Raw genomic sequence first — 115,343 nt, forward strand, 5'->3', positions numbered from 1 at the left:
TGCAGCCAAAAGCAGTAGACGAGCCGTGGTGACAGGGGCGAGTTTTATCGGGCTCGAGGTCGCCGCCTCTCTCCGCGCACGCGATATCGAGGTTCATGTTGTCGCTCCGGCCAAGTGCCCGATGGAGCGGGTTCTCGGACCGGAATTGGGGGATTTCATCCGGGCTCTCCACGAGGAGCACGGCGTCATTTTTCATCTCGAAGATACGGTGGTTGCAATCGAGGGTTCGAAAGTTCGGCTCAAGAGCGGCGCCGTACTTGAGGCAGACTTTGTCGTTGCCGGTATCGGGGTACGACCACGCCTCGCGTTGGCCGAGCAGGCTGGCCTTGCTATCGACGACGGCGTTGTGGTCAATGCCCATCTCGAGACAAGTGTGCCGGGGATTTACGCGGCGGGCGACATCGCACGCTGGCCTGATCCGCATTCCGGTCGAAGTATCCGTGTCGAGCATTGGGTGGTCGCGCAACGCCAGGGACAGATCGCTGCTCTCAATATGCTTGGACGACAGGAAAAGTTCGAGTCCGTGCCCTTCTTCTGGAGCCAGCATTATGACATCCCGATCAACTACGTTGGTCACGCCGGAAAATGGGATGAGATTGTCATCGACGGCGATATCAAAGCGAAGGACTGCACGCTGCAATACAAAAGCGGCGGACAGGTGCTGGCCACAGTCACCATTTATCGGGATCTCGAAAGTCTAGAGGCCGAAGTCCGGATGGAGCGCGAAATCGCTTAGCATGCAATGAGTCGAAGTTCACGAATCTCACCATCTTGAGCATAGGTTGCGTGAAACGCTTGCCTTTGCGCGATCCTGACACCATGAGTGTTGATATGGCCGATCCCTGAACCATGGGGCAATCGGTGCCTGGTACTCGAGGGACAGGATCATCCGGGGGAAAAGGATTGCGTGACCGTTACACGTCAACACAACACTCCCCGCCCAGACTTTGCCCTGGATAACTTGATACGGTCTAGGAAACGGGTCCGACTGGCGTCATGCGTCCGAAGATATCAATTAGCGCGATCACGCGGCCGGCGTTTGTAACTTCGTTGACGAAAATCGATCGACCAGGAGAGAACTCGCTTTGAGTTTGTTCCTTTTTCGATGTCGCCTCTTTCTTTCAATGAATCCGGGCAGCCCGAGTATCATCGAAGTGCATATCGATTTGCCTTGTCGATCGCCGCTTTCATGTGAACTGTCCCTCGGACCGTAGGGGCGCCGCTTCACCCGCGGTTTATGCAACTAATTTTCCGTCGACTTGATCCGTTGACGGAAAACCAAAGGTCGTGACGCCACCGTTATTGGAAGAGGCTTTGCCCTGGTTTATCCCCTGCCCTCGCCATGATCTCGCGCGTTTGCTTGCGGTACCGAACCTCATAGCAGAGATGTGCCGTTGAGAGACAGAAGGCCTTGTTCGCCACCCAAAAAACGTTGTGCGAAATTGCTAGTTTTCTATTGGTTTTTAAGGCCGTTAAGGGAAACCGCTGCACAACAACATCGGTATAACTGCATGCACAATCAACATGTTAACTGTTTTTACCAAACGGATTTCCATTCCTGCATAGACCCGCCAGCTTTCGTCCGCATTACTACCGGGACGGCTTGACAAACTTTGATACAATTTTCCGGATACCGAAAGATCGCCGCGAGTGATATTTCAAGCATTTAGATCAGAAGTCATGGGACGTTCCCAATGCAATCCGCACCCCATATCGCAGTCGTCGACGATCACCGGGATATTCGCGATCTCGTTGGAAAATATCTTTCTCAGCAAGGATATCGCATCAGCGTGGCTGAGAGCGGAACCGCTCTGCGAAAGTTGCTCGAGCGGAGCGCTCCGGACCTGATTATTCTCGACATCATGATGCCGGGGGAAGATGGCTTGTCCGTCTGCAGGCAGTTGCGCCGTTCAACGGAGTTGCCGATCATTTTCCTCACCGCCATGGCAGACGACACGGATCGGATTATCGGACTGGAGCTTGGAGCCGACGACTATCTCGTCAAACCCTTCAATCCGCGGGAGCTGCTCGCGCGGATCAGGGCAGTCTTAAGACGAGTCAATAGCTTGCCGCCGCAGCGCGAGACGCTCAAGGCCAAGACAATCAGCTTCGATCGATGGAATTTGGATGTCGGGCGCCGGGAAATCCTTGCAAACGACGGTGTTGGTGTCCCGCTCAGCACAGCCGAGTTTCGATTGCTGAAGGCGTTTCTCGAACATCCTGGAATGGTGCTGAGCCGCGATCAGCTAATGGACCTAACCGTTGGCCGCAGCGCCGAATCTTTCGACCGAAGTATCGACAATCAGGTCAGCCGTTTGCGAAAAAAGGTCGAGGTGGACCCAAAGAATCCGGCGATCATAAAGACCCACTGGGGTGGCGGATATAGTATTTGCGCAGAGGTGGTGCAGGTATGAAACGGTGGTGGAAGCGCAGCCTTGCAGCACAATTCATCGGCCTGATGCTGCTCGCGCTCGCGCTCTCCCAGGCACTCAGTTTCGTGACCTCGTGGGATGAGCGGGGTAAGGCCCTGCAGGCGGCCGCCAAGGCAGAGTTTTTCAGCCGAACGGCTTCCCTTGCGACACTGCTCGAATCCATCCCGACGGCGTTTCGCAAGGACGTTCTGGACGCCAGCGGCACCGCTTACAGCCGCTTCTGGCTATCCTCGCAAGACCCCGTGGACGCTAGCATGTGGCGTCAGGAGGCTTGGGCACAATTATCAAAACCCATGCCGAATATGAAAGCTCTGAAGTTTAAAATGGCTGAAACAGCCAATTCCGCCGCCGCTTCAGCACCGTCACAACTCGAAACATCTCCCTTCCATGCCCTGGCTGCTCCGACTGATTCCTGGACCACGCTTAGCCCGCACGTCTGGACTGTACCGCAGCCGGCAAAGTTTCTGTATCTCAGTCATTCAAACGGGATGGGGCTGGCGGTTGGACTGAGCGATGGAACCTGGCTGAACACCGCCTACGCCAAGCCGGTCCCCAATTCCATTTGGAACGTCCAGTCCCTGTCGTCCCTGGGTATCACAGCTGCGATTCTTTCGCTGATCGGTGTCATCGTTTCCAGGCAGATTGCAAGTCCAATGCGACGCCTCGCCGTGGCAGCCGAAGCGTTGGGACGCGGTGAAAGTGTGCAGCCGCTTCCCGAAGCCGGACCTGACGACATCCGCCAGACTGCGGAAGCATTCAATCGCATGCAATGTCGGCTTCATCGCTTTGTCGAAGATCGGACCCGGATGCTGGCGGCCATTGGTCACGACTTGCGAACGCCCCTGACTTCCCTTCGGCTGAGGGCCGAATTTGTAGCGGATCCTGATGTACAACAGAAAATGCTTGCAACCATCGACGAGATACAGACGATGACGGAAGCGGCCCTTGCCTTTGCCAGGGAAGAGGGCACAGTAGAAAACACGCGTGCCATGAACATTTCTGCCCTCGTAGAGAGTATCTGCGACGACATGGACGAGCTTGGCCAGGACGTCAAATTCCTTGAGAGCGAAAAGATCGTCTATCGATGCCGGCCCGATGCACTGCGAAGAGCCTTTCGCAATTTGATCGAAAATGCTGTCCGCTACGGTGAAAGAGCACGGGTCAGCGTTAGAAAGCGGCATGACGGTATCGGTATTATCGTAGAGGATGATGGGCCCGGTATACCTGAAAGCGCTTTCGAGGATGTCTTCGCACCATTCTTCCGGCTGGAGCAATCCCGCAACCGGGAAACTGGTGGCGTCGGGCTCGGTTTGTCGATAGCTCGGGCAATCATTCACCATCACGGAGGGGAGATCGCTCTCTTTAACGGCGATATCGGATTAAAGGTCATCGTTACTCTCCCCGCCGCTCAGCGAATCGCCTGAAACAGCCACAACCACGCATTCGACCGATCTCATTGGAGGCAAGCATCGCCAGCGGCAAGCGCGACAGGAAATGTGTATCGAAATGTCGCAAATGACCCAATTGTTACGGTTCGGCGCAATAACTCGTGCATTCAGACAAACCTTTGCGACACCTCAATCGCAATATGCTGCTTGTGAAGCAAGTGTCGGCCCCAGGGCTCTACTCATTGTGAGGATGTCGAAATGATGCACTTCGAGAACCAACCCAGCCGCAGCGGTTTAATGAATCCTCGCATATATCCGATCAATTCAGAAAAAAGTGACGCCACCCACGCCAGATTGGTTTTCGCGGCCGTGCTGTTTGCCGACATCAAAGGCTTCACACGTTTTTGCCAATCCGTTGACCCGTGCGTAGCATTCCACACACTCTCGACCTTTCATCAACGTATGGCAAAGGTTGTTGCAGAATATTCAACAACCGTTACCACAAATGCCGGCGACGAAGTGATGGCGGCGTGGTGTGGCACACCATCGACTGTATCGTCGACGGCACTCCGGTGCGGCTTTGCAATGCTGGAGTCGATAGACGCCTGGAACCACGAGGATGTCTCCTTCCGGCCAGGATTGAATATTGGGGTTGGGCTCCATGCCGGTCCCGTGATCCTTGGCCGCATCCCCAGTCTGCGTGAAAGTCGAATGAGCGTGTTCGGCGACACGGTGAATACTGCCAGCCGGCTCGAGCATATGACCAGGATCTATCCAACCGGCCTGATCGCATCTGATGAATTGGTGCGGGTGGTATGTAAACACTCCCCGTCGGAAACCGGGATCAATCGTCTTCATTCTGCGATTACCACAACAATTCGCGATCGGACCGGTCTACTTTCAATCCGGATCGCTATCTGAAATCCTCCTACTAGGCAAAGTGACAGTGTGCAGTCTCTATCAGCCACTCCGCCAATTCGATGCGCAGAACAAAAGCCAAGCAGATTTACAAGAGAACCGGCAACCTGCGCGCTGTGCACCTTCTCGTGGGCCATGCCAAGCTCGAAAATACCGTTCGCCATCTCGGCATTGAGGTGGATGACGCGTATCGCTGAGCAAATCGAATTATAAGGTCAGGCTAATTGATGGCTCGGCCAGGGTGTGTCAGATGAGCGATCTTTTTCATATGATTCACAGCCGCACTGCCACCTGTCGTCTTGGTGAAAAGGTCAAGTTTCTCTTCGTCATCAACGCCGACGGGCATCAAAGCCTGATCCATGTACTTCCGTGATGCCGGGTCCCTGGAAATCATAAGTGCCGTCGAGGCCAATCGGACAATCGCGCCGGCGAGGATGGCATGCTTGCCAAGTGTCTCCCAAACGAAGCGAGGCCAGAAGATCAGTGGCCCTTCTCGCGGCATCTCGGGACGTCGCTCCGACGGACGCTTCAAGCGCAAGATGCCGCTCTGCAATGGATGCACGTTTTCGAGGTGAACCATCGTCGCGAAAGCCACAAGCACCTTGACGAGACTACCCATCGGAACCCCCGTTGCGCGTGCGCGACGCAGCAGTGTCGTCATGTGTTTCGGTGTGTAGTAGAGCGACCACGCGTCACGATAGATGTTCTCCCACTCGCGCTTGCTCATCCTGGCATGGGCCGTGCACACATGCTCGACGTCATAGATGTTGAGATCGGGATCCATCTCGACCCCATTTTTCCACAGGATCTGGTGATCCTCCGAGCCGGGCAGCGGCGTCAGGCAAAAAAACTCGATAATATCGAGCGGGAGCTCCTCTTGAATGATTGCGATATCGCGCCGGATTGTTTCAGGTGTGTCCGACGGAAAGCCGAGGATGTAGCCGGCCAGCGTCATGATCCCCTGCGCCTTCCACGCGAGCAGCATCCTGCGATACTCGGTGATCTTGTTCTGGCCCTTCTTGGCGGCGATGAGATTGTCCGGATTGACGTTCTCGAGGCCAATGAAAACCCGTGTGACACCCGCACGCTTCGCCTTCTCCACGAAGTTCTCGATCTTGTGGCACAACGTATCAACCTGGATCATCAGGCCAAGCGGGATTCCATCCTTCTCCTTCAACGCGATAAGGCGGTCAAAGATTGCTTCCCATTCTTTATTGCGCGCGAAATTATCGTCGGTGATGAAGAACTTATGGACGCCATGCGCCCAGTTCAGGCGCACCAGTTTCTCGACGTCATCGGCGGAACGAAACCGCGATTTTCGGCCTTGCACGTTGATGATGGTGCAGAACGAGCATTGATAGGGACAGCCGCGTCCGGCGTCAAAGCTCGCGCTCAGACCAAGCGTATGCGCGACGTAGCGTTTCGGCAGGAATGGTACGGGTGCGCCTTCAATGCCAGGCAAGTCGTTCATGAAGTTGTATAGCGGTTGTAGCTGGTCCGATGCCGCATCGCGCAGCACAGTCTCGAGCCGGCCCTCGGCCTCGCCCGCAAATATCGAAATGCCCATCGCGCGACATGCGTCGAGCCCGACGGCGTGCCCGTCAAGCATGGCCAGGCAGCCCGATACATGAAAGCCCCCCATGGCGACGGGCAGCCCTGCATCACGGAAGGGCCGGGCAATGTCGAGAGCGCGCGGATACTGATTGGACTGGACACCGACCAAAGCGACCATTCCGAAGTTATTGTGCCGCCGGAATTTAGCCAGAAGGGCTGAAACGTTGACGCGCGTGTTGGTCTCGTCAACTACCGTGATATCGATAGCGATATCGGGCCCGAGCACCTGACGATCCGCGCAGTCAGCGGCAATACCGTGGAGCGCGGCAAGCGAATTTGACGGTATCATGGCTCGCCACCAACGGATCACATATCCATCGTCATCATAGTGCGACGGTTTGATGAGAATTAGCTGGAAGCGTCGATCTCGTGCCTCTGAAACATACGACAAAATCAATCTTTCGGTTGGAGGCAATTACCCGAGCATAGCAGAGGTACGCTCGCTCTCAAAATCCGGATCGTGCTCGTACGCTTTCAAGAGGGGCATGTTGCCTATTACTCTGTTTTGCAACGCGGCTGTCGGACTGCGCTGTAATAGCTCGGATCTTGGGGTAATACCGTTTGGCCGAGTCCGCTTTGCGCCGACAATAGCGGTCATCAATTACTGGAGCGATTTGGCTGCCTCATCGGCCCACACCTTGAATTTGGTCAAAACGTTTGGCCCGAAGATGTTTGTCAGAGGCACATCTGCAGCGTCCCTGCCGTGCGCGACCTTGATACGTCCGATGCGAGGGGCGTTGTTGCGCGGATCGAATGCGTGCCACTGACCACCCAGAAACACTTCCATCCAGGCACAAAAATCCATCTCGGCATACGGGGGCGATAGACCGATATCGGTAATATATCCGGTACAGTAGCGTGTCGGAATATTGAGGCATCGGCAAAGTGTGACGGCGAGATGCGTGTAATCCCGGCAAACACCACGGCCTTCGCCAAATGCCCTGTAAGCCGTGCGTGTCGGGTTGGAATATTCATACCCAAACTGAATATGATGATGCACATAGTCACATACAGCCTGGACACGCGGCCAGCCGAGCGGGCTATGTTCGAAGAGCTGCCATGCGTGGTCGCTCAACAAGTCTGTCTCGCAATAGCGGCTGCCCATGAGATAAACAAGCGTGTCGTCCGGTAGGTCCTGCACAGAATGTTGAACGGCATCAAGCTGGATCGGATCGGGGTAACCGCTGTCGTTCACTACGGCGTTCGTGCTGAGGCTGAATGCGCCAGCTGGTGCAAGGATCCGATTGCACCAATTGCCAAACTGATCATGGTAGCCCAAAGCCTGGACGGCGGGGGAGGTATTGAAAGTCTCGACGCCGATCAAGTCGGCAACACGCGAATGGTGAACGTTCAATATGGCAATCAGCGGTGTTTCCTGCGGAAACTCAAAAGTCAGCTCACACCCGACATGTATTCTCATAAGCGGCACTCCGTGGGTTGCAGCCAACAAATGGAAAGTGGGCGCTTCGAGATATTGCAGATTCTGCCGACACTTGAACACAAGTTATTTTGGAAAGGACATCATCTCCAGGGCGGCGACAATGTGCCTCCCGGCCGCATGAGCCCTGGTGCATGCATGTCGCCTAGTTTTTTGGCTAGTTGCCCCGTTCAAAATCGGCTGGTGTCAGAACGTACATGTTCTTGCGACCGTAGGAATAGACTTGCCGTGCCACATCGAGAATTGTACCGCGCGCGGCATCAAATGCGGCGAGGTAATCCTCTTCAACTGAATCCATATTCGATCCGGCATTCGAGAATGCGGCGGCCTCGATGAAAAACGGAACCTCAAACAATCCATCATAGCCGAGAAAGCGCACGCGCTGGTGTGCCGTATCATAGCTTCGGCTTCGGTTGGGGAAAGTTAGCGCCATATCATCATCCTCAAGGCAAACTAACTGGTGGGGTGTCAATCAATTTCCGTTTGATCCTCGCCGCCCGCCGCCGCTCTGCATTGTTTGCATTGAGCGATATCATCATCGCAGTAGCGGTCGTTTCGTTAAGTCCTGTCGTGGAATGCTTGCCCATATCCGCGGGAAGTCCGGTGTATACGTGATAAACCGTCCATGATCGGTTGGGCTCTATTCGACGGCCGTAATGATGATGCATGCTGAAGCGATGAAGCGCTCCGCCTTCGTTTTCCCAAACGCCAATATCGATGGCATTCTCGTCGTTGTCGAATTCATAGATAGTCAAAACAAACACCATGTGGACTGTTGAGCCTCAAGTTTTCGTTAATCGATTGCCAGAGGGTGAACAATCGCGCCTCAGATAGCAGAGGCCGAGACGCGTGGATTAATTCCGCGCGTCCTGTCGATCTGAATTTACCAGCTGGTTCCAAAGAGTATTGAATAGACCAGGAACACAATGGCAATGGAAAATAAAGCTTTGAACACTACGATCCTGTTATCGTAGATATAATGTTCGATTTGCATAAGGTTTTTCATGGCGGCCTCCCTTGTTTAAAATAAACGGCCTAAAAAACACAATAGCACAAAATGGAAAACAGCGGGGAGTTTATTTGAGCGCTGAAGTTATTCCTCTAGTTTTTATTATCGACCTGAGTGCCCTTCAGCCTCAATTAAAGCGCAATTAAAGAACACTATTGTTCGATCGTCTTTTGGCCAAACTTTGGCTCTTCGCGGCGTCAGAAATCCCCGACCCGCCAATCTCATCCCAAACTGCCGATCCTTATGCGTGTCATTGTTTGCCGCGCAAGGGTTGCTCTCATCCAAGCTTTGTTCCGTAGAGGAAATGGCATGACCACGCGCACCAAACGTTCAATCGCTCATTTCGCAACACCCTTTAGTTTGCGCGGATTGGACGGGATTCAGCCTGCAGGCGACTATGATATCGATGAGGACGAGGAAATGATCGAAGGTCTGTCCTGGCTCGCCTACCAGCGCGTTGCGACATTCATCCACATCCCGGCCAGGAATTCCAACCAACGCAAAATGCAGCTTGTTGCGATCGACTACGCCGAACTCGCGACGGCACTTAAGAAAGATGAGGAGACAATCAATGAACATCCACCGGCGTTATAAGCCGCCAGAAACACCACCCCATCGTTTTGCGATCGGCCAGCAGGTCCGAATGAGACGCGGGGGTGGCGCGATGATGAACACGAGCGCGATATTCCAGATTATGGCTACCCTTCCGCCTTTAGGCCGCTCTTTCCAGTACCGCATCCGCGACGTTGAAGAGAAATACGAACGCATCACTACGGAAGATAATCTCGAAGTCATCGACATCTGGGCAGCGGCGATGGCAACAGTTTGAACGCATCGGCAGACGCGTGATCAACCAGGAAATGATGCAGCAAGAAATCAAGGACCCGCAACCACCGATACCGACATAATATTGAAATCGCAGTTTGAGGGTGCGGGGTATTTTCTGGAGCTCACAGGCTCGCAAAGCCTGCTTAAGACGCGTACCCATCCTAATAACAAATAGGCAAATTGCGCTCGTGCCCTTCCCAAATTGCGGTCGATTGCGCAAGTGCGGACTGGAAGCGAGAACTAATGTATTGAAGAATAAGAGAAATGGCGCACCCGAAGTGAAGAAGATGAGAACTTTTATCTGTTCGTAAAAATTATCTAGCTAAGCCTGTGGCCCAATCAAACGCTGAGGTACATATTTCCTGCGGCGGGATAATCCACTTTGAAGGAGTGACAGAAGTGACGATTGTTTCCTCATTGCGTCGACACAGGCTTGGGTGCAACGCATGATGATGGCGGCCCATTTTTATGGCCGCCTCTGCTTAGTTCGCGTATCGACGGGGGCCCGCAGGCCCGTTACTGCATACCCCAACCGTGACTGACGACGATTGATTGGCCCGTTAGTGCGTTTGAACGGAAAGCGGCCACGAAAAGGGTGGTCTGCGCCACGTCCTCGACCGTGGTGAACTCGCCGTCAACCGTCTCCTTCAGCATGACGTTCCTAATAACATCCTTCTCGGAAATCCCGAGTTCCTTGGCCTGCTCCGGTATCTGCTTGTCGACGAGCGGCGTGCGCACAAAGCCCGGACAAATCACGTTGGCGCGAACCCCGTGTGCCGCGCCCTCCTTGGCGACGACCTTGGCCAGTCCCATGATGCCGTGCTTGGCCGTGACATAGGGTCCCTTCAACATCGATGCCTCCTTGGAATGCACCGAGCCCATATAGATGATGCTCCCGCCACGGCAGTGCTTGTACATCTCGCGCAAACAGGCCCGTGTCGTGAGAAAAGCCCCGTCCAGATGTACGGCGAGAAGCTGTTTCCATCGATCGAACTCGAACTCGTGGAGCGGGGCCACGGTCTGGATGCCGGCGTTCGAAACGAGAATGTCGATCTTGCCGAAGGCGGCGACAGTCTTGGCGACGCACGCTTCGACTTCGGCTTCGTTGGTCACATCGACGGCAATCCCAATCGCGTGTTCATGTCCGCCGAGCTCGTTGGCCACTGCGTTCGCGCGCTCCTGGTCTTGGTCAGCGATTGTCACACGAGCGCCTTCGCGCACGAAGAGGGCTGCAATTTCCAAGCCAATGCCGCTCGCCGCTCCGGTGACAATGGCAACTTTGTTATCAAGAAGCATAATTTATTCTCCTGTGTTGCGGGGTTTAGCGCAGATAGTCATGGACGACCTTGCCGAGTCCGAGGGTCAGGTCGGCGATGAAATGCATTGTCGAGACCACCTCAAGCACAGGCAGGTCGGCGACGGGTGCCAACGCATGTGCGTGGAGATCGAGCGCGCCCGGCCCCGTCCATGCACCGCGGAGGTCGATATCCTCGAGGTAGTATTCAACCAGTTCGCAAATGCGCGGTCTGCCGTCGACATGTGGAATGATCTTGAGCAGGAAGTTGGGCTCGGCAAGCGAGGCGAGCACCGCCGCCGCATCAGCGGGTTTGTGCTTGTAACCCATGGTGCCGGTGGCTACGCGCACGGGCCCATAGTCAAGGGTACCCACGAGTGTGTCGGTCTCGGCGCGAAGCGTTGGCTGAGCAAACTTTTTCGGAAAGCCCCAAAGCTCCCGTCCGGCGGCAATCGGCGATTCGTCGTTGAGGAACATGCTATGGGTGTAGCTGCCTTGTTTTCCCCGGAATGAGACGGGGATCACCTGGCCGCTTTCGGTATAGTCGCCAAATCCGCTCGAATCCGGCATACGGATAAATTCATACTTGACGAGCGGACCGATCACTTCGAGGGGTCCTGGTACGAGCTCGCGCAATCTCTCGGGGTCAGTGCGATAGGTGATGACGAGATATTCGCGCTGACAGAACCGATAGGGACCTGTCGGATATGCAGGGCTGGTGAGCGGCATTGAGAACGCGCGCTCACGCACGTGGCCTTCCTTCATGATAGACTCCATGTTTCATGTATCTTGTGAACGGTGGATGGATTTATGCGCGCCCTTGCTCGGCGATATCGAAGGTGAAGACACCGTCGGGACTACGGGGGCGCTCGAGCACCTCGGGATGGCGTAGCGTGCGGATGGTGTCGTGGTATCCCGCCTGCCAGTGATCCTCCATGCTCCGGCGCGAAAACTCGTAGTCTTTCGTGTCGTCCTCGTATTTCTTTGAGTGATAGCCGAGCTGCACAAGATTCCAGACCTTCGGCTCGGAAGCAGGACGCAATTTGTCAACTTCAGGGCTCGCCGCCAGTTCTGCCGGCAATTTCTCGATCAGGCGCGAAAGGGCACCGCGCAGAAATTGTATTTCGCGGAAGCGGTTCAACTCGGCCCGGGTGCGGCTCGAATACTGAATTTCCTTCTGGCGCGCCTGAATTTGTGCCATCTTGCGCGGTAGCTCGCCTTGGGCTGACCAGAGATCGACCTGAAACGCGAGTGTGTCACGGTGCGGCAGGTTATCAACCACCCAGCTGAGCGGTGTGTTGGAAACGAGACCGCCGTCCCAGTAATGCTCCCCATCGATTTCGATCGCGGGAAAACCGGGTGGCAAAGCTCCGCTCGCCATCACATGCTCGGGGCGGATCAGGTGAGTGGTGTTATCGAAGTAGACGAAGTTACCGGTGCGCACATTGACCGCGCCGACGCTGAAGCGCATGGCCCCGCTATTGATGCGGTCGAAGTCAACCAGCCGCTCCAGCGTCGACTTGAGCGATTGCGTGTCATAGTAACTGGTGGCTTCGGTAGAACCATGCGGCCAAAGCCAGGGTGTCAGCAGGCGGGGCATGAAAAAGCCCGGCGCGCCCAGGCACAAAGCCCGCGCTGCGCTCCATTGGTTAGACAAGGCGCGGACGACATCGCCCTTTGACGGGTCAAATTGCGCCAATAACGTCGCGATATTATCGTTGCCTTCGGCTGTCGAGCTGGGCGGAAACTGCCAATATGGATCGGTTGAAGTGACAAGCTCCCAGAACTGCCGGAACTTCGCGACGCGGTCCTCGGGCGGATTGCCAGCTATGAGGGCAGCGTTGATCGCGCCGATGGAAATTCCGGTGGTCCAGTCGGGATGAAGACCAGCCTCGGCCAGGCCTTGATAGACGCCTGCCTGATATGCACCGAGGGCACCGCCCCCCTGCAGCAAGAGCGCAATGCGTTCGAAGGGTGGTCGTCCCCTCCGCTGAGGATGTTCCGATACTGGATTTCGATCCGTGAGAACATGTTCGTTCATGATGATTTCCTCTCGCCGTCTTCAAATGATGCGACGGCAACTTGATGACTCTTGATAAAGACTGTTGTCGGCCGAAGGCGTTCGCGTCAGACCATGGATCGCTGCAAGCTCGCCAGGTCTGCAGCGCAGACAAGACTGAATGCCAGAAGGGGATCGGGATCCAGACTCTTGGTGAGCGCTTCCGTGGCGAGTTGCCGAAGCTCCACTCTCGGCTTCAGGGAAATCTCGAGGATGGCCCTGAGCGCGGCCTCCGCTGCGCCGATGACATCCGATGAAGCAAAGAACCGCATTCGGTTGATAAGCCCGATCAGGTGTTGTTCATCGCCGCTGAGCTCGATGTCGTCTCGCGTGTAAGCGCGCAGAAGCAGGTTCGACGCGTACATCACGAAGTCGACGTAGACCCTCTCCCGCTTTGTGATTTCCTCGGCAACACGCTGCAGCCGATATTGCCCGCGATGCGTGTAAATTGCCGCCATCAACGAAGCGCCGGCACCAAGCAGCGCTCCCAGCAGCGCGAAGACAGGACTGAGAAAGGCTGGATCAATGTTCATATCACCTCCAGGGTTCTGCTGCTTATGATCGGGCATGACTTCAATACGAGACCTGACCGTCGACGAGCTGCCCGCTCGAAGGCGAAAGCTCGCGTTTCAATACGTCACGTGCCTCGCCGCTGATGACCGAGACCGGAGCGGTAACGGCCACGCGCGCCGCCGACCCGGCAAAATTGGCGGCCGCCACCCCCGCGCGATCCGCGAATGACGCCTCTCGTCCCGATAGCGATTGCCCCGCCAGCCGTCTCCCAAGCAGGCGTACGATCTCAGGACTGTCGGCAAAGGCATTGTGGCCGAGCGGATCGTTCGAGGCGATGGCGCTCGTGTCGATGACCGAAACGCCAAGTTCTTCAAGCACAGAGGCATATGGTTTGAGATCTGCGCCACCGACACGGTCGACGCCGCCCGAGAGCCAGCCAGAGACCTCCAGAGCCTTGTCGTGTGTCGACGTCAGGATCGCAAAATGCGGCCGCTTTGGTCCCATTTCGATGAACTGGCGGCGAAAGACATCGATATCGATGTCTGGCGATGCAAGGATGACATTCTTGACCTTGGCCGGAATCGACTTTTCGCGCATGGCAACACCGCGCAGTGCCTCCGCCGCGAGCCAGGTCCCCATCGAATGCGCGAGAATGGTCACGTCGTCGACATCGGGGCTTCTTGTCGCCTGAAGGATCAGATCCTCCAGGGCGCGGCGCGAGTAATTGGCGCTTTCCTTGTCATAGAGGTAGTCGAAAACGCGCGCCCGCGACGGCCAGGCGAAAAGAATCGGTGCCGCATCGGTGCCCGAGTCGTGAACGATCTGGGCGAAGCGAAATACCGCGTCGGCATAGGTGTTGTTGAAGCCATGGACAAAGATGAGCACCTGCCGCTTGGCGTTGCGATTCTTGCGAAACCACTTGAGAGCCTGCCCTTGCGAGGCAACCTTGCCGGCTTCAAGGACTGCAAACTCCTTTTGCGGATTCGGCGTTACGCGTGAGGGCCATTGTACCTTGCCGATCTTGCGGTTTTGATCTGGAGGAATGGAGACGAAGACGTTGTTGAGCGAAATCGCCGTTCCGCGTTCGCCCGAATAGAGTCGACCGGGATCGTCCGATGACTTGCGCGTCGTCGCCACCAGCATGTTCACCCGGCTGGCGTCGCTTGCGTCCACGGCCACCTGAGGAGGCTGAAGGACGTTTTCCACCCGGGTCGCGCAGCCGGTTATGGCGACGGACATGAGCACCGCAACCGAAAGCAGCTGAGGAGCGCCTCTCCGGTCTGTCGCCGGGGCCGGCCGCGAGCGGCCGATCCCTTGCAGGGAAAAAATGCTTCGAAAGAGGTTGGAAGACATTCTGACGTCCATCTCAGTTCTCCCCGGCATCGCGCGGAATCCGGAACCAGGCAACGTAGAGCGCCGGCAGGAAGAGAAGTGTCAGTGCCGTTCCCACGACGATGCCGCCCATCATTGCGTAGGCCATGGGTCCCCAGAAGATCTCGTGCGAGATGGGGATCAGCGCCAACGTCGCCGCAGCGGCGGTCAGCATGATCGGCCGCATGCGATGTTCGGTCGCCTCGACGACCGCCTTCCATGCCGACATTCCCTCCGCCCGCAATTCCTCGATCTGCACGATCAGAATCACCGAGTTGCGGATGAGGATGCCGACGAGCGCGAGCACGCCAAGGAGGGCGACGAAGCCGAGCGGAGCATGGCTCAGATACAGGGCCGCGACGACGCCAATAAGGGCCAACGGAGCAACCGAGAACACCAAAAACAGCCTGTGGAAGCTTTGAAGTTGCACCATCAGCAGTGTTGCCATGACGAGGAGCATGGCCGGGATCACGCTCGCGATCGGACCCTGCGATTTGGCGCTTTCCTCAACCGCACCGGCGACTTCGACGTGATAGCCTGCCGGCAACGTCTTTTCGAACGTCGCAATCTTGTCGCTAAGCCCTTTGACAATGGTTGCCGGCTGCGTCGCATCGCTGATCCCGGCCTTGACGGTGATCGTCGGGAGCCTGTCGCGCCGCCAGACCGTCGGCTGTTCGAGCTCATAACGGAACGTTGCGACCGACGACAACGGCACCGACTGGCCGCTGCTGGCTTGCAGCTGCAGGTCGAGCAGCGTGTCGATCGAGCCGCGCTCCTTTTCCGCGGCGCGGCCGACGACATCGACGAGATAGATGTCGTCGCGGACCTGCGTTACCGAGTCCCCTTGAACGACGGTGTTGAGCGCCATGGCGATGTCCTGGGACGAGACGCCAAGCTGGCGCGCCTTGTCCTGCATCACGTCGATCTTCACAACCCGCGCAGGTTCATTCCAGTCAAGGGCAAGGTTCTTGAGGGACGGATGGGTGCCTACAACAGTTCCCAGTTTTTGTGCCAGATCGCGCACCGTCTGAAGATTCTCGCCGGACACGCGGTACTGAATCGGCTTGCCAACGGGGGGTCCGATTTCGAGGAGCTTCACATAGGCGTCAGTTCCGGGAAAGGTCTTCTGAAGGTAAGCTTCGACGTCCTTCTTCAGCTTGTCGCGGACATCGAGCCCTTTGGTGACGATGACGGTCTGCCCGAAGGCAACGTCGGCCGGCTGGACGTCGAAAGAAAGGATGAAGCGCGGCGCGCCCCGTCCGACATACGTCGACCAATGCTCGACCGCAGGGCTGCCGGCCAGCACCTCACGTTCGAACTGCCCCATCTGACGGCCCGTTTCGGCAATCGAACTGTTCTGCGGCAGGTTCCAGTCAATGATGAGTTCCGGTCGGTCGGAGCTCGGGAAGAACTGCTGTTGCACCATGGACAGGCCGACGACTGATCCGGCGAAGAGGAGAACCGTGGCGATGATCGTCATCCAGCGCCAGCGCAGGCAGAATTGCAGCAAGTGCGAAAATACCTTCGCGGACCAGCCCTTATGTTCTGCATGCTTCTTCATCGTCTTGGGCAGCAGGGTCACGCCGATGAGGGGCGTGAACACTACGGCAACGATCCAGGATACGATGAGTGAAACGGCGATGACGACGAAGAGGGTGAAGGTGAACTCGCCGGCGCTGCTCTTGTTAAACGCGACCGGGATGAAGCCCGCAACGGTCACGAGCGTGCCGGTGAGCATCGGGAAGGCTGTGGACGTGTAGACATAGGTGGCGGCCTTCGTGAGACTGTCACCCAGTTCCAGCCGTGCCACCATCATCTCGACCGCGATCATGGCGTCGTCAACGAGAAGGCCGAGCGCGATGATGAGCGCTCCGAGCGAGATCCGCTGCAGCGAAATGCCAAAATAGAGCATCACCATGAAGGTGATGGCCAAAACGAGCGGAATCGCGATCGCCACGACAAGCCCGGCACGGAACCCGAGACTGATGAAACTGATCGCAAGCACGATGGCGACCGCCTCGAACAGGGCTTTTGTGAAGCCTCCGACTGCCTCGTGAACCACTTCCGGCTGATCGGAGACCTGTTCGACCGAAACGCCGACGGGAAGTTCCTGAATGATCCCGGTGATGGTCTTTTCAAGCGCTTCGCCGAAGGCCAGCAGGTTGCCGCCTGTCTTCATGCCAATCGCAAGCCCGATCGCCGGCTTCCCATTGAAGCGGAAGAGCGAGCTTGGCGGATCGACATAGCCGCGACTGATGGTGGCTACGTCCGTAAGCGGAAAGAAGCGGTCGTTTACCCTCAGATTAATGCCGCGCAAGGTGTCTTCGGAGAGAAAGCGGCCGCCGACGCGCAAGGCGATGCGCTCCGGACCCGCCTCGACGAAACCGGACTGCGTCACGGCGTTTTGCGCCTGCAGTGCCGAGATGATCGCGGCGCGGTCGATGCCGAGGGCAGCGATCTTGCGGGTCGAGAACTCGAGATAAATGACCTCGTCCTGCGCACCGACGATGTCGACCTTGCCCACATCCGGCAGTTTGAGGATCTGGGATCGGGCATCCTCGGCGAAATCGCGCAACTCCCGCTGACTTAGCCCGTCGCCGCTAAAGGCAAAGATATTGCCGTAGACGTCGCCGAACTGATCGTCGAAGAATGGACCGGCCACCCCTTGGGGGAACTCGTGCCTGATATCGTCAATCAGGTTGCGCACCCGCGACCACGTGGGCTTCACGTCCTGCGCGTTTGTCTTCGGCAGCAGATCGACGAAGACGATCGTCTGACCGGCAGTAGTGATACTGCGGGTATGCTCGAGATTGTTGAGTTCCTGCAGCTTCTTTTCGATGCGGTCGGTGACCTGCTGCGTCACTTCCTGAGCAGACGCCCCGGGCCACTGGGCCTGGATCACCATCGTCTTGATCGTAAAGGACGGATCTTCCTCGCGGCCGAGAGCCATGTAGGCATACGCGCCAGCCACTGTGAAGATGATCATGAAATACCAGACGAGCGAGCGATGCTCGAGTGCCCAGTCTGAAAGGTTGAACTTGTTCACGGGCGCTGCTCCTGTTGTGTTCTCACGGCCTGTCCCTCGGCCAGCTGGTTAACGCCGGCGACGACAACCTCTTCTCCGTCCTTGAGCCCGGAGAGGACCCGGACGGAGCGGACGCCGGCCGGGGAGATGTCGAGCCGTACGGATTTCAGTGAAACGGTGTGGGTTGCGGGGTCGACCACCCAGACACGGTCAGTGCCATCCCTCTTGACGAGCGCCGTTGCAGGCAGCACGACGGGCAGCCCCTGCTGTGTCTTTGGCGGCGTGGCGCTGACCACCGATCCAAGACGGAAAACTTCCGGTGCCTTGTCGATAGCGATTTTCAGCCTGTGGGTGCGGGTGCCGGCATCGGCCTGCGGCCCAATTTCGCGCAGGATGCCTGAGGTCCGCAGCGTTTCATCGAGCTGGAGGGCGATGTCGAATCGGTCGCCCACGCGCACGGATCGGAGGTACTCTTCAGGAACGTCGACGATCACGTCACGCTGATCAAGGCGAGCGAGTGTGAGGACTGGCTGACCAGCAGTGGCCGTCTGTCCGAGTTCCACGGACGTGGCCGCGACAACACCATCGAACTCGGCCTTCAGCTTGGCATACCCAAGCTGCTCGCGCGCCTTATCGAGGCTGGCATTTGCCTTTGCCACGTTCGCCTGCGCCGACTTTAACTCCTGCTCGGCAAGATCCAGATCCGCGGCGCTCGCGGCGCTCGTCGCGGCCAGCCTCCGCTTGCGGTCCTGCGTTAACAGGGCGTTCCCACGCTGCGCTTCAGCGCTGTGCAGATCGGCTTCGGCGCTGCGGACGGCGAGTTCAAGAGCGAGCGGATCAATCTCGGACACGATGTCGCCCGCACGCACGAGATCGCCCACGCTCACTTTACGCGATACGACGCGCCCCAACGTGCGGAATGCAAGATCGGTTTGCACCCCCGCCTGGACGACGCCAGGAAAGCGCACTGTCTGCGCCTGCGTGGCACTGGCGGCTACGGACTTGACGGGGCGCGGCCCGACCAGCTCGCCAGAGCCGGCGTCCTGATCGCAGCCGGCAAGAAGTGCGACTGCCGCAAGGACTGAAAGCGAGTAATGAAAGCGGTAACGGGCCATCTTATTTATCCTCCCAGGCCACGGTTTGACCTTCCTTGAGAAACTTTCCTCCCTCGGTGACGATCAGATCCTGCGGGGCGATACCGCCGGACGCGATCAGATCACTGTCGCGATACCTCGCCACCGCAATCTTCCGGAGTGAGACAGAACTGGTGCCCGGGGCGACGCGCCACACGGCGGGCTCGCCTTTGGCGGAGGCGATAGCGCTCGCAGGCAAAACGATCCCCTGGCGCGGCGGGGAGCGAAATTCACCGACAACGGGCGTACCGAGCGGCCATTGCGCATCTTCAGGGAGTGCCACCTTGATACGGATGGTTCCGGTTCTCGTGTCGATGAAGGGAGAGACCTCCCTGACCGTCGCCCGCGTTTCGGGTGTGCGATCCGCCACCGGCGCAACATCGACACCGGGTAACGGTTGACCTTCGAGGAAAAAGGCCTCGAAGACATTGAAAACGGCGTCCCTTGGCCCGTTATGGGCGAGTGTGAAGGCGGGCTGCGCCGCCGAGACCACCCTTCCGACCTCGATGTCCCGCGCGGTTATGATCCCGTCGGCGTCGGCTTTCAGTTTGGTGTAGGAAAGAGCGTCCTTCGCAGTCCCCAGCGCCACTTCGGCAGCCTCCAGGGAGGCTTGCGCCGTGCGCAGATCCTTATCCGCTTCATCAAAGGTGGCCTGCGAAATGGACCGCGAGCGCAGCAGCGCCTCATACCGCTCGTAAGTCAGCGTCTTCTGCGTGGCGACGGCTTGCGCTGACTGCAGCCCCGCCCGGGCGACTTCCACATCTGCACGCTGTTCGCTGTCATCAAGGCGGGCGAGAATGTCGCCGGCGTGCACGGGCGAACTGACGTCGACAAAGCGCTCGATCACCCTGCCGCTTACCCGGAACGACAGGTTAGACTGGATCCGCGCTTTCACCTCGCCGGTGATTTCCGCTCGGGGCTGATATTCGGCGGACGAGGCGCGAATGGCCTGAACATGCTGTTGCGGAGGCAGGACTACCGCTTTTTCGTCGCAGGCGGCGAGTTGGACGCAGGCGAGACCGATTCCAATAAGACGTATAGGCCGCATTTTTTGCTCCATTACGGTTTGCAACCAAAGAGGTGTGAGCCAGGCGTGCAGCTCAGCCTCCGCGAGAGGGTTCGAGTTTTTATGGTGGTGAGGAATCCGCGCTTGCCGTTGGCGGCTCATCATTTTTGTGACTATTAAGTCATTTCGAACTTATAGTCAATATGACATACGCGCATACGTGCTATGCAAGAGAATGGATGCAAGTCTCTCCGGCTTCGGACTGGACTTTGAGGTCAATATGACTTATTTGTGAGTAGAATTTGAGGAATCACGCATGGCAAACGTTAACCTGGTCCGCCGAGCCGAAATTGGACGCGAAAAGCGCGTGAAGACCCGTGCGCAGCTTGTTGAAGCTGCCAATTCGCTGTTTGCCGGACGGGCCGTGGAATCCGTCACGGTCGATGACGTGGTTCAGGAGGCAGGCGTCGCGAAGGGAACGTTCTACACTCATTTTGATAGCCTGGAAGCATTGACCGCGGCGGTCGCGGAGGAATTGGTCCAGTCGTTCGATGAACTGCTGCAGCCGGGCCGGGCCTCCATCGCCGAGCCTGCCCTTCGCATTGCTTTCGGCTGCAGAGCATTCATTGACAAGGCGTTTAACGACGCCCGATGGGCCGCGGTCGCCGCAAGAATGTCAGCAGCCAATCCGCAAAGCGGCGAGAACATCCGCCGCCATCTCCTCGAGGACCTCCAACACTTATCGGGGGAACCGATGTCTGCGGAGCTGAAACTCGAGATTGTCGTCGGGATAATGATTCACATGTTGCGCGTCCTCGGTGAAGGCAGGCTGTCCTCGTTCGACCCAGACGCTGTCGTCAGCGCTATCTTGCGCGCGATCGGCCTCAGTCCCCAGCAGGCCGGATCGGTGCTCAAGCGCCTACCAGCTGCTGGTATGGAGAAGTCCTTGCGAACCACGGCGAGCTAACAAGTATCCAGCGGACAAACTCCGTATGCCGAGGGTCTCAAGAATAGGCCGGCCGGGCATAGTCATCATGTCGATACGGACAGGCCCTCAGGCGGAGCGCTCCCGAGTGCTCGAAGCGCCGCCTCGAGGGCTTTGCAAGTCAAATCAGGCGTTGGGGCTCGCTCGAAAGTGCCTCGTGTCACCTGCAGCCAAATTCCGACGAAGATGTCAGTGGCGAGTTCCGGGTCCAGTACGGCCATCTGCCCTTGTCTTATGGCTTCGGCGATATCGGCCGTAAGTTTTTTGCGAAGTCCGCGGCCGAACTTGTTCGGCTTTTGCGAGGTTTGAACTACCAGCCGCGCCCAGGCAGTATCGGAAACCGCCTTTTCCAGGGATTGCGCAAATGCGAAGGACAGGCGCGCGACCGGATTGCTTGACCCGGCATGAGGAGGTGTCAGCACCTCGTCAAAGCTCCGTTCCAGTTGCACATTCACCGCCGAAATCAACTCCTCGACGTTGCCGAAGTGATAGTAAAACGTGCCCTTGGCGAGGCCCGCCGCCTCTGCCACGGCATCCAAGGTCAGCGCAGCCCCTTCCGCAAGCAGCGTCGCTCCCGCTTTGACGATTTGGGCGCGTGTCCTCTCCCGCCGGTCGCGTCCGATTTTTGCCCGGCGTGCCAGATCAATCTTGGCCATTAGCCATCCTTTTTCGATATTTCATATTGACCTTTTAGTCGAAATGACATAAAAGTGCAATTGACATAAAACGGACAGCTGCCCGTCGTAATGAAATCCTGCTGCTACAAACCCATGTGAGGTCATTGATGCCATCCCTTCTTCATCTCGATTCCAGCATACTCGGGGAAAACTCGGTGAGTCGGGCGCTTTCGGCGGCGGTGGTAGCACGGCTCCAGTCTCTCGATCCGATGATTGAAGTGGTCTATCGCGACCTTGCGGCTCAACCGATCCCGCACCTGTCGGGCAAATACGTGGGCGTGGTCCGGGCGGGCCTGGAAGCCGGCCAGGATGCTGCATTGAAGGCGGACCTTGCGTTTGGGGCAAACATTCTAGATGAGTTTTTGGCCGCAGACACGGTCGTTCTCGGCGTCGCGCAGTACAATTTCAGCGTGCCCAGCCAGCTGAAGGCGTGGATCGATCGCATCGCGGTCCCCGGCAAAACCTTCCGTTACACGGAAAAGGGACCCGAAGGTCTCCTTGGCAGCAAACGCGTCATTATAGCTCTTGCGCGCGGCGGCTTTTACGGACCGGGCTCCCGCGCCGAGAGTTTCGAGCACACGCTGAGTTATTTGAAGAGCGTGTTCGCCTTCGTCGGGATCGTTGATCCGGAAGTCATCACCGCCGACGGCGTCAATATCAGCGCCCAGCAGCGCGAGGTATCGCTAAAGGCGGCGCAGGCAGAGATCAGTACCCTTGCGATAGCATAAGTGTTTGACCTGCATCGCGAGTTCTCGATCATGGCGCAGGAACGAGTTTTCCGATTTGCTTGAAAGGGACATGCATTTTCGGATGCGAGAACGACACGCCGTCCAACGATCTTTTTCAACTTTCGTGGTGAAGTTTCAAGATGGACATGGCAATCGTTCCATGGCGCGGTGCTGACAGAACCCTACCGATCAATTGCACGGCTAAACCAACCCTAGTTTAATCCTGATGTTGTAACGCCAAGTTCCTTCGAGAGGCTGTTTGGTGGTCTCCGGCAAAGCGCGAGCTACTCGTAACATCAACAGCGGTCCTCACGGGTGAACACCGACTTCGATCACGGCCTTGACCAAGCCAGACTTGTCGCCTGTCCAACGCGCCATAGCGTCAGGTATGTGCTCCAGCGACGTCCGATGGGTCACCAGCTTCGACACCGGAACGGCACCGTTCAGTATCGAAGCCGCAACGTGCTCGAAATCTCCGCGTAATGCATTGCGGCTGCCGATCAGCATCATTTCGCGTTTGTGGAACTCCGGATCAGAGAACCGGATGATGTCCTTCACGATGCTGACGAGGACAAGCGTGCCGCCATGCGCAACGTAACCGAAGGCCGCCTCCATCGACCTTGCATTGCCGGTGGCGTCGAACACGACGTCGAAACCGTCATTACCAGTGCACGAGCAAGATCTTTCCGACATGTCGAATGCTTCTAAGTCAAGCTGTCGTTTGGCAAATTCCAGCCTGTCCTGCGCGGTGTCCGCAATCGCAACCCCGTACCCCGCGAGCCTGGAAAACAGGGCTACGCCCAGACCAATTGGCCCAGCGCCGATGACAAGGCTCCGTCTTCCCTTCTCCGCCAGAGACCGGCGTACGGCATGCGCGCCGATGGCCAGGAATTCCACCGCCGCGGCGTCGCTTAGCGAAAGCCCGGCCGTGGAATAGAGATTGCCGGCGGGAACCAGCATCCGCTCGCACATACCACCGTCGCGGTGCACGCCGAGCACCTCGATTTTGACGCAGCAGTTCGGTTTTCCCTGACGGCACGCGACGCATTCGCCGCAGGCAAGATATGGATTGACATAGACCTCCTGTCCGACGGGAATGCCGACGTCGTCGCCAACTGCAATTACCGTACCGGAAACCTCGTGCCCCATGATGCGCGGATAGGCAAGAAACGGATGCTTTCCCTCAAAAATGTGAAAGTCCGTTCCGCAAATGCCGACTCGCTCTACCGCCAGAAGTGCCCATCCCTTGCGCGGAATTTCGGGTTCAGGGCGATCTTCGAGCACGAGATTGCCGGGAGCAACACAGACAGCGGCTTTCATCGTGCCAATCCTTGAGTGCAAATGCGTTTTGCAAGAGCCCGCCGGAAAGCCGTCGGGCTCTTCGGGTTTATTCGAAATCCTCGATGTTTTCCGGCGTGACGAGCCCCGCCCCAGTGTCGACGTTGGCGTCTACCGGGTCACCATGGATAGCCTTTACCACGGTCGCGATACCAAGCTCACCCATCTTCGCCGGAAATTGCGCGACGCTCGCATCTTCCGTTCCGGCCTTGATCGCTTCAAGTTCGCCGCAACAGGCGTCAAAACCCACCAGAATGATTTCGTCGTTGGCAATGTTCGCATTAGCGAGCGATTTGACGGCTCCGGGAATGGGCGGACCACAGGCCGCGTAGATCGCCTTCAGATCCGGATTGGCCGTCAAGATGTCTTCGGTGACGGAGGTGCCGAGTTCGAGCGTGCAGTTGGTCGCACCCTTGGCGACGACGTCGACCTTGACGTCGCCCAAACCCTCCATCATCCCGGTGACGCGTTCGTCCAGCGCCGGCACGCCCGGCACGCCTTCGAGAATTGCGATCTTGTCGCCGTCCTTGAGCTTGGTCTTCAGAAACTCGCCGGCGATCTTGCCGCCGTTGAGGTTGTTGGTGGACACCAGTGCCGTCTGGCCCTTCCAGCCCGGGATGCTGTTGTCGACCAGCACCACCTTGATGCCAGCGGCGACGGCCTTGTCGAGCGCCGGTGCGACGGTGGGGTCGACGGGCGTGATCGCCAATCCCTTGACGCCTTGCGTGACCATCGATTCGATCAGGGCGATCTGGCCTTCGATGTCGGTAGCTGACTGACCTTGGCCGGTGACGAGCTCGATCCCGGGGTGGTCGGCAGCGTATTTTTTGGCGGCCTCCTCCATCGTCGAATAGAACGGCACCGGAAATTTGGTGATCAATCCGATCTTGACGCTCTCGGCGGCAGCCGCCGGATTGGCCATAACGGCGACCAGCGCCGGTCCCATAAAGAACTGCAGTTTCATCGCGCTTCCTCCCTGTTTTGACGGGCCATGACGGTCTCCTCGCGGCCGTCTTTCGAACCCGCAATTTTTTCGGCTCAGGCCCCGACGATCATCGAGACCAGTTCCTGTTTGTTGTCGCGTGTCGGAACGAGCTCGCCGACTCTCCGCCCTTGTCTGAGCACCACGGCTCGACCGGCAAGTTCCGTCACGTGCTCCATGTTGTGGGTGATCAAAATGATCGCATTTCCGCGGTCGCGCAGCGCGCCGATGAGGTCGAGCACCTTGCGAGATTCGCGCAGGCCGAGCGCCGCGGTCGGTTCGTCCAGGATGACCACCTTGCGGGCAAAGACCGCCGAACGGGCGACGGCAATGGCCTGGCGCTGTCCGCCGGACATCAACGCCACGACCGCGTCGAGGTGGGGCAGCGACACATTGAGCGATTGGATCAACGAGCGCGTCTGCTCGTCCATCCTCCGCTTGTTGAGGAAGCGCATGGCGCGCGGTAGCCATTTCGGACCGGCAATCTCGCGTCCGGCGAAGAAGTTCTGGGCCGGGGTAAGGTTGTCGAAGAGCGCGAGGTCTTGATAGACAGTCTCGATGCCGGCCGACCGCGCGTCGGCGGGCGACCGCAGAACGTTGGCCGCGCCGTCTATCACGACGTCGCCTGCGTCCAGCCGGTGGACGCCGCTGATGCACTTGATAAGCGTGGATTTGCCCGCGCCGTTGTCTCCGAGCAGGGCGAGGATCTCGCCGCGATTGACGTCGATGCTGACGTCGTCGAGCGCAACCACCGAGCCGAAACGTTTGCAAGCGCCACGGACGGACAGCACCGGATGTTGCGGATGTGCGGCGAGCTGGTGCTGTGTCATGGTCCGGTCTCCGCCCGCAGCACACGCATGCGGGACTCGAGATGATTGCGCAGGACGTCGGCCTCGACGGCGACGACGATGACAAGGCCGATGACGATCAGCTGGTAAAACACTCCGACGTTCAAGAGATTGAGGGCGTTGCGGATCACGCCGATCATGATCGCTCCGATCAAGGCATGGCCGATGTGCCCGCGACCCCCGAGAAAACTAGCTCCGCCGATGATGACCGCGGCTGTGGTGTCGAGCTCCAGTAGATTGCCGAACAGCGGCGATCCCGCATCAGTGCGGCCGGCGAGAAGTACGGCTCCTATGCCTGCGCAGGTCCCCGAAATGACGTAAGTCGAAACCAAGACCGCGGAAACCGGAATGCCCATGCGGACGGCGGCGTCGGCCCTGCCGCCCACGGCATACATCCAGCGGCCCCAGACCGTCGACTGCGTCAGGACAAACATCAGCCCCGCAACCCCCGCGACCACGAACACCGACCCGGGAAGCCCGGCAAATGCCTCCTGGCCCAAGCTCCGGATGGCTGGTGGCATCCCCGGAATGGCGCGGCCGTCGGCAAGCTGGAGGGCGATGCCTTTGGCGATGCTGAGCGTCGCCAATGTGATGATAAACGGGTGCGGCAGGCGTCCGTAGACATAAAACAGGCCGTTGACGGCACCGACGGCCGCGCCGGCCGCGACCATTACGGCAACGACCATCAACGTCGAAGCGCCGGCGTGAAAGCTCAGCGCCCCGAGCACCGAAGCCAGTGCGAGGTTCGATCCGACCGAAAGGTCGATCCCCTTGGTCAGGATGACCAGATGCTGTCCCATGGCGACGACGCAGATCACCGCGGTCTGGGCCAGGATGTTGCCAATATTGCGCGGTGACAGAAAGTATGGCGACAGGAGGCTCAAGACCAAAACCAGCCCGATCAAAATGAGGACCGCGCCGGCGCCGAGCATCTTGAGGCCAACGGCGACCGCGATGTGCTCGCTGTTCGCAACAGCGGCGGCGCGTGGTTCAGCGACTTCTCGTTCAAGCGGTTCGTCCATCCCCGTCAACACAACCTCCTGATGACAATGCAACCCGGGGTTTGTATTCTTATCGATAAAAAGCCGCAGGACTGGACGAACGTCAAGTTGTTTTTTATAAGTAATATGCAACCCAAAAAGACAGGCGCATCTTGTGAAACCCGATTCAGTTTTCAAGAAAGCTTTCAACCGTACGCTGCAACTGATCGAGGCCGGCGACGTCGACATCGGCGCAACCTCCGAGAACGCTCTGCGGGCAAGGATCGGCGTCAGCCGCACCACCGTGCGCAAGGTGCTTAGCGAGCTCGATGCCCGCGGCATAACGCAGGCGTCCGGCAACGGGCCGAGGGCTGGCAGGCCCATACTGAAATCCGACTATTTTCCCGATCTGGAGACGACATCGAAACGCCAGCATGTCGAAGAACAGTTCATGGAGTGGATGCTGCGCGGGGACACTCAGCCCGGCTCGCTTATAAACGAGCTTCAGCTCGCCAGACAGTTTGGGGTGGCCACCAACGGCGTCCGCGAATTCCTGATCCGCTTCAGCCGGTTCGGACTCATCGAAAAAAAGCAGAATTCTGGCTGGCTGTTCAAGGGATTCACCGAGGAGTTCGCGCTCGAACTTTTCGAGATCCGCGTCATGTTCGAGTTGCGCTCGGCGGTCCTCTTCGCCGAACTACCCGATGACTCGCCCTTGTGGACGGAACTTGCCGAACTGAAGACGGCGCACCAACAGTTGCTGCTGGAAATCGGCCGGCGCTTCCACGATTTTTCGCGGTTGGACAATCGCCTGCACCGCCTCATAAATCGCGCTGCGCCGAACCGTTTCATCGACGACTTCTATGACGTGATCACCCTGATCTTCCACTACCACTACCAGTGGAACAAGAAAGATGAACTGCAGCGCAACGAGGCAGCGATCGGCGAGCACCTCGCCTACATCGACGCACTGTTCAGCGGAGACACGCACGAAATCGAGCGCACGTGTTTGCGCCACATGACCTCGGCGCGGACGACGTTGGTCCGCTCGCTTCAGGGGGCGGCCTGAGCTTCCCCCTGTGCCGTTCAAATGGCGCAGGCAACGCTCGATTCCCTCACCCATGGTGGTGGCCAGGTGAAAGCCGTTGCCGGCTCCTGGGAAATCGCACGATAGGCTGCGTCACCCTCCCCAATGAAATCAGGCGGCTGCCATTTTTCGAATTGACTATCTCGTCATTATGATTTTATAGTCAATGTTGAGGAATGGGATCGGAGGAGAACCGTCAATGAAGCTGCAAGCCTCGCGCGATGTCGCGATCCGGCCGTTTATCTGCGGCCTCCAAATCGAACATTCCGACTCGCGGACCGCTAGGACATGTTAGGTATTAGATCTGGGATGAACCGGCAGGTTCTCAGGACCATCCTCGTTGCCTTGCCCAAGGTGCTCAATCATACAGCCTCCCGCAACCCGGCCTTCCGGGAACGGCTGAAGCAGCGCGACATAGTGGTATGGATCGGCCTGCAGGACGCCAGTCTTGGCCGTATCGTGGAAATCCGAGACGGCAGATTCCGCTCCCGTGCGGGTTCGGCAGCCGAGGCCGAAGTGGTCATGTCCTTCAAGGACGTTGCGACCGCCTTGAAACTCCTGCTACCCAATCGCGATCAGGGCGAGATCATCCACGCTGCCAAGAATTTCAAAGTGGTGACCACCGGGTCGGACGAGTTGGTTGTCTGGTTCATGCAGACTCTCAACATGAGCGAGACCGCCGGCCTGCCCATGGGCACGCCCATGCCCGACGGAAGCCTTCGCTACACCACCTGCACTAATGGCGGCCCGCTGTTCGTTTACGTTAAGGATAGCCGGATTCTGCGGGTTTCTCCTATCGAGTTCGACCACACCGACCCATCCACCTGGGTGATCGAAGCCCGTGGGCGCAAGTTCAGCCCACCCCGCCGCGCCCTGGTCGCGCCGCACGCCCTGACCATGAAATCGCTGGTCTATTCGGACAAGCGCATTCTTCATCCGATGAAGCGGGTGGATTTCGATCCCGCTGGCGAACGCAATCCCCAGAACCGAGGAAAATCCGGCTACGTGCGGATCAGCTGGGATGAGGCGCTGGGCATCGTCGCCACGGAGATTAACAGGCAGAAGCGCGTACACGGACCGGGTTCGATCACCTTTCCGATGTCGTCCCACCACCAGTGGGGAAACGTGGGCTACTACCTGAGCTCGCTGATGCGGTTCGCCAACCTGATCGGCTTCACCCGCGTCGCCGCCAACCCGGATAGCTGGGAGGGCTGGTATTGGGGCGCCATGCACCATTTCGGCAATTCAATGCGGGTCGGCGTGCCTGCGGGCTATGGCGGGGTGGAAGACTGCCTCAAGGAAGCCGAGATGATCGTCTTCTGGTCCTGCGATCCCGAAAGCACCAATGGAGCCTATGCGGGGTTTGAGGGCACGACGCGTCGACTATGGGCCAAGGAACTCGGCATCGAGTTCGTGCACATAGACCCGCACTGCAATCCGACAGCCCAGCTGCTGGGTGGACGCTGGTTTCCCGTCCGTCCCCAGACGGACGCTGCCCTGGCGCAGGCAATTATGCACGTTTGGGTCACGGAAGGCCTCTATGACGAGGAGTACGTCGCCACTCGCACCACCGGCTTCGACGAATGGAAGGCCTACCTATTGGGCGAAACCGATGGCGTCTCCAAGAGCCCTGAATGGCAGGAATCCGAGACCGGCGTCCCCGCCAGGGACGTGCGCGCTCTTGCCCGCAAGTGGGGCGGTAAGAAGGTCTATCTGGCCGTCGGAATGACCGGCACGGGATTCGGTGGCGCAGGCCGCGGCGCGACCGGAGCCCAGTGGGCGCGCTGCATGATCATGATGATGGCCATGCAGGGCTGGGGCAAGCCGGGCGTCAATTTCGGCGGCCTCCAGATCGGCGTGCCTCACGACCTACATTTCTATTTTCCGGGCTACGCCGATGGCGGGATCTCCGGTGAGCTGGCTTGGACCGGGAATGCGGTTAACAACTATCAGCGCATGCCACACATATTGACGATGAATCCTGTCAAGCAGATGGTGCCGCGTCAGCAACTGCCCGACGCGATCATAAATGGCGAGGCTACCGGCTATCTCTGGGACGGCATTGCCCAGGAGGCGCAGTTTGCGCCCTTCAGGTATCCTATGCCGGGCTACTCGCCGATTCACATGATCTACCGCTACGGCGGATCGTCCCTGAGCACCGTCACTCGATCGGGGCGCTGGGTGGAGGCCTATCGACACGAGAGCATCGAGTTCGTGGTGAACCAGTCCATCTGGATGGAGGGCGAGGCCCAGTTCGCCGATATCATCCTGCCGGCCTGCACTTCACTGGAGCGCTGGGACATCGGCGAATGGGCGAATTCCGGAGGTTACGCCCATCACGGCGTCAACGTCGTCAACCATCGCGTCATCACCATGCAGCATAAGTGCATCGAGCCGTTGGGCGAATCTCGATCCGACTATGACATCTTTACCGCTATCCTGACCCGGCTGGGCCTGGGCGCGGTCTTCACCGAGGGCTGCAGCGAGCTCGACTGGGTCAAGCGGGTGTTCGATTCGTCAGATCTGCCCGGCGAAATCTCCTGGAAGAAATTCTGCCGCAAGGGCTACTACGTCGTGCCGCCCGAAAAGCCAGAGCTGCGCCAGCCCGTCGACATGCGCTGGTTTGCCGAGGGAAGGCGCAAAGATCTACCAGAACCGCTCCCGATGCCATCGCAGTATGCCAAAGAGTTCGGCATGGGCCTGCAGACTCCGAGCGGCAAGCTGGAATTCGTGCCCGCGGTCCTCAAGCGGAACACGGCGGGCAATCCGGACCGGCCACCGGTCAATCGCTACATCCCATCCTGGGAAGGGCTGCGCAGCACCGGGCTGGTTGAGCGCTATCCGCTGCAGATGATCGCTACGCATAGCCGCTACAGCTTCCACACCAGCATGGATGGCAAGAACAGCGCGGTCAATCAGGTGGAAGACCACCGCGCCCTGATTGCCGGCCATCGATTTTGGTTGCTGCGTCTCAATCCCGCCGATGCCGCCAAGCGCGGTATCGGCCAGCGTGACCTGGTGAAAATCTTCAACGACCGCGGCGCGGTGATCTGTGCTGCCGACATTTCGCCCTTGGTAACTCCGGGTGTTGTGAAGTCTTCAGAGGCGAGCGCGGAATTCCAGCTTGTCGATTTCGCAGGAGAGACCGTGGAGATCGGCGGCTGCCTGAACATGCTCACCCCGGACCGATCGCAGACCAGCGGAACCAGCAGCATGGCTCCCAATTCCTGCCTTGTGCAAATCGAGAAGTGGCGGAACGCTGACACGTTCAAGATGAATTGCGCAGCATAGGAGGAAGCCCATGAGCAAGTGGAACCTGATCATCAATGTTGGCCGCTGCGAGAATTGCCACAATTGCGTCATCGCGCACCGCGATGAACATGTCGGAAACGATTTCCCCGGCTACGCGGCCCCGGCCGCAGCCGTCGGAGATAGCCCCATCCGCATCCTGCGCCGTACACAGGGCAGCGCACCCATGGTGGAGACCACCTATCTGCCGGTGATGTGCAATCATTGCGACGACGCACCCTGCATTCGCTACGCCGGCGACGCCATCCGCAAACGCGACGATGGTCTCGTCATCATCGATCCGGTCATGTCGTATGGCCGCACGGACATCGTCGGCTCCTGTCCCTATGGCGCAATCGTCTGGAATGACGAGCAACAGGTGCCGCAGACCTGGATCTTTGATGCCCACCTGCTGGATCAGGGTTGGCAGCGGCCCCGATGTCAACAGGTCTGCCCGACGGATGTCTTCGAGGCGGTGAAGCTCGATGACGCCGCCATGGAGCGGATGGCGGTCGCCGAGGGGCTCAAGGTGCACAAGCCCGAGCTCGAGACCAAACCCCGCATCTGGTACCGGGGCCTGGAACGGTGGGAGACATGCTTCGTCGGCGGTAGCGTCAGCGCCGACCTCACCGCGGCGGTCGAATGCATCGAGGGGGCGGACGTCACCCTGTCCCAGGGAGGCAAGGTTCTCGCGAGGACGGTCACCGACGGCTTCGGCGACTTCCGCTTCGACAATTTGGCCGGGGATGGAGGCGCGTATCGCGTCGAAGTTTCCCATGACCATGGCAGTGCCTGGCGCGACTGTGTCCTGTGCGAGAGCGTCTATCTGGGCGAACTACGGTTGAACCTACTCGAGGAAACAAAGGACCAAGATGGCAGTAGAGCCGGGCAACAAGCCTCGCCCGATTCTCAGTGTGACAGAGACATTATGGGCGATCTGGGAACGGAAAGAAGCCGTCGCATCACTAATGTGCAGGTGCCGCAGCTGCCGGAATGAGCCAGCGCGGATCTATAGGGAGGAAGATAACCATGCTCGCAACAAACCCCAGTGACTTCGGGCGCTCCGTTGTCGCTCTGCGCGATGTCGAGACATTCGAGCAAATCCCGCTGCGGGAGCGTAACCTCCCGGCGAGCACCTACGAGATGCTTGCGCGCGGCGCTGCTATCGCGCCGGATCAGCGTGCCCTGTCCTTCTTTCTGCGCGCTGACGACTTCCGTGATCCCTTCGTCTGGACGCATGCCGAACTCCTCGCTGACATCACGAGGACAGCCAATGCCCTCCGGCGGCTGGGGATCGGCCGCGACGACGTGGTCGCCTTCGTGCTGCCCAATCTGCCCGAAACGCATTTCGTGATCTGGGGCGGCGAGGCGGCGGGCATCGCCTTTGCGATCAATCCGCTGCTTGAATCGGGACAGATTTCCGAGCTCCTCATTGCCGGAAAGGTAAAATGGCTGGTGACGCTGGCGCCCGCCCGGGGGACCGACATCTGGGAGAAGACGGTCAAAGCCGCGGCAAATGTGCCGAGCTTGCAGGGAATTCTCTCCGTGAATTCAAGTCGCTATTTTCGCGGCACCGCCGATGAGGCGGCGGAGGTCCGGTCGAAGGTTCCGAGTGTTGACGGTTTTTCCATCCCGATTCTCAGCCTGGAAGAGGAAATGGGCGCCGAACGGGGCGACGCGTTAACCTTCGAAATGCCCAGACCCGGAGATATCTCATCATACTTCTGCACAGGCGGCACAACCGGACTGCCCAAGATCGCCGCGCGCACCCATTTCTCGGAAGTGTTCGACGCCTGGTGTACCCAGGCCCTCATCGGGAGTGCGTTCGCCCCGGGAAAGACGATCTTCTGCGGCCTGCCGCTCTTCCACGTCAATGGGCAGTTGGTGACGGGCCTCATCCCCTGGTCGCAAGGCGGACATGTCGTCATGGGCACGCCGCAGGGCTATCGCGGCGAGGGAGTTATTCCGTCCTTCTGGGAGATCATCGAACACTATCGGATCGTGGCCTTCTCGGGCGTTCCGACTGTATATTCCGCACTCCTGCAGGTGCCTGTCGGCGGCCGCGACATTTCAAGCATCGGCTACGGTTTCTGCGGCGCGGCTCCGATGCCCGTGGAACTGTTCCGCGCTTTCGAAAAGACGACGGGGATTCGCATTCTGGAGGCCTACGGCCTGACGGAAGGCGCCTGTGTTTCCAGTGTCAATCCTCCCGAAGGAGAGCGACGCATCGGCTCGATCGGCCTGCGCCTCCCCTACCAGCAAATGGCAGTGGTCAGACTTGACGATTCCGGCGGCTTCACCGGATTCGCCTGGACGGAAGAGGTCGGAGTCCTCGCGATCCGCGGGCCGAATGTCTTTGCCGGTTACATCAATGCGGAACACAACAAGGGTCTCTGGCTCGAGATTGACGGCGAGCGTTGGCTGAACACAGGCGATCTCGCCCGCCAAGACGCGGACGGCTACTTCTGGCTGACGGGTCGCTTGAAGGAACTCATTATCCGCGGCGGCCACAATATCGATCCCAAGGTGATCGAAAATGCAGTGCAGGATCATCCGGCGGTGCAACTCGCCGCAGCGGTTGGACGACCCGATGAGCGCGCCGGAGAAGTGCCGGTGCTCTACGTTCAGTTGAAGCCGGTGACGATTGCATCGGAAGCGGATCTGCTTGCCCACGCCGTCGGCCGTATTCCCGAACGGGCTGCGCATCCCAAATCGGTTCGGATTCTGGCCGCGCTGCCCGTCACACCCGTCGGCAAGATCTTCAAACCAGCATTGTCGATGCTGGAGATCGAGGATGTCGTCCGTCAGGTGGCGGCGTCGGCCGGCGTGAAGCTCGCATCCCTCTCTGTCATCCAAGACGCCCGGCTCGGACTGCTCGCAAGAATTGCGGCCGAGGGCGATCCAGACTCACTCCGCGAAAAACTGGGTCGCTACGCCTTTAAGGCGCAATTCCTCTGAAAATTCGCGAGAAGAAAAGGACGTCAATCATGGCGATCAATCTTGCCCGTTACCAGATCGGGCCGCTAGCATTCTCTTGGATTAACCAGCAGTCAGGACCTCAGTCATGAATGCTCAACCTCGGATACCCGTCACCAACCTTCAGCACCATGTCTTCTACGTTACCGATCTGGAACGCTCAAAAGCTTTCTATATCAAACTCTTCGACCTGCAGTTCTCCGCTCTCAATCACCCGGACAGCAGCGCCGCAATGCGTTTGTCACAACAGGAAATGCATTTCTTCTCCTTCGGCTTCCACCATCACGACATCTGCCTGGTGAAGCATCACAAGCTGAAGATGGACAACAATTCGATGCTGCACTTCGCGCTGACTGTGAAGGACGCCAAGGCATTCGACGATGTGAGGAGCCGCGCACAAGACATGGGATTATCGATCCGCGAAGGACGCATACTTGCCTCCGCGCGTCCGGCCTCGCGTTCCTTTTTCCTTCAGGACCCGGACAAGCACTGGATTGAGATTATTGAGGAGCCCAGCAGATGAGCAAGAGCACATTCGTTCCCCCGAACGTCCTGCCCCCATTCAAGCTGCGCTTCGCAGGCCTCCTGAAGCGGAAATGGTTCCGCGAAATGGTGCTGTTGTGGCCGACGCTAACGAAGCGGCGGTTCTCCAACAAGACTGAAGACTATGGCGTCTTCAAGCCATCGCTCGTTTCTCATATCAGACAGCTCTCCATCTATGTGCGGGACATCGCGCGAAGCCGGGCCTGGTACGAGAGAGTTGCCGGCATGACCCACAGCCGCACTTGCGAGCCCGAACCACACCCGTTCAAGGAAGGCTGGCGTATCCGCTGCTGCTATATGAGTGCAATTGAGCACGAGGAATGCCTCGTGCTCGTCGAAGAATACGACCCCACCGGCAGGATTACCGTCCCTTCGGGCATGAGCTTCTTCCATTTCGCGCTCGAGGTGAAAGGAAACCAATTGGAGGATGTGCTGGCCTTTGCCAAGCAACAGCAGGCCGACGGATTCCAGTTGAACTACGGTCCAGTCCGCCACAACAGCGAACCGCCTTTGGGCGACGGCGAGACCGGCGGCAACGTCGCCTGCTACCTCTACGATCCCGACTGGCACAATGTCGAATTCTGCGGCGCGATGGATACGATCGAGAATTATCGTGCGCGATACGGAGACCTCAAGGGCAAGGACCGTGCTTGACCCCGCTGCGACCCTCAAAAGGCGCTGTGAGCGGACATTCGAGCCGCTCTTTAAGTGGCCCTTTCAAAGAAAGGAAATGAAATGGTAGTTAGACTGACGCGTTTCACGATCGGCGGCGAACCCTTGTGGGGAATTTTGGACGGAGATGAGATTGCGCCGCTCGAGGGCACCTTCGTCTCGACCGCCGACATCCTGCGCCTTCCTCCGGCTGAGCTTAAGACGCTGGCAGGCGCTATGCGTTTTCCGATCAGCTCTGCAAACATTCTGAGCCCCGTCACGGCCCCGGCGCAGATCGTCTGCCAGGGATTGAACTATGCAGATCACGCGGATGAGTCGGGCCATGCGCCGCGCCAGAAGAACCTGCTCTTCATGAAGGCCGCCTCCTCGTTGTCTGGAGCGTTCGATCCGGTCATCCGGCCAGCCGGATGTCAGATGCTCGACTACGAAGTGGAACTCGGGCTCGTCTTGAAGCGACCGCTAGGTGCCGGCGATCACGTCACCCGAGAGACCCTCGGCGATTTCATCGGCGGACTCGTCTTGTGCAACGACGTGTCAGCCCGCGACCTCATGTTCGGTGAAGCCTTCTTGCAGTGGTTCCGCGGCAAAAGCGCCCGGACCTTCTGCCCCTGCGGTCCTTGGCTGGTCATTCCGGAAGCGGACGAAGTAGCGGATCTGCTCGACAGGATTGAGATCCGTCTCTGGCTGAACGACGAATTGCGTCAGTCGGCCCATACACGGGACTTCGTCTTTCGCCCAGAAACCTGCCTCAACGACATTGCGTCCCTGATGGACCTGTCTGCAGGCGATCTCGTCCTGACCGGGACGCCGGGCGGCGTGATCCTGCAAGCGAGCGCGCCGCTGGCCCAGATTCTGACGACCAAGCTCTTCAAGGATTCAGAACGGAAGGATGCGATCGTCCGGGAAGCGACCGCGCACACACGTTATTTGGCGCCGGGGGACATTATGCGCGCCGAAATGCACACCGATGACAGCGCCGTCGATTTTGGCCGGCAATTGCTTGAAATCGTGGACGCGTGATCTCGGCGGGACCGAGGCCGCACACCATCGCCGACTGCATCACCGCCTTATCGGCGGAGGTGTGAAGGGCTCGAGGCTCGCCTTCTGGTCTAGCCCATAATCTATAGGCAGCCGGCTGGTTGGAGGAAAGGCGCAGGGGTGCGCAGGGGCCGCGGGCAAGGTGAGACATGCCCATTTCCTTGCGCTTTGCGGAAATACGAGACGTCCCGGAGGAGGAGACCCGCATGAAAACTATTAATTTGTTGACCATATTCAACTGTCTTCTAGTCACGCCGGCGGTGGCAGGAGGCTTCGATATTCTGGGGCAGCCGAATGATGCACTCTTCGAGGCAGGGCGGTACGTCGAATTCGGGCTCGGCCTTGCCAGCCCGAACGTGGAAGGGCAGATCACAGCCGCCGGGCCCCCGTTTGCTTCGAGGGACACGGCGCCCACATTGCCATTCTACACTGGCGCCTTTAAGGCCGATTTCAACGAGGAATTCTCAGGAGCGGTCATCGTAGACAATCCTTATGGGCGCAAACTCGAGTATGACGGCGGGCCGCTGTCCGGCCTGTCGGGAAAAGTCGAGTCGATCGCGATCACAGGTTTGCTGCGCTACAAGTTCACGGATCGTTTCAGTGTCTACGGCGGCCCCAGACTGCAGCGCATGGGCGGCAACACGGATATCTCGGTTTTCGTGGGCGGCGTTCCCGCCGGTTTCGGCAACGTCACCTTTGACGACTCCTGGGCCGTGGGCTACGTGGTCGGTGCGGCCTTTGAAATCCCGGAGGCCCATGTCCGGGCCGCAGTCACATACAATTCCGCGATCGACTACGATTTCGACACCTCAGGCGCCTATGAAGGGACTACGCAGGTCGAGACTCCGCAATCGGTTAACATCGAACTCCAGGCCCCGATCAGTCACTCGACGCTGCTCTTCGCGACGGTTCGCTGGGCCGAATGGAGCGAACACACGATCAATCCGCCGGGCTATCCTTTGGGATCGCTCACCCACTTCAACGACACGACGACCTACATGCTCGGCGTGGCACAGATGTTTAGCGAGAAATGGTCGGGATTCACGTCCCTTACATACGAGCCCTCAACTGAGGTATCGGCTGAAGGGCCGCTCGACGCAACGGACGGTTTGTGGGGTCCCACACTTGGGGCAATCTACACGAAGGACCAGACGAAAATGACGGTCGCTGTTAGCTATTTTCAGTTCGGGGATGCTTCGGGTTCTTTCGGAGACTTTACGGACAACGATCTAATCAGTGCGGCCGTGAAAGTGGGGTATTCGTTTTGACCTGGTTGCCGGATACGCCGCAGTATCTCGAGAGGTTATCCACCCGCGCACGTCCATTCAAAGAGCTCAGGGTCGCACTAGGATTCAGTATGCCTCGCGGCGATATTTGGCTGTGTGTGACGCTGCTGAGAAGATTGGGAAGCACTGAGCCAAAGCATTTATCTATTAATACACGCGGTACCCTGACCGCCCGCCGCAGCGGTATCCGCCTTCTTTGTTGCGGCAACGAACGCATGCCTTGCTGATTTGCGCTAATAGGCAACCGTGCGATTATTTCCAACTACGTTCAACGTTGCCTGGCTTTGCGGGCAGCATAGCGTCGATCGCGTTCCGCCTTCCTTTCGGCTTCATCGGTAAGAACGCGTGCGATGCGATTTCTTGCGTCAGCTTCGCGTGCGTCGGCCTCCGCTGAGGCGGCACAAGCTATGGCATCGGCCTCTGCGATCTGAAGCGCGAAGTCTTCCTGCAATGATCGTTCCCGATCTGCTCGTCTTGCTTCACGTGCCGCGGCAATTGCTTCCCGTTCGGCGCGTTTGGCAACCATATCGGGGTCACTCGGTTTTGGTGCGGCCTCGAACTTTTTGAGAAGCTGTTCTTTCGCCTGTGCTGCGGCTGCACGGCGTTCACTCAATTCTTTGAGGTTTTTCAATCGAAGTTCGTCCTATGGGTGTTGCAACGGTTCGCTTTTGAACCGACTGCCGAAAAAAAGGCCAGGCACGAGCCCAGCCTCTGTTTAATGCATTATCGCAATGATGCCATCACTGTGGCCATTGCAAGGCCACCGTCGACTACGCAGCGCTCAATTGATCCGCTGACATCTTACCCGACTTTTTGTCGCGAACCAGCTCATAGTTGATTTTCTGACCTTCAACGATTTCGCGCATACCTGCACGTTCCACGGCAGAGATATGAACGAACGCATCGGTGCCCCCGTCATCAGGCTGGATAAAACCAAAGCCCTTTGTGGAATTGAACCATTTAACTGTACCCGTGGCCATCATGAGCCTCCATGTAACAACAACAATTGAGCATCGTGCGGGTGCACAATGACCACTTCTATCGAGTTTTGAAGGAGAAGCGCTGACGCGTCTACACGCGAAAGACAAAGTTCAACGATCCAAAATTCAATGCCTTAGTGATATAGCTCTATGCCTGACCAATCAACTCGATTAATGCAACAAACCTCAAACAGACCTTTCCTTAATCGGCGAGACATCGGCGATCATGGCTTCTGCTGTGATCAGGAGCCCCGCAATGGAGCCCGCATCCTGGAGGGCCGTTCGAACAACCTTGGCCGGATCAACGATGCCCGCCTCAATCATATCGACGTAGAGCTCGGTCTGCGCATTGAATCCGTGATTGGACTTCTTGCTTTCCAGGAGGATCCCAACCACGATCGAGCCCTCGGCCCCGGAATTCTCGGCGATCTGCCTGACAGGCGCTTCGAGTGCTTTAAGGACGATCGAAATGCCCGCCGTCACGTCAGCATTTGCTCCAGTGAGCGCGGATAACGCTGCCTTGGCGCGCAAAAGTGCCACGCCACCACCCGCCACGATTCCCTCTTCCACCGCCGCACGTGTCGCGTTCAACGCATCATCGATGCGGTCCTTCTTTTCCTTTACTTCGATTTCGGTTGCGCCACCCACACGAATGACCGCGACGCCGCCAGAGAGTTTCGCCAGGCGTTCCTGGAGCTTTTCCTTGTCGTAGTCCGAGGTCGTCTCCTCGATTTGTACACGGATTTGCTGGACACGGGCGGCGATGCCGGCTTTGTCCCCGGAGCCATCGACGATTGTGGTGGATTCCTTATCGATCAGCAGGCGTTTTGCCCGTCCGAGCATATCGATCGTGACACTCTCGAGCTTAATACCGAGATCCTCGGAAATCACCTGGCCGCCGGTAAGGACTGCGATGTCTTCCAACATCGCTTTGCGACGATCGCCGAAGCCCGGAGCCTTGACGGCTGCGACTTTGAGACCACCGCGCAGCTTGTTGACGACAAGGGTTGCCAAGGCTTCGCCTTCAACGTCCTCGGATATAATCAATAACGGCTTTCCACTCTGGACCACGGCTTCGAGGATTGGCAACAGCGCCTGAAGGTTGCCGAGCTTCTTCTCGTGGAGAAGGATGTAGGCATCTTCGAGTTCTACCCGCATCTTGTCGGCATTGGTAACAAAATAGGGCGAGAGATAGCCGCGATCGAACTGCATGCCCTCGACGACTTCGAGTTCCGTCTCCGCGCTTTTTGCTTCCTCGACTGTGATTACACCTTCATTGCCCACCTTTTTCATGGCCTTGGCGATCATCTTGCCTACCGTCGTATCGCCATTGGCGGCAATTGTGCCGACCTGAGCAATCTCATCCGAAGACTCGACTTTCTTCGCACGGGCCTGGATGTCTCTGACGACGGCGACGACGGCGAGGTCGATACCGCGCTTCAAATCCATCGGGTTCATTCCGGCTGCTACGAGTTTTGCCCCCTCGCGCAAAATGGACGCTGCAAGCACCGTTGCTGTGGTGGTGCCGTCGCCCGCAAGGTCGTTGGTCTTTGAGGCTACCTCGCGCACCATCTGCGCGCCCATATTCTCGAACTTGTCGGAAAGCTCGATTTCTTTGGCGACCGTCACGCCATCCTTCGTAATGCGTGGCGCACCAAAGGAGCGGTCAATGATGACATTGCGGCCTTTCGGGCCGAGCGTCACCTTGACGGCGTTGTTCAGAATTTCGACACCGCGCAGAATCCTGTCGCGAGCGTCGATGGAAAACTTGATTTCTTTGGCAGACATGTTGGTTGGTCCAGTTCATTCTTAACATGGGGAAAAGTGCAGATCGCCCACCCTGGGCGCTGTTCCTACAGGTTACTTCGTCTCGACGATGCCCATAATATCGGTCTCCTTCATGATCAGGAGATCCTCGCCGTCAATCTTGACTTCAGCACCGGTCCATTTGCCGAAGAGGACAGTCTCACCGGCTTTGACGTCGAGCGAGATCAGTTTGCCGCTTTCGTCGCGGGAACCCGGGCCGGCAGCAACGACTGTGCCTTCCTGCGGTTTTTCCTTGGCGTTGTCGGGAATGATGATCCCGCCCTTGGACTTTATATCGCCTTCAGCGCGCCGAATGACGACGCGGTCGTGAAGTGGCCGGAATTTCATGAGGGAACTCTTTCTGTGGCCAGCCCAATGTGGTCCACGCGCCTTTTGTACACTCATTGGCACTCGAATGATAGGAGTGCCAGCGAGCGTATCAAAGTGCCCGGATTAGCGGTGAAATCCAAGAACACATGAACCATGCTAATTCAGCGAGATCAATTATTTAGACAGCTGCACCCCAATGTCTGCCTTGCCATTTTCGGACCGAACCATGCACCTGTATTATTACGCTCTATGCTTGGTCGAGCAGAGACCGTGTCATACAAAAGCTTCAACGCATTTTGCACGTCGGGTAGACGATACCGCGTTTAGCGTGACCGGCACCTTTGTAGATATCGGCTTCCCTTGCGGCATCGACAAATGCTGTTCGGGCGAGGTCTCCGGCTACATTCCCTTCAAGTGCTTCCAGGCAGGCTTGTCGAGCGAGTCCGTGAAGTCGTCCACGTTTGCCTGGCCATTCGCTCAGCAGGAATGCAACTGCCCGACGCTGAGATCGTAATCTCACAGCCATTCTGGCCAGCATATTTGACTGCAGAGCGCATCGCCAAGGCACCGAAGCTCAAACTGGCGCTGACGGCGGGAATAGGATCGGATCACGTCGATCTTCAGTCTTGGAGCGGCAAGCCTCCTCGACCCTTCCGCGGTGGAAACGGCGGTCGCGGGACACGTAGCAGTCATGTCAGCACTGGGGGGGGAAGAACACGGTGGAGAGTTCCAAAGACAGCGATCCCTAGCCCACCTTTTTTCTTCTTCGCCTCATGACGTGCCACGACCTCCTTGAGGTGGGTAACAACACGCCGGTTGTGGTCCGCAGTTTTGAGCGAAATGTCTTCCTTTTCGCCAGACCGCGATGTTCGATGGGCCTTGTCGTAGCCACCTTCAAGTACAGCAGCGATGGCTTCGTAATCGACGATGACCTGCTCGAGGCGGTCACATTATGGCCTGTCATCGGTATTTCTTCATCAATTTTCCCAGTTCTGTTTCCACCGATAGCAGCACTTTCGCATTCAAGGCCAGCTGCATATCGTCGGCGACTGCGATCATGGCGGCAATAATCTCATCCTTTTGCCATCCGGCCGCCGAAGCTTCTCCGATCGCACTGACAACAGTGTCTTCGACAGCCCTCTGACATTCAAGGAACCGGTCGGGGTGGTTTCGCGGTCTACGAGGTCTAGCGATTGATGGGCGGTTCATTGAACTGATGTGATCCCCATCTCTTTCAAGAACAACTGCGCAATATGAACAAACAGCTCGTCGTCATTTTCCCGGTAGGCAAATTCGCCGCACCTGGAAATCTCTCTCAACAGCGGAGTCATACGTGCCGTGCTGGCAGTTAAATGTGCTTGTTCCACGGATAAATCATAATCAACGCCGGCATGCCTATGCAGGTACGTTGTCAGCAGTTTTTCGCTGCGTTCGTCACTACCGGTCATCGCAGAAAACACGCCCCACATGAACATTGCCTCGCCTGCCTTCATAAACGGGGCGGTTGCAATGCCGGGGCAAAGGCTCGTCAATTTAAGAAATTGGCGTTCGACGATTCCGCACGCTTGATGATATTCCGTCGAGTCGTCAAATTCGTCTGATTTCTTCATCGCAAATGCATGGGGCATGGCTCGCGCCTCTTCTTGTTGCTTTGCCATTTGTTCCAATTTTGTTCCCATTTGCAGAAGAGTCAAGGTTGTAAGGAATCGGTCGTACTCCGACCCATCGAATGAGATGTGCTTCACTGCGGGCCTTGGCAAAATCAAACCACTCGCGATGGGACTCGTTTGCGGTAGTAGGGCACAAACATCACAATCCGTCCCCTCTGTAAGGAACATCGTTAGAGGCTCGAACACCAATATCCCCGTTGTAAATTATGATGCCACTTTCGAAGCTGGACATCATATAGATCTCGCCATAGTCCACATGCTGCCCGTGAATTGCCTTGTACGGGTATTCATCGTCGGAAACAGAATGTTTAATTATGATGTCGGTAAAGCTGCGTTCGTCGTTCGGATCTAGGGAAAACTCGATGGCATATGATCCTGGCTCTTCTGTTTCCCCGGTCAGTCCCTGCTGAACCCCGTATTCGTCATCAGGGGTGAAGTAGATCAAATTGAAGTTTTTCCCGCGAAACCTAACAGACCATGTCATGGCTTCCTCCCTCTGTCGTTACGGTTGTAGCGGTTCTCCCTCCGCCTTGCTCTTCCGATATGATCAGGGCGTCATCCGGCAATAGTCGCTGTCGCCAATACGCGGCCACAGAGCGTAATCCTACAATGGCGTAATGCGCACAACGCGGGCGTCAGACAGTCCGCCATTGCACCCAGCTTGCCCTGTTATTGGGTGCGGTTGCTCAGTATCCAGCAGGCAACGGCGACCGCACCAACGATGAGAACTGTAGTGGCACCAGCACCGTTGGCGAGTGCGCCTAGCGCTACAAGCCCACAGATGATAGCCAAACTGGAATAGAAGCTCTGCGGGTCCTTCTCATGCGGGTCGAAAGGCTGCATATGATGTTCCCCGCGTTTGCGCGAGTTTATCGGGGGGAATACACCCTATCAACAAAATATTGCGTATTGATCCCCCTCGCACGAGCGCCCGAGTGCATCGATAGGTGATGTCAGGTTAACTCTTCGAGGCAGAGGAAATCCTTTTGGCTGGCAGATTTCAGACTAATGCAGCTGTCACCGCCTTCCACTGTACTTGGGCGTTGAGGCGATGGAGGTGGATTTGAAAGGCGGAACATTTGGAGCGAGACGGGACGAAGGGGTTGCGGATAGTCGAGAAGATCGAAACGAACCGTTGAAGACCCCCTGGGACCGGAAGCCCTGCATCGCCCGCTCCCGTCTTCGAGGTGGCAGATGCGAATTCTCCGCCCGGTTATTAAGTCCCTTGTGAGACCGATGTTTGATGCTGGGCATGATCTGACGCCTGGCCGCGGCATAGGAGCCGAGCTTGTCGGTGATCAGACGCTTCGGTGCGAGGCCCTGCTTCTTGAGCAGCCTTGTCAGTAATCGCCTCGCTGCCTTTGTGTTGCGCCAGGTCTGCATGATTTCATCGAGTACATAGCCTTCCTGATCAACAGCACGCCACAGCCAGTATTTCCTGCCGGAGATGGTGATGACAAGTCGAGTGGCCCGGGGGAATTTCACCCCCAGGCTCTCTCAGATCCGGACGTGAGCGTCTCCACTCATCCGGCTCCTACCGTCCAGCCGTTGCCGATACAGCAATCGCCAATGTGCAAACAGCGCTGGCTCCCGACGCCTTACGTCCTGGACCCAGTACCGCGCACGCCGACGATGGCGTCTCAGGCGGCGATATTTCGACATGGCCCAGCGTGCCAGGCGCAGATCGAGATGCATCAATGCTCGGGAAAGTGCCGATTGTGGTAACGACCATAGTAGTTCATCCAACCACGAAGGATCGGATTGAAGATCTTGGCCAGATCATTGATGCGCTTGTCGATACGGCGGTCAAGCTGCCAGTCCCGCATTGTCTGACGGATGGCTTTCGTGGCTCGGTTGCTGATACCCGGACTGAAATTGACGAAGGTCTTGCCCCATCGGTTCATTGCCAGTCTCGGCCGAAAGGTGTAGCCGAGAAAGTCGAACTTCTGGTTGGGGCAATGCCCCCGCCGCCGAACGTTATCCTTGCAATACACGATCTGTGTCTTGTCTGGATGTAACGTCAGTCCACATTCGGCAAATCGCAGCGTTGGTGCGTGGATCCTTTGTCAACGGTTTGGCGCTAGGCAGACGGGATCGCAATCAGCTTGATCCGTGCCATGCCCTACAAACATAATTCTATTCGCCGTCACCGCATCGGGAAGATGAAATTCAGGGTGACGAATTGGCCCGATTACGAGGCAGGTCTGCGCCGGCGTGGTAGCTTGACATTATGGGTAACGCCGGAGGCACTGGTCGGGTGGCGGGCTCCCCGACGCAAGACCCGAGGCGGCCAAGCCCGGTATTCCGATCTCGCCATCGAAACGGCGCTGACGCTGGGTTGCGTCTTCGGAATGCGGCTGCGCCAGACCGAGGGATTGCTCCACTCGCTGCTGGATCTCATGGGGCTTGATGTGCCCGTCCCCGATCATACGACGCTGAGCCGGTCGCAGACGTGGGAGCTGCCAGCCACACGAAACCGGCCTCTGCCGGACGGCCCGCTGCATGTGCTTGTCGATAGCACGGGATTGAAAGTCTACGGCGCCGGGCAATGGCTGGAGGAGAAACATGGCGCGCCAGATCACGTCGCAACTGGCGCAAGCTCCACCTGGCGCTGGATGCCGAGAATGGCGAAATCATTGCTCATAGTCTGACAGACCAGAACACCGATGATCCTTCACAGATAGAGCCGTTGCTCAGCCAGATCGACGGTAAGATTGATCGCTTCACGGCTGATGGAGCCTACGATGGCAAGCCGACCTATCAGACGATCCTGCGGCATAGCAGCAACGCGATCGTCGTCATTCCACCCCGTTCGACGGCAGTGGAAAGCGGTGATACTGGGCCACCCGGTCAACGGGACGGCCACATCGCGGTGATTGCAGAACAAGGCCGATTGAAATGGCAGGCGGCCACCGGTTATGGCAAGCGCGCTCTGATCGAAACCGCCATCGGGCGATACAAGGCGCTGATCGGATCGCGCTTGCGGGCTCGTTCGTTCGCAGCACAGCAGACCGAGGTGGCCATCGGTTGCATCGTTCTCAATCGTATGCTGGCGTGCGGACACCCGGAGTCTGTCCGGAATCAAGTCAGGCCGGCATGACCGACTACATCATAAGATCGAAATGCGTTCGATTCCATATCCGCGCACCAACGTCCGTTTATGCGACAATACCTAATAGAAAATTAGCCGCACTATAGGGTCGTGATTGGGGGCAATCCGCGCGCCGAATAACACTCCGCTAGGCGCCGCCAAGGACTGACACCCAAACAAGCTCAACCTTTAACCGCACCAGCGGTCAGGCCCGCAACGATCTTGCGCTGAAAGATCAGAACGAGGATTAGCAGCGGCAACGTGACGGTAACCGACGCGGCCATAATCTGCCCAAACGGATACTCATAGCGACTGCTGCCTGTCAACAAGCCTATGGCAACCGGGACCGTGCGGTTTTCATCGGTGAGAATGAATGTCAGCGCAAACAGGAATTCATTCCATGCCAGAATGAAGGCGAGCAGCCCGGTGCTTGCAATGGCCGGACCCATCAGAGGCAAAAGGACATGAGTCAGTATCCTAATTCTGGAACACCCGTCAATGAGTGCCGCCTCTTCAAGTTCGGTTGGCAGGTCGCGGATGAAGCTCGTCAAGACCCACGTCGTGAACGGCAGTATCAGAAGCAGGTATGAGAAGATCAGGGCCGCTGGGCGATTGTAGAAATCAAGCCAGCCGATCACCTCGAACATGCCGGAGAGAACGACCACCTGCGGAAATACCGAAATCATCAGGACGCAAATGAGGATGATGCGGCTGACCGGAAAATGCAGACGGCCTAACGCATAGGCCGCAAGCAGGCTTATGATTAAGGAAATCAGGCTGCTTGAAAATGCGACGATTGCGGAATTGACGATCGCTCCCATGAAAATGGGATTGTTGAACAGGCTGATGTAATTGCTGAAATCGAGCGAAGGCAACAGACTGAAGCTGTAGAGGCTCGCGCGGCTCTTGGTTGAAGAAATGATCGCCCAATAATAGGGAAAAAGCATATAAGCGAGGACGATGGCCACGCCCGCATACAGGCCAAAGCGCTTCACGGCCCTCAATCTGCGGTACGCTTGGTTTGAATAGCGTTTTGGCCCTGTCATCGTGCAGGCTCCTACGTTGTATTCCGGTCGAGCCGCAAAACGCTCACGATCAGGATCGCGACCAAACCCACGATGAGGAACACCCAGGTTGAAGCTGCGGATCCGACGCCAAGGTCCTGAAATCCGATCAGCTGATCCCTGGCATAGATCGACATGGTCATGGCGTTCTCGCTGTTTGCTGCGATGACATAGCTCAGATCGAACATCCGCAGCGCATCGAGTGTGCGGAACAGCACGGCAACGCCGATCGCAGGCGCGGCGAGCGGCAGCGTAATCGACCAGAGACGCTTCCAGGCTGGAACACCCGACACCTCAGCGGCCTCATAGATCTCCTCGGGAATGAGCTGCAATCCAGCCAGAATGAGAAGAACCATGAAAGGGGTGGTAACCCAAACATCGATGAAGATGATCGTTCCAAGGATGAGAGAGGGATCGGCCGTCCAGGCGATACCCTTATCGAGGAACCCCAGCCAGATAAGAGCCTTGTTAATCAGGCCAAACTGGTCGTTGAACATCCATTCCCAAATCTTGGCAGACACGACCATCGGCATGGCCCAGGGTACGAGAATGGCCGCACGCACAAGTCCTCGCCCGGCAAACGCCCGATGGAGCAGCAGCGCGACCGCAAGCCCCAGCAGCGTTTCGAGTGTGACGGACACAAGCGTGAAAATCATTGTGTTTTTCACAGCACCCCAGAAAACAGGGTCTTCGATAACAGTCGCGAAATTTTCCAAGCCGACGAAACTGTAATCAGTGGGATTGTCGAGAAAGGCATTGGTGAAGGAAAAATAGATATTGCGCCCAAGCGGCCACAACGCCACCGCAGCCAACGCAACGAGCAAAGGCAGGAGGAAATACCAGGCTATCCTTGTTTCTCGGTTTTGCATCGAAATGACTGCCCTTAGCTTTGTTCGATAGCGAACGGCTCGGTTGCAGCGAGGACGTCGACGCGCATCCCCGCATCATCGAAGAGATAAAGATCCTTGGTCTGCCATGCCAGCCCTACAGGCTGACCCGCGGCATGGTCCGGAAGCGGATCGGCCGACCGTACCGTCCACACCAGATCTTCGGTTAGCCGGACGTAGGCAATCTGTTCGTAGCCGAGGTCCTCCACCCGCTCAAAAATGCCCTGGATCGATCGAGGGATCTGGGCTTTGACTATTCTCAACGCTTCGGGCCTCAGCCCGAGCGTCGCCGGTTGTGCATCGCCAACAAGTCGACCTTCGAACGCGAAACCCTTTGGTCCGAGCAGCGACATGGAAGAAACGTCAAAGGACACGGGAGCAAAGTTCATTCGCGGACTTCCAAGGAAGCCTGCAACGAAGCGATTTACCGGTCGATCGTAAAGCTCGCGGGGTGATCCGATCTGCTCAATGCGACCATGATTGAGGATGACGATCCTGTCGGCAAGCGTCATGGCCTCGGTCTGATCATGAGTCACATAGATCATCGTCGTGCTGATTTCGGCATGCAGCTTGGCGATCTCGAACCGCATCTCCATTCGCAAGTCCGCATCGAGATTTGAGAGCGGTTCATCGAACAGGAACAGTTGCGGCTGGCTCACCAGGGCACGCCCGATTGCCACACGCTGGCGCTGACCACCAGATAGCTGCTTTGGTTTGCGATCCAGCAGGTGGCGGATCTTCAGCATGTCAGCCACCTTCGTCAAACGCTGGCGAATTTCATTTCTCGCCATACGTGCGGTCTCCAGCGCAAAGCTGATGTTTCGTGCCACATTCATGTGGGGATAAAGAGCGTAGGTCTGAAAAACGAAAGCGACCCCACGCTTCGACGCCGGAACGTCCGTGACCTGTTCTCCGCCAATAAAGACGTCGCCACTCGAAACAGGAACCAGGCCCGCTATGACACGCAGCAGCGTCGATTTTCCGCAACCGGAAGGGCCTACAAAAACAACGAACTCGCCGTCATCGATCGTCAGATCGATTGACCGGAGCACGTCATACGCGCCGAAGCTCTTGCTGACTTCTTTCAGTGTGACGGATGCCATTCCGCTGCCCCTGGTCTTTCTTCGTTCGTTGTCTTTTCTGCGCCGTCAAACTGTCCGCGGAGCAAGGATGGGCAGGCACCTCCGGATTAACATCCCCCGGAGGTGCCTCGACTTCAGTTCGCCTTCAAATCGCGTTTCAGCCGCTTTTCAAGCTGCGCCAACTCGTCATTGACATCTCCCTTTCCCGAAATGACGTCATGAACCGCACGGTAGAACGTACGAGAGACTCGGTTGTAGTCCTTGCCTGTCGTCGCAGACGGGCGGGCGACAGATTCTTCGAAAGCATTTTTCGCCATGGGCAAGAATGGAATTTTGGCAAGCACATCGGCATCGCTGTAGAGTGCTTCGACGGTCGGATTATATCCACCCTTTAACGCACGCATCTTCTGGTCCTCAAGCCCGACCATGTAGCGCAAAAGTTCCGCCGCCTTTTCCTTCTTTGTCGAGTACTTGGAAACAGCGAGATAGGCTGTACCCAGAGCTCCGCTCGATTTCTGGCCCTCGGCTCCGACAGGAAGCGCGGAAACCCCAACCTTACCCAGCAGCTTTCCATCCGGGGTTTGAGAGGTACCCCATACATAGGGCCAGTTTCGATGGAATACTGCATTGCCGCTCTCGAACAATGCCCGCGAGCTTTCCTCGTCATAATTGAGGACACCCTTCGGTGAGATTGTATCGATCCATCCCCTCGCCCGCGTCAAGGCAGCAGCGGTCTGGGGATTGTTGATCGTCACATCGCCCTTGTCTGATAAAATCGTGCCGCCGCCACCCGAGGCAATCCATTCGATAGCATCGCACGTCAGCCCTTCATAGCTGCGACCCTGCCACGCATAGCCCCACATATCAGCGTTGCCGGCTTTACGTTCGCCATCCTGGATTTCCTTCGCCGTTGTCGTGAGTTCATCCCATGTCTTCGGCGGCTGCTTGCCGTACTTCTCCAACAGATCCTTGCGGTAGAACATCAGACCCGTGTCGATGTAAAAGGGCATGGCAAGGAGTTTACCGTCAATACGGGCGGCATCGGTTGCCGAAGCAAAATGAGCCTTGATCTCCCCTTCCGGAACCAAAGAACTGAGATCCTCGAAATGGTCTTTCATCATTCCGAGCCAGATCACGTCGACATACAGCAAGTCGACGTCCGAGGAATTCGAAGCGAACAGCTGCTGATAGATCGGAATGGCGTCGTCGAGGTTCTGGGGGGTGCGATTGATCTTGACCTCGTTGCCGGAAGACTTCGCCCATTGCTGCGCGCCTTCCTCACAGAGTTCGTAATCCGTCGCCGAGCAAAACATCGATATCGTTTCGGCCTTCGCGGGAAATGCTGCCGCCATTGCCAGAACTGTGAGACCTGCGAGTAACTTCAATTTGTGTTTCATAGTCGTTCCCTGCTTTTCTTGTGTGATTGAAGCGAACTAGATCGCGGCACTGTGCCGTCGATATTGGTTGAGATCGGAATGAAAGGGTAAATTGCGGCCACCATAGCCGGTGACCGCGAGGGAGCCGCAGATGACTGCGACATCAAGTGCGGATGCGAAATCGGGTTCGTGCAGCAGTCCATACACGAATCCTGCGTTGAAGCTGTCGCCTGCTCCGGTGGTATCGAAGACTTCGACGGCAAGTGCAGGAGCGTGATAGAGGCGACCTTTGTCCGATGCGAACGCTCCGTCGGCACCGCACTTGATGACAACGGTCGGACAATGCCGCGCGAGCGATTTCAACGCCGCTTCAACGTCCTGTTCCCCTGTCAGGGCCTTGGCTTCCGTTTCATTCGGCAGAAAGACATCGATCTGGCGCAATGTCTCGACCATGCCTGGCGCCGACAAATCCATCTCGATGTGCTGGCAATCGGAACAGACCTTGATGCCGAGCTCGCGTGCGGCTGCAATAAGCGCAGTGCGTTCGGCGTCCAGAGAAAACCCCTGCAACAGCAGGATTCGAGGCCGTATCCGCTCAAGATCGGCGGGTGTAGGACTTGGGTCCTGGTCTTCTTTATAACTGATAAATCCGCGATCATGGGCAAATGAGAAAGCGGAACTGATGCGGCGCCATGGCTTTTGGCGGTGTATGAACAGCCCCTCGTCGATGCCTTCCCGCCGCGCCTCATCGATGATCATACGGCTGAAAACATCATTCCCAAAGGCACACCACCATCCGGCATGTGTGCCCAACCTCGTCAGCGCCAGCGCCGTCGAGAATGCTGCACCTGGAACCCACTCGAATTCCTTCGCCCACAGATCGGCACCGATCTTCGGGATGGCGGGAAGGCCGCGAAAGATCAGATCGAAGTAGTATTCTCCGACCACCATCACGTCATAGGCGGAGCCAGATGCCTGCGCGTTCACATCCACTCTCCTGCATATTGCGCGTGAGCGGACAGATATTCATCCACCAAAGGCACCGCGCGTGAATAGGACAAGACGAGAGGATGCGCCATCAGTGCCTCGACCGCCACATCGCGACTGCGCTCCTTGATAGCCTGAACGGCAAGTCGCTCATATCGCTTCACATTCTGCACGAGCTGAAATTGTGCATCCGGCATCTGGCCAATTTTCAGCGGCTTGACCCCGTCCTTGTCAACAACGCAGCTGACTTCAACCACGTCATCCGCGCGAAGGCCATCGATGGCGCCTTCATTGCGAACGTTCAAACCGCTATAGCAAGGCTTGCCTGTCTGCAGTGCGTCGACGAGGTTGAGCGCAACGCCGGCATAGCCCTCGCCTTCTTCACCATGCTCACCCTCCACAACGGCATCGACCAGCTTGTCAGCCTCTTCCATGCTCGGAGCGTCATCCAACGCGTAGTGCATGTAGGTCGCGCTGCGGCGGCGTTCATAGGCATAATAGCGCTCCAATGCCTCATCGGCATTCGTATCAAGGTTGATCTTGCCAAGCGTTTCCACCAGCGCCTTGTTGAGATCCTTGACTTCTTCGCCGCGCGTGCGCTCATCCGAATTCAGGGCAGCTACGGCCTTTTCCGCATAGTAGTAATAATAGAGATATTCATTGATCCAGTTGCGTTGATGCCGGATCAGCTTGGAATCGAACATGCGTTGCGACGTTGAGCTCAAGAACCGATCATCATCGAGCAACGGTTGCAGAACTTCCTCGCCGTTGATTTTTGCGCTCCGGGTAAAAGAAAGATGGTTGAGCCCGGCAACCTCCGCATGAACGTCGTTTTGCGGAACCTTGAACCATCGCGACAATGCTTCCTGCGCGCCATTGGCGCCATCGCAAATTCCGATCGTCCGGTGATAGCCTTCATTCTGCAAAGCCTGGGCGACCAGGCCTGCTGGATTGGTAAAATTGAAAAGCCATGCATCCGGGCTGACTTTCTTCAGTAGTTCTGCATATTTGAGGATGACGGGGATGCTACGCAACGCCATCGCAAAGCCACCAGGACCAGTGGTCTCCTGTCCAAGAACACCATGGGACAGAGCGACGCGCTCATCCTTGATCCGGCCTTCCTCGTCACCAGGCCGCACCGTCGTTACGATGTAACTTGCCCCTTCAAGAGCCCGTTCGGCGTCACTGGTCATCGAAATCTTGACCGGAGACTGGCTGCGGCGCGCGATTTCCTGACTGATCCGGCCGAACAATTCCAGCTTCGTTTCGTTGATGTCCTGCAGGCAGATTTCCGTCAGCCCGCTTCGCTCTGCACGCCTGAGCGCCGATCCTACAAACAGTGGCGCCCGTACACCGCCGCCACCAACTAACGTAAGCTTCATCGATTGCTCCAATGCTCCAACTATGTTATCCGTACTGGTCATAACCAGTTATGTCAACCAAGGCTGAAATTGAATTTTTTGACTTTGGCATGACACGCACAAGGCGGCATTCACAAGCAATTCGGGCTGTAGCTTGTATTGGCTTAAGGAAGGTGCAATCTGCCGATTGCGTGCGGAATCCGAGAGCGAGCAAAGAATCGATATGGCAAACATAGCGCCATCTGGCGATACCAGATTGATAGATCGAAACCACCCGGACCCGCTCTATGTTCAGTTACGTATCATCCTCCGCGAGAGGATCGACCGGAAGGAATTGTCGGTCAACGACAAGCTCCCCTCGGAGCGCGAGCTCGTGGAGATGTACGGGGTGAGCCGTATTACCGTACGTCAGGCCATCAAGGATCTCGAGAATCTCGGTTTCCTGCAGACACGTGCCGGAAAAGGCATCTATGTCGCTAAACCGAAACCAACGTATGAAATCGAGATCGTTCGCAGCTTTACGGAAACAGCCGAGGCGAACAATCGAAAACCCGGGATGCGTTTGCTTTGCAGCGCCATCATTCAGGCTGATTTGGACATCACCCGGCCGCTCGCCCTGCCATCAGGATCGAATGTGGTCTTCATAGAACGTCTACGTTTCCTTGATGATCTGCCTGTCGTCGTACAGAGGGACTGGTTTGCTGAAGCAATCGCACCGGGCATTCTCGATATCGACTGGGCCGCGGGAAACAGATCGCTCTATGCTGAGTTCAACGACCGCTATGGCGTTGTACCGACGCGTGGCCAGTCAACCTTGAGTGCGCGGCTCGCTTCAGAACTGGAAGCCCAGCTTCTGCAACTTGAGCTTCCCGCAGCCGTCTTAACACTGGATCAGATTTCCTATGACAATGAATATCGCCCGGTCAACGTCAGCGCCATGGCTTATCATCCAGTGCGATATCCATTGTCGCTAACCCAATCTCGCCGACGGGTTTAACACGGCATTGGTGCATCGATCAGGCATTTGGCGCAGGTTAATCTATGATGAGGTTTGCGGAAAGTTCGCCAATAGCTGGGCCGTCTGATCCGGGACAACAAGCCGGCTTTCCCGATCAGCGACGGGCTGATGTTTGGAATTGAACGCACGTTGGCCTCCGACGCGTCACACCCGAAGGTCCGACAACGAATACAAATCTGCGGTGCTGAGAGGCCCGACCTTCCGGGATACGCGATACAATAGCAGATCGGGTCCGCCGAGCGATGTGGCATCAGCTATCCAAGCGTGCGTGTGTCTGACTAAATTAGGATTAACCGTGACGGTGAGGCCCGACGCCTTTCCGGGCACCGGAAAATTCGGCGCCGAGTCCTCTGCTGATCCCTCAGTGTGATAACGCGGCACTGCAAGAATGGTTGCAGTGAGGCCCGGCGATGTGCCCGTCACGGCAGTGACCAAACGCCGAGCCCCTGCTCCCGATAGAGGGCATAACTCAGCGCGTTCCTCTCTACGCGGCATGTCAAATCACGTTGCAGCCCGCGTGGAGCGGCCCTAAAAAGCCCAGCCCACCAAGCGCGCCACCAAATAGATGAACAAAAAGACGAGAAAGAACGCGAGGGCGACACCGAAAGCTCTCTCCATCTTCGTTGCTAAACCTCCCGCGGTGCGCAAGCGTGTATGCCAGCGCCAGCGGTGATTTTACGCCCCTTCCATACCCGAGGAAACCATCATGAAACCAGTCGCCAATTGGCGGGCGGGCGAGTTACGACAGCGATCTTAAGAATCGACGGGATGAACAATTATACGAATTCCTTTGTAAAAAGGCCTCGCTTTCCGTCGTCATGAGTATACTCTCCAGGCGCCGCCGGGCATTAATCACAAATGGCTTCCGGTGCTTGAGAGATGGAATGCGCTCCCGCCACAAGAGCAAGGAGCAGGTTGTGGCCCATCCGATTTACGTCTTTTCTTATTCTACCCGAGATTGGGACCTTATGAACCGGGCGCACAAGCGAGCATCGTTGCTGCTTAGGCGTTCTTCATCGAAACACGAACACGCCAACCGTCTCGCGCGGAAGGTAATGGATCTTTTCGACAAGGGGATGCGGGACGAAGACCTCATCTCCAAAACAGCCGCTCAACTGGAACAGGAAGCAGCAGGAAGGACCCGACTGTGACTTGGAACGTCAGGTTTCGTGGCAAGGACTGCAAACTAGCGTATTTCGCCCCAGATAAGCTTTGCAATCAGCATCCGTTGACCGTGGAAGGCGTTGAGCCGGGATCCTTCGCAATCGATTTTCCCAAGAACGCGGAAGGCAAGTTTGCCTTTACGGACATCACGATCAAGGAAGCATCCGATCCTGAACGATACGCCTACCACGCCGTTCGTGGTCATCATTCCATTTTTGGGGAAGTCCTTATGATGTCGAGCAAATCGCAGGACGGCATTATGATCTATGATGCCATGACCGGAATTCAGCCCGAGAATGATTATTTGTATACAGGTGACGGATCATGACCATTAGAGGTCCACATCGTACTCGTGACCATCCGGATCGTTGCTTCGAGTGCCAACGGGCCATCGCGGTTCGGCTAAATGAATTGATGAGAGATGCTCAACAGGCAGGATGGAACAAGGCCGAAGTTCTGGCGGCCATCATCGACATGGCGGATGCTGAATCATTGAGGATGCACGTCAACATACGATTATCCGTCGAAACGGAGCTCAGAAAATTGATGAAGAAGCGAGATGTGTAACGGCCAAGTTGTTTTTCATAGCCCCACTGAAGAAATCCGCGCCTGTCGGGCAATCTGATGAAGCAAACCGCCTGATCTGACCGAATTGCCTGCGCAGCGCACGCTGCTGGCGGTCGCCGAGTTCTCCGGGCTGGTCAAATCGAAGTAGGTCGGCGCAGAGGCTCTCAGAAGCGCCAGATCAACGGCACGATGAAAACAGAAACCACAAAAAACCAGATCAGCAGTGGCAAGCCAAGCTTCCAGTAATCGCTGAAGGCATAGCCGCCCGGGCCCATAACCATCAAATTCGTCGGCGTGGCAATCGGCGTCAGGAACGCCGCTGCCGCCGCCACCGCCGTGCTCATGAGCACCGGACGGGGCGAGATGCCCATCGCCGTGGCGGCCGCCACGCCGATCGGGATGACGATCAGTGCGGTTGCTGTGTTGCTGATGAGCTGCCCCATCACCGCTGTCAAAATGAACAAGCCCGCAAGCAGCGCTACAGGTCCGGCATCGCCGACGAGATCGACGAGATGTTCGGCCATCAGTTTTGCCGCCCCCGTTTCCACCATCGCAGTGGAAAGCGGCATCATGGCACCCACGAGGATCACCGTCGTCCAGCCGATGGCGCGATAGGCTTGCTCGACATTCATGATCCCTGACAGGATGATCGCACCGGCAGCAAGCAGGCCGGACACCGCTGGCGGCACAATGCCAGTCGCCAGAAGCAAGACCATCGCAAGCAGAATAATGATGGCCTGGCGCGCGCCGGGCCCCATGGGAACGGCCTGACGACGTACCAGCTCCGGTGAATTGACCACCAGAACGTCTGGATCGTCGAGGTGAATATCAAGCGCTTTCCAGGTTCCCTGCAGCAGCATGGTGTCACCAGCCTGCAGCACGGTTCCGGCAGCGCCCCTGGCTGCATTGGCGGTGCCGGTTTCCAAACCTGGGCGCTGCACCGCCAGAACGATCAGGTCGCCACTTTCGGTGACCATCCCCGGGAAAACCTTTTCCCCGATAAGGCCCGAGCGTGGCGGGATAACGACTTCTGCAAGCCCGGAGCTGCGATTGAAGAGCGTCTCCTCGCCCTGGCCGGCCGCCTTCTTATCGCGAAACGCAAGATGCATCTGCGCCGCGAATGCAGCGGCCGCGTCGCTATCACCGCGTATCAGCAGATGGTCGCCCTCGGCCACGAGGGGCCTTCGGAGCGGCCCGGCCGTTTCGCCCTCCTGTATAGCGACCAGCTGTAGCCCCGGATGCGCGGACAGATCGATCCCTGACGATGGCACGCCCACATAGGGTGAGGTTGTTCGCACCCGCAGCTGGTAGATTCCGCTTGCTAGCCCATATTGCTCCACCAGCGTCTTGGCGTGGCGGCTGAAATCGGCCGGCATGGTGGCGCCGTTACGCTCGGGAAGTAGCTGCCTTCCGAACAGCACGATGATCGCCATGGTTCCGGCCAGAAGCGGCACTCCGACAAGCGCGAACTCGAAGAATCCAAAGCCGCCGACACCCGCGTCAAGTCCTGCTTCCGAAACCAGCACATTCACCGGCGTTCCTGTCAGCGCCAGCATTGAGCCGGCATGCGCGGCGAAAACCAGCGGCATGAGCAACTGTGACGAGTTGCGCTTGAGGCGGACGGCGATAACAACCACCACAGGCAGGAGCGCTGCGACGGCGCCATTGACGCTGATCAGGGCGGTCAGCAGCGAAACCAGCCCCATTTTCAGAAGCAGCAAGCGCGTCCGGCTTTCTTCGCCAGCACCACGGATGAGCAACTGCCCGGCCCAGGCGGTGACCCCGGTTACCTCAAGCCCGGAGCTGACAACAAAGAGCGACGCGATGAAGATGACCGCCGGATCGCCGAAGCCGCCAAGCGCCTGGCCAAGCGTCAGCACGCCGCTCGCCCATAGTGCCAATGCGGTCAGCATGGCGACGACGACGACCGGCAGCTTGTTCGAGACGAACAGAACGACGGCGAAGGCGATGATGGTGGCTGTGTATGCTATTGGGCTCAATCGCTCAGTTCCTCACTTGGCCCTGCTCGGGCTGTCCAACCCCATCGAACACGTCAACCTTGCGGCGTGTCTGCCTACGGCGGGATGCCTCAAGGCAATCGCGCATCGATATGGGCCATCATTGACCGGCCCCGCGAACCATTAGTCATCGAGCGTCGCCATTAGCACGCCGATACGGCAGCCTTTTTCAAACTCCGGAAGGTTCACATATTCCTTGATGGTATGGATCTCGGCCTGGCCAGAACCGATAGTGATGGTGGGAACACCGTGTTTGTCGAGCCAGTTGGCATCCAGTCCGCCATTGGAGAATACATAGCCCGGCTCAATGCCGAGTGTCTGCAACGCCCTGGTCGCACGCTTTACGATGGGAGTGTCCTTACCCAGTTCGAACGGTGGATAGGATGCCACGTGGCTGAATTTCATCCCGGCCGTGTCGCCCGCATCGTCTGTAACCTCGCTCTGCGCTTTCGTGAATGCATCTTTATAGCCGTTGGCGATCTTCGTCGCGAAGGCGGATTCGGGACTGCGCGCCTCGCCCTTGATAAAGGCAAAGTCGGTCACGACGTTGGTCGCGTCGCCGGCGGCTTTGTTGTCCTTACCGCCGAAGATGCCGACATTGCTTGTGCCCCGACCGTCTGACTTGACGACCTTTCCGAACCAGCCAGCCCGCCGCGCTTCGGCAAGAGCTATCGCTGCGACCATCGTTGCCGATATGCCCTTTTCAGGTGCAACGCCGGCATGGGAGGCACGGCCGGTGATCTCTGCTTCCCAATTCTCCTGGCCGACGGCGCCGATGATCAGGTCGGAAGCCATCTGGCCATCGACATTGATACACATGACCGCACCGCCGAGATCGGCAGGGTTGAGCTCGCGTGCACCATGCAGCCCGCTTTCCTCGCGTACAGTAAACAACAGCGTGATTGGAGGATGCGGCAGCTTGTGCTTGATAAGTGTTTCGGCGACCACTACGAGAACGGCGACCCCGGTCCGGGCATCGCCGCCGAGCGCGGTAGTGCCGTCCGAGACGATGCGGTCGCCTTCGCGCCGTGGTTTTGCGCCAGCACAGAGCGGCACGGTGTCGAGATGAGTGGAAAAGAGAAGCCGCGAGCCCGGTCGTGTCCCGGGCAGGTCCACGATCAGGTTGCCTGTTTCGGTCGGTAGCGGAATACGTTTGTTGGCATCGTCGAAACGAATGGCCGCCTCCGGCACGCCGACCTTCTTCAGAGCGTCGCATACCGCAGCGGCAATGTTGGCTTCTTGTCCGGTTACGCCCTCGACCGAGAGAAACCGCATCAGGTGATCTTCCGCCGCCGTGACGTCGAGGGGAATAGGGTTGTTGCTCATGACATCCATCCGATCATTTGAGTTTTAATCGCTGAGGTATCCGCAGTCTTCGCTACAGGCCCCACGGCAGCCCGAGGGCCTTCCAGACCGCAAAGAGAGCCGTCCACAGCACGAACATCAAAACGACATAGGGCAGCATCAGCGAGACTATGGTGCCGACGCCCGCGGACTTGTCGTATTTCTGGGCGAAGCCGACGACGAGCGCAAAATAGGCGTTGAGCGGGGTAATCGCGTTCATCGGCGAGTCACCAACGCGATAGGCCGCAAGCACAGCTTCCGGCTCGACCCCGAGCTTCATCAGCAGCGGCACGAAGACCGGAGCGAAGATCGCCCACTTTGCAATGGCGCCGGTTAGCAACAGGTCGATGATCGCCACCACCACGATAAAGCCGATAAGCAGTGGCAGGGCACCAATATTTGCCGCCTGTAGCGCGCCCGAAAGGCTGAGTGCCATAACCGTGCCTATGTTGGTATAAGTAAAGTAGGCGACGAACTGGCTCAGGACGAAGAACAGGAAGATCGTCCCGCCCATATTCCTGATGGACTTCTCTATCGCGCCGATCACCTCCGACAGTGTCCGCAAAGTGCCGGCGCCAATGCCGTAAGTCCACCCTGTCACCAGAAAGATGAGCATGATGAGCGCGATCAGCCCGTTCATGAATGGGGAGTTGCCGATCAGTTCGCCGGTTGCAGGATTGCGAAGCGGCGCGCCACTCGGGAGAGTCAACAGCAGGAATACCACCAGAAGACCGATAAGCCCGTAGAGCGCAAACCTCAAACCGCGTGATTCCCGCTCGGACAGGGTCGCCCCTTGATCTGTAACGCCTCCGTCAGCCGACGCCTCCGGCTTGTATTCCCCCAGTCGCGGCGAGATCATGCGGTCGGTGATGAATGCGATAACGATGGTGAGGAAGATCACTGACGCGATGGAGAACCAGACATTTGATGCCAGCCCGATCGATCGCTCGGGATCGACCAGCCGTGCCGCGTCGTTGGTGAATTCCACGAGGACTGCATCGAGAGGTTTGATGAGCATGTTGACGGTGAAAGCGCCGGCCACTGCCGCAAAACCGAGTGCCAGACCAGCCAGCGGATGCCTCCCGACTGCCAGATAGGCGACCCCTGCGAGCGGTATGAGGACCAGATAACCCGCATCTGCCGCAATACTTGCAAGGATGCCCACGAATGCCAGTATGTAGGTCAGCGCCCAGCGCGGCGAAACGATTACGAGCTTGCGTATCAGTGCCGTGACCAGACCGGATTCCTCAGCTACCCCTGCACCGATCATAGCGGCGATCATAAGCCCCACTGCTGTGAAACTCATGAAGTTGGGAATGAGCGAGGAGTAGAGAAAGCGGATGCCCTCAACGTTCAGGAGGCTGCGTATCGCCGTCGAAGCGGTTTCGATTTCGTGCGTGTCCGGGTTGATGCGCTCGTAGCTGACCGCCGCCCCGAAAGCACCCAGCACCGCCGACAGAACAATAACGATGCCGATCAGGATCAGGAAGATGATCACTGGATGTGGAACCATGTTTCCCACTTTCTCGACGCCATCCAGCAATCTTTGCATCACGGTCTTTGGCGCAGTATTTGCAGTGGTCATTTCATGTCTCCCGTTAAGCCAACCGATTGCGGCCCAATTGGTCGCAGGTCATTAAGGTGCTGGTGGCGCGTTTTCCGGGCTTGCTCAATTTGTGTTCGCCAAAACGACAAGCCGTGGTCAACGCTACCGTCCCGGGGCATTCCGCCAGAGGATCGCATAAATCGTTGGTAAGCCGCCAATGATCGCATCAGGTATCGATGCGGGCTCCCTCCTTCAGTTGTCGCGCTTGAAAGCAATATGCTGAACAATGAAAACAGTAGCACCGCCTTCATCCCCTACGTGAAGGTCACCAGTTTCGGCGCCGACGACAAACGCCGAAAGCGCTACGGGGTTTGAATATAGTGTTGCTCCAATTATCTGTGATAGGCATGGAATCCCAAAACCAAGCTTTCAGTTCAAATTTCCCGGCTCTAATACCGTGATCCGGATCGAGGCATTCTCGCCCATTTCAGAGCCCTCGAGCCACCGTTTATCGCTTCACCAGCGCGTCAAAATCATCAATACCGGGGAATTCATCTCTCGCAGTGCATGAACGCCGCCACGCCAGGCGCAGCTGTGAAGCCCGGCCGAAGCAACGGGCAGTCTGCCCGCTTCGTCGCCTGCCTGCTGTCGGCGATCGTCTTGACCAATGCCATTCCGCGATCATGCCGTTCTGGCCGACGCGTACACGCGCGCTGGCGCTTGTCTCCGACCTTTCGCTGAGCATCTTTCTTGCAATGTCGCTGATGAGCATGCGGCTCTGGACGCTCGGAGGGCTTGGACCATCGCTGCTTCTGATCCTGGCAATCCAGACCGTCGCTGCAATCGCCTACATCATCTTCGTTGTATTCCCGCTGATGGCTGCAACTACGACGCCGCGGTGATTGCCGGGGGCTTCAGCGGCATAAGCCTTGGGCGACGCCGACAGCCATTGCCAACATGACTGCCATTGCCAAACTCCACGGCGCGGCACCGATGGCCTTCATTATCCTGCCATTGGTTTCGGCATTATTCATCGACATCGCGAATGCTTTCGCGATCGGCTTTCTCGTCAATTGAGCGGGCTGGCCAAGACCCGTTTAGCGCGTGCGGCTGATGCGGCGCATGTCAACAATGCGCCCATCCCTTTGCCTGAGCGCGATCTCGAACCGGTTGCTGCCGCGCCACGCGCGATAGACGAAGAAGCGGCTACGGCAATCGATGCGCCTGATATCCCTGAAGCCGCGATTGCGAAGCCGTCTTTCGCCTTCGCGGCACGAGATTCCCCTGCCGCTGCTGACACTCGAGCCAATGTTGATGGTGACGGTGGCGGCGCTCGCATCGGTGGGCAGCGCTACGGGCGTGAGTAAAAGGCCAAAAGCAACACCAAGTGAGATCCACACAGTTTTGCGCAAGGTAACCTCCAGGATGAAACAGCATTTCAATGCAGTTGGTAGTGCTTGGGTCGGCCAATCGGAAAGTCACATCAGACTAGATGAAAAGCAAAGCAATTGCCAAAGGATCAAAGTGATGAACTGTTGGATAGTTAATAACAGCGTGACACCGACCGGAATTGACATCAATATTCGATGGGGTAGCGAGTCGATACCGTCGGTTAAGGGGAACCCGGTATGAAAGCTTATATTTCAGTCTTGGCAAAGTCGTTCTCCACCGCTGGTCTGCTTGTCGGCATCCTCTTCTTTGCCGCATCTCTTACGCCGAGCCTCATGCCGCGCTCCTTCCTGGTTCAGGGCGCGCTCTCCGGCTTTTGCGCGGCACTCGGCTATGGCGTGGGCGTGGCGGCCGTCTGGCTCTGGCGCTATCTGGAAATTCCGGTTCCACGCGCGCGGGCTCAAAAGGCCGCCAAATGGATTGCTGTCATTTTTTGCATCGGAACAGCTGGCATCTTCCTGTGGAAGGCGGCCGAATGGCAAAACACAGTGCGGAGCCTCATGGGGCTTGGGCCGGTCGAAAGCGTTGAACCAATTGAGCTTGCGGCGATCGCGCTCGGTATTTTTCTGGTGGTCATCGTCCTCGCGCGCCTCTTCAGGCAGACGTTTCGGCTTTTCTCGCGCTGGCTGAACCGTGTCGTGCCGCGGCGCGTGTCCAGGGTCGTTGGTGGCGTTCTGGCGGTAGCCCTCTTCTGGTCGGTGGCACAGGGTGTCTTGTTCAAGGTCGTCTTGCGCATGGTCGACACATCCTTTCGCGAGCTCGATGCCAGGATCGACGACGGCTCAACGCGCCCGGCGGATCCTGCGAAACCTGGCGGCCCGGGATCGATCCTCGACTGGCAGGATTTGGGACGGCAGGGTCGCGCGTTTGTCGCTTCCGGACCTACCGGTGCGCAGATCGGCAATTTTTTCAACGCAAAGGCGCCTGATCCCATTCGGGTCTATGTCGGCCTGAATTCCGCGGAAACCGTCGATGAACGAGCGCGGCTGGCGCTTGAGGAATTGAAGCGCGACGGCGGGTTCGAGAGATCGGCGTTGATTGTCATCGTTCCGACGGGAACAGGATGGGTCGATCCTGAGGGCATCGATACCGTCGAGTATCTTCATCATGGCGACATCGCCAGCGTCGCGATGCAATATTCCTATCTCAGCAGTTGGTTATCCTTGCTTGTGGAACCAGGCTACGGCGCAGAGGCAGGCCAGGCGCTCTTTCGCGAAGTATACCGTTACTGGGTTACCCTTCCGCGTGACAGCCGCCCAAGGTTGTATTTGTATGGATTGAGCCTCGGCGCGATGAATTCCGAACTTTCTACCCATCTCTACGATATCATCGGCGATCCCTTTCAAGGAGCCCTGTGGAGTGGCCCTCCCTTTCAAAGCCGCATTTGGAACCACGTCACCTCCGACCGAAATCCCGGCTCACCGGCATGGCTGCCGCGCTTCCGCGACGGTTCGATCATAAGGTTTACCAACCAGAACAGCGCCCTCGATATTCCAGGTGCCGTCTGGGGACCCATTCGCATCGTTTATCTCCAATATGCCAGTGATCCCGTGACGTTCTTCGATTTCCCCGCGTTGTATCGGGAGCCGGAATGGATGAAGAACCCGCGCGGTCCAGATGTCTCGCCGAGTCTGCACTGGATTCCGGGTGTAACAATGCTGCAGCTCTTGTTCGACATGGCAATCGCCACGACCTCGCCAATGGGGTATGGCCATGTCTACGCCCCGGAGCATTATATCGACGGCTGGGTTGCCGTTACCGTTCCGCAAGACATTCAGCCTGAAGATATTTCTCGCCTAAAGGCGTTTTTCGTCGAACAGTCGCGGAGCGCCGACAATCCACCTCCAGGCGATTGATCGCTTGGCTAAGGTGCAACCGGCCTTCGGTGGAAAAAGAAACACAATGCATAGCTCTGGGATTCATGGCTAATCTCTTCGACGTGCTGGGCACGATATAGTTTTTTACAGCGCGTCCCAGCGTTAGTCACCGTAAAGAACTGGAGGCAACATGTCTGATCTGATTGCGATTGTTTATCCCACCGAACCCAAAGCCGAGGAGGTGCGCAATCGCCTCATCGAACTACAGAAAGAATATTTGATCACCCTCGGCGATGCCGTCATCGCCACCAAGACGGACGCCGGCAAAATCAAGCTCAACCAGATGGTGAGCACGACAGCCGCTGGCGCGGTATCCGGCAGCTTCTGGGGCTTGCTGATTGGCGTCCTCTTTCTCAATCCGCTGATCGGCGCAGCGGTGGGTGCCGCGTCGGGTGCCCTCGGCGGGGCATTGACGGATGTTGGCATCAACGACAATTTCATGAAGGACCTCGCGGCCAATATTCAGCCTGGAAACGCCGCACTGTTCGTGCTCGTGCAGTCGATGACAGCCGACAAGGTCCTGAAGGATATCTCGGGTTACGGCGGCGTCGTTCTCAAGACTTCGTTGGACGAAACCAAGGAGCAGGTTCTGCGTGACGCTCTGCAAAAGGCCACATCGTGACCCGTTGAGGCAGTAGAGCACAGGAGACCTCTGCATGTGTTCACAGCAGGATCAATCATCCCGATAATCATCGAGATGGTTTGCGGAGCCGCTGGGGGAATGGCCGTGGCCCACTGGGCCAGAGGTCTTCGCCTTGTGCTCCCGCGCAGCGCTCTGACCGGGATCATAGGAGGACTCGCGTTGACCTGGCTGGCAGGACGTACACCGGGTGTGAGCCGTTTTGTCGGGCATGTGGAGCGTGCGGCCGACGCTACGGTTCAGGCCGTCGGCGGCTACACACCGGAAATTCTCGTGGGAATTGGCATTGCCGGTCTCCTCGGTGGTGTGCTTCTCATGGTAATCGCTGGACTTGTGTGAACAAGCGCCTCGGGGAGCTAGCGCGACAGAATTGGGGGCATCGGGTTGGGTTCGGGTAAGGGGCGCTAAGCACGATATGGCTCAAGATGCAAAACCGATGATCGGCTACCTTGCAACCGGTATCCTCGTTCTCGCGCTGCTCCGCTTCGGACAGGCAATCTTCGTCCCGCTCGTCTTTTCCCTGTTCGTCATCGCACTCGTAGGGCCGCTCCAGATCAAGTTGCAGCGCTGGATGCCCCAACTCCTTGCCCTCCTCGTGACGCTCTCCTTGACAATCTTCATCATCGTCGCCGTCGGATCCTCGGTGACCTGGGGCTTGCGAAAGCTTGGCCAATGGCTGTTCGTCAATGCCCGCAGATTCCAGGATGTCTATGTCCACTGGTCCGAATGGCTGGAAGAACACGGGATCGGCATCGCAGGTCCGCTCGCCGACCGTTTCGACGTGACATGGCTCGTCGGTTTTACGCAGGGATTGGCCGGTCGCCTCAACAGTTTCGTCGGATTTGCGTTGCTAGTCTTTGTTTTCGTGATGCTCGGCCTCCTGGAAATTGAGGATTTCGGCAAGCGTCTTCGCTCCCCCGCCCTTCAACCGCAGGGCATGAAAATGCTCCATGCCAATCGTGAAGTATCAAAGAAACTACGCCGGTTCATGCTTGTGCGCACGTTTGCCAGCATCCTGACCGGGTTGATCGTCTGGGCATTTGCCTATTTCGCCGGCCTCGAACTGGCGGCTGCCTGGGGCGCAATTGCCTTCACCCTTAATTACATCCCATTTCTCGGACCATTCGTAGCGACCGTCCTGCCGACTCTTTTTGCCATCGGCCAGTTTGATACCTGGCAGATGGCCGTGGCAGTCTTTGTCGGACTGAACCTGATCCAGTTTCTGATCGGGAGCTATCTTGAACCCCTTTTGATCGGCACATCCCTGGCGATTTCGCCTTTCGCAGTCATTTTTGCGGTGTTCTTCTGGAGCTTTATGTGGGGTGTGCCGGGCGCGTTCATTGGCGTCCCCATTCTCATCGCTTTCATTATCTACTGCGAAGAATCGTCAGGAGCGAAATGGATTGCCGTGTTGCTGTCAGCAAGGTCTTTTGACAATTCCGACAAAGCTTCGATCTAATATCCAGCGCTTGCAAGTAGAGGACCGCAGGTTATGCAACTCGTTTCGTAACAGTTACGTACTGAACAGACTGTGGGGGTTGTGTCATACTTTTCAAGACGAGCATTTGTAACTGCGTGATTTCTAACTCCGGTGGCTTTTTGGAGCAGCAATGCCTTGTACTTCCCCAACAAAAATGGATCGAAGTAATACCACATGCAACTCAGACAACGTGGCAACGTCGCCTGTCTGCACGCCGTTCCGGGCACGTAGGGTGAAATCATGAACGCTCATGATCATATCGTACCATCGGATGCTCCGCTCGATCAAAACTTCGCACACGCAGCATCGGCGTCTGCCGTCAACTGCCCTCCTCCCCAATCGAAGCGGTCATCGGCCGGCTCATCCTCTATTCCCGCTTTCAAGTTTGATACCAGAAGAGTGCCGATCGACCAGCAGTATGACTCCTGGCGCAAAAGCTTCTCATCCATGCTCGAGCTTAGCGAACGCAGGGACAGGTCCTGTGGCTTTGAAGGAAAGCAAACCGTCTGGGATCTCGGCAGCCTCGCGTTCTCCCGGATCAGAACGAGCGCACTCGAGTTTGCAAGTGTGCCTGGTCACACACGCAGGGAAGCGCTGGATCATTGGACGTTGACCGTTCCGCTCGACGGCACAATCAGCACAGTCGGTCCGGCCAGTAGCTTTCAAGGTGGTGCCGGTGTCGTCCAGGTCCATTCGCTTGGGCGTTGGTTTGAAGGAAATGTAACAGATAGCGAAATGCTCATTCTGTTTGTTCCCCGGGACTTCGATCCGGAAGTGGCACACGTCCTTGGCGCTGCCGAGTTCTCCGCGATCGACACGGCGATGGGCCGGCTGTTGTCCGACTACTTCATAGGATTAGCCAAGCGGCTGCCAGCGGTCGAGGCAGAGTATCTCCCTGAACTCGTGGGCGCGACGCAGTCGATGATCCGAGCGTGCCTGCTGCCGTCTCCCGGCAATATCGAGGAGGCTCAGGCACCCATTGCCCGCGTACTGCTCGAAAAGGCACGCCGCATAGTGCAATCCAGATTGTTCGACCCATCCTTCAATGCAAATGTCTTGCGTCGGGACCTCGCGATTTCACGCACGGGGCTCTATCGGATGTTCGAGCCATTCGGCGGCGTTATACACTACTTGCAGCACCAGCGTCTTCTCGATGCACACGCGGCACTGGCGAACCCGAACGACAAGCGTCGCATTATCGAGATCGCTGAGCAGCGTTGTTTTAGCGATGGGGCAGAGTTCAGCCGGGCATTCAAGAGAGAGTTCGGCTACACGCCAAGCGAAGTGCGGGCTGGACGCAAGAGCGGCGTCCCGAGTATGCCCACAGGCGAACTTGCCACCGCAGCCCCTGAGGAACGCCTCGGAGTGCTGCTACGCAAGCTTCACGGTTGACCTGCGGCAGGCGATGAGGTTCTCGATGCGTCATGACGATATGGACGAGCGGTTGCGAAAACTCGGCGTGAACGTCGGGCCCTTCACGTTCACCTTATTGGTCCTGATCGGCGTTGTCTTTGCAATAGGAATTGCCTGGCTTCTGTATTAGCGCCCGCTGCTGCGGCACTGCAAAGCGGTCGATTGTGCGATTGTTGACCGCGTTTGTTTGGAAGCTGAGGGGGGCGTGGTGCCATGTTTGATAATGATGACTGGAAGTTGGCTATCGAGGATACGCGATTTCGACAGAATGCTATCGTCGCACTCATCTATTCGAGCAACAACCAGGCGCTGGGACTTCTTCGGCTGTTTTCCGTTATCGCTCTTGCCACAGCGACAGGCGCTGTCACGTCGCTTGCAGCAGGCGAATTCTCACCAGCAGTTGGCTGGGAACTTTTATCGCTGACATTGGTACTCGTGTGGTCGTCCTGGCAGTGTTTTCGCGCCCTTGAAGTCGGAGACATCGATCTGCCGGGCCGTGACGCCGAATTTTGGTTGCTCGCCGCCGATAACGGAAACGACCGACCTGCATTTTCGCGACATTATCTCGAAGTCTTCAGGGAACGGTACCGGACCAACCGCATAGTAAGCGAACGGCAGGCCCGCGCGCTCAGAAGGGCAAAACTGGGAGGAATAATAGCGCCACTGATTGGCATCGCCGTGGGCGCAGTCCTGGCCTTCTTTCAAATATATTCTGTTTAAGCTTCCGCGCGATCATGCACTGTGGCATCGGTCAAATTGGCGAATTGGATATGCCCCTGTGTTCAGTCGAAGCGTTGTGATAGTCCGTGCAATCGTACTGACTTTCATGGTGGGCGGTGTTGCGGCATGTGCGTCACCTGCCGGGGTGTCCTGACGACCGTCAGCACTGCGGCGTCTGACACGGCCAAGGCCGATCTGTTGGTGGCGACGACCCGAGCGTCGACAACACAAAAGGGCGTGTTGGCATGGAGCCGCGATGCGGATCCTGACACTGGGACTTCTCGTCCGCCGACTTGCGACCCCTTAGGTGCCAGCCGCCACACAAGTCAAACAATGTATCGTACTCGGTCAGCATCCATTAATGTGCAGGCACAAAAATCATCGTTCGAATAGTGGAGATCCCGGATGAAGATTGATTTAGGCGAAGTGCTTGATCCATTTCGCAGGCACGTCATCGACATCAAAGATGCACTTGCTCACGCCCGTTATCGCTACGATGGGCTCGATTTGATATTGGAGGCGGTCTCCGACTCCAAGGTCCGCGGTGCCTCACAGGAAATTTTTGCCGTCGCGGGTGAAAAGATGAATGTCGTTGATGATATGCTAGACGAACTCTATCGGCAGCTATCTGACGTCGATCGCATGCTAGAAGCTTACGCGTCACAACGAGAGTGACGCCTGCTTTTCGGAGCTGGCTCCAATGGCTGCTTTGGGGCTAGAAGCCGTCATCCAAGCTTGGAAACATCCGCAGGCGATGGAATTCGAATGGCCGCCTCGACGTTCGCAGGCAGCTTGAACCGTCGGCGATACTCGCCCGGAGTCAATCCAGCGAGCCTCCGGAATAGACGACGAAAAGATGTAAGGTCAGAATATCCCACCTCAAAGGCGATCTCATCGATCGGCATGTCCTCGAGTTCCAGCATTTGTTTGGCTTCCTCGACCCTAAGCCATTGAATATATTCAAGCGGCGAATACCCAGTCGCTTTCCTGAACCGCCGATCGAACGACCGCTTCGGCAAGCCGGATAGCTTGAGCAGTTCGGAGAGAATTTCCGCCGACTGGTAGTTCGACGGGGCATATTCCTGACACTTTTTGACGACCGCGTCGCCGTGATCGACATTTGCGATCATGGATGCATATGGCAACTGGTCGTCACGATGCCATTGATAGAGGAAAAGCTTGGATATGCGGATCGCTTCCGCTGTTCCGGCATGACGGGCAATCAGGTACAGCGTCAGGTCCTGTCGCGGATGTTGTTGTCTACGACGAAGAAGACGATTAGCGTGACCCCAATGCCCTATTAGTCTTTAGTGTTTTTATGATACCGACCATCCGCCATCGACTAGCAAATTTAGTCCAGTAATGAGGGAAGCTGCCGGCGATGCCAGAAATACAATAGCACCCACAACATCATCAGTTTCCCCGATCCGGCCCAAGGGAATATGTCCGAGTGTCTTGTCGTAAAAGTCTTTGTCAGACAGCGCAGGTTTCGTTCCATCGGTCCATATGAAAGTGGGGGCAACGGTGTTGACGGTGATGCCGTACTGCGCCCATTCGGCTGCAAGACAGCGCATCAAGTGATTTATGGCGGCCTTGCTCATGCAATAGATTGCCTCACCGCGAAGCGTCACAGTACCGGCCTGGGAGCTTATGCTTATTATGCGACCAGCCTTCTGTGCAATCATTTGCCGGGCGACCGTCTGGGTTACCAGAAATGTACCCTTGATGTTGACCCGCAGTATCTCGTCCACGTCTACCTCTGCGACGCGCTCAGCAAGATCACCGGGTGCGACGCCGACGTTATTCACGAGAACATCAATCCGTCCGAAGGTCTCAATAGCCTCAGCGACAGAAGTCTCGATTTCACCACGTTTCGAAATATCCAGCCTAACGGGAAGGACTTTTCTTCCCATTTCTTCAATTTCCTTAATCAGTTCCCGAGACATCGCAACGTCACGCAAACCCAGAACAATGTCGGAGCCTGCGGCAGCGCACGCAAGAGCGCACGCTCGGCCAATTCCGCGTGACGCACCTGTCACCAACGTCACTTTTCCTGCAAGACCGAAATCAGGTGCGTGCTTGAGCTGATTTCCCACAATACTTCTCCACTTGCACCGCAAGCTTCGATCACCCGTTGCTGTGGGCACAAGTACGTTACGGTTACAACAAACGCCGATGCCAATTCAGAGAGCGGTTCTTGAATGTCACCGGCCGGGTGATTGCCCTTACATTCGCGCCAGGCGCCAACAGATATCCCGCAAGGCGAGGGCATTTTGGTAACGGACGCAAGAACCCGTTCGCAATGTGTTTGGAGGCGTCGTTCAGGAGATCACGAAATCGGGAATGTAGCGCTTATCGAACTTTTCGGGCGTATGACGCCAGTTGAATTGGAGCCAAGCTCACCCCTGGGGCATAAGTCGGACATAAATTTCCGCTTCGTGCCAAGAATGGTTATCCAGAAACGACTGTTCTGCACCTCCGCCGTCTGCAGGCTTGCGGCCTTCACGGTATTGTACGACTCTTCCGAATGTGTTCGATAATGCCACGCGCTATTTCCCGCTCTCCCATGATGATGAGGTTCGCTCCAAACTTGCCAAGATGTTCAACCTCAGCGTCAGAGTGAGCACGTGCGATGATCTCCAGATTCGGATTTGCAGCCCGGGCCTGCTGGATGAGATTGCCACCTTCGAAAGGATTGGGGATGGCGCTAATAAACCAGCGTGCCTGCGAGAGGTTCGCGGCGCTCAGGATATCTGGTTGCAAGGCATTTGCGTAAAACGCCTCTATGCCGCGGGCACGCAGTTGTTCAACAACGTCCTGTCGCTCTTCAATAACGAGTAAGGGCAGACGGTCCGCAAGTATTGCTTCGGCTACACGGCTTCCAACGCGGCCATGACCAACCAAGACAGCATGACCACTGAGCTCAGTAATATTCGCTTCACCCGCGCTTGAAGGAGGAGCAGGCTGATCAGGTGCATTCTGTTGCTCATGCTCGGTGAGCCACGGCATGGCGCGGTGCAGAGCAGCAAAGAGCAACGGATTGACGAGAATCGAAAGGATCGCACCAACCAGAATGAGATCACGGCCCTCGTCTGGCAGTAGCTTGAGAGATACTCCGAGCCCGGAGAGGATGAAAGAAAATTCGCCAATCTGTGACATGCTTGCGCCCATCGTCAGCGCGGTGCGAAGGGGGTGGCGCAGAGCAAGCGTTATGGCGAATGCAACAATGGCATTGCCGACGACAATGACCAGGAAGGTGCCAACGACCGGGACTGTCTCGCGCACGAGGATGGTTGGATCGAACAACATCCCGACAGAAACAAAAAACAGGACCGCAAACGCGTCACGGAACGGGAGGGTTTCTTGCGCCGCCCGCTGACTTAGCCGCGACTCTGCAAGAATCACGCCCGCAAAGAACGCTCCGAGTGCAAGGGAAACGCCGAATAATTCTGCAGCGCCATAGGCGACCCCGAGAGCGACGGCCAAGACTGCCAACCGAAAGAGTTCTCGCGAACCGGTGTGGGCTGCGTAATGGAGAACCAATGGGATTACCCGCTTTCCAACTACCACCATAAGCAGCACAAAGGCAGCGATCTTGATCACCGTGAGTCCGAGCGCACTCCAAACGGTTTGCGTCTCAAACCAGCCGAATAAGTCCGTGGGTTGCGTCGTGCCTTGACCCAGTCCTCCAAGAGCGTTGGCGAAAAGGGGCAACAACACAAGCGCGAGGATGACGCCTATGTCCTCGACGATCAACCAACCGATCGCGATCCGCCCCCGCTCAGTTTCCAGCAACCTGCGCTCGTCCAAAGTCCTCAAAACAACGACAGTGCTCGCAACCGACAGCGAGAGACCAAACACAATGGCCGCTCCGATGCTCCAGCCCATCAAATGAGCCAATGTGCCGCCGAGTAGGGAGACGATCCCAATTTGACCAAGAGCGCCGGGTACCGCAATAGCTCGCACCGAGAGCAGTTCCTCCATTGAAAGATGAAGCCCGACTCCGAACATCAGGAGCAGAACGCCGACCTCGGCGAGTTGTTGCGCAAGCATCTGGTCTGCAACGAAGCCGGGCGTGAAAGGTCCTATCACCACGCCTGCGACGAGGTAGCCGATGATGGAAGGCAGCCGAAGCCTGTTCGCAATTGTTCCAAAAGCGAATGCAAGCCCTAAGGCTGCGACCAAAGTGGCAATGAGCGGGGTTTGGTTAATCATCCTGACCTTATGCGCGCCTTTGACGATCGATGCGTCGACTAATGCGATGAAGAAACAGCGCACCGCCACAAGCCACCATGCCGATCAAATGCATGATAACGGTGCGACTCAGGATTGAAAGCGGCTAAACATCGGAAAGAAGGGAGAAATGCCGGCCGCTGGCACCGCAAACTTAGGCTGGAGGCTTTGGCAAAGGCTCACGAAGGTACCATCCAACTGATCGACGCCGAAATTGGCGCACACTTTGAAGTCAGATTGCCGGTACCGGGCACTTCTACATAATCCGTTGGGAATTGAGATCTCTTCATCGGATTTTCTGCTTGCACGGACCAGCTGCGGTTCGACCGGGCTGCTCGGTTTGCTTCACGTTGCTAAATCTCTGCGGCCATGACACTGGAAACCATCAGCCAAATGAGCGATGATCCTCTTATCAACCTGCCAACTGTGGCGAGCTGATTATCCGGCCCGTGCCGGAAAACTACGGCGACCAGCCGTCAGACCCCCCAGGGACATGATCCCCGATATCCGAGGTTACAAAAATGCCTGAGGAAACTGCTGTAAATCAATCGCTTTCGTCTCTCGATAAGGCGGCCCAGCATGTAGGACGCGACTGGCGGCATGCCGCATATTACGACGACGCCGAAACCGGAATGGATAAGCACTGGAGCGGCATTATCTGGCCTTTTATCGCGCCACATAAGGAGTACATCGATTTTTCGATAACAATGGACCTTGCGGCCGGACATGGCCGTAATTCGGCAAAACTCCTTCCGCTCGTCAAGGAACTGCATATCGTCGATATCAATCAGGAGAATATCGATTTTTGCCGGGAACGGTTCGGTGACAGTCCGACTGTCCACTACCATCTAACCAACGGATATTCTCTCGATTTTTTCGATCCCGGAGAATTGACCTTCGCTTATTGCTTCGATGCTATGGTCCATTTCGATAGTGACGTAGTGAGGGAATATCTCAAAGAGCTGCGCCGCGTGCTGCGTCCGGGCACAGGGCGCGCGTTCCTGCACCATTCGAACCTGGTCAACAATCCATCAGGCAGCCACAAGGCAAGGCCCGGCTGGCGCAACTTCATGTCGAAGGAACTGTTCGAGCATTACGCCGCAAAAGAGGGGCTGCACGTGCTCAAGCAACAGGTTGTCGATTGGAAATTCGATGGCTCCAACATCGATTGCCTAACACTTCTTGAGCGCCCCTCGAACTAAGGGGCTCAAAGGCCGCTTCACCGTCGTGGCCCTGTTAGCCCGCCAAACATTCTGAGGGGTGCCCAGGGGCAGCGTTGCGCTGTCAACTTCGATCGCGTTTGACGAAGATTCAGAGAAAGCGATCGAGTCGCGGTAACCTGGAGGCCGGTGCTCATATTCCCTTCCCGGGAATTGGCCACATCCGGTGCGACAGCGACAATTGCGGCTGGGTGCCGTTAAACTACAGCTCGGGCATCTGATCATGTATACGCACCACCAGTGTGCAAATATCCTTGGGACTTCTGTCGCCGCCAGGGACGGTATTTTCAGACGGCGTAGATACCATTCCCTCACGTCCGTTTGCTGCCAGGACCGCGCTTGCCGGGTCGGTCGGAGCCAAAACCATCTGTGAATTCATTTGGTTTACCTCCCTGCAGTCCGCAATTGTTTTGGGCTCGTTCGACATCGTCAGGCAGGCAATCTACGAACGGCCAAACTCGAGCTTGAAATCCGGGTCAGTAGAGTCAAGAATGAGTGGGATTAGCGCTAGTGTCTGGATGCCGTGCCACCCACACAGCTATCTGTACAGGTTTCCTAGCCCGCCCCCCGGAGAGTAACGTGAGCAGTGGGTCGATCAATGGGCCGTCAGTCCCCGAGAACAAGCTCCAGCCCCGTCACAGGCTGCCCTGGTTGCTGGCTGTTGTGACCGCCATCATATTGGTCGTGACCGCTACAGCGTATGCGAAACTATCCGGCAACATCAGGCGCGTCGAGGTCACCCAGGAGGATCTGGGCAAAGTCCGCCCCGCCAAACCCTCTTCCAGCGCGCTGAACATCCTGGTGGTTGGTTCGGACCAGCGCGACGGAGATAACGCCGAGCAAGCCAATTTTGCCGGACAGCGGACGGATATAATCATGCTCGTGCACCTGTCGTTCACGCGCGGCGACGTGTCCGTGATCAACTTCCCGCGCGACTCGCTGGTCCAGCTTCCGGGCTGCCGCTCCCGGGAAGGCCTGCCGGGCCAGAAGAGACGCCTCGGTATGATCAACTCGTCCTTCAGCTTTGGCGGCATTGCCTGTACCTGGAAGACCATCGAATCCCTCACCGGGATCCACATCGACCACTTCATCAGGTTTGACTTCACCGGCTTTAAGGGCATGGTGGACGCGATGGGCGGGGTAAACCTCTGCATTCCTGAACCAATCCGTGACACGTACGTCCAGCTCTACTTGCCCGCAGGGCTACAGACCTTGTGGGGTGAACAGGCGCTGGCGTATGTCAGAGCCCGCCACGGCCTCGGCGATGGATCCGACATCGGGCGAATTGTGCGCCAGCAGGACTTCTTCGCCGCCATGGTGAAGAAAGCAATGAGCGGTCAGACCCTGTTCAACCCGGTCCGGCTGTACCGCTTTCTGGATGCGGCCACGAATTCCATCACCGCCGACCCCGACCTTACCCCCAGCGTGCTGATGAACGTCGCGCTTACGGTCCGCGGACTGTCGTCCGACAAAATTCACTTCGTCACAACGCCCTGGCGCTACTCTTCCACCTACCCCGGCCGGGTCGAGTGGCTCAAGGGACCGGCCAGGAAGCTGTTCCGGTTGACCGCCGCCGACCATCCCCTCAACCGTCCCGAAACCAAAGCAACCCAGCCCAACGCGACATCCATAACCAGGACGAATACCCACCCGACCACCGCGGTTATTGTGCCCTGTTCTCCCGAGCTTCCATCGAAGGCGCCGGGCCCTGTTGCAGCGGCTGAATTGGGCTATCCGACACCGCAATAGCTATCCGGCAGATCAATCTCCTTATCAAACGAGCCAAAGAAACGCTTGACGGTAAAAATTGATGCCTCACTCGGCAGAGCCGTAGCGACTTGCTCGCACAGTCGATGGGTAACGACCAGCCCCATTGGTCTCAGGTCATAACCCTATTTATCGACGCAACGATTTATTGTTACCTCTCGGAAATCACTGCATATTTTTGATGTGCCGCATGCCCCTGTACGGCATAGGCTCGGCGCCGAGCCGCGAATCCCCAATCAAACTTTCCGCCGAGCCTCTTTTTGAGCCGATCCGGCTGAACACCCACGGTATGTGATGTAGTGTGTCATGAGAGGGTATAGAAAGATTGGCTGGCATCCCCTGCCAACAGGTTGGTCGAAACGTCTCCACATGCGTGGGGCTGCCCCACTCTCTTGAACCAATCTTCAGGCGTCGGCGCAACGCCGACCGTACTGGGCGTCCGGGACAACAACCAGCTTGCCGACAAAGCCCTTGGCCATGAAATCAGTTTGCGCCTTGTGGAACTCCGACAGGCGATATACACCGCCGACAAGCGGCTTGATCTTGCCTTCCTCGATGTAACGAACGATACGGCGGACATCGCCGCGGGTTCCTTGCGACGAACCGTGCAATGCAAGGTGCTTCAGATACATGGTCCGCAAATCAAGCTGCACAACAGGTCCGGCAATCGCGCCGGCCGTCGTGTAACGGCCCTCGGCGCGCAGGATCCGCAACAGGTCGTTGAAGATCGGACCGCCAACGAGATCGGCTACCACATCGACAGGCTTGCCGCCAGTGGCTGCATAGACGGCAGCAACAAGATCATCCGTTCCGCGGGTGATGACGGCTTCGGCGCCGATGCTGATCAAGGCTTGCTCCTTGCCCGGCCCCACGAGCGCATAGGGAATTGCCCCCCGTGCCCTTGCCAGCTGGACGATCCCCGAGCCGACCCCGCCCGATGCACCGGTGACGAGTAGGCGCTCACCCGCTTTCAGGCCGGCACGCTCCAGCATCTGCTCGCCCGTCAGATAGGCACAGCAGAACGTTGCCAGTTCGACATCACTGAGTTTCGTATCGACGAGATGGGCGTTCTCGGCCGGCACCGTGACATACTCCGCATAACCACCGTCACGGCCGTGGCCGATATAATCGATGTCGGCGAGACTGTCGTCTTCACGGTTGTAGATCGAAAAATCGACCATAACGCGCTGGCCCATACGCTCGGGCGAAACCCCTTCGCCGGCCGCGACGATATTGCCGACAATGTCCGTGCCTTGAATCCGCGGAAACGTCAGTGTCGGCTCCTGGCGGCGCCAGGTTGAAACAGCACCCGCGTCTTCCTCAGTGCCATAGGCGCCTTCCCGCACCCAGACATCCGTGTTGTTCATGCCGCAGGCTGTGATGGCAATGAGGACCTCTCCGGCCGCCGGCGTCGGAACCGGCACGGTCTGGCTGTAGACGAGTTTGTCGAGCCCGCCATGGCCGACGAGCTGAACGGCGGCCATGGTCCTGGGAAGATTGTCGTACATTTGTGAACCGCCTCCTTTCAGAGTGACTTGGCGACAGCGTCGACCGCTTCGGCCGCGGCCTTGACGACAACATCGGCTTCGTCGCGCGTCAGGCACAGCGGCGGGGCAAACCCGAGGATATCACCCTGGGGCATCGCCCGGCCAATAACACCGCGTTCCGCCAGTGCGGTGGCAATGCGGGGTCCAACTTTCAGCGCCGGATCAAAGAAGGTGCGGTCGTCCTTGTCGGCGACAAACTCGACCGCGGCCAGCATGCCGTCACCGCGCACCTCGCCGACGATCGGGTGATCCCCGAGCGCCTGCGTCAGGCTCTTGCGGAAATATGCTCCTGTCTCACCGGCATTGGTCACGAGGTCCAGCTTGTCGATGAGTTCGAGATTGGCCGCACCGGCAGCAGCACAGATCGGATGGGCCGAATAGGTCCAGCCATGGCCGAGCGAGCCCAGCATGTCGGAGCCCTTGACCAGCACCTGCCAGACGTTGTCGGAGACGATGACGCCGGACAGTGGCGCATAGGCTGAGGTCAACCCCTTGGCGATGGTGATGAGGTCCGGCTTTATGCCGTAGTGATCGGAACCGAACATGGTGCCAAGCCGGCCGAAGCCGGTTACGACCTCATCGGCGATGAGCAGAATGTCGTATTTGTTGAGGACAGCCTGGATTTTCTCCCAGTAATGAGCGGGGGGCGGGACGATGCCGCCAGTGCCGAGGATAGGTTCGCCGATGAATGCAGCAACCGTTTCCGGACCCTCGGCAAGGATCATTTCTTCCAGCTTGTCGGCGCAGTGCTGCGAGAACTGCTCCTCGCTCATCGATCGGTCGGCGCGACGGAAATAATAGGGCGCTTCGGTATGCAGGATGGGAGCGCGCGGCAGGTCGAAGGCATTGTGGAAGAGTTCGAGTCCGGTCAGGCTTCCCGTCATGACGCCGGAGCCATGATAGCCGCGCCAGCGCGAGATGATCTTCTTCTTTTCGGGGCGTCCGAGCACATTATTGTAATACCAAACCAGCTTGATGTTGGTCTCATTGGCATCGGATCCCGACAGGCCGAAATAGACGCGGCTCATCCCCTCGGGTGCCCGGTCGATGATCATCTTGGCGAGCGTGATCGAAGCGTCCGTGCCATGACCAACATAGGCGTGGTAGTAGGCAAGTTCCCTGGCCTGTCGGGCAATCGCGTCGGCAATTTCCTGGCGGCCATAACCCACATTAACGCAATAAAGCCCGGCAAATGCGTCGATGCTGGTACTGCCGGTGCTGTCGGTAATGTGAACGCCCTTACCGCTCCTGATAATTCTCGTCGGGCTTTCGCCACGCGCATGGGTGCCCATATGGGTTGATGGATGAAAGAAGTGATCCCGGTCCCAGGCGTTCAGTTCGTTCGAGCGGTCAAGCATGGTAATTTCCTATTCTTCTTTGGTCTATTGCGTATCGATGCAAAGATATTTGAGCTCGGTGAAACCCTCGATTCCATGGCGTGATCCCTCGCGGCCAAGCCCTGACTGCTTGAAGCCTCCGAACGGTATCGGAGCGCCCGTGATCTTGACCCGGTTGATCGCGACCATCCCATATTCGAGACTGCGCCCGAGGCGCAGCATCCGAGCCCCATCCGTTGTGATGACATAGGCAACGAGGCCGTATTCGGTTGCGTTGGCACGGGCAACGACGTCCGCTTCCGTGTCGAACGGCGTGATCGCAGCAACCGGACCGAACGTCTCCTCGCGCATGATAAGCGCGTCGTCCGGTACATCGGTCAGCAGTGTCGGCTGATAGAACAGCCGCCCGGCGGGGTGGCGCATACCACCGACCAGGCAGCGCCCGCCTCGGGCCAGCGCATCGGCGACCTGTACTTCCACCTTCTTCACCGCCCGCTCATGCATCAGAGGCCCGATGTCGGCGCTCTCGGTCAAACCGGAGGCGACCTTCAAGGCCGCAATCCGCGTGGCAAATGCAGCGGCGAAATGATCCTGGATGGGGCGCTCGACATAGATTCGATTGGCGGCCAGGCAGTCCTGGCCGGACGTTGCGAACTTGGCCTTGATGGCAATATCGACGGCCCGGTCGAGATCGGCGTCGGCAAATACGATCAGCGGCGCATGCCCGCCAAGTTCCATGACAAGATTCTTCATGGTTGGCGCGCATTGCGCCGCGATCAGTCGGCCGATCTCAGTGGATCCGGTAAAACTCATCGCCCTTACCCTCGGATCTTCGCAAAGCTGTCCGACTATCGTTGCTGCATCTCCCGTCACGATATTGAGTACACCGGCCGGGATACCTGCCCGATCGGCGAGTTCGGCCAGGGCAAGCGCGGAGAACGGGGTCTCCGAGGACGGATGGGCAACGACCGTACAACCGCAAGACATGGCCGCTGCAGCCTTGCGCGTCAGCATCGCCGATGGAAAATTCCAGGGCGTGACGACTCCGACAACACCCAGCGGCTCACGCCGCACAATCATTTCCGCCCCCGTCAGATGGCTGGTCACCCCTTCAGCATTGAGGCGTTTTCCCTCTTCGGCGTACCATTCGATGAAGGATGCAGCGTAGTCGATCTCGGCCTGCGATTCTGCGAGCGGCTTGCCCTGCTCCAGCGTCATGATCAAGGCAAGATCGTCCCTGGCCGTCAGCATGAGCTCATGCCAACAACGCAGTCTGGCGGCGCGCTCCTGCGGCAGCAGGTTCCGCCACAGCGGAAAGGCCCGCGCGGCGGCATCAACCGCCACTCTCGTCTGGCCCGCATCGAGACGCGATACCCAGCCGATGGCGGCGCCGGATGCCGGATCGGTGACCTGGAAGGTCTGGCCGGCATCGCCTGCCGTCCACTGCCCATCGACATAGGCGAGTTCACGCAGCATGCGGCGGTCATGCAGCCCGTCGAGGGCAGGATGTCGGTCTGGTCGTGCGAAATGGGCGGACATGCGGTTCTCCCGAAATTTCTCCGGGAAAGGGTGGCATGGATGGGAGGAGAGAGAGACCGTTTGTCGGCGCCTTCGGAGAGAAAATGTCCTCATTGACCGGGGTGTGAGGAGAGAATGACTAGTCCGGCGTGGTTGTTGTGACCAGCTCTGCCACGGGCAGGACCACATCATCCTTGACCGTCTTGGTCACGATGTACGTGAAATAGCGGTCGATACCAATTTCGCGCTGGAGCAGGTTATCGACCAGACGCTGATAGCAATCGATATCCCGCGCCATGACCTTGAGCACATAGTCCACGCCACCGCCCACCGACCAGCAAGCTACAACTTCCGGTATTGTTTTGATGGCGCGTTCGAACCGGTCGAAATCCGCCTGGCGATGGGCGCCGAGCGTGACCTCCATCAGCACCGTGGTCACCGGCGTCACCAAACGCAGCGCCAGGCGTGCATGATAGCCGCTGATGATCCCCGCCTTTTCGAGGCGCCGAAGCCGCGTCCAGCAGGGCGTTGGAGAAATTCCGACGCGCTCGGCCAGTGCCAGTTTGGTGATCCTGCCTTCACGCTGGATCTCGTCAAGGATGCGGATATCGATCGGATCAAGCTTCAGTGATGTCATGTCCTGCCCAACAAATTCATCGAATAACCATGACGTTGCGATTTTTCGATTGTCAATTGCACTGACTTGGATCACTTATAAATCATGACATTATGGCGTCCAGATCCAACCATGCTTCGCCGTCCAGCCTATCTCTCGCTGGCTGAACAGATTGCACGTGCGATAGCAGATGGCAAACTTGACAACGGGACCCGGCTCCAGACGCACCGGCAGATGGCCGACGAGTTGCGTCTTTCGGTACAGACCGTCAGCCGCGCCTATGAGGAGCTGATCCGCCGCAACCTGATTTCCGGCGAAACCGGGCGTGGCACGTTCGTCCGATCGGTCCGGCGCGAGCCCGATCCGCCCTATCTGCCGGAACGGTTGGGCGAAGTCATCGATCTTTCGATCCTGAAACCGATCTGCGAGCCGATGCACCTCGACCACATGAAAAAGGCCCTTGGCTGGTTGGCAGAGAACCTGCCGGCAAGTTCCGCCCTTTCCTTCCGGCCCAATGTGGTGTTTCCGCGCCATCGTTCTGTCGCCGTAGAGTGGCTGCGCGCCTGCGGGCTGGATGTTCCGGCTTCCAATGTCAGCCTGACCAACGGTGCGACGGCGGCAATGACAGTTGCACTCATGAGCGCTGCCCCACCCGGATCGAAAGTCGCGACCGAGGGCATCGGCCATCATACGCTGACACCGCTCGCCTCCTATCTCGGCCTGACACTTGAAGGCCTGGCGATCGACGAACAGGGCATTATTCCTGAAGCCCTGGATGAATGCTGCCGCGAACATGGTATCCGCGCGGTGTTCGTGCAGCCGTCCGTGATCAACCCGACCGCCACGCTCATGGGCCCGGAACGGCGCGCGGCCATCGTCGACGTAGCGCGACGGCATGACATCGCCATCATCGAGAGCGACGTGCTCGGGCCGCTGGTCGAAAACCGCCCGGTGCCGATCGCAGCGCTGGCACCGGAACGCACGCTGTATTTCACCAGCTTCACCAAGATCGTCGTACCCGGTCTGCGCATCGGCTATCTGGTTGCGCCCGACCGTTATGTAGCAGCGGTTGCCAACAGGCATCTCGTTTCAAACTGGATGGCAACGCCGATCGTCGCCGAGATCGCCACGCGCTGGGTTTCCGACGGCACGGCGATGGAACTCGTCAACTGGCAGCGTGAGGCCCTGCGCGGCAGGCACGCTACCGCATCAGAAGTCCTTTCCGGAATACCGTTTCTATCACATCCGCAGAGCCTGCATGTCTGGTTGCCATTGACCGGCGAACGGACGGAAGAAGCGTTCGTCGCCCACGCACGCCTTCAGGGCGTGGGCATCGCAACGGGTACATCGTTCCGTATCTCCAACCATCCCTGGCATCCTGCCGTCCGGATTTCGCTCGGCTCAACAACTGAAGCAGAGTTACGGACCGGACTTGGCGTCGTTGCAAATCTGCTGCGTGGAGATCAGGAACATCTGTTGCTCGCGATTTAGCCGCTTCGCCTGAAAATTCAGCACGATCATTAATATTGTCATGATATTATTTTTGCAATTGACATGATTTGATAAGTCTCCCATCGTTGTGCGCCTGAGGTTGCCTCAACCTGGAGGAGAGACGCATGCCCGTAGTGGACGGTCCGCCAATCATCGAGATCAACGGCATCAGCAAGAGCTTTGGCGCGTTCAAGGTTCTTAACGACCTGTCCTTTACCGTTGCACCCGGCGAAAAGCTGGCGCTGATTGGCCCGTCCGGATCGGGCAAGACCACGATCCTGCGCATTCTGATGACATTGGAAGGCATTGATGGCGGCGACATCAAGGTCGATGGCGATCACCTGTACCAGATGCGGCACAACGGCAGGTTGCAACCGGCAGACGAGGCCCATCTCCACAAGATGCGCAAGAAGATCGGCATGGTTTTCCAGCTGTTCAACCTGTTTCCGCATAAGTGCGTTCTCGACAATGTCACGCTCGCCCCGATGCTGACCAAAGGCGTCGCGCGCAAAGATGCCGAGCGGCATGCCATGGAACTCCTTGACATGGTCGGGCTGGCAGACAAGGCGAAATCCATGCCGGCGCAGTTGTCCGGCGGCCAGAAGCAGCGTGTTGCCATCGCGCGGGCACTTGCCCTCCAGCCGAAGATCATGCTGTTCGACGAGGTGACGTCGGCGCTCGACCCGGAGCTCGTGGAAGAAGTGCTCAATGTGCTGTGGAAGCTTTGCCGCGAAACGGACATGACGATGCTTCTGGTGACCCACGAGATGGGCTTCGCTCATGATTTCGCCGATCGCGTGCTGTTCTTCGATCGCGGGCGCATCGTCGAGGACGGCAAGCCCGACGAAATATTCAGACATCCAAAGCAGGAACGGACACAGGCCTTCCTGAAAAAGATCATCGCTGCCGGTCACCGCGTCTGATGACCAGAACGTCGGCACGTTGCGAACACAAGAAAACAAAGGAGCTGGGAACATGATCCGAATGATAACCGTAAGCGCATTGTTGGGGGCCGCGGCACTGTCAGCACTGGCAATGTCTATGCCGGCCAAAGCCGATGAATCGCTGGACAAATTAAAGGCACAGGGCTTCGCGCGCATCGCGATCGCCAATGAGCCGCCCTTCACGGCGGTCAAGGCGGACGGTACCGTTTCAGGCGCTGCACCGGATGTTGCGCGGGCAGTCTTCAAGAAGCTGGGTGTTAATGATGTCGTAGCGTCCATCTCTGAATATGGCGCCATGATCCCCGGACTTCAGGCGGGACGGCACGACGTGGTCACCGCCGGTCTCTTCATGAAGCCGGAGCGCTGCAACGCGGTAGCCTATTCCGAGCCTGTCCTGTGCGATGCGGAGGCATTCCTGGTGAAGAAGGGAAATCCGAAGGGCTTCAAGAGCTATGCCGACATCGCCAAGGACGGCAAGGCGACCATTGGTGCACCGGGCGGCGGCACCGAAGAACGCCTGGCACTCGAAGCCGGGGTACCGCGCGATCGCGTCATTGTCGTGCCCGATGGCCAGAGCGGACTGAAGATGCTGCAGGATGGCCGCATCGACACCTATTCGCTGCCGGTCCTGTCGATCAACGACCTTGTCAAGAAGGCGAACGATCCGAACCTTGAAGTGATTGCCCCGGTCCAGGGAGCGCCCGTCTATTGTGACGGCGCCGCATTCCGCAAGAACGACACCGCGCTTCGCGACGAGTTCGACACGGTCCTGGCTGAAATGAAGAAATCTGGTGAATTCGCCAAAATCGTCGAGCCCTATGGCTTTTCGGCCCAGGCTGCAATGTCGACGACACGCGAAAAACTCTGCGCGGCACAATAACGCCATGCCTCGTGACCGCGCTTCCCAACGGAGGCGCGGTCCCCGAATTTACCTGGATTCAAGCATAAGGTTGGCAAGTCAATGGGCCAATGGGCCGGCTATCTGCAACTCATATTCGATGGCGCGATCGTCACCATCCAGCTGACGCTGATGGGTTCAGCACTGGCGCTGGTTATGGCATTCCTCGCGGGACTCGGTCGTCTTTCGCGCTTCGCGCCAGTACGCTGGCTGGCGACCGCCTATATCGAGTTCTTCCGTGGCACTTCGATTTTCGTGCAGCTGTTCTGGGCCTACTTCGTGCTGCCACTCTTCGGGTTCTCGCTGACACCCTTGCAGGCTGGCGTTCTCGCCCTTGGCCTCAATGTCGGCGCCTATGGTGCCGAGGTGGTGCGAGGTGCCATCAAATCGATCGGCAAGGAACAGTATGAGGCCTGCACCGCGCTCAACTTCAATCGCTGGCAGGGGCTCAGATACATCATCCTGCCACAGGCATTCGTTCTCATGCTGCCGACCTTTGGCAACAACGCCATTGAGCTTCTGAAGGCCTCGGCCGTCGTTTCGCTCATCTCCCTTGCAGACATGACGTTTCAGGCCCAGGTGGTACGGGCACAGACCGGCAGCACGCTCGTTCCGTTTCTCACCATCCTCGTGCTCTATTTCGCTATCGCCTGCGTCATCTCCTTCGCCATACGTGGCCTCGAACGTCACTTGACGCGCGGGCTCGACGGTATCAGGTCATAGGAGGCGGCAATGGAGTGGGATTGGGCCTTCGTCATTCAAATTCTTCCAACCCTCATCGAGGGCGCGAAGATCACCATTCTTGCCACGCTTCTCGGTTCGATTGTTGCTGCGATCATCGGCCTGGTTATCGCGATCGTGCGGCGTTCGAAAAACCGGCTGATTTCCATGCCGATGGGCTTTGTCGCCGAGTTCATTCGCGGCACGCCGTTGCTCGTCCAGCTTTATTTCATCTTCTACGTGCTTCCGGATCTTGGCATTACCCTGTCGCCGCTCGTCGCCGGCGTGATCGGTCTTGGCCTGCATTACGGCACGTATACGGCGGAGGTCTACCGGGCCGGCATTGATAATGTCGCTCGCGGCCAGTGGGAGGCTTCCAAGGCCTGCAATCTCAGCGCGAGGCAGGCCTGGACGCAGATCATACTGCCTCAGGCGTTGCCGCCGATGATCCCTGCCCTCGCCAATTATTTCATCGCCATGTTCAAGGAGACGCCGCTGCTTTCCGCGATTACCGTGCTCGAGCTCATGAACCAGGCGCGCAGTATCGCCAATTACAATTATCGTTACATTGAGCCCATCACGCTCGTGGGCGCATTCTTCCTGGTGATCAGCCTGATCTCCGTGTTCGGACTTCGTTGGCTTGAACGCCGCTATGGCCGCATTGACTAAGGAATGTGCAGATGGATGCTCTACCCACGATCCGGCAGACCAGTGTAACGCTCGATTTTGATGACCGTCCCGTCGAAAAGCGCGTCGGGCTGGTGATCCTTGCGACCGACCACACGACCGAGCCCGATTTCCAGCGCATGGTCGCAAGCAGCCGCGTCGGCCTCTACACGGCGCGCATTCCCTACACCAATCCGACGACGCCGGAAAACCTCCGGCGCATGCACCCGGCTTTGACAGAGGGTGCACGCCTCATCTTGCCTGACGAAGATCTGGACGTGATTTGCTACTCCTGCACATCTGCTTCCGTCGTCATCGGTGATGACGAGATCGAGCGTGCCATCATCAGTGCCAAACCCGCCGTCCCGGTTGTAACCCCGCCGCTGGCGGCCGTGAGGGGCCTGCAAGCCATTGGCGCCAGCCGCGTCAGTGTGCTTACGCCGTATACGATCCAAACAAGCACACCTATGGCGCACTACTTTGCCGCTAAAGGCTTTGAAATAGCGCGCTTCACCTGCTTTGGCCTGGATGACGACCGCGAGATGGCGCGGGTCACACTGCGATCAATCATTGAGGCTGCGCGCGAGGCAAGCGCCGGCGATTCGGATGCGCTGTTCATTTCCTGCACGGCGTTGCGGGCTGCAGGTATCGTCCCGGAGATCGAACGGGTGATTGGCAAGCCCGTTATCAGCAGCAACCTCGCCACGGCATGGGCGACGCTGCGTATCTGCGAGAACGATGCACCGCGCCCAGAACTCGGAGTCCTGATGACCCGACAAATGGCAAGTTGGTAAGCCATGACTGACGGTTTTGTTACCCTTGCTGATATCGACAAGGCCCGCCATGCGCTTGCGGGCAAGGTGGTGCGCACTCCGACGGTCCAGTCGGCCTCTCTGTCGAAGACGATCGGGACACCGGTCCATCTCAAGCTAGAACATCGCCAGATCACGGGCAGCTTCAAATTGCGCGGCGCCACCAACGCCCTCAGCAATCTGACGGGCCCAGAGAAGCAGCAGGGCGTTGTCGCCGCGTCGACGGGCAATCACGGCCGCGCGCTTGCCTTCGCCGCGCATCTGGAGGGCGTCCGTGCCGTCATCTGCATGTCCAGTCTGGTCCCACAGAACAAGGTGGATGAAATCCGCCGGCTTGGTGCCGATATCCGCATCATCGGCAAATCGCAGGATGATGCCCAGGAAGAAGTCGCCCGGCTGGTGCGGGAAGACGGCTTCACAATGGTGCCGCCCTTCGACAATGCAAATGTGATTGCCGGCCAGGGGACGCTCGGCCTTGAGATCGTCGAGGATGTCCCCGAAGTCGAGACGGTTGTTGTTCCGGTATCCGGGGGCGGTCTCGCTTCCGGTGTCGCCGCGGCCATCAGAGCTGTGAGACCTTCGGCCAGGATCATCGGTGTCTCCATGGATCGGGGCGCGGCAATGCGCGCCAGTCTCGACGCCGGCAAGCCTGTACTCGTCGAGGAATATGAAAGCCTCGCGGATTCGTTGGGCGGCGGCATTGGTCTCGACAACCGCCTCACCTTCGCCATGATCCGCGACCTGCTCGACGATGTGATCCTGCTCACGGAAGAGGAAATCGCGGCCGGCATGGCGCATGCCTATGCACAGGAGCGCGAGATCATCGAGGGGGCCGCGGCCGTCGGCATTGGCGCGCTGTTGGCGGGCAAGGCCAGCGCCAGGGGCCCGATCGTCGCAATTCTTTCCGGTCGCAATGTCGACATGAACCAGCACCGGCGCATCGTCTGCGCCGATGCGACAGGCGAAAGGGCCATACCATGCCCCGCGTGACGATCCTTACAGAAGCAGATCTGCGCAAGATCGTGTCACTCGATCTCGACGCCGTCGCCTGCGTCGAGACGGCCTTCGAGGCGCTCGCCACCAAGGCTGTCGCCATGCCGCCAATACTCAGGCTGGATATCCCGGAACACCGCGGCGAAGTTGACGTGAAGACCGCCTACGTGCCGGGCATCGATGGGTTCGCAATCAAGATCAGCCCGGGCTTCTTCGACAATCCCAGGCTGGGTCTCCCCAGCGTGAACGGCATGATGATTCTTCTGAGCAGCACCACCGGGATGGTGGAGGCCTTGCTGCTGGACAATGGCTATCTGACCGACGTCCGCACTGCAGCGGCGGGCGCTGTTGCGGCCAAACACCTTTCCCGCCCGGAATCGGGGATCGCAGGCATCCTCGGGGCTGGCGTGCAGGCACGGCTGCAGCTCAAGGCGCTCACCCTCGTCCGTCCGATCAGCGAAGCGCGTATCTGGGCCAGGGATAACGACAAATCCAGGCTGGCCGCACGCGAGTTGTCCGAAGAACTCGGCATAGCAGTCACTGCAGGGAGGAGTCCTGAAGATGTGGTTCGCGGCGCCGATATCGTCGTGACGACGACGCCGTCCCCGAAACCGATCCTGCATCGGGACTGGCTGGAACCGGGACAGCACATCACGGCGATGGGATCTGACGCCGAGCACAAGAACGAACTGGACCCGGCCATCGTAACCGGGGCGGATCTCTATGTTGCCGACAGTGTCAAACAGACCCGCCGGCTTGGCGAACTCCATCATGCCATCGAAGCTGGTCTTGTGAGCGCCGATACCCCGTTCCCGGAACTCGGTGCGGTCGTAGCCGGTACGGCACGCGGCCGTTCATCACCGGGATCCATCACGGTCGCCGACCTGACCGGAACGGGCGTGCAGGACACCGCCATCGCCACGCTTGCCCGCGACCGCGCCAGGCTGGCGAAGGCCGGGTCGAATTTTGAAAGTTGATACGGGCCCTGGCCCAGGAATGAGGAAACGCATAATGATCGAGCCAAATCTCAAGTTCACACGGCAGGAATTCGCCGAAAGATTACAGAAGACACGTGCAACAATGCAGAAGCGCGGTATCGATCTCCTGATCTGTAGCGATCCTTCCAACATGGCGTGGCTGACAGGTTATGACGGCTGGTCCTTCTATGTGCATCAGGCAGTGATCGTGCCGCCGGAAGACGAGCCGATCTGGTATGGCCGCGGCCAGGATGCCAATGGTGCAAAGCGCACGGCGTATCTCGGAACCGACAACATTATCGGCTATCCGGACCATTACGTTCAATCAACTGAACGGCATCCGATGGACTACCTGTCGAACATCATTGCCGAACGCGGATGGGACCGGCTGACCATTGCCGTCGAGATGGACAATTACTGGTTCTCGGCCGCGGCATTCGCCTCGCTGCAAAAGCACCTGCCGAATGCACGCTTTGTCGATGGCACCGCGCTGGTCAATTGGCAGCGGGCTGTGAAAAGCCCGGCGGAACTCGACTATATGCGCAAGGCGGCGCGCATTGTCGAGGCCATGCACCAGCGCATCGTCGACAAGGTTGAGCCCGGTATGCGCAAATGCGATCTCGTTGCCGAAATCTACGATGCCGGTATTCGTGGCACGGACGGTTTTGGCGGTGATTATCCCGCTATCGTTCCGTTGCTCCCGTCCGGCGCCGATGCATCGGCGCCTCACCTCACCTGGGATGACAAGCCGATGAAGTCCGGCGAGGGAACATTCTTCGAAATCGCCGGGTGCTACAACCGCTATCACGTCCCGCTGTCGCGCACAGTGTTCCTCGGCAAGCCAACGCAGGATTTTCTCGACGCGGAAAAGGCGACCCTTGAAGGGATGGAAGCAGGACTTGCTGCAGCCAGGCCGGGCAACGCCTGCGAAGACATTGCCAACGCATTCTTTGCCGTGCTGAAGAAATACGGCATCGTCAAGGATAACCGTACCGGCTATCCGATCGGTATCTCCTACCCGCCGGATTGGGGCGAGCGCACGATGAGCCTGCGCCCCGGCGACAAGACCGAGCTCAAACCGGGCATGACATTCCACTTCATGACCGGCCTGTGGCTCGAGACTATGGGTCTTGAGATCACCGAGAGCATCCTGATCACCGACACCGGTGTCGAATGCCTTGCCAATGTCCCGCGTCAGCTGTTCGTCAAGAACTGAGGCCGCCATGCAGTCGTTGAAACTCACGCCATCGCCCGTCACGCCCACGATCGACCTCGACAAGACCGGCGTACAGCACGGCTTCTTGCGGCTGCCCTATAGCCGCGACGATTCGGCATGGGGATCGGTCATGATCCCCATTGCCGTCATCCGCAATGGCACTGGTCCGACAGCACTCCTGACCGGCGGAAACCACGGCGACGAATATGAGGGGCCAATCGCACTTTTCGATCTCGCCCGCAGCCTCAACGTCCATCAGGTCAGCGGCACAGTGATCATCGTTCCGGCGATGAACTATCCTGCCTTTTGCGCCGGTACGCGCACCTCGCCAATCGACAAGGGCAACATGAACCGCAGCTATCCGGGCAGGCCCGACGGCACCATCACGCAGAAGATCGCCGACTATTTCACCCGCGAGCTTCTGCCGCGCGCCGACGTGGTCCTCGACTTCCATTCGGGCGGCAAGACCCTCGATTTCGTACCGTTCGCTGCTGCTCATATTCTCTCGGACAAGGAGCAAGAGGCGAGAGGCTTCGAGGCAGTGAAGGCATTCTCCGCGCCCTGGTCGATGCGCATGCTCGAGATCGATGCGGTCGGCATGTACGATACGACTGTCGAGGAGATGGGCAAGGTATTCGTGACGACCGAGCTCGGCGGCGGCGGTACTGCGCGGGCGGAGACGGTTACCATCGCGAAGCGCGGCGCAACTAACCTGCTCCGCCACGCAGGTATTCTCGCCGGCAAGATAGAACACCGCGAGACCCGCTGGCTCGACATGCCGTCCGGCGACTGTTTCTCGTTTGCCGAGGATGACGGGCTGATCGAAACGATGATCGATCTCGGCGAACCTGTCTCCGCTGGCCGGGTGATCGCGCGCATCCATTCCATCGGTCGCACCGACGCCGCCCCCGCAGAAATTCGCGCAAAGCTCACCGGACTGCTCGCGGCACGGCACTTTCCCGGGCTGGTCAAATCAGGCGACTGCGTGGCAGTAGTTGGAACGATTCAGTCAGCATGAGATTGAATGCGCCGGTCGCCGCAACGGTGGCCTCGGTTCGACGCCTGGTGCGTGGTCTGGTCAAGATCGGCGGATGCTCGAACGAAGTGTCCATCGATGGGCCGATACCGCTCAACGATCCCGGTTGCAATCGCTTCAACGACCCCGAGATGCGCTCTCGATAATGAAGTCTGCTGCCTTCTCTGCAATCATGATAACCGGTGAATTTGTGTTGCCCGAGACGATCGTCGGCATGATCGAAGCATCGACCACACGCAGCCCTGCCAGTCCGTGCACCTTCAAGGTGCTGTCAACGACAGCAAGGTCGTCACTGCCCATCCTGCAGGTTCCTACGGGATGAAAGATCGTCGTCGCGATGTCACCGGCCCGGCGTATCAGTTCGTCGTCGCTTTGATATTGTGAGCCAGGCAGCATTTCCTGCGGTCGATATTGCATCAGCGTTTTCGTCGCCATGAGCGTGCGGGCATGACGGATCGATCTTGCGGCAAGAAGCCGATCGCCAGCCGTCGAAAGATAGTTCGGCCGGATATCAGGCGGCATGCCCGGGTCTCGACCGGCGACATGGACAGTTCCGCGACTTTCGGGACGCAAATTGCAGACCGAAACGGTCACAGCAGGCTCGCGGTGCAAGGGCTCGCCAAGCCGATCAGTGCTGAGCGGCTGGACGTGATATTCGAGATCGGGGGTCATTAATGCGGGATCACTTTTGGCAAAAATGCCGAGCTGGCTCGGCGCCATTGAAAGTGGTCCGGATCGACGGACAAGATACTCCAATCCCATCCCGGCACGCGAGAAGAGATTGTGGTAGAGCTGGTTCAACGTCTTCGCACCTTCGACGCGAAACACCGTGCGAATCTGGAGATGGTCCTGCAGGTTGCCGCCGACGCCCCGAAGAGAGTGACGCGGCTCGATCCCTGCGCGTGAAAGGATTTCGGGGTCACCAATTCCCGAAAGTTCGAGGATTTTCGGTGAGTTTATCGCTCCGGCCGAAAGGATGATTTCTGCCGAGGATTTTGCAACGCAGGCCCTGCCCTTGGACCGATAGCAGACGCGCGAAACGCGCTTGCCCTCAAGTTCCAGCCGTTCGACCTCAGCTCCTGTAACGACCCGGAGGTTGTGCCTGCTCAGTATCGGCCGAAGAAAAGCTTTCGTTGTATTCCACCGCAAACCGCCGCGTTGATTAACTTCGAAATACCCCGAGCCTTCATTGCAGCCCGTATTGAAATCATCCGTCCTTGGAATGCCGAGTTCTTGCGCCGCATCGCGGAAAGCATCGAGAATGGGCCAGGAAAGGCGCTGCCGCTCGACCCGCCACTCGCCACCGGCACCATGCATGGAAGAGCGTCCGCGATAATTGTCCTCGGACTTCAGGAAGTAGGGCATGACATCATCCCAACCCCAACCGACATTTCCTGCCTGCAGCCAATTGTCGTAATCCGCGGCTTGGCCGCGCATGTAGATCATGCCGTTAATGGAGGAGCATCCACCAAGAACCTTACCGCGTGGATAGGGAAGCGATCGGCCGTTCAGCCCGGGCTCCACAGCCGTTTTCATCATCCAGTCGGTCCTGGGATTGCCCATGCAGAACAGATAGCCAATCGGTATATGGATCCAGTGGTAGCGATCGCTGCCTCCCGCCTCGATGAGAAGAATACGGTTTCCTGGATCGGCCGAAAGCCGGTTGGCGAGAACGCAGCCCGCCGATCCCGCCCCGATGATGATGTAGTCGTAAACATCCTCATTGACGGCGACATCCCTGACGGGCCGGGTCATGCTGCAGCCTCGCGGGCCAGCCTGCTGCTCGTGGCCATGCGCCTCCAGATCGGCCCCATCGCCTCTGCGATGTCGAGATAAAGTTTGTAACGCTCGTCGTAATGGGCAGCCAGCGTTGCGTCTGGCTTGTAGTGACGTTCGGTAGTCACCATTGCCGCTGCCCCAGCTTCAAAATCAGCGAACATATCGGCAGCAACCCCTGCAGCGATCGCCGCCCCCAACGCCCCGGTCTGGCTCGAGCGCGCGACCGTTATCGGGAGTCCCAGCACATCGGCGAAGATCTGCGGCCAGAACATGCTGCGCGAACCGCCACCGGAAAGCACCGCTTCGTTGAAGTTGGCGCCAGCTGCGCGAAGCGTCTCGATATGCTGGCGGTGACCGAAGGCTACACCTTCCAGCAGCGCGCGCACCAGGTGACCCTTGGTGTGCCAACCCGCGATTCCGTAAAATCCGGCTCGGGCGCTGCCATCCTGCTGCGCTCCATAAAGGAACGGATGGTAGACCGGGTCGTTCGCTGTCGGCACGACTGATGAAGCCAGCTCGCAGCAGACCTCGAATGAATTGCGTCCGTCGGGCTGGTTGCCTGGGAAGAGTTCCCGAACCAGCCATTCAAGGTTTGCAGCGGAGGTAGCGCTCGACTCGATCGCCATATAGCGCTCGCGATCAACGGTAGATGACATGAATACGGAGCCTTCGAGCCTGGGCCGGTCGATGATAACCTGGTTGATGCTCCAGGTGCCCGCGATGATGGATGCAGCGCCCGTTCGCGTGACTCCCGAGCCGATAGCCGAAGCGATCACATCGAAGAATCCGCCTATAACAGGTGTTCCTGCCGCAAGGCCGGTTTCTGCCGCAGCGGCTTCAGTCACCCTTCCCGCAATGTCGGCGCTTTCGATCAGAGGGGGTAGCAGCCCCATGCAATCGCCGAGCCCGAAGGCCACCATCAGGTCGTGGTCATAGCGGCGCTCTGTGACATTGAGCAGCCCGCACCCGGCCATGTCGGATACTTCGCTGACGCGCCGGTCAGTCAGGCGATTGACGATAAAATCCTTGCAGAGGAAAACGGTGCCGATCTTTTTGAACGTTTCCGGTCGATGACGCTTGATCCAGGCGAGCAAGGTCGGTGTCTGGGAAGGCCAGGGTCGTTGCAGCCCGATCGGATAGGTGCGATCGCCAACGCCTTCGGCCAGCCATTCCTCGACAAGGCCGGCCGCTCGCGTATCGAGCGACTGGATGGCAAGCAGAGGCTCGCCGTCGCGATCCAACGTATAGAGCCCGTTGCCGTGCCCCGCACATCCGATGGCCGCGATTTCTCTCGGCTCAACTCCAGCCTGGTCGAGGCACGAGCGGATCACCATTTTGGCGTTTGTCCAGAGCTCACCAAGCCCGCGCTCGACATGACCGGGAAACGGCATGTTGCTATGCCCTTCCTCTGCCACGGACGCGATTTCGTTGCCCCGTTGGTCAAAGAGCACCGCCTTGATGACGGTGTTTCCTGCGTCCAGACCCAGAAGATAATTTCCCATATCGAACCCCTCCTCCAGTTCCCGTCTATGCTCAGCCCTGTTGGTAGAGCGCGTAGGCGTCTTCGCCGCTGGCACCATCATGGATGATTGCCATAAGCCCCCGAACCACGGCGCTCGGGTTGGCGTGTTGGTAGATGTTGCGTCCGTAAACCATGCCAACGGCACCCTGTCGCATCAAGGCGGCTGACTTTTCGAAGACGGCGCGCAGATCCTCCTTGCCGCCACCGCGTACAAGGACGGGACAACGCGCTGCCTCGACGACCCGGTGAAAATCCTCCGCATGGGTCGTCGGGTCGGCCTTGATGATATCCGCGCCCATCTCACGGGCAAGCCGGGTCAGCGTGACGATCTTGTCCGCATCGCCATCCACCATATAACCGCCACGATCGGTGACGGGCTGCATGACAAGCGGCTCGATCATCAGCGGCATGCCATATTTCTCGCAGTCGGCGCGCACGCGCGAAATGTTCTCTACGCACTGGCGGAAAAGATCGGGCTCGTCCGGCAGCATGAACAGATTGACCACCACACAGGCTGCATCCATCTCAATGGCACCAATCAGCGGTTCGCTTTGATTTTGCAGGACAGCCCACATATTGCGATGGCGGACCGGATTGTAGGGGTTACCCATGTCAATGCGCATGACAAGCGCCGGCTTTTCCTTGCCCGTCATGTACTGCAGGAGATCGGCCTGCCCGTAGTTCATCTGGATCGCATCGGGCGCTGCAGCCACCAATGCCTGCACCACGGCTTCCATGTTCTCAAGCCCTGTCAGGAATGACGTCTCATTGCACACCCCGTGATCGATGGCGACGTCAAGGCAGCGCCCCTTGCCGAAAAGGCGATTCATCCGGACCTTGCGGTGATTTCGCATATCTTACTCCTTGCTCATTTCGTGCGATTAACATGCCATCGCTGACGCCATGGCGTTCAGCGAGAAGTTTGAGGAATTGCGACCGCTCCCGGTTTCGCCGCGCAACGGACCATCGCTTTTCGGCGGCGACGAGATCGAGCACGGCGTCGAGCATGGCGAGCGACAATTGTCCGCCGATTGCCAGCGTTGTGCGTCTCAACAGGAGATCCGCGAGATGTTCGACGGCTTCGTGGTGGGCAAGGTATGTAATCTCGCGGCTTGAATAGCCAATATGGGGCATCGTCTCATCGGGTCCGCCGGCGATAAACCGGGCGATCGCCTCAGCGTCCGTGCCGTAGCGTTCGAAAAGTTCCGTTATGCGCGCCGCATCAAGGCCCGTTGCGGAAGACGTTCGCATGACCCAGGCATCGATATCCTCCGGGAATCGGCGGCCGCCGCCAATGGGTCGGTCCGCTGTCGATACGCGGCGTGTTAGATGCAGGCGATCCAGGACCAGATCAGCCGCAAGTTCTCCAAAGGAACGAAATGTCGTCCATTTGCCGCCGATCATGCACAGCACAGGAGGTGCGCCATCCGACGATTCAATGAGAGTGCAAAAATGGTCGCGCGGGATGCGACCCGTGATTGTGTCATCACTGGCAGGCAGGGGGCGCACACCTGAAAACTGAAACACGATTTCCTCGGGTTCGATCCGGATGCCAGGCAGTACGAAGGCAAGCGATTGCAGGATATAATCGCGCTCGTCTGCCGTGCAGCGGACATCATCAGGATCATCGATGCGGATGTCCGTTGAACCGACGAGTGCCTTGCCGAGATAAGGAAACAGAATGCAGACACGCCCGTCCTCGTTTTCATAGTAGATCATGTGACCGTCGAGGGCTTCGACAAGTTCGGCATTGTCGATAATCAAATGCGACCCCTTGGTCCCGCCTATCAATGGTGCGGGCCGGCTTTTCACCGGGAACAGATCGCCGTTTACAATGTCGATCCAGCCGCCTGTTGCATTGATAATGAGGGCCGGGTCGACGACCGTTATGGTGCCGTCAATATGGTCCTGCACAGCGAAAGCGCCGCTCGCATCGCGCCGGAGTTCCGCATAGTTGAGTGCACGGGCGCCTTGGTTGTTGGACAAAGCGTCTTGAAGCAGTTCGATACCTATTCGTTCAGGTTGCCTTACCCAAGCGTCGTGATAGGTCGCTGAACTTTTTATTGCGGAATTGAGCGCTGGCCATTTGGCAAGCGTCCCTCGCCGTCCGCGAAATCGATGGCGCGGCATGAGCCCTCGCGTGCGTGTCAGGAAATCATAAATGCTAAGTCCGGCCTTGATGGTGATGGCACCCCGACGACTGGGCTTGCGGCTGCGGCCAAGAAAACGAACAATCCCATTGGTAAGACCAGAGAAGACATCGAATGCCGGAATCATCGTCGGTAGCGGCGCGATGAGATGAGGCGCGTTCCGCAACAGGCGATCGCGTTCGACCAGCGACTCCTTCACCAGGTTGAATTCTCCATTTTCAAGATAGCGCAGGCCCCCATGCACCATGCGCGACAGGGCGGAACTGGCGCCGGAACAATAATCATGCTTTTCGACAAGCAGTATGTTGAGGCCTTGCAACGCCAGCTCACGAAATACGCTGATCCCGTTGATACCGCCGCCGACGACACACACGTCCACTTTCGGGCTCCGTCGAAGCCCGTCGAATATTTCTTCACGCTTCATGATGCAGCCCGTTACCTGTCCATATCTGCAAGTTTCACTGCGATGGCCGCGTCAATGGCCGAGAGGTCTTCCTTGTCGAGCCGGATTGTCCCGGCTTTTGCATTCTCCTGCGCTTGCTCCGGATTGCGTGCTCCACACAGCGCGAATGTCACACCGCTCTGGGCCAGCGTCCAGGCTATGACCATCTGGGCTATACTCGCCGCATGCTTGTCGGCCACGGACCGGATGGATTCGGCAAAGTCCCTCGCCTTCAACCTGTTGGAGACCGAGAAACGGGGATCGTCTTTGCGCTGGTCATCCCCGGAAAACAGTCGGCCAGGATCAACTGTTCCCGAAAGCAGGCCGAGCGCGAGCGAGGAGTAGCTCAACGTCGAGATGTCCTTCTGCCTGGTGAGTGGCAGCAAGTCTTCCTCGATCTCCCGGTCGATCATGCTGAACCGCTCCTGGATGGCATCAAGCGAACCGGTTTCCACGTAATTCTTCAATTCGGGCAGACTGACATTGCTTGCGCCGATCGCCCGGATCTTTCCCGCACTGCGCAAATCCTCCAGCGCCCGTACGGTTTCCTCGATCGGCGTCGTCGAGTCCTGCCAATGTGTGATGTATAGGTCGATGTAGTCCGTGCCGAGCCTTGTGAGGCTTTGTTCAACTTCGTAAAAGATCGCATCCCGTCCAAGATAGCGATGGACCGGAACTCCGTCCTGATCGAAGAAATGCCTGCCTTTATTCGTGTGCCAGACCAGGCCACATTTGGTGGCAATCACCGCCTTGTCGCGCTGACCCCGAATGGCTTTGCCGACGATCTCTTCGGATCGACCCAGCCCATAAGCGGGGGCCGTATCGATCAGGGTGACGCCCGCATCGAGTGATGCCTGGATTGCGGCGATCGATTCTTGCTCGTCCGTACCGCCCCACATCCAGCCACCGATCGCCCAAGTCCCGAGCCCGACTGCGGAGGCCTGCACGCCCGATTTTCCTATAGTGCGCAACAACTGTTCATTGCTCATGCCCATGCTCCCTCGGCCGCCGCGATGTCTAAAACGCGCTGTCCTGTCGCTTCATCCGTGACCAGCGTATCCAGATGATTGCCGCGCATGACGCTGAGGATGGGCCGCGCCTTGTTTGGTCCGCTCGCAACACCGATCTTGCTGGGAATCGAGGCAAATTCCCCTAGTGTCAACGAGACAAGTGATTCATTCAGGCTGTATCTGCATACCTGACCGCGCTCATCGAGCAGATGAGCCAGAAGCTCGCAACGCGCGCCTGACTGCTCTATGGCCTCCCTGTCAGTGCTGGACGATGGATGAAGATCATAATAGCTCGAGTCGTCGGTCAGTATTGAGCCGATACCGACAATGGCAACTTTCGCCTCTCTCGCGCGTGTGAAAACATCGGCTACCGAGCGCATGTTGATCAACATCGAGCGTTCCGTAGCGCTGTCGGCAAAGAGCGGCGCGTGGATCTGATACGCGTGACCGCCAAGCTTGTCGGCCATCAACGTCGAGACGTGATTGACGTCGGTATAATGCTTGCCCTGAACGCACCCCGTGGCCGGTACAACTCTCACATCGAACGCGCGCTGTACCTTCAACCCGGCAACAACGGCACTCACGCCCTTGCCGCCGGTGATGCAAATTGTGTCGCCGTCGGCGATTTCTTCAACTAGCAGGCGCGCGGCGGCTTCGCCCACAGCCTGTAGTGCCGTTTGGGGGTTATCCGAAACCGTTGGCACGACAATAGCGCGGTTGATTCCCCCCAAGGCCAGCAGTCGCTCTTCCAGATCGATCAGTGGCTCGATCGGCGACTTGATCTTGATCTCCACGAGGCCAAGCTGGCGCCCGCGCTTGATGAGGCGATTCACGGTCGGCTGTGAGACGCCAAGCTGATCGGCGATCTGCGCCTGGGTGAGGCCTTCGAGAAAATGCAGGACCAATGCCTGATGCATCTGCCGCGCGATCACGATCTCCTCACGTGGAACGGGTGACAGATTAGTTGTGCGTCTTGGGAGTGCCATGTCAGGAAGGTTTCCGCTTGTTGAGAAAGTGATCGACGGAGACCGCCGCGAGCAGGATACAGCCCTTGATCATGTCCTGCCAGTAAACCGAGACGTTGAGGAGGACCAGCGAACTCGTCACAACGGAGAGCAATGCCATCCCAAGGATTGCGCCAAGGATCGTTCCGGACCCGCCGTTGAGCGAGGCACCGCCGATGACCGCTGCCGCAATGATATTGAGTTCCATGCCCACACCGAACGTCGGTGTCGCCGCACCAAAGCGGGACATGTAGATAACGCCTGCGACACCCGCGAGCGTCGAGCAGAGGACGGTCACCCAGAATTTCACATGGTTTGTCCTGATGCCGGAGTAGAGTGCTGCCTTCTCATTGCTTCCGGTGTAGAAAACCTTGCGCAAGGCGGTCGCACGTCTGAGCAGGAAATCGAATATCCCGACTACGGCGACAAAGATGATAATGACATAGGGTACGCCATGAAAACTGCCCTGCCCGACAGCCTTGAATGCCGGTGGCAACGTGAATAGCGAAAGCGGCGTCCCCTTGGTGATGATGAGGCACAGGCCGCGCACGATAACCATGCCGGCGAGCGACGTTATGAAATGGTTGAGCCCCACCACAGTCACAAAGAATCCCATGACACATCCGATGAGCGCGCTTGCGAGGATACCTGTGAGTGAGGCACTCCACGGATCAAGCCCCGCCAGAAACAACGATCCCGAAAGCACCATTGCAAAGCAGACGACCGACCCAACCGAAAGGTCAATACCACCGACAATGAGCAGGATTGTCATTCCGACGACCACGACACCCTCCACGGAGAAGCTCATTAGCATCGCGCGGAAATTGCCGAGCGTCAGAAAATGCGGCGAGGCGAAGCTCATGGCGACGCAAAGGGCCAGAATGATTGCGATCAGGCCAGCCTCGCGCATGGAGCCTATTCTCTTCCAGGACCGAGGTCGCACGGCCTTTGTCCCCAGCGTGTCAGCCAACATTCGTTCGTCTCCCGTACTTGGTTCAGGCGGCATGTTCTGATGTCAGCCTTGTTCTTCCAATTTGACAATTCCCGACGCCCGACGCGAGCCGGATAACCCTTTCTTCCGTCATGTCGTCCATACCCAATTCACCGGCAACTTCACCTTCCCGGATAACGATCACCCGATCGCATAGCCCCAGTAGTTCGGGGAGTTCGGAAGAGATGACGATGATACCGATTCCGGACTGGGCCAGTTCGCGTAGCAATGCGTGGATTTCCGATTTGGCACCAACGTCGATGCCACGTGTCGGCTCGTCCATCAAAATTACTTTGGGCTGTATCGCCAGCTGCTTGGCGATTGCCACTTTCTGCTGATTACCGCCGCTGAGCGAGGATACTGGAGCGCCGATACTCCCCATGCGTATGTTAAGCCTTTGCGCAAAATCGCGGGCGAGGTCCCCTTCTCCCACGGTATCGATCAACCCCAAATGCCCGGTCAGCGCATCCAGGTTGAGGACGGAGATATTCTTGGCAATCGACAGGTCGAGGAAAAGGCCCGAACCCTTCCGGTCTTCCGACAAGTAGACCAGGCCCGCCTTTACCGCGTCAGCATATGTGCCAATTGCCTGTTGCTTGCCATGAATCAGAATTTGACCGTTCGTGGTGGCTCGCAATCCGCAGATCCCTTCCGCAATTTCCGTGCGGCCTGAGCCGATCAAGCCGCCAATGCCCAGGATTTCGCCCCTGGTAAGATCGATATCGACATCGCGAAAGCGCTCATTGTCGCCGAGACCGCGAACCGAAAAGACTACTTCCTGTGGTCGCTCGCCGGCCGGTTGCTTGGGCGGATAGAGTTGTGTGATTTCGCGCCCGACCATACGGCGAACCACGTCGTCAGGTGTCAGGTCCGCGACACGGTCGGTGGACACATAGCGGCCGTCACGCAAAACGGTTACCCGGTCGCAAAGCTCGAAGATTTCAGCCATCCGATGGCTGATATAGACGATGGAGATACCGTTGGCCTTCAAGTCGCGAATGATCTCGAACAGTATCCTGGCTTCGGCTTCCGTCAGCGCTGCAGTCGGCTCATCGAAAATCAGGACACGGCAGTCGAGCGTCAAGGCCTTGGCGATTTCCACGAGTTGCTGGCTGGAGATTGGCAGCTCACCTACCTTGCGGCGAACGTCGATCGGCGCAAGCCGGCTCATCACCGCCTGTGCCTCGCGTTCCAGCTTGCGGTAGTTCATCAGCAGCGAGCGCTGGCGGCTGATGGACGCCATGAAGATGTTCTCCGCAACGCTGGCATCAGGGCAAAGCGCGATCTCCTGATGAACCAATCCGAGACCCAGAGACTGTGCAGCAGCAGGCGATCCGATCCTCACCGTCTTGCCGTCCAATACAATCTCTCCCTCATCAGGTTGCAGCACGCCGGCGATGATGTTCATGAGCGTTGATTTGCCGGCTCCGTTCTCGCCGCAAAGCGCATGAACCTCGCCCCGTTCAAGGGCGAAATTGACATTCGTCAGTGCCTTCACCGCTCCGAAATGCTTTGTGACGTTGCGTATACTAAGAACCGGTTCCCGCATGATCGTGCATTCCTCCTCGTTGCCTCGCACCGGCTATCCGGACTTTTTGTACCCGGATAGCCGTTTACTGCCAGACCTACTCCTCGATACCCTTGGTACCGCGGCGTTGGAGGTACTTGTCCCAGAAGAAATCATCCGCATTCTCAGCGGTGACGATGGAAAGGCCATTGTCAACGAAAGGGATGCTCATGGGATTGAACCCGGCACGCTTGGCGTCATTCATGGGATCGATCAGTTCCGGATGCTTGGCCAGCCAAAGCAGCATGAAGCCCATATAACCCTGCATGCCCTGATTGGGGTTGATCGAGCCGAAGACCTCACCAGCTTTAATCATGTCGAGGATGTTTGCGTTGACATCCGCACACATGACAAGAATTTTCCCGCCGCTTTCCTTGTTGGCCTGGGCAGCGCCGATTGCCGAATTCGCCTCTGGCATGAAGACGGCCGAAAGGTTGGGATTGGCCTGGATGATGCTCATCAGGCCCTGATAGGCTTTGGTAGGGTCCTGATTTGAAGCCGCTCGGCCAACAAGTTTCATGTCCGGCCACTTTTCCTTCATTCGGTCGATGAATGCGGTGACGCGCTTGTCGTGATTGTCCTGCCCGGGATTTTCCAGGACGGCGTATTCACCCTTTCCGCCAAGCTTCGTCGCTATGGCGTCAGCAGCATAGGTGCCTTCGCGTATATTGTCGGAGGTGATAAACGAAATTCGCTTGGAAAGCGGAGAATCCGCCGCGAATGTCACGACTGCCGTACCCTGATCGATTGCCCGGTTGATCGGCTCGATGAATGGATCCGAGTTCATCGGGTGAACGAGTATGCCCGCAGGTTTCTGGGCGAGAGCCTGGTCGAAGCTGGCGATCTGCTTGTTGACGTCATATTCTGGTGTGCCGGTATAGGCCGTTTCGCAGCCGAGCTGTTTGCCTGCCTGCTTGAACATTTCATAGACGGGGAACCAATACTCGACGCCCGAAACCATGACGTTCATGACGTATTTCTCACCCGGTTCGCAGCGAAACGGTGACTCCTCTTCCGCTTTGGCAGAAGCTGCAAAAAGCGTCGTTGCCAGGACCGCCATTGCGGTCGTGCTTAAAAAAGTGCGCAAGTGTCCTCCTCGAGGCCGAAGCCCCTCCCATTGGTTTCGTGGCGCCTCGAAGGCGGCCACTATTCGTTGTGAAGACCAGCAATCCTCCTTGAATGCTGTCGAATTTAAACAAGCCTAAAAATTGAAGCGTGTCAATATAATTCATATCATGAATTTTAATTCATATCACTGTAAACGACGCGTAGCTACCGCGCCAGGACCGGTCGCACAGAACCAAAGTCGAATTGCCAAACGGTTGGCCCGGCATGCCACAAGCAGAAAACGAACAAGCGGTCAGGATGGCATCAGGCGCGAGCCGGAAACCTCTCAGCAATGCCAATAACATGTTAAGAGCCATTAGCCGGTCTTCTGCGCCTCTGAGCGACGATTCCCCATAGGAGCTGTCCAGATTGGATCAACTGACGCGGCCCTAATGGGAGGCGAACCGTGTCGTGGCAGGATTGCAGCTGTTAAATTGGTCGATCCTGCTTGTGTTCAACACACCGTTGCTGCAAAAACCCGGCGAAAAGAACCGAGCAAGACGAGGCAAGATGTTTGATCAGGAAACCATTCATCTTTTTTCCTATGGGACGCTGCAGTTTGCTGCCGTACAGATGGCTTCCTTCGGACGGTTGCTACACGGCTCTGACGACAGCATGCCGGGGTTTCGAAAGGAGTTAGTCGAAATCACGGACCCTGATGTCCTTGAAAAAAGCGGCGAGCGCTATCATCCCATCGTAATCCCATCTGACAATCCGGGGGACGAAGTCACGGGCAAAGTCTTCAGGATAACTCCGCAGGAGCTGGCCGCGGCTGACGCGTACGAGGTGTCCGACTACAAGCGGATCAACGTGACGCTTAGGTCGGGCATCCACGCGTGGGTCTATGTCAAAGCATGAGCGGAGCGGTAAGTCATTGACATGTTTCTTATTGGACTGCGTGCCGAAGATGTTGACGAAGGTGGTTTCCGGCGGCCTCTTGTCCACCGACAACGGGTAGACAAGAGCATGGTCCTTACTGGCGACGGAATAGTCCTCATTTCTGAAGGTGTTAAGCGGCATTGAATGATGCTCGGGCGCAACGAGTCCAGATTAGTCGGCGTTCCTCGAAGTTTAACGCAAATCAACAGCGTCTTTTAGACCTGCAGATGCACGATCGGCATTCTCGCGGCAAGTCGTGACACCGCGATGCTCGGCGAGGACAGTAGGGAAGGTATTCCGCATATCCGCCGCTCATCTCAACTCAAATGAACGTCCTAGCATCCACCCGTTGGGTCATGGCGGCCCCTTTGGAGCGCAGCCGTCAATACGGGTGCATCCCAAAGGTGCAATGCCTCCTCATCAAGCAGCGACAGGGTGACTGAGAGACCGGCCATATCAAGCGAGGTCACATAGGTTCCGACCAGAGATCTCAGGATCCGGATGCCGCTGGCCTCGAACAAGCGACGAGCAACATTGTACATCAGGTAAAGTTCTGGAGTCGGCGTTCCGCCAAAGCCGTTCACTAGAAGCAATGCACGGTCGCCATTCTGCAGCCCGGTGTCTGCAAGGATGGTACTGCAGATCAATCTGGCTATTGTATCCGCGTCGGCGATTTTCTGGCGGTAAAGCCCCGGTTCACCATGAATCCCGACCCCCACCTCCATCTCATCCGGCTCAAGTGTAAAGGTGGCACGCCCGGTGTCCGGAACGGTAACACCACTAAGCGCCACGCCCATTGTGTGTATCTGCGTCTCCATTCGCCCACCCAGAGCCTTCAGTCCAGCCAGGTTCACTCCGGCTTCGGCAGCTGCTCCAAGAATCTTCTCGACGATGAGCGTTCCGGCGACACCTCTACGCCCGGAGCTTCGCGCCGCACCCTGCGCAGCAACATCGTCGCTCACTATGACCGTCTCGATCCGGTGGCGGCCCAGTACCGCTTCAGCGGCCATCTCGAAATTCATTACATCACCGGCATAGTTCTTGACGATCAACAGACACCCTGCCCCGGTGTCAGTTTCTTCTATGGCCGCAATGATCTGATCAGGGGTTGGAGAGGTAAAGATGTGACCGGTGCAGGCAGCATCAAGCATGCCGTGTCCTACGAACCCGACATGTAACGGTTCGTGCCCAGCGCCTCCGCCCGATATGATCGCGACCTTTCCGGGAGTAAGATGGCGACGCCGGACAAATTTCCGCTCCGCGCCGAACATGATCAAACCGCCATGGGCCGAGACGAAGCCTTCGAGACTTTCGGCAACCATTGCGGCGGCCTCGTTCATGAATTTTTTCATCGTGGCCCTCCCGCGACAGCAAACGTATCCCAACGCAACATGTTGCTGCGGCGCAAGACGAGGAAAGATGAATGCCTTTCCATCTGGTCGAGTTCCCTACCCCTCAGTCTGAAACGCAATCTTACCACCAAGCCATCCCGAGGATCATGCGGCTAATCCGTATTTCCCAACAGCGTAGCAATTTTCTGGACAAAATCAGTAATCGCCTCGTCCAGTAGACGATTCTTCTTGTCATCCCCGAGATCGGGAACCATCAGCGACAGTGAGCGCAATCCTTCGGAACTGCCAAATTCGGGTAGTTTTCCCGGATGCGCAGCATGATAGGCCTCGACAAACCGGTCCTGTTCAACCGGACTAAAGTGGCAAACCCTGAAGATCGTCGCGAGATGCCGCGCCGGTAGCGGCGTGGAGTAGGCCGGACTTGTAATCTGGGTAACGAAACTGCGGTGCTTGCCAAGCGCCGCAGCCAAGCGCTGACGTGTCCCGGAAGGACGGTTGTCAATAATCTGCGCCAGGATGGTCTTGTAGTCCATGATGGCGTCTTCCACCGGTTCCCGTGCCACCCTATTTCTCCACTGCCATGGTTCCATCCGCGTTGAGTTGCGTAATTTGCGATCTGATTACTGCTAGTTGCGCCGGTGCAAGCGAGAAATGCCGCAATCCGCAGCGCAATAAGGCGGGAATGTACTCCGGTTCGCCCGCCATATCACCGCAGACGCTGACCGGCGCGCCTAAGGTTGCCGCGATATGCACGGTGTGTTCGAGCAGTCTGAAGATTGCAGGAGCAGCATGGGTATAAATGTCAGCGACAGCCGCATTGTCGCGCGCAGCAGCGGTCAGATACTGCACAAGATCATTGGTTCCGAAGGAGAAGAACTCCGCAGCACCGAATGTATCAAGCATGATGGCCGTCGCTGGTACCTCGACCATGATCCCTATCGGCGGCATACGGTGGCTAATCCGGCGTCGTTGGAGAAGGGTGAGTTCTTCCCTGAAGATCGTCACCGTTTTCTCGAGTTCTGAAGGTAATGTCACCATCGGCAGCATTACCTTCAGGTTACCGTGGACCGCGGAGCGCAGAAGCGCACGCGCCTGGATGCGGAGAAACTCGGGCCGGGCAAGCAACAGGCGTATACCACGCAAGCCGAGAAACGATGTCCCGTCACGGTCGGGAACTGGCTTGTCACCACCTAGATCGAGCATGCGAATAGTTACCGGTTTTTGACCAGCCCACTCCAGTACTTGGCGATAGATGCCGTATTGCCTGTCTTCGTTAGCGATATCGGCGGCCGACGACATCAAGAACTCGGTGCGGAGCAATCCGATACCCTCAATTCCCGCATGATCAATACCGATAATATCCGAAAGATCATTGACGTTAATCGAGAGACTGATCTCGGCACCATCGGCAGTTCGCAATTTGGTCGAGCAAGGTGCTTCAGCCTCGTTCGCAATCGGGCGCATGGACAACCGCGTTGATAGCGCCTGCCGGAGCTCTTCATCGGAAGGATGTAAGACGACGCTGCCCGTGCCCCCATCGAGCAATAGCTTCTCCTCCCCGGCGATATTGAAGGTGCCGGTCTCAATTACCATGGGAACCGACTTCGCGCGGGCAAGCATGGAAACGTGGCTTGCGGCACTCCCCTGAAACAGTACGATTCCACCGCCGGACGACCAGTCGTGAGCGAGGAACACGCTGGGCGAGATGTCTTTGCCCACGAAAACAAACCCGACGGGGAAATCGGCAACCGGTTTTCCTGTCATAGCAGCGAGGACACGGCTCTTGATGTCAAAGAGGTCTGCTGCCCGTGCCCGCACAGCCTCATTGTCCGATTGTTCGAAGCCGGCGATGTAATTGTCGAGCGCCGTCACCCATGCAAGGGCTGCACCATCTCCCGTACCAATACGCCTGGCAGCCATTTCGGTTATCTCGGGATCAAGGAGCATTTCGATCTGGAACTCGAGAATCGAAGCACTCTCAGTAGAAGATCGTGCAGCAAGTTCACGGAGTGCAGCGATGGAACCCTGGACAGCGTCCGAGAGGATGGCATGTTCAGCTGAAGGGTCTGTTGGAGACAAGAATGTTTCTTCGACGTCAACAGCAAGGTAAATTTGTCCAAAAGCGGTGCCCGGAGAAGCGCCCTTGCCCTGCAGTCTAAACATTGCGGCCATGGAGTTTGTCCTCGTCGAAATTGTGCTCGACCAGTTCTTTCAATGCCGCAATGGCTTCCGCTGCACGGATACCGTCAGCGCGAATTTTCAGGACGGAACCTTTCCGGATTTTGGCGCCCATGACCTTTACGATGCTTTTGCCATTCAACCAGATGCTGCTTCCGTTCACCTCGATTTCAATCGTGCAGGGAAAGGATTTGGCAAGTCGTGTGAAAATCACGGACGGTCGGGCATGGAGCCCAATCCCGTGGACGACTTCGATTTCTGTCTGCCACTGCGCGGTCACGTGATCCTTCTCCTGCAGCCTCGCGTCATGCTCGTTGCTCATAAGGGCGAGAGTTCCTCTGCCGTAGCAACCACCTTCGCAAGCGGAGCCCCCCCGGACGCTTCGGCAGCAGCAATAACCGCTCCCTCGACGAGTGGCGCATTGCAAATGGCGACTAGACTCGAGCGCGGTTCGCCCAGCATTTCGATTGCCATTTCGCTGTTTGTCTCAGCGCCGCCCAAGTCTACAAACACTGCAACACCATGATCGGACCACGCGGCCTCGATCGCCTCAAGAATGCCCGCAGCATTGGTGCCGAGACCGCCTTCAGCATTGCCTCCGCACCATGAAAGCGGCACGCTGTCACCGACCATCTGGCGCACCATGTCGGCAGTGCCTTTCGCGACGAGCGGTGAATGCGAGACAATCACAATTCCCACATTTGCAATGTTGCCTTTCATGCCGGACGGTACTCCTTCAGGTAGCGGCAAATGGCCATTGTCAGGAGGGCACAGCTCGATGCCCCCGGATCGATATGGCCAATGGAACGATCTCCCAGAAAAGATGCACGCCCGCGCATCGCCTTCATGCCGGCGGTGAGTTGCGCGGACTTCTCCGCCCTTTCGGCGATACGGACGAGAGCGGACTGCCTTATCATTTCGGTGTGGACAGGGTAAAGCACGTCGAGCAGTGTTTTGTCGCCAGCTTGAGCGCGCCCTCGCCTCGCCACCGCATCGATTGCCTCTCCAAGAATGTTGGCAAAATCGGCGCCGTTTTGCCGGGCGCCAAGCCGACGCCCGATCTCGATCAGCAGGGTGCCATAAAGCGGCCCGGATGCACCGCCAACGCTCATGACGAGCATGGTACCAATTGTCTCGAGCGCCTGCGGCAGAGGCAGCGAGCCCAGTCTTTCCCTATCAAGATAGATGGCCTCGCAACCGCGCCGCATATTGGTTCCGTGATCGCCGTCGCCGATTGCACGATCCAGCTCACAAAGATCATCGGCATGAGACGTGATAACCTCGCAGCATGTCTCGATCAATCCCAGGATGAGCGCCCGATTAATCTGCAACAAATGTGGCCTCCCCACGTGCAACCTTGTTTGAAATCACATTTGCCGCAATCTCGAAAGCTGCCGATACCGCCACGGCTCCCGGGTCAGGGACCCCAGCGAGGTCCCTTTCACCGACATAAGAAGAGCGACCCGCCCTTGCTTTGGTCATTGCGCTGGTGGCTTCGGCACCAGTTCTTGCAGCGCGGGCTGCTTCCGAAAGTTCCCTAGATGCCAGCGATCGCAATGCTGGATCAAGGGCGTCCACCATGGTTCTGTCGCCCAGTCTTGCCCCGCCGTAAAACGTCATGCGCTCGAGACCTGCAAGCAGCGCGCTTGTCAGGTTTTCGGTCCCGGCCATGGATTTTGCTGCGGCCGTGAAGAATATGGAGAGCAGAACACCGCTTGAGCCACCCATACTGGTTGCAAGAATTCTGCCTATCGCCGCAAGCGTCCCTGGTGTGTCGGCGAGGGGCAATGATTTGATGTGCGCAAGAATACCACGTGCCCCGGCAGCAACGGTCGATCCTGTATCGCCATCACCAGCCCGCGCATCCAAACGATTGAGTTCTGGTTCCAGCGAAATCAAATGCTCGCAAATGGCGACCACCAACTTTTCGGTGAGCGGATTCTGACTGGCCGGGGCTACGATCTCTCCGGCCGGCACCATTGGTACCGGCCGGATGTCTATGTCATGGCGCATCGCCGGGGAAACCCAGGCGTGGGGTTCGACGGCGGAGGTAAGTGCTGCCTCACGTTCCATATCGAGTCGAATAAGCGACAGTGAGAAGCCATTCATGTTCAGCGCAGTCATCATCGGCGAAGGGCCGATGACCAGTTTCACCCGATCTGCGAGCGAAGACGCGAGAACATCACGGGCAATGAGGCTCATTTCCAGCGGAGGTACAGCTCCCAGATTGTTAATTAACAGTGCATATTCGCCTGTATCTGGTAGCGAGGCCGCAAGCCGTTCAGCCATGATCCCGACAATCTTCCCGGAATCCTGGACCGCGATACGTTCTACGCCCGGCTCGCCATGTATACCAAGGCCGAGTTCTCCCTCATCGTCACCGAGACGCTGCTCCTGCGCTTGTCCCGGGATCGAGCAGGTGGACAGCGAAACACCCAGCGAGACGATGTCTGCCGCAGCCGACAGCGCGAATGCCGACACCTCCCCAAGGCTATCGCCGCGTTCCGCAAGGAAGCCGGCGATCTTGTGGACGAACAGTGTTCCCGAAACGCCCCGCGGCTGGGCCAGGTCAGGAAGGGCGATGTCATCCGCGACGATGACCATCTCCACCTTGAAGCCTTCGGCGCGGGCGCGTTCGGCGGCTAACCCGAAATTCAACCGATCCCCGGTATAGTTCTTGACGATCAGCAGGCAACCCATTGGACCTGTCACAGCGCGGATCGCCGTAAGAACCGCATCAACACTGGGCGAGGCAAAAATTTCGCCCGAAACGGCGGCCGTGAGCATGCCTCTTCCGACAAAGCCGGCATGGGAAGGCTCGTGGCCAGCTCCGCCGCCCGATATAATTGCGACCCTGGATTTATCCCAATCCGCGCGCAGGATGACCTTGATTTGCGGATAGCTGTCGAGCCGGGCAAGCATTCCCGGACGGCTTGTCAGCAACAGACCATCAAGTGCCTCGGTAACGATATTTTCCCTGCGGTTGAAGAAGTGTTTCATCGGCATCTTCCAATCTTTTGCCTTGTTTTGCATATGGTTGAACAAATGCGATCGATCTTGAATCCAGTCAGTACACCCGGTTTCCATCAGCACCAAAGTAAAGAGGATTTCTGAGTGCCAGGCCAATCTTGTCTCCCGGCTTTACCGGAAGGTAGGGATTGGCCAAGGTGATGAGTTTGCAATCGCCAACCCGAATGTGAAGATGATTCTGGTCTCCTAAATGTTCGACCCAATCGACTTGCGCGTTTGCATCTCCGCCTATGGATATTTCCAGATGTTCGGTCCGCGCTCCAACGGTTCGGGTACCAGCTGGCGTCCTGCTGTCGGGCAAGAGGCTGGCCGGGAACAGGTTGATGTGCGGTTGTCCAAGGCGCGCCGCGACATGAACATTGGCCGGATTCGTATAGATATCGCGCGGCGTTCCGATCTGTATCAATCGTCCATCAGCCAGAATCCCGATGCGATCGGCCATTGTCATGGCTTCAATCTGGTCGTGCGTCACGTAGAGGAGCGTTGATCCGAGTTCCTTTTGAATGCGCTTCAGTTCCAGCCGCAAATCGGCGCGCAGCTTGGCGTCCAGCGACGAGAGTGGCTCATCCATGAGAAAGATCGCAGGCCGCCGCACCAACGCCCTGCCGATGGCAACGCGCTGCATCTCGCCTCCCGAAAGGCGGGTCGAACGATTTTCAAGCTTGTGCTCGATGCGCACCATACGCGCCACTTCCCGGACGCGCCTGTCGATCTCATCCTTGCCGAGACGACGTGCCGGCGACCGCAGCGGAAAAGCCAGGTTTTCATACACGGACAAATGCGGATAGAGGGAATATTGCTGGAAAACAAAGGCAACGTCACGTCCGGCCGGCGCCTCAGTGGCCACGTCATATCCGCCAATAATGATGCGCCCACTATCTGGCCGTTCCAGCCCGGCAATCAACCGCAACGTGGTTGTCTTGCCGGCACCTGTGGGACCGAGCAGGACGACGCACTCCCCATCGGCGATGACCAATTCCAGATCGTGAACGGCACGGGTTTCGCCGAAACTCTTGTTGATGCCTTTCAGGACAACCTCAGCCATAATGGTGCTCCGCGTAGCGGGATGACACAACGACCCTGCCCGACTTGCAGTCGAAAAGTGCCAGCTTGTCGTAATTGAGTTCAAGCCCAACGGTTTCGCCAATGCGGAAGCTGTGGTCGGCAGGAACCCGCGCCTTGACCAGTCCTTTTGCCATCTCGACAGCGACGATCTGGTTTGTCCCGTGATATTCGCTGCCGTAGACGGCACCGCGCAAGGAAGAGGCGTCACTGAAGCGGATATCCTCGGGACGTACTCCAAGAGCGAGTTCGCCCTCCTCCAAGTCCTGCTGGATTTCCGGGACGGAAATATCCACCCCGTCGACGGAAACAGAACGCCGGCCCTTCTGCAAACCAGAAGTAAATCGCAGAAAATTCATCGGCGGCGACCCGATAAAATCAGCGACATACATGGTCGCCGGACGATTATAGATTTCCTGAGGCGTGCCGAATTGCTCTATGATACCGTGGTTCATCACAGCGATCTTGTCTGCCATTGCCATCGCCTCCAGCTGGTCGTGGGTGACGTAGACTGTGGTGGCGCGGATCCTGTTATGCAGCTCCCGCAGTTCTCGAACCATCAGATCGCGAAACTCGGCATCCAGCGTGCCAAGAGGTTCATCCATCAGAAAGCATTTGGGCCGGCGGACGATCGCCCTTCCGAGCGCCACGCGCTGGCGATCTCCGCCAGCCAGACCAGATACAGACCTGTCAAGAATATGATCGATCTGCAACAGCCGCGCGGTCTCCTCGACGCGAGAGCGGATTTCAGATTTGGCAACACCTTGCGCGAGGAGCGGAAACCCGATGTTCTTGCGTACATTCATGTGCGGATAAAGCGCAAAGAGCTGGAAGACAAAAGCAATATCCCGCTCCCTGGCTCGATTGAACGTGACATCTTCACCGCCAAGGAAGATCTTGCCGCTAGTCGGCAGCTCAAGACCCGCAATCATCCGCAGGGTCGTTGTCTTGCCGCAACCAGACGGACCAAGCAGCGCCAAAAACTCCCCATCGCGGACAACGAAGCTCGAATCCTCGACCGCGCTGAAAGCACCGAATTCCTTGCGCAGATTTTCTATTCTGATCTCTGCCATCGTCTACTCCGGAAATTTTGAAACGATGATGAAGATGAGAGTACCCGCCAGCAGTGTGACCAGCGACCATGTGTAAAAGATCAGAAGGAAGGGCTGGAACAGCATCAGGAAGCCGAGGCCGATCAGGCCAGTCGCAATGTTCTCCATAGGACCGCGCCTCAGAAAGAACGGCCGTTTTTGTTTCGAGGGGACAGGTGTTTGCGCCGTCATTTGCGTACAGCTCCAAAAGTGATACCGCGCAACAGCTGCTTGCGCAGAAGGATCGTGAAAACCAGGATCGGTACGACGAAGATCGTGGTTCCTGCAGCAACGGCCGGCCAGTCCTGCCCGCCTTCACCAATGATCGTTGGAATGAACGGCGGCGCAGTCTGGGCTGCGCCCGACGTCAAGAGCACCGCGAAGGCGTATTCATTCCAGGCAAAGATGAGGCAGAAGATGGCCGTTGCGGCGATGCCCGTGGTCGCCTGTGGCAGGACGACCTTGAAAAAGGCCTGCATGCGCGTGTAACCGTCGATCATGGCTGCCTCTTCGTATTCACGCGGAATTTCGTCGATGAAACCCTTCAGGAGCCAGACGGCAAGCGAGACGTTTACGGCCGTGTAAAGCAGGATCATGCCCAGCGCGGTGTCAGACAGACCTAGCTCGCGATACATCAGATAAATGGGGATTGCGACGGCGATGGGCGGCATCATGCGCGTCGAGAGAATGAAGAATAAAAGGTCTTCCGCGAGAGGAACCTTGAAACGCGAAAATCCGTAGGCTGCAAGAGTGCCGAGCGAGACGGCGAGGAATGTCGAGCCGAAAGCGATCACCAGCGAGTTCTGGAAACGCGGCCAGTAGTTCGAAGGCCCGGCGATGACCATGTTGCGGCTTCGCGTGATTTCATCGCAGGTACTCGTCGGTGCCCCAAGCGAAGTGATGTACTCGGAGGTTTGCCGCGTGCGCGTTGTAAACAGGTTGCAATAACCCTCCAGCGTCGGCTGAAATACGATTTTCGGCGGGTAGCTGATTGAATCCGGCGGGGATTTGAAGCTGGTCAGAACGATCCATACGAGCGGGATCATCGTGATCACTGCATAGGCGATGACGATGGTCGCAGCGATGCGCTTTGAAGTACGGCTCGGCTCGACGACCGAATGGGCGGTGTTGACAGAGCTCATCGCTGTTTCACCTTGTTGAGGGCTTTCACATAGATGTTGGCAAGGCCGAAGACCGCGACAAACAGAATAATGGCGAAGGCAGACGCCCGGCCCGTGCGCCAGCTTTCGAATGCCTCCCGCTTCAGCGTGATCGAGGCAACTTCGGTGGTCGAACCCGGTCCGCCCCCCGTGAGAAGCGTCACCATGTCGAACATTTTGAAGTTTTCGATGCCACGGAAGAGCACCGCCAGCATGATGAAAGGAAGTGCCATCGGTAGCGTGATCGACCAAAACTGGCGCCAGAGCGATGCACGGTCTACTTCGGCGGCTTCGTAGATGTAATCGGGTATCGAGCGCAGACCGGCCAGGCAGATCAACATGACGTAAGGCGTCCACATCCAGGTATCGACAATGATAATCGCCCAGGGTGAAAGCTGAACCGAACCCAGCATTTCGAACGAAGACGGCGGAACCCCGGTGATGAAGGAAACAATGTAGTTGAAGAGGCCAATCTGCGGCTGGTACAAAAACCGCCAAAAGTTGCCTACAACGGCCGGCGACAACATCATCGGAACCAGGATGACTGTCGTCCAAAAGGCATGGCCACGGAATTTCCGGTCAATCAGATAGGCAAGGGAGAACCCGATCAACGTTTGCAGCAGGATCGTCCAGAAGACAAAATGCGCCGTTGTCTGCATCGCTTGCCAAATATTTGGATCGTTCAGTACCCGGCTGTAATTGCTCAGGCCAACACCTTCGATAGGAGCATTTGGCCGGTTTGCCCTGAAGTTTGTGAATGAGAGATAGATGGCCCAGATCAACGGAAATATATTTATGGCCAATAGCAAGACGATCGCTGGCGTAATGAATAGCCAGGCCATGGATCGATCGGATATGCCGCGAATTCGGGAAGCGATGGGCGCCGGAGTAGCGTTGGCGGCCTTCCCCAGAAGAGAAGAACTTGTATCGGTCACAGAAGTCACCTGAGTTTCTTTGCGGAACTTTGGCATGGCTGCCCGGCATGATATCGCATCCGGGCAGTCATTTCAGGACAGGATTACCTAGAGTTTCCCATCATCCTTGAAGACCTCTGTCCAATCCGCGACCAGCCCGTCGAGGGCCTCCTTCGCAGTCCCCTTGTCGGCGACGACATAGTCATGAAGCCGTTTTTGCATGGCCTGAAGGAGAATGGCGTAGGATGGCTCCTGCCAGAAGTCCTGCACCTGGTTCATAGCCACGAGGAAGTCTGCCGCAAAAGGTTGGCTCTCCGGGAAAGACGGATCGGTCAATACCGCCTTGTGTACGGCATAACCGCCAAGCGACCACCATTTCTTCTGGACATCTGGCTGGGCAAACCATTTGATATAGGCAAGAGCACCTTCCATGTTGTCGGTATTGGCAACGACGGAAATTCCCTGTCCACCGAGCGTCGAGGCCGCAACTTTTTCCTTGGGGTTGACGAAGAAGCCAATCTTGTCGCCGCCAACTTTCTCATCCTTGTAGAGGCCAGGGAAGAAGGCGAACCAATTCATTGCCATCGCCACCTGTCCCGATTTGAATGCGTCAAGGCTTTCGCCCATATAGGCATCGGTGTAACCGGGTGGCGTGCAGCATTTGTAGAGCGCCTTGTAGGCCTCTAATCCGGCAACCGCGTCAGGTGAATTGACCGCACCTTCCATGTCGTATTTGCCCGGCGTGTTTTCATACTTGAAGCCATAGGGGTAGAGCGCCCCTGTTGCGCCCATGGTAATGCCTTCGGAAGCACGTTCGGTGAAGATCGCGGCACCATAAACCTTCTTCCCATCGATTTCGCGGCCGTTGAAGAATTCGGCAACCTGTTTCAGTTCATCCCAGGTCGCTGGCGCTGCGAGGTCGCGTCCGTATTTCTGTTTGAACTCGGCCTGTATCTCAGGCTTGGCGAACCAGTCCTTGCGGTAGAACCAGGCATTGGCATCGCCCATGGCGGGAAGTGCCCAATAGTTCGGGGTGCCCTTCGGCCATGTCGCGTAGGCGTTGACCGCAGCGTCAGCGAAATCGCTCATCTTGATCCCTTCCTTGTCGAAGAAATCATTGAGCTTTACATAGTAGCCGTTTTCCGCTGACCCGCCGAGCCACTGACTGTCGCCGATCAGCAGATCGCATAGCTTTCCGCCGGAGTTGAGTTCGTTGAGGATACGGTCTGCGAAATTAGGCCACGGTACGAACTCGAACTTCATTGTCGTCCCGCTTTGGCCCGTGAAGTCTTTGGACAGTTCAACCAGGGCGTTGGCGGGGTCCCAGGCCGCCCAGCAGAGGGTGAGTTCATCGGCTTTCGCCAGATTTGGCGCTGCGGTGAACAGCACAAGCGCCGAGGTCGCCCCTAGCAGGGCTTGCTTCATCGTTTTCATGCATTCCTCCCAGATACATGAGCGACACCACGTCGCCCTCGAAAATATCGTTTGTTCCCTTAATACCCACACGATCTCTCTCCATCGTGTTGAGTAGCATTGTTTAGTAATACGTATTTTACTCAACATTTCAAGTGGGATTCGTTGCTGCGCCGCACACTGGAAAAGTGCGATAAACAAATGGGATATAAGGGAGGTGGGCGGCGGTCCGCAGAGCGGTTTCAGGCAGGGCGTCACAGCGATAGCTGAGGATCAGCGGAACAGCATGCGCCTGTACAACCCGATCATAGACTTGCCCACGGCCCAGTCTTGGCAGCGTTATCAGGAGCTTTCTGGAACAGCACCCGGGCAAATATCGTTAAGGATAAGGCTAGATTTCCCTTGTTATACTTGGCGAAATGGAAGCGATTTGCCTTAGCGATGACCGGCGGAGTAACACGTGTTGTTGGACCTTAGATTGCTTGAAGAAGCAGACTACGATGACCTGGCCATGCTTTTCGAGGAAATGCAGGCCCACTACAACGTGTTCTGTCCACCACGCGAGTCGATTCTGGAAAATCTGCGCAATCTACCGGTGGGAGCCGAAATCCTTGTTGCGAAGAACGATCGCATTGTCGGCTTTGCAGCATTTTCCGGGATATTTCCTGGCCCAGGGCTACAGCCCGGCTTGTTCCTGAAAGAACTTTTCGTCTCAAAGAGCCAGCGGCGAACTGGCATTGGAAAGCAATTGATTAAAGCCCTTGGGGCGCTGTGTTTGGAACGCGGTTTTAGCCGCATCGACTGGACCGCTGACTGCAATGATGCTCAGTTGCTCGATTTTTACGATAGTCTTGGCGCGAGCCGAATGCAGGACAAACTGTTCTACCGGGTGGACGGTCATGCTCTAAAGAAAATGACCTCTGAAACGAACTGATAACGCCATCTCAGAGCGCTGATCGATCGGATAGCATGGCTTGCGCCTCATCCATAAGCCAGTTCTTGAACATCTTCATTGAATAGGCCCCCGAAACATCCTGTGGAGTTGTGAACCAATATCCCCAATCGCTCCGGTAAGAGTAGCCGTGCGGGTTCACAAGCCGCTTCAACTGAAGGTCGTCAAGTATAAGTCCGCGCGGGATCAGTGCCATCCCCTGCCCAGCCAGGGCGGCGCGTATTACCATGGTGTAATAGCCGAACCGGATAGTGTGCCGCGGCATGAGATCCGGGCATCCATTGGCAAAGGCAAAATCCTGCCAGTGCAGCATTGTCTGCGGATGCTCCAACATAACGCCGGTTGCCAAATGCTCGATACTTTCCGGCATACCGATCTTGTCCCAATAGGATGCCGCACTCACAATCACGACGTCACGGCCAA

General features: G+C 57.6%; 109 protein-coding genes and 4 pseudogenes (2 of these 113 running past the window's edge). 46 read left to right on the forward strand and 67 right to left on the reverse strand.

Translation table 11 applies throughout. The features are described from left to right. From CU102_RS04005 to CU102_RS04020, 4 genes are all read left to right on the forward strand, one after another. A protein-coding gene (locus tag CU102_RS04005; RefSeq protein ID WP_106709670.1) for an FAD-dependent oxidoreductase crosses the window boundary here: on the forward strand, positions 1-736 show its final stretch. Its footprint begins 785 nt before the window's first position; the window shows 736 of its 1,521 coding nt (coding positions 786-1,521); its start codon lies off the left edge, out of view; the stop codon is at positions 734-736. 958 nt (positions 737-1,694) lie between these two features. Next, on the forward strand, positions 1,695-2,414 hold the full coding sequence (locus CU102_RS04010; protein ID WP_106709671.1) for a response regulator: 720 nt from the start codon (positions 1,695-1,697) through the stop codon (positions 2,412-2,414). Continuing rightward, positions 2,411-3,856 (forward strand): sensor histidine kinase, encoded by a 1,446-nt coding sequence (locus CU102_RS04015; RefSeq protein ID WP_106709672.1) that lies wholly within the window; start codon positions 2,411-2,413, stop codon positions 3,854-3,856. The genes CU102_RS04010 and CU102_RS04015 overlap by 4 nt, the downstream gene beginning before the upstream one ends. A gap of 222 nt (positions 3,857-4,078) precedes the next feature. Further along, positions 4,079-4,741 carry an adenylate/guanylate cyclase domain-containing protein gene (locus CU102_RS04020; RefSeq protein WP_106709673.1) on the forward strand — a complete coding sequence of 221 codons (663 nt, stop codon included), beginning with the start codon at positions 4,079-4,081 and terminating at the stop codon, positions 4,739-4,741. Between the two features lie 217 nt (positions 4,742-4,958). Here CU102_RS04020 and CU102_RS04030 read toward each other — a convergent pair whose 3' ends face one another. The 4 genes from CU102_RS04030 to CU102_RS04045 form a co-directional block, all read right to left on the reverse strand. Then, positions 4,959-6,743 (reverse strand): B12-binding domain-containing radical SAM protein, encoded by a 1,785-nt coding sequence (locus tag CU102_RS04030; RefSeq protein WP_106709947.1) that lies wholly within the window; start codon positions 6,741-6,743, stop codon positions 4,959-4,961. A 210-nt stretch (positions 6,744-6,953) separates the two neighbouring features. Then, on the reverse strand, positions 6,954-7,772 hold the full coding sequence (locus CU102_RS04035) for a transglutaminase-like domain-containing protein (RefSeq protein WP_106709674.1): 819 nt from the start codon (positions 7,770-7,772) through the stop codon (positions 6,954-6,956). A gap of 175 nt (positions 7,773-7,947) precedes the next feature. Further along, positions 7,948-8,223 (reverse strand): DUF1488 family protein, encoded by a 276-nt coding sequence (locus CU102_RS04040; protein WP_106709675.1) that lies wholly within the window; start codon positions 8,221-8,223, stop codon positions 7,948-7,950. A 10-nt stretch (positions 8,224-8,233) separates the two neighbouring features. Then, positions 8,234-8,545: a hypothetical protein gene (locus CU102_RS04045; protein ID WP_245425166.1), complete on the reverse strand. Its 312-nt coding sequence runs from the start codon at positions 8,543-8,545 to the stop codon at positions 8,234-8,236. Between the two features lie 563 nt (positions 8,546-9,108). Between CU102_RS04045 and CU102_RS04050 the strand changes: the two genes are divergently transcribed. Beyond that, the gene (locus tag CU102_RS04050) at positions 9,109-9,393 is read left to right on the forward strand and encodes a hypothetical protein (RefSeq protein WP_106709677.1); all 285 of its coding nucleotides are present in this window, start codon (positions 9,109-9,111) and stop codon (positions 9,391-9,393) included. Next, positions 9,371-9,628, forward strand: a complete 258-nt coding sequence (locus CU102_RS04055; protein WP_106709678.1) for a hypothetical protein — start codon at positions 9,371-9,373, stop codon at positions 9,626-9,628. Before CU102_RS04050 ends, CU102_RS04055 begins: the two co-directional genes overlap by 23 nt. 515 nt (positions 9,629-10,143) lie before the next feature. Here CU102_RS04055 and CU102_RS04060 read toward each other — a convergent pair. The 8 genes from CU102_RS04060 to CU102_RS04095 form a co-directional block, all read right to left on the reverse strand. Then, on the reverse strand, positions 10,144-10,923 hold the full coding sequence (locus CU102_RS04060; RefSeq protein WP_106709679.1) for a 3-hydroxybutyrate dehydrogenase: 780 nt from the start codon (positions 10,921-10,923) through the stop codon (positions 10,144-10,146). A 25-nt stretch (positions 10,924-10,948) separates the two neighbouring features. After that, positions 10,949-11,686, reverse strand: a complete 738-nt coding sequence (locus tag CU102_RS04065) for an acetoacetate decarboxylase (RefSeq protein WP_106709948.1) — start codon at positions 11,684-11,686, stop codon at positions 10,949-10,951. A gap of 43 nt (positions 11,687-11,729) precedes the next feature. Then, a complete protein-coding gene (locus CU102_RS04070; protein ID WP_106709680.1) occupies positions 11,730-12,962 on the reverse strand; it encodes a patatin-like phospholipase family protein in 1,233 nt (410 codons plus the stop codon). A gap of 86 nt (positions 12,963-13,048) precedes the next feature. Continuing rightward, positions 13,049-13,513 (reverse strand): hypothetical protein, encoded by a 465-nt coding sequence (locus tag CU102_RS04075; RefSeq protein ID WP_133624447.1) that lies wholly within the window; start codon positions 13,511-13,513, stop codon positions 13,049-13,051. A 40-nt stretch (positions 13,514-13,553) separates the two neighbouring features. Further along, complete coding sequence (locus CU102_RS04080; RefSeq protein WP_425351518.1) at positions 13,554-14,732, reverse strand: alpha/beta hydrolase; 1,179 nt, start codon at positions 14,730-14,732, stop codon at positions 13,554-13,556. Between the two features lie 127 nt (positions 14,733-14,859). Continuing rightward, positions 14,860-17,910 (reverse strand): efflux RND transporter permease subunit, encoded by a 3,051-nt coding sequence (locus tag CU102_RS04085; RefSeq protein ID WP_106709682.1) that lies wholly within the window; start codon positions 17,908-17,910, stop codon positions 14,860-14,862. Then, positions 17,907-19,004 carry an efflux RND transporter periplasmic adaptor subunit gene (locus CU102_RS04090; RefSeq protein ID WP_106709683.1) on the reverse strand — a complete coding sequence of 366 codons (1,098 nt, stop codon included), beginning with the start codon at positions 19,002-19,004 and terminating at the stop codon, positions 17,907-17,909. Before CU102_RS04090 ends, CU102_RS04085 begins: the two co-directional genes overlap by 4 nt. A gap of 1 nt (position 19,005) precedes the next feature. Further along, positions 19,006-20,070, reverse strand: coding sequence for an efflux RND transporter periplasmic adaptor subunit (locus tag CU102_RS04095; RefSeq protein WP_106709950.1), 1,065 nt, complete (start codon positions 20,068-20,070; stop codon positions 19,006-19,008). Positions 20,071-20,344: 274 nt separating this feature from the next. Between CU102_RS04095 and CU102_RS04100 the strand changes: the two genes are divergently transcribed. Further along, the gene (locus CU102_RS04100; RefSeq protein ID WP_106709684.1) at positions 20,345-20,995 is read left to right on the forward strand and encodes a TetR/AcrR family transcriptional regulator; all 651 of its coding nucleotides are present in this window, start codon (positions 20,345-20,347) and stop codon (positions 20,993-20,995) included. A 65-nt stretch (positions 20,996-21,060) separates the two neighbouring features. On the opposite strand, the gene CU102_RS04105 is transcribed toward CU102_RS04100, so the two are convergent. Next, positions 21,061-21,669, reverse strand: coding sequence for a TetR/AcrR family transcriptional regulator (locus CU102_RS04105; RefSeq protein WP_106709685.1), 609 nt, complete (start codon positions 21,667-21,669; stop codon positions 21,061-21,063). A 128-nt stretch (positions 21,670-21,797) separates the two neighbouring features. Here CU102_RS04105 and CU102_RS04110 point away from each other — a divergent pair, with 128 nt between their 5' ends. After that, positions 21,798-22,418, forward strand: a complete 621-nt coding sequence (locus CU102_RS04110; protein WP_106709686.1) for an FMN-dependent NADH-azoreductase — start codon at positions 21,798-21,800, stop codon at positions 22,416-22,418. Between the two features lie 309 nt (positions 22,419-22,727). On the opposite strand, the gene CU102_RS04115 is transcribed toward CU102_RS04110, so the two are convergent. The 4 genes from CU102_RS04115 to CU102_RS04130 form a co-directional block, all read right to left on the reverse strand. Then, entirely contained in the window at positions 22,728-23,738 is a 1,011-nt protein-coding gene (locus CU102_RS04115) for a zinc-binding alcohol dehydrogenase family protein (protein WP_106709687.1), read from the reverse strand. A gap of 67 nt (positions 23,739-23,805) precedes the next feature. Then, positions 23,806-24,720 (reverse strand): sugar ABC transporter substrate-binding protein, encoded by a 915-nt coding sequence (locus CU102_RS04120; RefSeq protein ID WP_106709688.1) that lies wholly within the window; start codon positions 24,718-24,720, stop codon positions 23,806-23,808. Between the two features lie 74 nt (positions 24,721-24,794). Continuing rightward, on the reverse strand, positions 24,795-25,568 hold the full coding sequence (locus tag CU102_RS04125) for an ATP-binding cassette domain-containing protein (protein ID WP_106709689.1): 774 nt from the start codon (positions 25,566-25,568) through the stop codon (positions 24,795-24,797). Further along, complete coding sequence (locus tag CU102_RS04130; RefSeq protein WP_106709951.1) at positions 25,565-26,518, reverse strand: ABC transporter permease; 954 nt, start codon at positions 26,516-26,518, stop codon at positions 25,565-25,567. The genes CU102_RS04125 and CU102_RS04130 overlap by 4 nt, the downstream gene beginning before the upstream one ends. A 223-nt stretch (positions 26,519-26,741) precedes the next feature. Here CU102_RS04130 and CU102_RS04135 point away from each other — a divergent pair, with 223 nt between their 5' ends. The 8 genes from CU102_RS04135 (at position 26,742) to CU102_RS04170 (ending at position 37,438) form a co-directional block, all read left to right on the forward strand. After that, the gene (locus CU102_RS04135) at positions 26,742-27,635 is read left to right on the forward strand and encodes a GntR family transcriptional regulator (RefSeq protein WP_106709690.1); all 894 of its coding nucleotides are present in this window, start codon (positions 26,742-26,744) and stop codon (positions 27,633-27,635) included. A 327-nt stretch (positions 27,636-27,962) separates the two neighbouring features. Continuing rightward, complete coding sequence (locus CU102_RS04140; protein ID WP_106709691.1) at positions 27,963-30,944, forward strand: molybdopterin-dependent oxidoreductase; 2,982 nt, start codon at positions 27,963-27,965, stop codon at positions 30,942-30,944. A 10-nt stretch (positions 30,945-30,954) separates the two neighbouring features. After that, positions 30,955-31,938, forward strand: coding sequence for a 4Fe-4S dicluster domain-containing protein (locus tag CU102_RS04145; RefSeq protein WP_106709692.1), 984 nt, complete (start codon positions 30,955-30,957; stop codon positions 31,936-31,938). A 32-nt stretch (positions 31,939-31,970) separates the two neighbouring features. Then, entirely contained in the window at positions 31,971-33,899 is a 1,929-nt protein-coding gene (locus CU102_RS04150) for an acyl-CoA synthetase (protein ID WP_106709693.1), read from the forward strand. A 106-nt stretch (positions 33,900-34,005) separates the two neighbouring features. Next, positions 34,006-34,440 (forward strand): VOC family protein, encoded by a 435-nt coding sequence (locus CU102_RS04155; RefSeq protein WP_106709694.1) that lies wholly within the window; start codon positions 34,006-34,008, stop codon positions 34,438-34,440. Continuing rightward, on the forward strand, positions 34,437-35,114 hold the full coding sequence (locus CU102_RS04160; RefSeq protein WP_106709696.1) for a VOC family protein: 678 nt from the start codon (positions 34,437-34,439) through the stop codon (positions 35,112-35,114). The genes CU102_RS04155 and CU102_RS04160 overlap by 4 nt, the downstream gene beginning before the upstream one ends. Positions 35,115-35,195: 81 nt before the next feature. Next, positions 35,196-36,152: a fumarylacetoacetate hydrolase family protein gene (locus CU102_RS04165; RefSeq protein WP_106709697.1), complete on the forward strand. Its 957-nt coding sequence runs from the start codon at positions 35,196-35,198 to the stop codon at positions 36,150-36,152. Positions 36,153-36,376: 224 nt separating this feature from the next. Further along, positions 36,377-37,438, forward strand: coding sequence for an OmpP1/FadL family transporter (locus CU102_RS04170; protein ID WP_106709698.1), 1,062 nt, complete (start codon positions 36,377-36,379; stop codon positions 37,436-37,438). A 286-nt stretch (positions 37,439-37,724) separates the two neighbouring features. Here the strand turns inward: CU102_RS04170 and CU102_RS04175 are convergent, their stop codons facing one another. The 5 genes from CU102_RS04175 to CU102_RS04195 all read right to left on the reverse strand — a co-directional run bounded on the left by CU102_RS04175 (position 37,725) and on the right by CU102_RS04195 (position 41,110). After that, positions 37,725-38,087: a DUF6481 family protein gene (locus tag CU102_RS04175; protein ID WP_106709699.1), complete on the reverse strand. Its 363-nt coding sequence runs from the start codon at positions 38,085-38,087 to the stop codon at positions 37,725-37,727. Between the two features lie 139 nt (positions 38,088-38,226). Beyond that, positions 38,227-38,436, reverse strand: coding sequence for a cold-shock protein (locus tag CU102_RS04180; protein ID WP_106709952.1), 210 nt, complete (start codon positions 38,434-38,436; stop codon positions 38,227-38,229). A gap of 186 nt (positions 38,437-38,622) precedes the next feature. Continuing rightward, the gene (groL, locus tag CU102_RS04185) at positions 38,623-40,224 is read right to left on the reverse strand and encodes a chaperonin GroEL (RefSeq protein ID WP_106709700.1); all 1,602 of its coding nucleotides are present in this window, start codon (positions 40,222-40,224) and stop codon (positions 38,623-38,625) included. A gap of 72 nt (positions 40,225-40,296) precedes the next feature. Next, positions 40,297-40,590, reverse strand: a complete 294-nt coding sequence (locus tag CU102_RS04190) for a co-chaperone GroES (RefSeq protein WP_106709701.1) — start codon at positions 40,588-40,590, stop codon at positions 40,297-40,299. A gap of 268 nt (positions 40,591-40,858) precedes the next feature. Beyond that, positions 40,859-41,110 carry a DUF982 domain-containing protein gene (locus tag CU102_RS04195; protein WP_106709703.1) on the reverse strand — a complete coding sequence of 84 codons (252 nt, stop codon included), beginning with the start codon at positions 41,108-41,110 and terminating at the stop codon, positions 40,859-40,861. Here CU102_RS04195 and CU102_RS30255 point away from each other — a divergent pair. Beyond that, positions 41,062-41,199, forward strand: a pseudogene (locus tag CU102_RS30255) (NAD-dependent formate dehydrogenase); the annotation flags it as partial. The gene CU102_RS04195 and the pseudogene CU102_RS30255 overlap by 49 nt on opposite strands. A gap of 578 nt (positions 41,200-41,777) precedes the next feature. Here CU102_RS30255 and CU102_RS04210 read toward each other — a convergent pair. From CU102_RS04210 to CU102_RS30085, 5 genes and pseudogenes are all read right to left on the reverse strand, one after another. Beyond that, complete coding sequence (locus CU102_RS04210; protein ID WP_133624445.1) at positions 41,778-42,230, reverse strand: hypothetical protein; 453 nt, start codon at positions 42,228-42,230, stop codon at positions 41,778-41,780. Positions 42,231-42,381: 151 nt separating this feature from the next. Continuing rightward, entirely contained in the window at positions 42,382-42,726 is a 345-nt protein-coding gene (locus CU102_RS04215) for a hypothetical protein (RefSeq protein WP_133624444.1), read from the reverse strand. Positions 42,727-42,911: 185 nt separating this feature from the next. Then, positions 42,912-43,085: a hypothetical protein gene (locus CU102_RS29685; RefSeq protein WP_166648356.1), complete on the reverse strand. Its 174-nt coding sequence runs from the start codon at positions 43,083-43,085 to the stop codon at positions 42,912-42,914. A 157-nt stretch (positions 43,086-43,242) separates the two neighbouring features. Then, positions 43,243-43,703, reverse strand: a pseudogene (locus tag CU102_RS04220) (IS6 family transposase); the annotation flags it as partial. Between the two features lie 233 nt (positions 43,704-43,936). Then, entirely contained in the window at positions 43,937-44,146 is a 210-nt protein-coding gene (locus tag CU102_RS30085) for a group II intron maturase-specific domain-containing protein (RefSeq protein ID WP_208113804.1), read from the reverse strand. Between the two features lie 213 nt (positions 44,147-44,359). On the opposite strand from CU102_RS30085, the pseudogene CU102_RS04230 reads away from it, so the two are divergent. After that, positions 44,360-45,342 (forward strand): annotated as a pseudogene (locus CU102_RS04230) (IS5 family transposase). Between the two features lie 173 nt (positions 45,343-45,515). On the opposite strand, the gene CU102_RS04235 reads toward CU102_RS04230, so the two are convergent. From CU102_RS04235 to CU102_RS04260, 6 genes are all read right to left on the reverse strand, one after another. Beyond that, positions 45,516-46,379: a carbohydrate ABC transporter permease gene (locus CU102_RS04235; protein WP_106709711.1), complete on the reverse strand. Its 864-nt coding sequence runs from the start codon at positions 46,377-46,379 to the stop codon at positions 45,516-45,518. An 11-nt stretch (positions 46,380-46,390) separates the two neighbouring features. Then, complete coding sequence (locus CU102_RS04240; protein ID WP_106709713.1) at positions 46,391-47,266, reverse strand: carbohydrate ABC transporter permease; 876 nt, start codon at positions 47,264-47,266, stop codon at positions 46,391-46,393. Positions 47,267-47,280: 14 nt separating this feature from the next. Continuing rightward, on the reverse strand, positions 47,281-48,387 hold the full coding sequence (locus CU102_RS04245) for an ABC transporter ATP-binding protein (protein ID WP_106709714.1): 1,107 nt from the start codon (positions 48,385-48,387) through the stop codon (positions 47,281-47,283). Between the two features lie 113 nt (positions 48,388-48,500). Continuing rightward, entirely contained in the window at positions 48,501-49,763 is a 1,263-nt protein-coding gene (locus tag CU102_RS04250) for an ABC transporter substrate-binding protein (protein WP_106709716.1), read from the reverse strand. A 36-nt stretch (positions 49,764-49,799) separates the two neighbouring features. Then, on the reverse strand, positions 49,800-50,693 hold the full coding sequence (locus CU102_RS04255; protein ID WP_106709953.1) for a carbohydrate kinase family protein: 894 nt from the start codon (positions 50,691-50,693) through the stop codon (positions 49,800-49,802). 32 nt (positions 50,694-50,725) lie between these two features. After that, positions 50,726-52,111, reverse strand: coding sequence for a family 4 glycosyl hydrolase (locus tag CU102_RS04260; protein ID WP_106709718.1), 1,386 nt, complete (start codon positions 52,109-52,111; stop codon positions 50,726-50,728). Between the two features lie 202 nt (positions 52,112-52,313). On the opposite strand from CU102_RS04260, the gene CU102_RS04265 reads away from it, so the two are divergent. From CU102_RS04265 to CU102_RS04280, 3 genes are all read left to right on the forward strand, one after another. Further along, entirely contained in the window at positions 52,314-53,087 is a 774-nt protein-coding gene (locus CU102_RS04265; protein WP_106709720.1) for a GntR family transcriptional regulator, read from the forward strand. Between the two features lie 1,168 nt (positions 53,088-54,255). After that, positions 54,256-54,600, forward strand: a complete 345-nt coding sequence (locus CU102_RS04275; RefSeq protein WP_133624584.1) for a hypothetical protein — start codon at positions 54,256-54,258, stop codon at positions 54,598-54,600. Continuing rightward, complete coding sequence (locus CU102_RS04280) at positions 54,597-54,839, forward strand: hypothetical protein (RefSeq protein ID WP_106709726.1); 243 nt, start codon at positions 54,597-54,599, stop codon at positions 54,837-54,839. The genes CU102_RS04275 and CU102_RS04280 overlap by 4 nt, the downstream gene beginning before the upstream one ends. Before the next feature lie 164 nt (positions 54,840-55,003). Here the strand turns inward: CU102_RS04280 and CU102_RS04285 are convergent, their stop codons facing one another. The 3 genes from CU102_RS04285 to CU102_RS04295 all read right to left on the reverse strand — a co-directional run bounded on the left by CU102_RS04285 (position 55,004) and on the right by CU102_RS04295 (position 59,786). Further along, the gene (locus CU102_RS04285) at positions 55,004-56,839 is read right to left on the reverse strand and encodes an SLC13 family permease (protein ID WP_106709728.1); all 1,836 of its coding nucleotides are present in this window, start codon (positions 56,837-56,839) and stop codon (positions 55,004-55,006) included. 141 nt (positions 56,840-56,980) lie between these two features. Continuing rightward, positions 56,981-58,183, reverse strand: coding sequence for a M20/M25/M40 family metallo-hydrolase (locus CU102_RS04290; protein WP_425351514.1), 1,203 nt, complete (start codon positions 58,181-58,183; stop codon positions 56,981-56,983). Between the two features lie 52 nt (positions 58,184-58,235). Further along, positions 58,236-59,786, reverse strand: a complete 1,551-nt coding sequence (locus CU102_RS04295) for an AbgT family transporter (RefSeq protein ID WP_106709732.1) — start codon at positions 59,784-59,786, stop codon at positions 58,236-58,238. Between the two features lie 591 nt (positions 59,787-60,377). On the opposite strand from CU102_RS04295, the pseudogene CU102_RS04300 reads away from it, so the two are divergent. Then, positions 60,378-60,824, forward strand: a pseudogene (locus CU102_RS04300) (sodium/glutamate symporter); the annotation flags it as partial. 20 nt (positions 60,825-60,844) lie between these two features. Here the strand turns inward: CU102_RS04300 and CU102_RS04305 are convergent. Continuing rightward, entirely contained in the window at positions 60,845-61,159 is a 315-nt protein-coding gene (locus CU102_RS04305; protein ID WP_106709734.1) for a hypothetical protein, read from the reverse strand. 216 nt (positions 61,160-61,375) lie between these two features. On the opposite strand from CU102_RS04305, the gene CU102_RS04310 reads away from it, so the two are divergent. The 8 genes from CU102_RS04310 (at position 61,376) to CU102_RS04340 (ending at position 68,001) form a co-directional block, all read left to right on the forward strand. Next, the gene (locus tag CU102_RS04310; RefSeq protein ID WP_106709736.1) at positions 61,376-63,052 is read left to right on the forward strand and encodes an alpha/beta hydrolase; all 1,677 of its coding nucleotides are present in this window, start codon (positions 61,376-61,378) and stop codon (positions 63,050-63,052) included. Positions 63,053-63,203: 151 nt separating this feature from the next. Further along, a complete protein-coding gene (locus CU102_RS04315; protein ID WP_106709738.1) occupies positions 63,204-63,695 on the forward strand; it encodes a DUF1269 domain-containing protein in 492 nt (163 codons plus the stop codon). A 36-nt stretch (positions 63,696-63,731) separates the two neighbouring features. Then, the gene (locus CU102_RS04320) at positions 63,732-64,052 is read left to right on the forward strand and encodes a hypothetical protein (RefSeq protein ID WP_133624582.1); all 321 of its coding nucleotides are present in this window, start codon (positions 63,732-63,734) and stop codon (positions 64,050-64,052) included. Between the two features lie 76 nt (positions 64,053-64,128). Next, positions 64,129-65,172 (forward strand): AI-2E family transporter, encoded by a 1,044-nt coding sequence (locus CU102_RS04325; RefSeq protein WP_245425175.1) that lies wholly within the window; start codon positions 64,129-64,131, stop codon positions 65,170-65,172. A gap of 261 nt (positions 65,173-65,433) precedes the next feature. Further along, on the forward strand, positions 65,434-66,585 hold the full coding sequence (locus CU102_RS04330) for a helix-turn-helix domain-containing protein (protein ID WP_106709742.1): 1,152 nt from the start codon (positions 65,434-65,436) through the stop codon (positions 66,583-66,585). A gap of 25 nt (positions 66,586-66,610) precedes the next feature. Further along, a complete protein-coding gene (locus tag CU102_RS30775) occupies positions 66,611-66,736 on the forward strand; it encodes a hypothetical protein (protein ID WP_280951873.1) in 126 nt (41 codons plus the stop codon). Positions 66,737-66,819: 83 nt separating this feature from the next. Next, positions 66,820-67,326: a hypothetical protein gene (locus CU102_RS04335; protein ID WP_106709744.1), complete on the forward strand. Its 507-nt coding sequence runs from the start codon at positions 66,820-66,822 to the stop codon at positions 67,324-67,326. 405 nt (positions 67,327-67,731) lie between these two features. Then, positions 67,732-68,001, forward strand: a complete 270-nt coding sequence (locus CU102_RS04340) for a hypothetical protein (RefSeq protein WP_106709746.1) — start codon at positions 67,732-67,734, stop codon at positions 67,999-68,001. A 50-nt stretch (positions 68,002-68,051) separates the two neighbouring features. Here the strand turns inward: CU102_RS04340 and CU102_RS04345 are convergent, their stop codons facing one another. Further along, a complete protein-coding gene (locus CU102_RS04345) occupies positions 68,052-68,471 on the reverse strand; it encodes a helix-turn-helix domain-containing protein (protein WP_245425176.1) in 420 nt (139 codons plus the stop codon). Between the two features lie 12 nt (positions 68,472-68,483). Here CU102_RS04345 and CU102_RS30260 point away from each other — a divergent pair, with 12 nt between their 5' ends. Continuing rightward, a complete protein-coding gene (locus tag CU102_RS30260) occupies positions 68,484-68,630 on the forward strand; it encodes a hypothetical protein (protein ID WP_245425177.1) in 147 nt (48 codons plus the stop codon). Between the two features lie 12 nt (positions 68,631-68,642). Here CU102_RS30260 and CU102_RS04350 read toward each other — a convergent pair whose 3' ends face one another. After that, complete coding sequence (locus CU102_RS04350; protein WP_106709748.1) at positions 68,643-69,422, reverse strand: SDR family NAD(P)-dependent oxidoreductase; 780 nt, start codon at positions 69,420-69,422, stop codon at positions 68,643-68,645. Between the two features lie 406 nt (positions 69,423-69,828). Continuing rightward, entirely contained in the window at positions 69,829-71,541 is a 1,713-nt protein-coding gene (locus CU102_RS04355; RefSeq protein WP_166648465.1) for a cation:proton antiporter domain-containing protein, read from the reverse strand. Between CU102_RS04355 and CU102_RS29690 the strand changes: the two genes are divergently transcribed. From CU102_RS29690 to CU102_RS04365, 3 genes are all read left to right on the forward strand, one after another. Continuing rightward, entirely contained in the window at positions 71,441-71,659 is a 219-nt protein-coding gene (locus CU102_RS29690; RefSeq protein ID WP_166648456.1) for a hypothetical protein, read from the forward strand. The two genes, CU102_RS04355 and CU102_RS29690, sit on opposite strands and share 101 nt — an antisense overlap. 421 nt (positions 71,660-72,080) lie before the next feature. Next, a complete protein-coding gene (locus CU102_RS04360; protein WP_106709750.1) occupies positions 72,081-72,761 on the forward strand; it encodes a class I SAM-dependent methyltransferase in 681 nt (226 codons plus the stop codon). 597 nt (positions 72,762-73,358) lie between these two features. Further along, positions 73,359-74,528, forward strand: coding sequence for an LCP family protein (locus CU102_RS04365; RefSeq protein WP_208113841.1), 1,170 nt, complete (start codon positions 73,359-73,361; stop codon positions 74,526-74,528). 422 nt (positions 74,529-74,950) lie between these two features. Here the strand turns inward: CU102_RS04365 and CU102_RS04370 are convergent, their stop codons facing one another. The 4 genes from CU102_RS04370 to CU102_RS04385 form a co-directional block, all read right to left on the reverse strand. Continuing rightward, positions 74,951-76,054 (reverse strand): alcohol dehydrogenase family protein, encoded by a 1,104-nt coding sequence (locus tag CU102_RS04370; protein ID WP_106709752.1) that lies wholly within the window; start codon positions 76,052-76,054, stop codon positions 74,951-74,953. A 17-nt stretch (positions 76,055-76,071) separates the two neighbouring features. After that, positions 76,072-77,451 carry an aspartate aminotransferase family protein gene (locus tag CU102_RS04375; protein WP_106709754.1) on the reverse strand — a complete coding sequence of 460 codons (1,380 nt, stop codon included), beginning with the start codon at positions 77,449-77,451 and terminating at the stop codon, positions 76,072-76,074. 24 nt (positions 77,452-77,475) lie between these two features. Then, complete coding sequence (locus tag CU102_RS04380) at positions 77,476-78,969, reverse strand: NAD-dependent succinate-semialdehyde dehydrogenase (RefSeq protein WP_106709756.1); 1,494 nt, start codon at positions 78,967-78,969, stop codon at positions 77,476-77,478. Positions 78,970-79,087: 118 nt separating this feature from the next. Next, positions 79,088-79,585 (reverse strand): Lrp/AsnC family transcriptional regulator, encoded by a 498-nt coding sequence (locus CU102_RS04385; protein WP_106709957.1) that lies wholly within the window; start codon positions 79,583-79,585, stop codon positions 79,088-79,090. 84 nt (positions 79,586-79,669) lie between these two features. Here CU102_RS04385 and ehuR point away from each other — a divergent pair, with 84 nt between their 5' ends. The 10 genes from ehuR (at position 79,670) to doeB (ending at position 89,299) form a co-directional block, all read left to right on the forward strand. Then, on the forward strand, positions 79,670-81,055 hold the full coding sequence (gene ehuR, locus CU102_RS04390) for a MocR-like ectoine utilization transcription factor EhuR (protein ID WP_106709758.1): 1,386 nt from the start codon (positions 79,670-79,672) through the stop codon (positions 81,053-81,055). A gap of 125 nt (positions 81,056-81,180) precedes the next feature. Next, positions 81,181-81,978 carry an ectoine/hydroxyectoine ABC transporter ATP-binding protein EhuA gene (gene ehuA / locus CU102_RS04395; RefSeq protein ID WP_106709760.1) on the forward strand — a complete coding sequence of 266 codons (798 nt, stop codon included), beginning with the start codon at positions 81,181-81,183 and terminating at the stop codon, positions 81,976-81,978. A gap of 52 nt (positions 81,979-82,030) precedes the next feature. Beyond that, the gene (ehuB, locus tag CU102_RS04400) at positions 82,031-82,879 is read left to right on the forward strand and encodes an ectoine/hydroxyectoine ABC transporter substrate-binding protein EhuB (RefSeq protein WP_106709762.1); all 849 of its coding nucleotides are present in this window, start codon (positions 82,031-82,033) and stop codon (positions 82,877-82,879) included. Between the two features lie 81 nt (positions 82,880-82,960). Next, positions 82,961-83,620, forward strand: a complete 660-nt coding sequence (gene ehuC, locus CU102_RS04405) for an ectoine/hydroxyectoine ABC transporter permease subunit EhuC (protein WP_106709764.1) — start codon at positions 82,961-82,963, stop codon at positions 83,618-83,620. 9 nt (positions 83,621-83,629) lie between these two features. Next, positions 83,630-84,286, forward strand: coding sequence for an ectoine/hydroxyectoine ABC transporter permease subunit EhuD (gene ehuD / locus CU102_RS04410; RefSeq protein ID WP_106709766.1), 657 nt, complete (start codon positions 83,630-83,632; stop codon positions 84,284-84,286). 11 nt (positions 84,287-84,297) lie between these two features. Continuing rightward, complete coding sequence (eutA, locus tag CU102_RS04415) at positions 84,298-85,077, forward strand: ectoine utilization protein EutA (RefSeq protein WP_106709768.1); 780 nt, start codon at positions 84,298-84,300, stop codon at positions 85,075-85,077. Between the two features lie 3 nt (positions 85,078-85,080). After that, positions 85,081-86,085, forward strand: coding sequence for a hydroxyectoine utilization dehydratase EutB (eutB, locus tag CU102_RS04420; RefSeq protein WP_106709770.1), 1,005 nt, complete (start codon positions 85,081-85,083; stop codon positions 86,083-86,085). Beyond that, positions 86,073-87,065, forward strand: a complete 993-nt coding sequence (gene eutC / locus CU102_RS04425; RefSeq protein ID WP_106709772.1) for an ectoine utilization protein EutC — start codon at positions 86,073-86,075, stop codon at positions 87,063-87,065. Before eutB ends, eutC begins: the two co-directional genes overlap by 13 nt. Before the next feature lie 34 nt (positions 87,066-87,099). Next, entirely contained in the window at positions 87,100-88,281 is a 1,182-nt protein-coding gene (gene doeA, locus CU102_RS04430) for an ectoine hydrolase DoeA (RefSeq protein WP_106709958.1), read from the forward strand. Between the two features lie 7 nt (positions 88,282-88,288). Beyond that, positions 88,289-89,299 carry a N(2)-acetyl-L-2,4-diaminobutanoate deacetylase DoeB gene (doeB, locus tag CU102_RS04435; RefSeq protein ID WP_106709775.1) on the forward strand — a complete coding sequence of 337 codons (1,011 nt, stop codon included), beginning with the start codon at positions 88,289-88,291 and terminating at the stop codon, positions 89,297-89,299. A 135-nt stretch (positions 89,300-89,434) separates the two neighbouring features. On the opposite strand, the gene CU102_RS04440 is transcribed toward doeB, so the two are convergent. From CU102_RS04440 to CU102_RS04480, 9 genes are all read right to left on the reverse strand, one after another. After that, positions 89,435-91,072 carry a GMC family oxidoreductase gene (locus CU102_RS04440; RefSeq protein ID WP_106709777.1) on the reverse strand — a complete coding sequence of 546 codons (1,638 nt, stop codon included), beginning with the start codon at positions 91,070-91,072 and terminating at the stop codon, positions 89,435-89,437. Further along, complete coding sequence (locus tag CU102_RS04445; protein WP_106709779.1) at positions 91,069-92,598, reverse strand: FGGY-family carbohydrate kinase; 1,530 nt, start codon at positions 92,596-92,598, stop codon at positions 91,069-91,071. The genes CU102_RS04440 and CU102_RS04445 overlap by 4 nt, the downstream gene beginning before the upstream one ends. 31 nt (positions 92,599-92,629) lie before the next feature. Next, positions 92,630-93,472 carry a class I fructose-bisphosphate aldolase gene (locus CU102_RS04450; protein ID WP_106709781.1) on the reverse strand — a complete coding sequence of 281 codons (843 nt, stop codon included), beginning with the start codon at positions 93,470-93,472 and terminating at the stop codon, positions 92,630-92,632. After that, a complete protein-coding gene (locus CU102_RS04455; RefSeq protein WP_106709783.1) occupies positions 93,414-95,192 on the reverse strand; it encodes a glycerol-3-phosphate dehydrogenase/oxidase in 1,779 nt (592 codons plus the stop codon). Before CU102_RS04455 ends, CU102_RS04450 begins: the two co-directional genes overlap by 59 nt. A gap of 11 nt (positions 95,193-95,203) precedes the next feature. Then, positions 95,204-96,199 carry an aldo/keto reductase gene (locus tag CU102_RS04460; RefSeq protein ID WP_106709959.1) on the reverse strand — a complete coding sequence of 332 codons (996 nt, stop codon included), beginning with the start codon at positions 96,197-96,199 and terminating at the stop codon, positions 95,204-95,206. Continuing rightward, positions 96,196-97,206: a sugar-binding transcriptional regulator gene (locus CU102_RS04465; protein WP_106709785.1), complete on the reverse strand. Its 1,011-nt coding sequence runs from the start codon at positions 97,204-97,206 to the stop codon at positions 96,196-96,198. The genes CU102_RS04460 and CU102_RS04465 overlap by 4 nt, the downstream gene beginning before the upstream one ends. 1 nt (position 97,207) lies before the next feature. Continuing rightward, positions 97,208-98,197 (reverse strand): ABC transporter permease, encoded by a 990-nt coding sequence (locus CU102_RS04470; RefSeq protein WP_106709960.1) that lies wholly within the window; start codon positions 98,195-98,197, stop codon positions 97,208-97,210. Between the two features lie 22 nt (positions 98,198-98,219). Beyond that, positions 98,220-99,764, reverse strand: a complete 1,545-nt coding sequence (locus CU102_RS04475) for a sugar ABC transporter ATP-binding protein (protein ID WP_106709787.1) — start codon at positions 99,762-99,764, stop codon at positions 98,220-98,222. 76 nt (positions 99,765-99,840) lie between these two features. Next, a complete protein-coding gene (locus tag CU102_RS04480) occupies positions 99,841-100,869 on the reverse strand; it encodes a substrate-binding domain-containing protein (RefSeq protein WP_106709789.1) in 1,029 nt (342 codons plus the stop codon). 431 nt (positions 100,870-101,300) lie between these two features. Here CU102_RS04480 and CU102_RS04485 point away from each other — a divergent pair, with 431 nt between their 5' ends. Then, positions 101,301-101,747: a gamma-glutamylcyclotransferase family protein gene (locus tag CU102_RS04485; RefSeq protein WP_245425178.1), complete on the forward strand. Its 447-nt coding sequence runs from the start codon at positions 101,301-101,303 to the stop codon at positions 101,745-101,747. A 356-nt stretch (positions 101,748-102,103) separates the two neighbouring features. On the opposite strand, the gene dhaK is transcribed toward CU102_RS04485, so the two are convergent. The 13 genes from dhaK to CU102_RS04550 form a co-directional block, all read right to left on the reverse strand. After that, positions 102,104-103,120, reverse strand: a complete 1,017-nt coding sequence (dhaK, locus tag CU102_RS04490) for a dihydroxyacetone kinase subunit DhaK (protein ID WP_106709791.1) — start codon at positions 103,118-103,120, stop codon at positions 102,104-102,106. Between the two features lie 152 nt (positions 103,121-103,272). Continuing rightward, complete coding sequence (locus CU102_RS04495; RefSeq protein WP_106709793.1) at positions 103,273-103,683, reverse strand: hypothetical protein; 411 nt, start codon at positions 103,681-103,683, stop codon at positions 103,273-103,275. A gap of 1 nt (position 103,684) precedes the next feature. Next, entirely contained in the window at positions 103,685-105,292 is a 1,608-nt protein-coding gene (locus CU102_RS04500; protein ID WP_106709795.1) for a putative PEP-binding protein, read from the reverse strand. Continuing rightward, positions 105,276-105,620 carry an HPr family phosphocarrier protein gene (locus CU102_RS04505; protein ID WP_106709796.1) on the reverse strand — a complete coding sequence of 115 codons (345 nt, stop codon included), beginning with the start codon at positions 105,618-105,620 and terminating at the stop codon, positions 105,276-105,278. Before CU102_RS04505 ends, CU102_RS04500 begins: the two co-directional genes overlap by 17 nt. Then, positions 105,617-106,018: a dihydroxyacetone kinase phosphoryl donor subunit DhaM gene (gene dhaM / locus CU102_RS04510; protein ID WP_106709797.1), complete on the reverse strand. Its 402-nt coding sequence runs from the start codon at positions 106,016-106,018 to the stop codon at positions 105,617-105,619. Before dhaM ends, CU102_RS04505 begins: the two co-directional genes overlap by 4 nt. Further along, entirely contained in the window at positions 106,015-106,629 is a 615-nt protein-coding gene (dhaL, locus tag CU102_RS04515) for a dihydroxyacetone kinase subunit DhaL (protein ID WP_425351519.1), read from the reverse strand. Before dhaL ends, dhaM begins: the two co-directional genes overlap by 4 nt. Beyond that, positions 106,619-108,298 carry a dihydroxyacetone kinase subunit DhaK gene (locus CU102_RS04520; protein WP_106709962.1) on the reverse strand — a complete coding sequence of 560 codons (1,680 nt, stop codon included), beginning with the start codon at positions 108,296-108,298 and terminating at the stop codon, positions 106,619-106,621. The genes dhaL and CU102_RS04520 overlap by 11 nt, the downstream gene beginning before the upstream one ends. A gap of 67 nt (positions 108,299-108,365) precedes the next feature. After that, complete coding sequence (locus CU102_RS04525; RefSeq protein WP_106709800.1) at positions 108,366-109,373, reverse strand: ABC transporter ATP-binding protein; 1,008 nt, start codon at positions 109,371-109,373, stop codon at positions 108,366-108,368. Then, entirely contained in the window at positions 109,366-110,463 is a 1,098-nt protein-coding gene (locus CU102_RS04530) for an ABC transporter ATP-binding protein (protein WP_106709802.1), read from the reverse strand. Before CU102_RS04530 ends, CU102_RS04525 begins: the two co-directional genes overlap by 8 nt. Positions 110,464-110,466: 3 nt before the next feature. Further along, positions 110,467-110,673, reverse strand: coding sequence for a hypothetical protein (locus CU102_RS04535; protein ID WP_106709803.1), 207 nt, complete (start codon positions 110,671-110,673; stop codon positions 110,467-110,469). Continuing rightward, positions 110,670-111,623: a carbohydrate ABC transporter permease gene (locus tag CU102_RS04540; protein ID WP_106709805.1), complete on the reverse strand. Its 954-nt coding sequence runs from the start codon at positions 111,621-111,623 to the stop codon at positions 110,670-110,672. Before CU102_RS04540 ends, CU102_RS04535 begins: the two co-directional genes overlap by 4 nt. Next, positions 111,620-112,576 carry a carbohydrate ABC transporter permease gene (locus CU102_RS04545; RefSeq protein ID WP_106709963.1) on the reverse strand — a complete coding sequence of 319 codons (957 nt, stop codon included), beginning with the start codon at positions 112,574-112,576 and terminating at the stop codon, positions 111,620-111,622. Before CU102_RS04545 ends, CU102_RS04540 begins: the two co-directional genes overlap by 4 nt. Positions 112,577-112,663: 87 nt before the next feature. Further along, positions 112,664-113,989: an ABC transporter substrate-binding protein gene (locus tag CU102_RS04550; protein ID WP_166648464.1), complete on the reverse strand. Its 1,326-nt coding sequence runs from the start codon at positions 113,987-113,989 to the stop codon at positions 112,664-112,666. Positions 113,990-114,479: 490 nt separating this feature from the next. Between CU102_RS04550 and CU102_RS04555 the strand changes: the two genes are divergently transcribed. Then, entirely contained in the window at positions 114,480-114,902 is a 423-nt protein-coding gene (locus tag CU102_RS04555) for a GNAT family N-acetyltransferase (RefSeq protein WP_245425196.1), read from the forward strand. A 10-nt stretch (positions 114,903-114,912) separates the two neighbouring features. Here CU102_RS04555 and CU102_RS04560 read toward each other — a convergent pair whose 3' ends face one another. Continuing rightward, positions 114,913-115,343 carry the 3' portion of a LysR substrate-binding domain-containing protein gene (locus CU102_RS04560; protein WP_106709965.1) on the reverse strand. Its footprint extends 487 nt past the window's final position, so 431 of the gene's 918 nt are visible here — the last part of the coding sequence; its start codon lies off the right edge, out of view; it ends in the stop codon at positions 114,913-114,915.

This window comes from Phyllobacterium brassicacearum (assembly GCF_003010955.1).
Classification (GTDB): domain Bacteria; phylum Pseudomonadota; class Alphaproteobacteria; order Rhizobiales; family Rhizobiaceae; genus Phyllobacterium; species Phyllobacterium brassicacearum.

Bases quoted from the DNA above. Each gene is read 5' to 3' on its own strand.
- CU102_RS04010 (WP_106709671.1), top strand. From the start codon at position 1,695: ATGCAATCCGCACCCCATATCGCAGTCGTCGACGATCACCGGGATATT.
- CU102_RS04015 (WP_106709672.1), top strand. From the start codon at position 2,411: ATGAAACGGTGGTGGAAGCGCAGCCTTGCAGCACAATTCATCGGCCTG.
- CU102_RS04020 (WP_106709673.1), top strand. From the start codon at position 4,079: ATGATGCACTTCGAGAACCAACCCAGCCGCAGCGGTTTAATGAATCCT.
- CU102_RS04035 (WP_106709674.1), bottom strand. From the start codon at position 7,772: ATGAGAATACATGTCGGGTGTGAGCTGACTTTTGAGTTTCCGCAGGAA.
- CU102_RS04040 (WP_106709675.1), bottom strand. From the start codon at position 8,223: ATGGCGCTAACTTTCCCCAACCGAAGCCGAAGCTATGATACGGCACAC.
- CU102_RS04050 (WP_106709677.1), top strand. From the start codon at position 9,109: ATGACCACGCGCACCAAACGTTCAATCGCTCATTTCGCAACACCCTTT.
- CU102_RS04055 (WP_106709678.1), top strand. From the start codon at position 9,371: ATGAACATCCACCGGCGTTATAAGCCGCCAGAAACACCACCCCATCGT.
- CU102_RS04060 (WP_106709679.1), bottom strand. From the start codon at position 10,923: ATGCTTCTTGATAACAAAGTTGCCATTGTCACCGGAGCGGCGAGCGGC.
- CU102_RS04065 (WP_106709948.1), bottom strand. From the start codon at position 11,686: ATGAAGGAAGGCCACGTGCGTGAGCGCGCGTTCTCAATGCCGCTCACC.
- CU102_RS04070 (WP_106709680.1), bottom strand. From the start codon at position 12,962: ATGAACGAACATGTTCTCACGGATCGAAATCCAGTATCGGAACATCCT.
- CU102_RS04075 (WP_133624447.1), bottom strand. From the start codon at position 13,513: ATGAACATTGATCCAGCCTTTCTCAGTCCTGTCTTCGCGCTGCTGGGA.
- CU102_RS04080 (WP_425351518.1), bottom strand. From the start codon at position 14,732: ATGTCCGTCGCCATAACCGGCTGCGCGACCCGGGTGGAAAACGTCCTT.
- CU102_RS04090 (WP_106709683.1), bottom strand. From the start codon at position 19,004: ATGGCCCGTTACCGCTTTCATTACTCGCTTTCAGTCCTTGCGGCAGTC.
- CU102_RS04095 (WP_106709950.1), bottom strand. From the start codon at position 20,070: ATGCGGCCTATACGTCTTATTGGAATCGGTCTCGCCTGCGTCCAACTC.
- CU102_RS04100 (WP_106709684.1), top strand. From the start codon at position 20,345: ATGGCAAACGTTAACCTGGTCCGCCGAGCCGAAATTGGACGCGAAAAG.
- CU102_RS04105 (WP_106709685.1), bottom strand. From the start codon at position 21,669: ATGGCCAAGATTGATCTGGCACGCCGGGCAAAAATCGGACGCGACCGG.
- CU102_RS04110 (WP_106709686.1), top strand. From the start codon at position 21,798: ATGCCATCCCTTCTTCATCTCGATTCCAGCATACTCGGGGAAAACTCG.
- CU102_RS04115 (WP_106709687.1), bottom strand. From the start codon at position 23,738: ATGAAAGCCGCTGTCTGTGTTGCTCCCGGCAATCTCGTGCTCGAAGAT.
- CU102_RS04120 (WP_106709688.1), bottom strand. From the start codon at position 24,720: ATGAAACTGCAGTTCTTTATGGGACCGGCGCTGGTCGCCGTTATGGCC.
- CU102_RS04125 (WP_106709689.1), bottom strand. From the start codon at position 25,568: ATGACACAGCACCAGCTCGCCGCACATCCGCAACATCCGGTGCTGTCC.
- CU102_RS04130 (WP_106709951.1), bottom strand. From the start codon at position 26,518: ATGCTCGGCGCCGGCGCGGTCCTCATTTTGATCGGGCTGGTTTTGGTC.
- CU102_RS04140 (WP_106709691.1), top strand. From the start codon at position 27,963: ATGAACCGGCAGGTTCTCAGGACCATCCTCGTTGCCTTGCCCAAGGTG.
- CU102_RS04145 (WP_106709692.1), top strand. From the start codon at position 30,955: ATGAGCAAGTGGAACCTGATCATCAATGTTGGCCGCTGCGAGAATTGC.
- CU102_RS04150 (WP_106709693.1), top strand. From the start codon at position 31,971: ATGCTCGCAACAAACCCCAGTGACTTCGGGCGCTCCGTTGTCGCTCTG.
- CU102_RS04155 (WP_106709694.1), top strand. From the start codon at position 34,006: ATGAATGCTCAACCTCGGATACCCGTCACCAACCTTCAGCACCATGTC.
- CU102_RS04160 (WP_106709696.1), top strand. From the start codon at position 34,437: ATGAGCAAGAGCACATTCGTTCCCCCGAACGTCCTGCCCCCATTCAAG.
- CU102_RS04165 (WP_106709697.1), top strand. From the start codon at position 35,196: ATGGTAGTTAGACTGACGCGTTTCACGATCGGCGGCGAACCCTTGTGG.
- CU102_RS04170 (WP_106709698.1), top strand. From the start codon at position 36,377: ATGAAAACTATTAATTTGTTGACCATATTCAACTGTCTTCTAGTCACG.
- CU102_RS04180 (WP_106709952.1), bottom strand. From the start codon at position 38,436: ATGGCCACGGGTACAGTTAAATGGTTCAATTCCACAAAGGGCTTTGGT.
- groL (WP_106709700.1), bottom strand. From the start codon at position 40,224: ATGTCTGCCAAAGAAATCAAGTTTTCCATCGACGCTCGCGACAGGATT.
- CU102_RS04190 (WP_106709701.1), bottom strand. From the start codon at position 40,590: ATGAAATTCCGGCCACTTCACGACCGCGTCGTCATTCGGCGCGCTGAA.
- CU102_RS04195 (WP_106709703.1), bottom strand. From the start codon at position 41,110: ATGCTGGCCAGAATGGCTGTGAGATTACGATCTCAGCGTCGGGCAGTT.
- CU102_RS04210 (WP_133624445.1), bottom strand. From the start codon at position 42,230: ATGGCAAAGCAACAAGAAGAGGCGCGAGCCATGCCCCATGCATTTGCG.
- CU102_RS04215 (WP_133624444.1), bottom strand. From the start codon at position 42,726: ATGACATGGTCTGTTAGGTTTCGCGGGAAAAACTTCAATTTGATCTAC.
- CU102_RS29685 (WP_166648356.1), bottom strand. From the start codon at position 43,085: ATGCAGCCTTTCGACCCGCATGAGAAGGACCCGCAGAGCTTCTATTCC.
- CU102_RS30085 (WP_208113804.1), bottom strand. From the start codon at position 44,146: ATGAACCGATGGGGCAAGACCTTCGTCAATTTCAGTCCGGGTATCAGC.
- CU102_RS04235 (WP_106709711.1), bottom strand. From the start codon at position 46,379: ATGACAGGGCCAAAACGCTATTCAAACCAAGCGTACCGCAGATTGAGG.
- CU102_RS04240 (WP_106709713.1), bottom strand. From the start codon at position 47,266: ATGCAAAACCGAGAAACAAGGATAGCCTGGTATTTCCTCCTGCCTTTG.
- CU102_RS04245 (WP_106709714.1), bottom strand. From the start codon at position 48,387: ATGGCATCCGTCACACTGAAAGAAGTCAGCAAGAGCTTCGGCGCGTAT.
- CU102_RS04250 (WP_106709716.1), bottom strand. From the start codon at position 49,763: ATGAAACACAAATTGAAGTTACTCGCAGGTCTCACAGTTCTGGCAATG.
- CU102_RS04255 (WP_106709953.1), bottom strand. From the start codon at position 50,693: ATGGTGGTCGGAGAATACTACTTCGATCTGATCTTTCGCGGCCTTCCC.
- CU102_RS04260 (WP_106709718.1), bottom strand. From the start codon at position 52,111: ATGAAGCTTACGTTAGTTGGTGGCGGCGGTGTACGGGCGCCACTGTTT.
- CU102_RS04265 (WP_106709720.1), top strand. From the start codon at position 52,314: ATGGCAAACATAGCGCCATCTGGCGATACCAGATTGATAGATCGAAAC.
- CU102_RS04280 (WP_106709726.1), top strand. From the start codon at position 54,597: ATGACCATTAGAGGTCCACATCGTACTCGTGACCATCCGGATCGTTGC.
- CU102_RS04290 (WP_425351514.1), bottom strand. From the start codon at position 58,183: ATGAGCAACAACCCTATTCCCCTCGACGTCACGGCGGCGGAAGATCAC.
- CU102_RS04295 (WP_106709732.1), bottom strand. From the start codon at position 59,786: ATGACCACTGCAAATACTGCGCCAAAGACCGTGATGCAAAGATTGCTG.
- CU102_RS04310 (WP_106709736.1), top strand. From the start codon at position 61,376: ATGAAAGCTTATATTTCAGTCTTGGCAAAGTCGTTCTCCACCGCTGGT.
- CU102_RS04315 (WP_106709738.1), top strand. From the start codon at position 63,204: ATGTCTGATCTGATTGCGATTGTTTATCCCACCGAACCCAAAGCCGAG.
- CU102_RS04325 (WP_245425175.1), top strand. From the start codon at position 64,129: ATGGCTCAAGATGCAAAACCGATGATCGGCTACCTTGCAACCGGTATC.
- CU102_RS04330 (WP_106709742.1), top strand. From the start codon at position 65,434: ATGAACGCTCATGATCATATCGTACCATCGGATGCTCCGCTCGATCAA.
- CU102_RS30775 (WP_280951873.1), top strand. From the start codon at position 66,611: ATGCGTCATGACGATATGGACGAGCGGTTGCGAAAACTCGGCGTGAAC.
- CU102_RS04335 (WP_106709744.1), top strand. From the start codon at position 66,820: ATGTTTGATAATGATGACTGGAAGTTGGCTATCGAGGATACGCGATTT.
- CU102_RS04340 (WP_106709746.1), top strand. From the start codon at position 67,732: ATGAAGATTGATTTAGGCGAAGTGCTTGATCCATTTCGCAGGCACGTC.
- CU102_RS30260 (WP_245425177.1), top strand. From the start codon at position 68,484: ATGCCATTGATAGAGGAAAAGCTTGGATATGCGGATCGCTTCCGCTGT.
- CU102_RS29690 (WP_166648456.1), top strand. From the start codon at position 71,441: ATGATGGAAGGCAGCCGAAGCCTGTTCGCAATTGTTCCAAAAGCGAAT.
- CU102_RS04355 (WP_166648465.1), bottom strand. From the start codon at position 71,541: ATGATTAACCAAACCCCGCTCATTGCCACTTTGGTCGCAGCCTTAGGG.
- CU102_RS04360 (WP_106709750.1), top strand. From the start codon at position 72,081: ATGCCTGAGGAAACTGCTGTAAATCAATCGCTTTCGTCTCTCGATAAG.
- CU102_RS04370 (WP_106709752.1), bottom strand. From the start codon at position 76,054: ATGTACGACAATCTTCCCAGGACCATGGCCGCCGTTCAGCTCGTCGGC.
- CU102_RS04375 (WP_106709754.1), bottom strand. From the start codon at position 77,451: ATGCTTGACCGCTCGAACGAACTGAACGCCTGGGACCGGGATCACTTC.
- CU102_RS04380 (WP_106709756.1), bottom strand. From the start codon at position 78,969: ATGTCCGCCCATTTCGCACGACCAGACCGACATCCTGCCCTCGACGGG.
- CU102_RS04385 (WP_106709957.1), bottom strand. From the start codon at position 79,585: ATGACATCACTGAAGCTTGATCCGATCGATATCCGCATCCTTGACGAG.
- ehuR (WP_106709758.1), top strand. From the start codon at position 79,670: ATGACATTATGGCGTCCAGATCCAACCATGCTTCGCCGTCCAGCCTAT.
- ehuA (WP_106709760.1), top strand. From the start codon at position 81,181: ATGCCCGTAGTGGACGGTCCGCCAATCATCGAGATCAACGGCATCAGC.
- ehuB (WP_106709762.1), top strand. From the start codon at position 82,031: ATGATCCGAATGATAACCGTAAGCGCATTGTTGGGGGCCGCGGCACTG.
- ehuC (WP_106709764.1), top strand. From the start codon at position 82,961: ATGGGCCAATGGGCCGGCTATCTGCAACTCATATTCGATGGCGCGATC.
- ehuD (WP_106709766.1), top strand. From the start codon at position 83,630: ATGGAGTGGGATTGGGCCTTCGTCATTCAAATTCTTCCAACCCTCATC.
- eutA (WP_106709768.1), top strand. From the start codon at position 84,298: ATGGATGCTCTACCCACGATCCGGCAGACCAGTGTAACGCTCGATTTT.
- eutB (WP_106709770.1), top strand. From the start codon at position 85,081: ATGACTGACGGTTTTGTTACCCTTGCTGATATCGACAAGGCCCGCCAT.
- eutC (WP_106709772.1), top strand. From the start codon at position 86,073: ATGCCCCGCGTGACGATCCTTACAGAAGCAGATCTGCGCAAGATCGTG.
- doeA (WP_106709958.1), top strand. From the start codon at position 87,100: ATGATCGAGCCAAATCTCAAGTTCACACGGCAGGAATTCGCCGAAAGA.
- doeB (WP_106709775.1), top strand. From the start codon at position 88,289: ATGCAGTCGTTGAAACTCACGCCATCGCCCGTCACGCCCACGATCGAC.
- CU102_RS04440 (WP_106709777.1), bottom strand. From the start codon at position 91,072: ATGACCCGGCCCGTCAGGGATGTCGCCGTCAATGAGGATGTTTACGAC.
- CU102_RS04445 (WP_106709779.1), bottom strand. From the start codon at position 92,598: ATGGGAAATTATCTTCTGGGTCTGGACGCAGGAAACACCGTCATCAAG.
- CU102_RS04450 (WP_106709781.1), bottom strand. From the start codon at position 93,472: ATGCGAAATCACCGCAAGGTCCGGATGAATCGCCTTTTCGGCAAGGGG.
- CU102_RS04455 (WP_106709783.1), bottom strand. From the start codon at position 95,192: ATGAAGCGTGAAGAAATATTCGACGGGCTTCGACGGAGCCCGAAAGTG.
- CU102_RS04460 (WP_106709959.1), bottom strand. From the start codon at position 96,199: ATGAGCAATGAACAGTTGTTGCGCACTATAGGAAAATCGGGCGTGCAG.
- CU102_RS04465 (WP_106709785.1), bottom strand. From the start codon at position 97,206: ATGGCACTCCCAAGACGCACAACTAATCTGTCACCCGTTCCACGTGAG.
- CU102_RS04470 (WP_106709960.1), bottom strand. From the start codon at position 98,197: ATGTTGGCTGACACGCTGGGGACAAAGGCCGTGCGACCTCGGTCCTGG.
- CU102_RS04475 (WP_106709787.1), bottom strand. From the start codon at position 99,764: ATGCGGGAACCGGTTCTTAGTATACGCAACGTCACAAAGCATTTCGGA.
- dhaK (WP_106709791.1), bottom strand. From the start codon at position 103,120: ATGAAAAAATTCATGAACGAGGCCGCCGCAATGGTTGCCGAAAGTCTC.
- CU102_RS04500 (WP_106709795.1), bottom strand. From the start codon at position 105,292: ATGGCCGCAATGTTTAGACTGCAGGGCAAGGGCGCTTCTCCGGGCACC.
- CU102_RS04505 (WP_106709796.1), bottom strand. From the start codon at position 105,620: ATGAGCAACGAGCATGACGCGAGGCTGCAGGAGAAGGATCACGTGACC.
- dhaM (WP_106709797.1), bottom strand. From the start codon at position 106,018: ATGAAAGGCAACATTGCAAATGTGGGAATTGTGATTGTCTCGCATTCA.
- CU102_RS04520 (WP_106709962.1), bottom strand. From the start codon at position 108,298: ATGAAACACTTCTTCAACCGCAGGGAAAATATCGTTACCGAGGCACTT.
- CU102_RS04525 (WP_106709800.1), bottom strand. From the start codon at position 109,373: ATGGCTGAGGTTGTCCTGAAAGGCATCAACAAGAGTTTCGGCGAAACC.
- CU102_RS04530 (WP_106709802.1), bottom strand. From the start codon at position 110,463: ATGGCAGAGATCAGAATAGAAAATCTGCGCAAGGAATTCGGTGCTTTC.
- CU102_RS04535 (WP_106709803.1), bottom strand. From the start codon at position 110,673: ATGACGGCGCAAACACCTGTCCCCTCGAAACAAAAACGGCCGTTCTTT.
- CU102_RS04540 (WP_106709805.1), bottom strand. From the start codon at position 111,623: ATGAGCTCTGTCAACACCGCCCATTCGGTCGTCGAGCCGAGCCGTACT.
- CU102_RS04550 (WP_166648464.1), bottom strand. From the start codon at position 113,989: ATGAAAACGATGAAGCAAGCCCTGCTAGGGGCGACCTCGGCGCTTGTG.
- CU102_RS04555 (WP_245425196.1), top strand. From the start codon at position 114,480: ATGCTTTTCGAGGAAATGCAGGCCCACTACAACGTGTTCTGTCCACCA.